The 115,343-nt window shown below is 38.5% G+C and carries 115 protein-coding genes and 1 riboswitch (1 of these 116 running past the window's edge); of the genes, 84 read left to right on the top strand and 31 right to left on the bottom strand.

Features of this window, described 5'->3' with window-relative positions:
• Window positions 1-403, top strand: the final stretch of a protein-coding gene (locus tag AC106S_RS21330) for a sensor histidine kinase (protein WP_482441795.1). Its footprint begins 968 nt before the window's first position; only the last 403 of its 1,371 coding nucleotides appear in the window; its start codon lies off the left edge, out of view; its stop codon occupies window positions 401-403.
• A gap of 404 nt (window positions 404-807) precedes the next feature.
• Here the strand turns inward: AC106S_RS21330 and AC106S_RS21325 are convergent, their stop codons facing one another.
• The gene (locus tag AC106S_RS21325; RefSeq protein ID WP_482441794.1) at window positions 808-1,320 is read right to left on the bottom strand and encodes a hypothetical protein; all 513 of its coding nucleotides are present in this window, start codon (window positions 1,318-1,320) and stop codon (window positions 808-810) included.
• Between the two features lie 126 nt (window positions 1,321-1,446).
• Window positions 1,447-1,623, bottom strand: coding sequence for a hypothetical protein (locus AC106S_RS21320; RefSeq protein WP_482441793.1), 177 nt, complete (start codon window positions 1,621-1,623; stop codon window positions 1,447-1,449).
• A 367-nt stretch (window positions 1,624-1,990) separates the two neighbouring features.
• Between AC106S_RS21320 and AC106S_RS21315 the strand changes: the two genes are divergently transcribed.
• From AC106S_RS21315 to AC106S_RS21305, 3 genes are read left to right on the top strand one after another with little or no spacing between them, the layout of a single operon-like run.
• Entirely contained in the window at window positions 1,991-3,265 is a 1,275-nt protein-coding gene (locus AC106S_RS21315; RefSeq protein ID WP_482441792.1) for a TolC family protein, read from the top strand.
• A gap of 10 nt (window positions 3,266-3,275) precedes the next feature.
• Window positions 3,276-4,391: an efflux RND transporter periplasmic adaptor subunit gene (locus AC106S_RS21310; RefSeq protein ID WP_482441791.1), complete on the top strand. Its 1,116-nt coding sequence runs from the start codon at window positions 3,276-3,278 to the stop codon at window positions 4,389-4,391.
• Window positions 4,391-7,489 carry an efflux RND transporter permease subunit gene (locus tag AC106S_RS21305; protein ID WP_482441789.1) on the top strand — a complete coding sequence of 1,033 codons (3,099 nt, stop codon included), beginning with the start codon at window positions 4,391-4,393 and terminating at the stop codon, window positions 7,487-7,489. The genes AC106S_RS21310 and AC106S_RS21305 overlap by 1 nt, the downstream gene beginning before the upstream one ends.
• Window positions 7,490-7,550: 61 nt before the next feature.
• Here the strand turns inward: AC106S_RS21305 and AC106S_RS21300 are convergent, their stop codons facing one another.
• The 6 genes from AC106S_RS21300 to AC106S_RS21275 form a co-directional block, all read right to left on the bottom strand.
• A complete protein-coding gene (locus AC106S_RS21300; RefSeq protein WP_482441788.1) occupies window positions 7,551-8,306 on the bottom strand; it encodes a DUF5995 family protein in 756 nt (251 codons plus the stop codon).
• Window positions 8,307-8,607: 301 nt separating this feature from the next.
• Window positions 8,608-8,844, bottom strand: coding sequence for a bacteriocin-like protein (locus tag AC106S_RS21295; protein WP_482441787.1), 237 nt, complete (start codon window positions 8,842-8,844; stop codon window positions 8,608-8,610).
• A 158-nt stretch (window positions 8,845-9,002) separates the two neighbouring features.
• Window positions 9,003-10,154 carry an alpha/beta hydrolase-fold protein gene (locus AC106S_RS21290; protein ID WP_482441786.1) on the bottom strand — a complete coding sequence of 384 codons (1,152 nt, stop codon included), beginning with the start codon at window positions 10,152-10,154 and terminating at the stop codon, window positions 9,003-9,005.
• A gap of 37 nt (window positions 10,155-10,191) precedes the next feature.
• Window positions 10,192-10,698 (bottom strand): YciI family protein, encoded by a 507-nt coding sequence (locus AC106S_RS21285; protein WP_482441785.1) that lies wholly within the window; start codon window positions 10,696-10,698, stop codon window positions 10,192-10,194.
• A gap of 15 nt (window positions 10,699-10,713) precedes the next feature.
• Complete coding sequence (gene pncB / locus AC106S_RS21280) at window positions 10,714-11,892, bottom strand: nicotinate phosphoribosyltransferase (RefSeq protein ID WP_482441783.1); 1,179 nt, start codon at window positions 11,890-11,892, stop codon at window positions 10,714-10,716.
• 93 nt (window positions 11,893-11,985) lie between these two features.
• Entirely contained in the window at window positions 11,986-12,462 is a 477-nt protein-coding gene (locus AC106S_RS21275; protein ID WP_482441781.1) for a Dps family protein, read from the bottom strand.
• A gap of 221 nt (window positions 12,463-12,683) precedes the next feature.
• On the opposite strand from AC106S_RS21275, the gene AC106S_RS21270 reads away from it, so the two are divergent.
• The 9 genes from AC106S_RS21270 (at window position 12,684) to AC106S_RS21230 (ending at window position 23,701) form a co-directional block, all read left to right on the top strand.
• Window positions 12,684-14,276: a hypothetical protein gene (locus tag AC106S_RS21270; RefSeq protein ID WP_482441779.1), complete on the top strand. Its 1,593-nt coding sequence runs from the start codon at window positions 12,684-12,686 to the stop codon at window positions 14,274-14,276.
• Window positions 14,277-14,385: 109 nt separating this feature from the next.
• Window positions 14,386-14,799 (top strand): 30S ribosomal protein S12, encoded by a 414-nt coding sequence (rpsL, locus tag AC106S_RS21265; RefSeq protein ID WP_002983146.1) that lies wholly within the window; start codon window positions 14,386-14,388, stop codon window positions 14,797-14,799.
• Between the two features lie 23 nt (window positions 14,800-14,822).
• On the top strand, window positions 14,823-15,299 hold the full coding sequence (gene rpsG / locus AC106S_RS21260; RefSeq protein ID WP_062673583.1) for a 30S ribosomal protein S7: 477 nt from the start codon (window positions 14,823-14,825) through the stop codon (window positions 15,297-15,299).
• Between the two features lie 6 nt (window positions 15,300-15,305).
• On the top strand, window positions 15,306-17,423 hold the full coding sequence (fusA, locus tag AC106S_RS21255; RefSeq protein ID WP_482441777.1) for an elongation factor G: 2,118 nt from the start codon (window positions 15,306-15,308) through the stop codon (window positions 17,421-17,423).
• 16 nt (window positions 17,424-17,439) lie between these two features.
• On the top strand, window positions 17,440-17,745 hold the full coding sequence (gene rpsJ, locus AC106S_RS21250) for a 30S ribosomal protein S10 (protein WP_002661363.1): 306 nt from the start codon (window positions 17,440-17,442) through the stop codon (window positions 17,743-17,745).
• A gap of 577 nt (window positions 17,746-18,322) precedes the next feature.
• Window positions 18,323-20,542, top strand: coding sequence for a TonB-dependent siderophore receptor (locus tag AC106S_RS21245; RefSeq protein WP_482441775.1), 2,220 nt, complete (start codon window positions 18,323-18,325; stop codon window positions 20,540-20,542).
• Window positions 20,543-20,557: 15 nt separating this feature from the next.
• Entirely contained in the window at window positions 20,558-21,175 is a 618-nt protein-coding gene (locus AC106S_RS21240) for a hypothetical protein (RefSeq protein WP_482441773.1), read from the top strand.
• A 179-nt stretch (window positions 21,176-21,354) separates the two neighbouring features.
• On the top strand, window positions 21,355-22,548 hold the full coding sequence (locus tag AC106S_RS21235) for a PepSY-associated TM helix domain-containing protein (RefSeq protein WP_482441771.1): 1,194 nt from the start codon (window positions 21,355-21,357) through the stop codon (window positions 22,546-22,548).
• Window positions 22,549-23,200: 652 nt separating this feature from the next.
• The gene (locus tag AC106S_RS21230; protein WP_482441769.1) at window positions 23,201-23,701 is read left to right on the top strand and encodes a low affinity iron permease family protein; all 501 of its coding nucleotides are present in this window, start codon (window positions 23,201-23,203) and stop codon (window positions 23,699-23,701) included.
• An 85-nt stretch (window positions 23,702-23,786) separates the two neighbouring features.
• On the opposite strand, the gene AC106S_RS21225 is transcribed toward AC106S_RS21230, so the two are convergent.
• From AC106S_RS21225 to AC106S_RS21195, 7 genes are all read right to left on the bottom strand, one after another.
• Complete coding sequence (locus AC106S_RS21225) at window positions 23,787-26,504, bottom strand: hypothetical protein (protein WP_482441767.1); 2,718 nt, start codon at window positions 26,502-26,504, stop codon at window positions 23,787-23,789.
• A gap of 62 nt (window positions 26,505-26,566) precedes the next feature.
• Window positions 26,567-27,538 (bottom strand): hypothetical protein, encoded by a 972-nt coding sequence (locus tag AC106S_RS21220; protein WP_482441766.1) that lies wholly within the window; start codon window positions 27,536-27,538, stop codon window positions 26,567-26,569.
• Between the two features lie 83 nt (window positions 27,539-27,621).
• Complete coding sequence (locus tag AC106S_RS21215) at window positions 27,622-28,788, bottom strand: T9SS type A sorting domain-containing protein (RefSeq protein WP_482441765.1); 1,167 nt, start codon at window positions 28,786-28,788, stop codon at window positions 27,622-27,624.
• A 677-nt stretch (window positions 28,789-29,465) separates the two neighbouring features.
• Window positions 29,466-30,266, bottom strand: a complete 801-nt coding sequence (locus AC106S_RS21210) for a hypothetical protein (protein ID WP_482441764.1) — start codon at window positions 30,264-30,266, stop codon at window positions 29,466-29,468.
• Between the two features lie 18 nt (window positions 30,267-30,284).
• On the bottom strand, window positions 30,285-31,016 hold the full coding sequence (locus AC106S_RS21205; protein ID WP_482441762.1) for an MIP/aquaporin family protein: 732 nt from the start codon (window positions 31,014-31,016) through the stop codon (window positions 30,285-30,287).
• Window positions 31,017-31,043: 27 nt separating this feature from the next.
• Window positions 31,044-32,540 carry a glycerol kinase GlpK gene (gene glpK, locus AC106S_RS21200; protein ID WP_482441760.1) on the bottom strand — a complete coding sequence of 499 codons (1,497 nt, stop codon included), beginning with the start codon at window positions 32,538-32,540 and terminating at the stop codon, window positions 31,044-31,046.
• 11 nt (window positions 32,541-32,551) lie between these two features.
• Entirely contained in the window at window positions 32,552-34,150 is a 1,599-nt protein-coding gene (locus AC106S_RS21195; RefSeq protein ID WP_482441759.1) for a glycerol-3-phosphate dehydrogenase/oxidase, read from the bottom strand.
• 117 nt (window positions 34,151-34,267) lie between these two features.
• Here AC106S_RS21195 and AC106S_RS21190 point away from each other — a divergent pair, with 117 nt between their 5' ends.
• From AC106S_RS21190 to AC106S_RS21030, 33 genes are all read left to right on the top strand, one after another.
• A complete protein-coding gene (locus AC106S_RS21190) occupies window positions 34,268-35,032 on the top strand; it encodes a DeoR/GlpR family DNA-binding transcription regulator (RefSeq protein ID WP_482441758.1) in 765 nt (254 codons plus the stop codon).
• A 248-nt stretch (window positions 35,033-35,280) separates the two neighbouring features.
• On the top strand, window positions 35,281-35,907 hold the full coding sequence (rplC, locus tag AC106S_RS21185; RefSeq protein ID WP_482441756.1) for a 50S ribosomal protein L3: 627 nt from the start codon (window positions 35,281-35,283) through the stop codon (window positions 35,905-35,907).
• A complete protein-coding gene (gene rplD, locus AC106S_RS21180) occupies window positions 35,898-36,527 on the top strand; it encodes a 50S ribosomal protein L4 (RefSeq protein ID WP_482441755.1) in 630 nt (209 codons plus the stop codon). The genes rplC and rplD overlap by 10 nt, the downstream gene beginning before the upstream one ends.
• Window positions 36,528-36,530: 3 nt before the next feature.
• On the top strand, window positions 36,531-36,821 hold the full coding sequence (gene rplW, locus AC106S_RS21175; RefSeq protein ID WP_309427748.1) for a 50S ribosomal protein L23: 291 nt from the start codon (window positions 36,531-36,533) through the stop codon (window positions 36,819-36,821).
• 22 nt (window positions 36,822-36,843) lie between these two features.
• Entirely contained in the window at window positions 36,844-37,665 is an 822-nt protein-coding gene (rplB, locus tag AC106S_RS21170; protein WP_482441754.1) for a 50S ribosomal protein L2, read from the top strand.
• A 2-nt stretch (window positions 37,666-37,667) separates the two neighbouring features.
• Window positions 37,668-37,946 (top strand): 30S ribosomal protein S19, encoded by a 279-nt coding sequence (gene rpsS, locus AC106S_RS21165; protein ID WP_002983209.1) that lies wholly within the window; start codon window positions 37,668-37,670, stop codon window positions 37,944-37,946.
• 2 nt (window positions 37,947-37,948) lie between these two features.
• Window positions 37,949-38,347, top strand: a complete 399-nt coding sequence (rplV, locus tag AC106S_RS21160) for a 50S ribosomal protein L22 (RefSeq protein ID WP_002983214.1) — start codon at window positions 37,949-37,951, stop codon at window positions 38,345-38,347.
• Window positions 38,348-38,354: 7 nt separating this feature from the next.
• A complete protein-coding gene (rpsC, locus tag AC106S_RS21155) occupies window positions 38,355-39,101 on the top strand; it encodes a 30S ribosomal protein S3 (protein ID WP_309427750.1) in 747 nt (248 codons plus the stop codon).
• A 98-nt stretch (window positions 39,102-39,199) separates the two neighbouring features.
• On the top strand, window positions 39,200-39,625 hold the full coding sequence (gene rplP, locus AC106S_RS21150; protein WP_062700835.1) for a 50S ribosomal protein L16: 426 nt from the start codon (window positions 39,200-39,202) through the stop codon (window positions 39,623-39,625).
• 12 nt (window positions 39,626-39,637) lie between these two features.
• The gene (gene rpmC, locus AC106S_RS21145) at window positions 39,638-39,823 is read left to right on the top strand and encodes a 50S ribosomal protein L29 (protein WP_482441753.1); all 186 of its coding nucleotides are present in this window, start codon (window positions 39,638-39,640) and stop codon (window positions 39,821-39,823) included.
• Window positions 39,824-39,835: 12 nt separating this feature from the next.
• Window positions 39,836-40,090: a 30S ribosomal protein S17 gene (rpsQ, locus tag AC106S_RS21140; protein ID WP_002661338.1), complete on the top strand. Its 255-nt coding sequence runs from the start codon at window positions 39,836-39,838 to the stop codon at window positions 40,088-40,090.
• A gap of 2 nt (window positions 40,091-40,092) precedes the next feature.
• Window positions 40,093-40,461 (top strand): 50S ribosomal protein L14, encoded by a 369-nt coding sequence (gene rplN, locus AC106S_RS21135; protein ID WP_007839504.1) that lies wholly within the window; start codon window positions 40,093-40,095, stop codon window positions 40,459-40,461.
• A gap of 21 nt (window positions 40,462-40,482) precedes the next feature.
• Entirely contained in the window at window positions 40,483-40,809 is a 327-nt protein-coding gene (gene rplX, locus AC106S_RS21130; protein WP_482441752.1) for a 50S ribosomal protein L24, read from the top strand.
• A 13-nt stretch (window positions 40,810-40,822) separates the two neighbouring features.
• A complete protein-coding gene (gene rplE, locus AC106S_RS21125) occupies window positions 40,823-41,374 on the top strand; it encodes a 50S ribosomal protein L5 (RefSeq protein ID WP_482441750.1) in 552 nt (183 codons plus the stop codon).
• A gap of 3 nt (window positions 41,375-41,377) precedes the next feature.
• Window positions 41,378-41,647 (top strand): 30S ribosomal protein S14, encoded by a 270-nt coding sequence (rpsN, locus tag AC106S_RS21120; protein WP_002983233.1) that lies wholly within the window; start codon window positions 41,378-41,380, stop codon window positions 41,645-41,647.
• A gap of 145 nt (window positions 41,648-41,792) precedes the next feature.
• Window positions 41,793-42,191, top strand: coding sequence for a 30S ribosomal protein S8 (gene rpsH / locus AC106S_RS21115; protein WP_115956713.1), 399 nt, complete (start codon window positions 41,793-41,795; stop codon window positions 42,189-42,191).
• A gap of 17 nt (window positions 42,192-42,208) precedes the next feature.
• Window positions 42,209-42,754 (top strand): 50S ribosomal protein L6, encoded by a 546-nt coding sequence (rplF, locus tag AC106S_RS21110; RefSeq protein WP_110008552.1) that lies wholly within the window; start codon window positions 42,209-42,211, stop codon window positions 42,752-42,754.
• Between the two features lie 15 nt (window positions 42,755-42,769).
• A complete protein-coding gene (gene rplR, locus AC106S_RS21105; RefSeq protein WP_482441748.1) occupies window positions 42,770-43,123 on the top strand; it encodes a 50S ribosomal protein L18 in 354 nt (117 codons plus the stop codon).
• Between the two features lie 19 nt (window positions 43,124-43,142).
• The gene (gene rpsE, locus AC106S_RS21100) at window positions 43,143-43,664 is read left to right on the top strand and encodes a 30S ribosomal protein S5 (RefSeq protein ID WP_034703137.1); all 522 of its coding nucleotides are present in this window, start codon (window positions 43,143-43,145) and stop codon (window positions 43,662-43,664) included.
• A gap of 11 nt (window positions 43,665-43,675) precedes the next feature.
• Window positions 43,676-43,852 (top strand): 50S ribosomal protein L30, encoded by a 177-nt coding sequence (rpmD, locus tag AC106S_RS21095; RefSeq protein WP_029297759.1) that lies wholly within the window; start codon window positions 43,676-43,678, stop codon window positions 43,850-43,852.
• A 21-nt stretch (window positions 43,853-43,873) separates the two neighbouring features.
• On the top strand, window positions 43,874-44,323 hold the full coding sequence (rplO, locus tag AC106S_RS21090) for a 50S ribosomal protein L15 (protein WP_482441746.1): 450 nt from the start codon (window positions 43,874-43,876) through the stop codon (window positions 44,321-44,323).
• Between the two features lie 9 nt (window positions 44,324-44,332).
• Window positions 44,333-45,712 (top strand): preprotein translocase subunit SecY, encoded by a 1,380-nt coding sequence (gene secY / locus AC106S_RS21085; protein WP_309427757.1) that lies wholly within the window; start codon window positions 44,333-44,335, stop codon window positions 45,710-45,712.
• A 3-nt stretch (window positions 45,713-45,715) separates the two neighbouring features.
• A complete protein-coding gene (infA, locus tag AC106S_RS21080; protein WP_034684855.1) occupies window positions 45,716-45,931 on the top strand; it encodes a translation initiation factor IF-1 in 216 nt (71 codons plus the stop codon).
• Window positions 45,932-45,995: 64 nt separating this feature from the next.
• Entirely contained in the window at window positions 45,996-46,112 is a 117-nt protein-coding gene (gene rpmJ, locus AC106S_RS21075; protein WP_007839480.1) for a 50S ribosomal protein L36, read from the top strand.
• A gap of 9 nt (window positions 46,113-46,121) precedes the next feature.
• Complete coding sequence (rpsM, locus tag AC106S_RS21070) at window positions 46,122-46,499, top strand: 30S ribosomal protein S13 (RefSeq protein WP_002983260.1); 378 nt, start codon at window positions 46,122-46,124, stop codon at window positions 46,497-46,499.
• A 12-nt stretch (window positions 46,500-46,511) separates the two neighbouring features.
• Complete coding sequence (gene rpsK, locus AC106S_RS21065; RefSeq protein ID WP_002983263.1) at window positions 46,512-46,901, top strand: 30S ribosomal protein S11; 390 nt, start codon at window positions 46,512-46,514, stop codon at window positions 46,899-46,901.
• Between the two features lie 19 nt (window positions 46,902-46,920).
• Entirely contained in the window at window positions 46,921-47,529 is a 609-nt protein-coding gene (gene rpsD / locus AC106S_RS21060) for a 30S ribosomal protein S4 (protein WP_482441744.1), read from the top strand.
• Window positions 47,530-47,562: 33 nt separating this feature from the next.
• Window positions 47,563-48,558: a DNA-directed RNA polymerase subunit alpha gene (locus AC106S_RS21055; protein ID WP_045491108.1), complete on the top strand. Its 996-nt coding sequence runs from the start codon at window positions 47,563-47,565 to the stop codon at window positions 48,556-48,558.
• Window positions 48,559-48,564: 6 nt separating this feature from the next.
• Window positions 48,565-49,092, top strand: coding sequence for a 50S ribosomal protein L17 (rplQ, locus tag AC106S_RS21050; RefSeq protein WP_482441743.1), 528 nt, complete (start codon window positions 48,565-48,567; stop codon window positions 49,090-49,092).
• A 198-nt stretch (window positions 49,093-49,290) separates the two neighbouring features.
• A complete protein-coding gene (locus tag AC106S_RS21045; protein ID WP_482441741.1) occupies window positions 49,291-50,583 on the top strand; it encodes a TlpA family protein disulfide reductase in 1,293 nt (430 codons plus the stop codon).
• Between the two features lie 96 nt (window positions 50,584-50,679).
• Window positions 50,680-51,504, top strand: a complete 825-nt coding sequence (locus tag AC106S_RS21040; RefSeq protein ID WP_482441739.1) for an N-acetylmuramoyl-L-alanine amidase — start codon at window positions 50,680-50,682, stop codon at window positions 51,502-51,504.
• A 359-nt stretch (window positions 51,505-51,863) separates the two neighbouring features.
• On the top strand, window positions 51,864-52,073 hold the full coding sequence (locus AC106S_RS21035) for a hypothetical protein (protein ID WP_482441737.1): 210 nt from the start codon (window positions 51,864-51,866) through the stop codon (window positions 52,071-52,073).
• A gap of 57 nt (window positions 52,074-52,130) precedes the next feature.
• Window positions 52,131-52,943 (top strand): GLPGLI family protein, encoded by an 813-nt coding sequence (locus AC106S_RS21030; RefSeq protein ID WP_482441735.1) that lies wholly within the window; start codon window positions 52,131-52,133, stop codon window positions 52,941-52,943.
• A 47-nt stretch (window positions 52,944-52,990) separates the two neighbouring features.
• On the opposite strand, the gene AC106S_RS21025 is transcribed toward AC106S_RS21030, so the two are convergent.
• The gene (locus AC106S_RS21025; protein WP_482441733.1) at window positions 52,991-53,425 is read right to left on the bottom strand and encodes a hypothetical protein; all 435 of its coding nucleotides are present in this window, start codon (window positions 53,423-53,425) and stop codon (window positions 52,991-52,993) included.
• A 178-nt stretch (window positions 53,426-53,603) separates the two neighbouring features.
• On the opposite strand from AC106S_RS21025, the gene AC106S_RS21020 reads away from it, so the two are divergent.
• The 8 genes from AC106S_RS21020 (at window position 53,604) to AC106S_RS20985 (ending at window position 61,358) form a co-directional block, all read left to right on the top strand.
• Window positions 53,604-54,236, top strand: a complete 633-nt coding sequence (locus AC106S_RS21020) for a response regulator (protein ID WP_482441731.1) — start codon at window positions 53,604-53,606, stop codon at window positions 54,234-54,236.
• Between the two features lie 6 nt (window positions 54,237-54,242).
• Window positions 54,243-55,202 carry a hypothetical protein gene (locus AC106S_RS21015; protein ID WP_482441729.1) on the top strand — a complete coding sequence of 320 codons (960 nt, stop codon included), beginning with the start codon at window positions 54,243-54,245 and terminating at the stop codon, window positions 55,200-55,202.
• Window positions 55,203-55,206: 4 nt separating this feature from the next.
• The gene (locus AC106S_RS21010) at window positions 55,207-55,845 is read left to right on the top strand and encodes a hypothetical protein (protein ID WP_482441727.1); all 639 of its coding nucleotides are present in this window, start codon (window positions 55,207-55,209) and stop codon (window positions 55,843-55,845) included.
• The gene (locus AC106S_RS21005; RefSeq protein ID WP_482441725.1) at window positions 55,842-56,636 is read left to right on the top strand and encodes a sensor histidine kinase; all 795 of its coding nucleotides are present in this window, start codon (window positions 55,842-55,844) and stop codon (window positions 56,634-56,636) included. The genes AC106S_RS21010 and AC106S_RS21005 overlap by 4 nt, the downstream gene beginning before the upstream one ends.
• A 24-nt stretch (window positions 56,637-56,660) precedes the next feature.
• Window positions 56,661-57,266, top strand: coding sequence for a hypothetical protein (locus AC106S_RS21000; protein WP_482441723.1), 606 nt, complete (start codon window positions 56,661-56,663; stop codon window positions 57,264-57,266).
• 185 nt (window positions 57,267-57,451) lie between these two features.
• Complete coding sequence (locus tag AC106S_RS20995) at window positions 57,452-58,498, top strand: YEATS-associated helix-containing protein (RefSeq protein WP_482441721.1); 1,047 nt, start codon at window positions 57,452-57,454, stop codon at window positions 58,496-58,498.
• A gap of 199 nt (window positions 58,499-58,697) precedes the next feature.
• Window positions 58,698-59,990 carry a phosphopyruvate hydratase gene (eno, locus tag AC106S_RS20990; RefSeq protein ID WP_482441719.1) on the top strand — a complete coding sequence of 431 codons (1,293 nt, stop codon included), beginning with the start codon at window positions 58,698-58,700 and terminating at the stop codon, window positions 59,988-59,990.
• 81 nt (window positions 59,991-60,071) lie between these two features.
• Window positions 60,072-61,358 (top strand): citrate synthase, encoded by a 1,287-nt coding sequence (locus AC106S_RS20985; protein ID WP_482441717.1) that lies wholly within the window; start codon window positions 60,072-60,074, stop codon window positions 61,356-61,358.
• 127 nt (window positions 61,359-61,485) lie between these two features.
• Here the strand turns inward: AC106S_RS20985 and AC106S_RS20980 are convergent, their stop codons facing one another.
• The 3 genes from AC106S_RS20980 to AC106S_RS20970 form a co-directional block, all read right to left on the bottom strand.
• Window positions 61,486-61,650: a hypothetical protein gene (locus AC106S_RS20980; RefSeq protein ID WP_482441715.1), complete on the bottom strand. Its 165-nt coding sequence runs from the start codon at window positions 61,648-61,650 to the stop codon at window positions 61,486-61,488.
• A 255-nt stretch (window positions 61,651-61,905) separates the two neighbouring features.
• Complete coding sequence (locus AC106S_RS20975) at window positions 61,906-62,397, bottom strand: hypothetical protein (RefSeq protein ID WP_482441713.1); 492 nt, start codon at window positions 62,395-62,397, stop codon at window positions 61,906-61,908.
• A 164-nt stretch (window positions 62,398-62,561) separates the two neighbouring features.
• Window positions 62,562-63,053 (bottom strand): hypothetical protein, encoded by a 492-nt coding sequence (locus AC106S_RS20970; RefSeq protein ID WP_482441711.1) that lies wholly within the window; start codon window positions 63,051-63,053, stop codon window positions 62,562-62,564.
• 288 nt (window positions 63,054-63,341) lie between these two features.
• Between AC106S_RS20970 and AC106S_RS20965 the strand changes: the two genes are divergently transcribed.
• The 4 genes from AC106S_RS20965 (at window position 63,342) to AC106S_RS20950 (ending at window position 68,422) form a co-directional block, all read left to right on the top strand.
• Window positions 63,342-64,256, top strand: coding sequence for a dimethylarginine dimethylaminohydrolase family protein (locus AC106S_RS20965; RefSeq protein WP_482441709.1), 915 nt, complete (start codon window positions 63,342-63,344; stop codon window positions 64,254-64,256).
• Window position 64,257: 1 nt separating this feature from the next.
• Complete coding sequence (locus tag AC106S_RS20960; protein ID WP_482441707.1) at window positions 64,258-65,589, top strand: hypothetical protein; 1,332 nt, start codon at window positions 64,258-64,260, stop codon at window positions 65,587-65,589.
• A gap of 3 nt (window positions 65,590-65,592) precedes the next feature.
• Window positions 65,593-66,516 carry a citrulline utilization hydrolase CtlX gene (gene ctlX, locus AC106S_RS20955; RefSeq protein WP_482441705.1) on the top strand — a complete coding sequence of 308 codons (924 nt, stop codon included), beginning with the start codon at window positions 65,593-65,595 and terminating at the stop codon, window positions 66,514-66,516.
• A 151-nt stretch (window positions 66,517-66,667) separates the two neighbouring features.
• The gene (locus tag AC106S_RS20950) at window positions 66,668-68,422 is read left to right on the top strand and encodes a discoidin domain-containing protein (protein ID WP_482441703.1); all 1,755 of its coding nucleotides are present in this window, start codon (window positions 66,668-66,670) and stop codon (window positions 68,420-68,422) included.
• An 81-nt stretch (window positions 68,423-68,503) separates the two neighbouring features.
• On the opposite strand, the gene AC106S_RS20945 is transcribed toward AC106S_RS20950, so the two are convergent.
• From AC106S_RS20945 to recJ, 6 genes are all read right to left on the bottom strand, one after another.
• Window positions 68,504-69,364, bottom strand: coding sequence for an alpha/beta hydrolase fold domain-containing protein (locus tag AC106S_RS20945; protein WP_482441701.1), 861 nt, complete (start codon window positions 69,362-69,364; stop codon window positions 68,504-68,506).
• A 457-nt stretch (window positions 69,365-69,821) separates the two neighbouring features.
• Window positions 69,822-72,128 carry a TonB-dependent receptor domain-containing protein gene (locus tag AC106S_RS20940; RefSeq protein WP_482441699.1) on the bottom strand — a complete coding sequence of 769 codons (2,307 nt, stop codon included), beginning with the start codon at window positions 72,126-72,128 and terminating at the stop codon, window positions 69,822-69,824.
• A gap of 45 nt (window positions 72,129-72,173) precedes the next feature.
• Window positions 72,174-74,429 carry a TonB-dependent receptor domain-containing protein gene (locus tag AC106S_RS20935; RefSeq protein ID WP_482441697.1) on the bottom strand — a complete coding sequence of 752 codons (2,256 nt, stop codon included), beginning with the start codon at window positions 74,427-74,429 and terminating at the stop codon, window positions 72,174-72,176.
• Window positions 74,430-74,673: 244 nt separating this feature from the next.
• Complete coding sequence (locus AC106S_RS20930; RefSeq protein ID WP_482441695.1) at window positions 74,674-75,012, bottom strand: DUF3817 domain-containing protein; 339 nt, start codon at window positions 75,010-75,012, stop codon at window positions 74,674-74,676.
• Window positions 75,013-75,090: 78 nt separating this feature from the next.
• On the bottom strand, window positions 75,091-75,675 hold the full coding sequence (gene nadD / locus AC106S_RS20925) for a nicotinate (nicotinamide) nucleotide adenylyltransferase (protein WP_482441693.1): 585 nt from the start codon (window positions 75,673-75,675) through the stop codon (window positions 75,091-75,093).
• 38 nt (window positions 75,676-75,713) lie between these two features.
• On the bottom strand, window positions 75,714-77,426 hold the full coding sequence (gene recJ / locus AC106S_RS20920) for a single-stranded-DNA-specific exonuclease RecJ (RefSeq protein WP_482441691.1): 1,713 nt from the start codon (window positions 77,424-77,426) through the stop codon (window positions 75,714-75,716).
• A gap of 107 nt (window positions 77,427-77,533) precedes the next feature.
• Between recJ and AC106S_RS20915 the strand changes: the two genes are divergently transcribed.
• Both AC106S_RS20915 and AC106S_RS20910 read left to right on the top strand, forming a co-directional pair.
• Entirely contained in the window at window positions 77,534-78,346 is an 813-nt protein-coding gene (locus tag AC106S_RS20915) for a M48 family metallopeptidase (protein ID WP_482441689.1), read from the top strand.
• Between the two features lie 214 nt (window positions 78,347-78,560).
• Window positions 78,561-80,261, top strand: coding sequence for a T9SS type A sorting domain-containing protein (locus AC106S_RS20910; RefSeq protein WP_482441687.1), 1,701 nt, complete (start codon window positions 78,561-78,563; stop codon window positions 80,259-80,261).
• Between the two features lie 66 nt (window positions 80,262-80,327).
• Here the strand turns inward: AC106S_RS20910 and AC106S_RS20905 are convergent, their stop codons facing one another.
• Window positions 80,328-81,950, bottom strand: a complete 1,623-nt coding sequence (locus AC106S_RS20905) for an ABC-F family ATP-binding cassette domain-containing protein (RefSeq protein ID WP_482441685.1) — start codon at window positions 81,948-81,950, stop codon at window positions 80,328-80,330.
• A 122-nt stretch (window positions 81,951-82,072) separates the two neighbouring features.
• Between AC106S_RS20905 and smpB the strand changes: the two genes are divergently transcribed.
• From smpB to AC106S_RS20875, 6 genes are all read left to right on the top strand, one after another.
• On the top strand, window positions 82,073-82,531 hold the full coding sequence (gene smpB / locus AC106S_RS20900; protein WP_482442007.1) for an SsrA-binding protein SmpB: 459 nt from the start codon (window positions 82,073-82,075) through the stop codon (window positions 82,529-82,531).
• Between the two features lie 77 nt (window positions 82,532-82,608).
• Entirely contained in the window at window positions 82,609-84,099 is a 1,491-nt protein-coding gene (locus tag AC106S_RS20895; RefSeq protein WP_482441683.1) for an OmpA family protein, read from the top strand.
• Window positions 84,100-84,193: 94 nt separating this feature from the next.
• On the top strand, window positions 84,194-84,934 hold the full coding sequence (locus AC106S_RS20890; protein ID WP_482441681.1) for a YebC/PmpR family DNA-binding transcriptional regulator: 741 nt from the start codon (window positions 84,194-84,196) through the stop codon (window positions 84,932-84,934).
• A 124-nt stretch (window positions 84,935-85,058) separates the two neighbouring features.
• Window positions 85,059-85,883 (top strand): UDP-2,3-diacylglucosamine diphosphatase, encoded by an 825-nt coding sequence (locus AC106S_RS20885; RefSeq protein WP_482441679.1) that lies wholly within the window; start codon window positions 85,059-85,061, stop codon window positions 85,881-85,883.
• Window positions 85,884-86,864 carry a glycosyltransferase family protein gene (locus AC106S_RS20880; protein ID WP_482441677.1) on the top strand — a complete coding sequence of 327 codons (981 nt, stop codon included), beginning with the start codon at window positions 85,884-85,886 and terminating at the stop codon, window positions 86,862-86,864. It begins immediately after the preceding gene.
• A 158-nt stretch (window positions 86,865-87,022) separates the two neighbouring features.
• Window positions 87,023-87,622 carry a TetR/AcrR family transcriptional regulator gene (locus tag AC106S_RS20875; RefSeq protein ID WP_482441675.1) on the top strand — a complete coding sequence of 200 codons (600 nt, stop codon included), beginning with the start codon at window positions 87,023-87,025 and terminating at the stop codon, window positions 87,620-87,622.
• Window positions 87,623-87,823: 201 nt separating this feature from the next.
• On the opposite strand, the gene AC106S_RS20870 is transcribed toward AC106S_RS20875, so the two are convergent.
• Together AC106S_RS20870 and AC106S_RS20865 are read right to left on the bottom strand one after the other, a co-directional pair.
• A complete protein-coding gene (locus AC106S_RS20870; RefSeq protein ID WP_482441673.1) occupies window positions 87,824-88,093 on the bottom strand; it encodes a GNAT family N-acetyltransferase in 270 nt (89 codons plus the stop codon).
• A 121-nt stretch (window positions 88,094-88,214) separates the two neighbouring features.
• A complete protein-coding gene (locus AC106S_RS20865; protein WP_482441671.1) occupies window positions 88,215-88,964 on the bottom strand; it encodes an RDD family protein in 750 nt (249 codons plus the stop codon).
• A gap of 28 nt (window positions 88,965-88,992) precedes the next feature.
• Here AC106S_RS20865 and AC106S_RS20860 point away from each other — a divergent pair, with 28 nt between their 5' ends.
• The 8 genes from AC106S_RS20860 to AC106S_RS20825 all read left to right on the top strand — a co-directional run bounded on the left by AC106S_RS20860 (window position 88,993) and on the right by AC106S_RS20825 (window position 96,353).
• On the top strand, window positions 88,993-89,976 hold the full coding sequence (locus AC106S_RS20860; protein WP_482441669.1) for a stage II sporulation protein M: 984 nt from the start codon (window positions 88,993-88,995) through the stop codon (window positions 89,974-89,976).
• Window positions 89,960-90,925 carry a DUF4013 domain-containing protein gene (locus AC106S_RS20855; RefSeq protein WP_482441667.1) on the top strand — a complete coding sequence of 322 codons (966 nt, stop codon included), beginning with the start codon at window positions 89,960-89,962 and terminating at the stop codon, window positions 90,923-90,925. Before AC106S_RS20860 ends, AC106S_RS20855 begins: the two co-directional genes overlap by 17 nt.
• On the top strand, window positions 90,918-91,715 hold the full coding sequence (locus AC106S_RS20850) for a DUF4129 domain-containing protein (RefSeq protein ID WP_482441665.1): 798 nt from the start codon (window positions 90,918-90,920) through the stop codon (window positions 91,713-91,715). The genes AC106S_RS20855 and AC106S_RS20850 overlap by 8 nt, the downstream gene beginning before the upstream one ends.
• 15 nt (window positions 91,716-91,730) lie before the next feature.
• A complete protein-coding gene (locus AC106S_RS20845) occupies window positions 91,731-92,891 on the top strand; it encodes a DUF4350 domain-containing protein (protein ID WP_482441663.1) in 1,161 nt (386 codons plus the stop codon).
• A gap of 189 nt (window positions 92,892-93,080) precedes the next feature.
• The gene (locus AC106S_RS20840; RefSeq protein WP_482441661.1) at window positions 93,081-94,112 is read left to right on the top strand and encodes an AAA family ATPase; all 1,032 of its coding nucleotides are present in this window, start codon (window positions 93,081-93,083) and stop codon (window positions 94,110-94,112) included.
• A gap of 71 nt (window positions 94,113-94,183) precedes the next feature.
• Entirely contained in the window at window positions 94,184-94,498 is a 315-nt protein-coding gene (locus AC106S_RS20835) for a four helix bundle protein (protein WP_482441659.1), read from the top strand.
• Window positions 94,499-94,544: 46 nt separating this feature from the next.
• Window positions 94,545-95,867 (top strand): DUF58 domain-containing protein, encoded by a 1,323-nt coding sequence (locus AC106S_RS20830; protein WP_482441657.1) that lies wholly within the window; start codon window positions 94,545-94,547, stop codon window positions 95,865-95,867.
• Between the two features lie 66 nt (window positions 95,868-95,933).
• Window positions 95,934-96,353 (top strand): OsmC family protein, encoded by a 420-nt coding sequence (locus AC106S_RS20825; protein WP_062700930.1) that lies wholly within the window; start codon window positions 95,934-95,936, stop codon window positions 96,351-96,353.
• A gap of 76 nt (window positions 96,354-96,429) precedes the next feature.
• On the opposite strand, the gene AC106S_RS20820 is transcribed toward AC106S_RS20825, so the two are convergent.
• Window positions 96,430-99,045: an MGH1-like glycoside hydrolase domain-containing protein gene (locus AC106S_RS20820; protein ID WP_482441654.1), complete on the bottom strand. Its 2,616-nt coding sequence runs from the start codon at window positions 99,043-99,045 to the stop codon at window positions 96,430-96,432.
• Window positions 99,046-99,236: 191 nt separating this feature from the next.
• A riboswitch (SAM riboswitch) is annotated at window positions 99,237-99,344 on the top strand.
• Between the two features lie 58 nt (window positions 99,345-99,402).
• On the opposite strand from AC106S_RS20820, the gene AC106S_RS20815 reads away from it, so the two are divergent.
• The 7 genes from AC106S_RS20815 to metF all read left to right on the top strand — a co-directional run bounded on the left by AC106S_RS20815 (window position 99,403) and on the right by metF (window position 109,283).
• Window positions 99,403-100,341 (top strand): alpha/beta fold hydrolase, encoded by a 939-nt coding sequence (locus AC106S_RS20815; RefSeq protein ID WP_482441652.1) that lies wholly within the window; start codon window positions 99,403-99,405, stop codon window positions 100,339-100,341.
• 4 nt (window positions 100,342-100,345) lie between these two features.
• Window positions 100,346-101,884 carry an ACT domain-containing protein gene (locus AC106S_RS20810; protein ID WP_482441650.1) on the top strand — a complete coding sequence of 513 codons (1,539 nt, stop codon included), beginning with the start codon at window positions 100,346-100,348 and terminating at the stop codon, window positions 101,882-101,884.
• A 289-nt stretch (window positions 101,885-102,173) separates the two neighbouring features.
• Window positions 102,174-103,334, top strand: coding sequence for an O-succinylhomoserine sulfhydrylase (locus AC106S_RS20805; RefSeq protein ID WP_482441648.1), 1,161 nt, complete (start codon window positions 102,174-102,176; stop codon window positions 103,332-103,334).
• 72 nt (window positions 103,335-103,406) lie between these two features.
• Window positions 103,407-104,417 carry a homocysteine S-methyltransferase family protein gene (locus tag AC106S_RS20800; protein ID WP_482441646.1) on the top strand — a complete coding sequence of 337 codons (1,011 nt, stop codon included), beginning with the start codon at window positions 103,407-103,409 and terminating at the stop codon, window positions 104,415-104,417.
• 83 nt (window positions 104,418-104,500) lie between these two features.
• Window positions 104,501-105,592 (top strand): fatty acid desaturase family protein, encoded by a 1,092-nt coding sequence (locus AC106S_RS20795; protein WP_482441644.1) that lies wholly within the window; start codon window positions 104,501-104,503, stop codon window positions 105,590-105,592.
• A gap of 6 nt (window positions 105,593-105,598) precedes the next feature.
• A complete protein-coding gene (gene metH / locus AC106S_RS20790; RefSeq protein ID WP_482441642.1) occupies window positions 105,599-108,256 on the top strand; it encodes a methionine synthase in 2,658 nt (885 codons plus the stop codon).
• Window positions 108,257-108,323: 67 nt separating this feature from the next.
• Entirely contained in the window at window positions 108,324-109,283 is a 960-nt protein-coding gene (gene metF, locus AC106S_RS20785) for a methylenetetrahydrofolate reductase [NAD(P)H] (RefSeq protein WP_482441640.1), read from the top strand.
• 68 nt (window positions 109,284-109,351) lie between these two features.
• On the opposite strand, the gene AC106S_RS20780 is transcribed toward metF, so the two are convergent.
• Together AC106S_RS20780 and AC106S_RS20775 are read right to left on the bottom strand one after the other, a co-directional pair.
• Entirely contained in the window at window positions 109,352-110,038 is a 687-nt protein-coding gene (locus tag AC106S_RS20780; protein ID WP_482441639.1) for a hypothetical protein, read from the bottom strand.
• Between the two features lie 80 nt (window positions 110,039-110,118).
• Window positions 110,119-111,273, bottom strand: coding sequence for a hypothetical protein (locus AC106S_RS20775; protein ID WP_482441638.1), 1,155 nt, complete (start codon window positions 111,271-111,273; stop codon window positions 110,119-110,121).
• Between the two features lie 97 nt (window positions 111,274-111,370).
• Here AC106S_RS20775 and folE point away from each other — a divergent pair, with 97 nt between their 5' ends.
• The 3 genes from folE (at window position 111,371) to cysS (ending at window position 114,066) form a co-directional block, all read left to right on the top strand.
• Window positions 111,371-112,036 carry a GTP cyclohydrolase I FolE gene (gene folE, locus AC106S_RS20770; RefSeq protein WP_482441637.1) on the top strand — a complete coding sequence of 222 codons (666 nt, stop codon included), beginning with the start codon at window positions 111,371-111,373 and terminating at the stop codon, window positions 112,034-112,036.
• Window positions 112,037-112,043: 7 nt separating this feature from the next.
• Window positions 112,044-112,478, top strand: coding sequence for a DinB family protein (locus AC106S_RS20765; protein WP_482441636.1), 435 nt, complete (start codon window positions 112,044-112,046; stop codon window positions 112,476-112,478).
• Between the two features lie 121 nt (window positions 112,479-112,599).
• Window positions 112,600-114,066 (top strand): cysteine--tRNA ligase, encoded by a 1,467-nt coding sequence (cysS, locus tag AC106S_RS20760; protein WP_482441634.1) that lies wholly within the window; start codon window positions 112,600-112,602, stop codon window positions 114,064-114,066.
• The last annotated feature ends 1,277 nt before the right edge of the window (window positions 114,067-115,343 follow it).

The raw sequence follows: 115,343 nt of genomic DNA, 5'->3' as shown, positions 1-115,343 counted from the left end.
AAATCATGCATCTGTTAAAATAGATCTGCAGGTTACAAAACCTGCTTTATTAGAGTTTCCTGGAAATGAGACACTTCTTTATCTTGCATTATATAATATTGTAGAAAATGCAATTAAATATTCCTATGATCATCCTGTGCAGATCATTTTATCGGAACAGGAAAATCAATTGAACATTGAAGTGAAAGATCATGGAAAAGGAATTCCTTCGGAAGATCTAGCCAAAATTACGGAGACATTTTACAGAGGGAAAAATGTGGATTCAGTTAAGGGAAGTGGTATTGGATTATCGCTGTCCCGAAGTATTTTTGATCATCATCATATTATCATGAAAATTGATTCTAAAGTAGATGTAGGGACGAATGTTCTGCTTATATTTCCGCCTGATTTTTTGAAACGGTAAGGCTTTTTTCCTAGTGTTTGGCCAGAGCCTATTAAATTTAATCTTTCGCAGATTTGAAAGATTTTGCAGATTTTTGCGTTTGTGAAAATCAACGGTTTTCCAAAACTCATGTGTACTTCTTATGCAAATTGCTTTTATCTTGCAATCACTTTAGTATTAAAATCTTTTGTGACTTTTGTGGTTTATTATTTTTTTTAACCTTATTAGGTTTTATTTTTCCACAGAATTCAGTAGAATGTATATGCGTTTTTTCATATAACAAAATTGCAGATAAACTGTTTCCGTCTTTAAACTTGGCTTTTATATCCGCTTTCATGTCAAAAGTAATCATTTAACATCTTAAAAATTAAAAACGAAACTTCTAAAAATAGAAACTTCGCTTTTAATTAAAAATATATATTTTTTTATTTATCCTTCAAATATTCTTCCAATGAAAAATCATCGCGATTACCCGGCTCAAAATACTTTTCTGCAGAAATAAATTCACCTAATTGATTAATATCTAAATCAGACGGATTATATACACTTGCCTTCCAGCCTTCAACTTTCATCGTTGAGCGGTTTTTATATCTCATCATTGTTCCAATAACTTTTAATTCATTTTCAATTTCATTAATAATAAAAGCTTCAAAAACAGTACCTAATAACGGATCAGGATCAGGGTCGGTAGTTATGTTTGAAACATAAGCAACAAATACATCTTCATAAATTTCATTTTTATAAGTGCTTATCTTATACAAATGGCGAGGTCTATATATTGTTGGATTCTGTTCTTCAATAAGTTCTTTCTCTTCAAAGATCCCTAAACTTTCGTCAAGATCTTCAATTGCCATATTATATAACTCTTTAACGCAGTTATTAAAAGCAATCAAATCATCTGAATGTAATCTTGTCCAGCATTCGGCTTCTTTATCCAAAAATTTTAAAATAAATTCTTTTATTTTTACCACTTTTCTGTCTAATTATCTTTTTTATTATCCCCCTTGTCTTCTTTTGCTTTCGCTTCAGCTTTACCATCAATTGACTCTTTATCCGCTTTGAAATTATCCGCCAAATAATTTACAGATTAAGCCCATGTTTATATAGTTCATCTTTTTCCTTCTCAGCAAAATATAATATATAGCATCAACCGTCATATCAAAAGTAATCATTTTATTTTGGGTTTTATCAGCTATTTTATCAGCTTCTTCTTCTTCTATTTTTTCTTCTGCTGTAAGCATCGGTCCAAGATTATATTCTGCACTTGTATTGATAATACTTAAGGCTTCCTTATATCCTGAACCTTTAAACCGGTCAGCAATTAAATGCTTCCTATGTGTCACTTTCCATTGGAGCCGTTTGAAGTGATATAACCTCTTGTACCTGAAGGCTTCACTGATAGCGAATAACCATTTATAATATGATTAAAAAGCCTTCCCTTGTCCATTGATATATTATTTTGTGAGATACAAATTTGTCATTTGTGTTAAAAAATAATCTCTACCTATTCTAATCAAATTCTAATGTTGAACTAACTGAATTCTAATTTCATTCGAAATTGAGTCTAATCTTACGCCGGTAATTTTGTGGTCTTAAATGATAAGACCTTTGAAGAAGATTATTTTTACCCTCCTGTATATTCATGGTTTCAGTTTCTTTTCGGCACAGATTTCCGATACGGTAAGTATTTCCAGGAAAGAAGCAGAAGCAGTTTTTCTTGCTAAAAACCTGGATCTCATTGCGCAGAAGCTGGAAATCTCCCAGGCGGAAGCACGGGCTGTTCAGGCTAAATACTGGCCCAACCCCAAATTAAGCATCAGTGAAGTCAATTTATGGAGAACATATGATATCGAAGAACAGCCGGCACTGATCGGGAACTGGGGAAAAAACAGCCAGATCTCGGCAGAGATTGAACAGGTGATTCAGACCGCCGGAAAGAGACGGAAAAATATCGAGCTTCAGAAAATAGAGGTGGAAGGAGAGAAGTATGAATTACAGGAAGTTCTGCGTGAGCTTAAAAAGACTGTGAGAAATATCATGACTGAGATCCAGTACAGCCAGGAACAGCAAAAGATTTATCAGGGACAGATCTCTTCCATTGAAAAATTAACAAGGTCTTATAACAATCAGCTAAACCTCGGGAATATCAGTAAGGCAGAATATGTCCGCCTGAAAGCGCAGGAAATTGAATTCAGGAAAAAACTGGTCTCATTGAAACAGGAAACTGAAGACCGACAGACAGAGCTGAAAGCCCTGTTAATGATGCCTGCCCGTTCTTACCTTATTATTTCAGATGCATTTGTCATGCCGGATAAAGAACTTTCCGAACTGGAACTTTCCCGGTGGCTGGAAAAAGCAAAAGAAAACCGCCCGGATATTCTGATTTCAAAAAATAAAGAAAAACACGCCGAGAAAAACCTGGAAATACAGAATGCTCTTAAAGTTCCGGATATTGCAGTTTCCATTGGGTACGACCGCGGAGGGAATATCATGAAGGATTTTATAGGACTGGGGATATCTGTCGATCTTCCCGTTTTCGACAGGAATAAAGGAAATATCCAGGAAGCCCGGCTGGAAATTCAGAAAATGAAAAATGAGACACAGAAAAACCTGTTGAAATCTGAGAATGAAATCATCTCTGTTTTCAGAAACTATATCCGGACACAGCAGGTGTCTGAAGAAATTGATGAAGCCTATGAATCTACACTGGACAGCCTATTGGTAAGCCATGAGAAAAATTTCAGGCTTAGAAACATCAGTATGCTGGAATACATGGATTTCCTGGATACCTATATCGGCAATAAAATGATCATTCTGGACACTAAAAAAGAACTTAATCAATATTACGAAAACCTGCAGTACGTTGTGGGACAGGATTTATAAATACCTACCGATGAGAATGAATACAACCCAATATATTGCTGTTTTTTATCTGTCTGCTTTGGTCACCCTTACAGGCTGTAAAGATCAGCAGGAAAATAAAGAAGAAAATAAAAGCTACTGCATCAGCAAAGAACTTAAAAAAGACATCCGGCTTGTAAAAGCAGAGATCCGCCCTATCGAGGAAAGTATTACGCTGACCGGGGAAGTGGAAAGCAATTCGGATAAAACCGTTCCGTTTGTAAGCCTTGTGGACGGAATAGTCACTGATACCTACTTTTCGCTTGGAGATTATGTGAAAAAGGGGCAGGTACTGGCCAGTGTAAAAAGTACGGCAGTCAATGAAATGCAGGATGATACCCGGACCTTACAGGCTCAGCTGGCTGTGGCCAAAAGAAAGCTTTCCTCTGTGGAAGCCATGTATAAAGATGATATTGCATCCCAAAGAGATTTACAGGAAGCAAAAGCTGAAGTGGCGATCCTGCAGTCCAATATTTCTAAAACACAGAAAAATATGCAGCTGTATTCAGCGGGAGGAAGTACCATTCAGATTAAGGCTCCGGCGGACGGCTATGTGATTTCTAAAAATGTTTCCAGAGGAATGCCGGTTACTGCCGGTGGAGATCAGCTTTTCACCATTTCCAATCTGGATAAGGTATGGGTGATGGCGAATGTATATGCTACAAACATGAGGAATGTATACGTAGATCAGCCTGTTGTCGTAAAGACGTTGGCTTATCCGGATGAAAGTTTTTCAGGAAAGATCAATACGGTTTCACAGGTCTTCAATGAAAATGAACGGGTGCTGAAGGCGAAAATCATTATGGATAATCATGGAATGAAACTACGGCCGGGAATGTCGGCAGACGTGGTTTTACCTCTTAATTCACAAAATAAAAACGCATTGGCAATTCCAGTCAAGGCCTTAATCTTCGACAACAATCAAAGCTATGTTGTGGTGTATAAAAAAGACTGCGAGCTGGAAATAAGGCCTGTAACGGAGATTGCTTCCAACAGCCGGCATATTTATGTAGAAGGAAACTTAAAGCCGGGAGAGACGGTCATCGCTTCCAACGGTCTGCTGATCTATGAGAACCTGAAAAATCAATTAAACAAAGCCGGGAAATAATGCGAAAATTTGTACAGAATATAGTTTCCTTCTCTTTAAAAAACTCACTGATCGTTCTGCTGGGAACTTTCCTTTTGCTGGCCGGAGGAATCTATTCCTATATTCATACGCCTATTGAAGCATTTCCGGATGTTACCAATACCAGGGTACGGGTAATTACCCAGTGGCCGGGAAGAAGTGCCGAGGAAATAGAGAAATTCGTCACCCTGCCGATTTCCAAGGAAATGAATTCTATTCCGAATAAAACTTCGGTAAGGTCTATTTCATTATTCGGATTGTCGGTGGTTACTGTCATTTTTGATGATCATATCAGTGATTTCTATGCCCAGCAGTATGCCTCCAATAAACTGGGAAATGTACAGCTTCCCAATGGTGCGGAATACAGCATTGAGCCTCCTTCCGGCGCAACCGGGGAAATTTACAGGTATATTATCAAAAGTAAACTGCCGATCAAAGAAGTGACAGCCATTCAGGATTGGGTTATTGAAAGAGAACTGCTGGCAGTGCCGGGAGTGGCGGATGTGGTGAGTTTCGGAGGAGAAGAAAAAACATATGAAATAAAAATTAATCCTACGGAACTGCATAATTATGACCTTTCCCCCCTGGATGTGTATGAAGCCGTCTCGAAAAGCAACATTAATGTAGGAGGAGATGTGGTGTCCAAAGGAGATCAGGCCTATGTAGTGAGGGGGATCGGTCTTTTGGAAAGGAAAGAGGATATTGAAAACATACAGATTGAGGTAAAAGGTTCCACACCAATTTTGGTAAAGCATGTTGCCGAAGTAAAAGTATCTGCCAAACCAAGACTGGGGCAGGTAGGATATAATAAGGAGAATGATGTGGTAGAAGGAATTGTGATCATGCTCCGCGGTGAAAATCCAAGTGAAGTGATTGCCCGGCTGAAAGAGAGAATAGAACAGCTGAATGGGGGAGAGCTTCCCGGTGATGTTCAGATCGAACCGATTATAGACCGTACAGAGCTGGTGAACACTACCGTTCATACCGTTTCCAAAAACCTGGTTGAAGGGGTAATTCTGGTTTCCGTTATTGTATTTATTTTCCTGTACAACTGGAGAACAACGTTTATTGTCGCTTCAGTGATTCCCCTGGCTTTCCTTTTTGCTATTATCATGCTGAAAATCCAGGGGCTTCCTGCCAATCTGATCTCTATGGGTGCGCTGGATTTCGGCTTGCTGCTGGAGGGAACACTCGTTATTGTTGAACATGTCTTTGTTGCCCTCGAACACAAAGCCCGGAAAATCGGACTGCGCAGATTCAATAAAATTTCAAAGCTGGGAATCATCAAAAAAAGTGCAGGAAGCGTGGCCGGCTATATTTTCTTTGCACTGTTGATCCTTATTGTTGCCCTGATGCCTATTTTCTCTTTCCGGAAAGTTGAAGGGAAAATGTTCTCTCCTTTGGCATTTACATTAGGATATGCATTATTGGGATCATTGATTCTGAGTCTCACATATGTTCCGGCGATGTGCAAACTCCTGCTGACGAAAAATATAGAGGAAAAGGAAAATTTTATTTCCAGATTCTTCAGAGTGAATATCTACCGGATTTATGAGTTCAGCGACCGTCACAAAAAAGGATTTATCATTGGGTTTGTTGCTTTACTCGCTGTTTGCGGCTGGAGATTCTCCAGCTATGGTTCCGAATTTTTACCGAAACTGAACGAAGGCGCAATCTACGTTCGTGCTACCCTTCCCAACAGTGTTAACCTGGATGAATCGGTACGTCTTACCAAAGAAATGAAGGACATCCTGATGAAATATGATGAAGTAAAATTCATCATGACCCAGACCGGGCGTCCTAATGACGGAACAGATCCCACCGGATTCTTTAATATAGAATTCAATATCCAGCTTAAACCGGAAAATGAATGGAAGAAAAAAATATCCAAAGAAGAACTGCTGGAGCAGATGAGGGTTTCCCTTGAAAAATATCCGGGAATCAACTTTGGTTTCAGCCAGCCGATCCAGGATAATGTAGAAGAATATGTAGCAGGGGTAAAGGCTCCGCTGGTGATCAAGATTTTCGGAAACGATTTATTCCAGCTTGAAGATTATGCCAATCAGGTAGCCAATTCCATCAGGACGGTTCCGGGAATTTCAGACGTTAATGTCTTTAAAAATATTGGTCTTCCGGAGCTCAGAATTCAGCTTCATGATTCCAAGATGGCAAAATACGGAGTGTCTACCGCAGATGCACAGGCTGTGATCGAAATGACCATCGGAGGGCAGGCAGCCACCAGATTTTATGAAAACGAAAGAATGTTTGATGTCATGCTGAGATTTGAAAAGCAGTACCGCGATACCCCGGAAAAAATGGGGGATATCCTGATCCCGACTCAGGATAATAAAAAGGTTCCGCTGAAAGAAATTGCAACGATTGATTATCATACCGGGCCATCGTTTATTTACCGTGAAGGAAACAGCCGCTATATCGGAGTTGGATTTAATATTGAAGGCCGCGACCTGGGAAGTACGATCAAAGAAGCAAAAGCAAAGGTGGAAAAAGAGGTGAAGCTTCCGAAAGGGCATAAAATGACCTGGGCAGGAGAGTTTGAAAGTAAAGAAAGAGCAGGAAAACAGCTGGCGATGGTGGTCCCGATTTCACTGGTTCTTATTCTGATGTTGCTGTATTTCAATTTTGGAAATATGAAAGATACCCTGATTTCTTCCATAACCCTTGCATTCGCATTTATCGGAGGATTTCTGTCGCTCTGGTTTACCGGAACTATTTTCGGAATCTCTGCGGGAATCGGGTTTATTATCCTTTTTGGGGTGGCTACCATTGACGGGATCGTTCTGATTGGAGTGATGAAAGAAAACCTGCAGAACAGAATGTCCCTTAAAGAATCCATTGCCCAGGGAGTGCAGAGCAGAATCCGTCCCGTAGTGATGATTGCCCTGATGGGATCAATGGGACTGCTGCCGGCAGCAATGTCCAACGGAATGGGATCGGAAATTCAGAAGCCGCTGGCTATTATGATTGTAGGCGGACTGATCATCTGTATGCTGCTGTCCTTTACCGTATTGCCCGTTGTTTTTCATTACGCTTACCGTAAAAAGCATAAGGAAACCTTATAGTTTCTTTTATTTTGTTCATTCTCTGGCCGGAATCCGTGAGGAAGATTCCGGCCTTTTTATGTTATACATTTTTTGTAGCTCCGAGGATTTCAATATTTTCAGCGACATCACTGCTTTCACATTTTTTAAGTTCCTTTAAAAGTGCCGGAGTAAGAATTTCAGGGCTCAGGATCTGTGATGCTACCTTTGCAGCGGCATAATCCACAATGTCAATCACTGATTCTCTCAGGAATAACGGGGTATTGGAAGCGATCACTGCTGTTGCCCAAGATGTTTCTCTTGCCTTTGAGATAGCAAAATCCAGAACCGCATTATCATTTCCATTGGAAATTTTATCAATCAGATTCACGGGATAGCATATTTTATTCAGGGAATCCTGAACTTTCTGATTAATGGAAGCGATGACCGTGTTGATATGGTTAAAATCTTTCTTCAGCGGATTGATTTTCCGGTACGGCATAATTGAGGCTGCTGAAATTCCGAGATCCAGATTGATGTGCGCATTCATTCCCAGGAAAATGTGCTGTAAAATTAAAAGATTTTTATTCTTACAGGCTTCAAATGCGATATACCAGGCGTTGGTACATTTTCTCCCTTTGCTGTAATTTTCCCATGCTTCCAGATACCTTTGGGCAAAAGCAAGATCGAGGAGGGCCATTCTCGGATTGTCTTCAAATTTTTTCTGCTGAATCCCTTTTAAAACCTGTGCGGTCATAGCCCGGTAGGTGCAGGCAAAATATCCCGCGGGACTCTCTTTTTCCTTACACTGAATGATGATTTCATCCAGCTTTTTCAGAACTTCTTCAATGGTTTTCATGGTGTGGTCTTTGTCTGAATAAAGATAATGAAAAAGAAGAATGAAGAAAATAAAAAAAACTCAGTTCGGGATAGGAATATCTGATTTTAGACCGGTTGGAAGCCGGGATCCGGAAGAAGAAAGTTATGAAGCCTGCTGATAATAAGTCTTCATGTATTTAGAGTAATCTGATTTTGCTGAGACTTTCAGTATCTATAACTGAAAGTAACTTCCATCCTTTTTATCCTAAAACTCCTTCACCCGGACCCAGATTGAAAAAGCCGTCTCATTCGGGACGGCTTTTGTATGGTTTCATTGATATTTATGGAAACAGAGGTAGCGGATCAAGGGGTTCGATAGGTACAAGAACCTTTGGTTTACAGTAGCCGGTGTTGACTTCGCATCTTCCGTTGACGCATATATAATCCGTCATCGTAGTTGATCCGTCAGGACATCTGATCATGGCTTCACCGTGGCATCCGCCGTTACACAATGCAGGGTATAGATTTCCACCTGATATTTCTTTCAGTTCAGTTCTTGAAAGCTTAGATAAGTTCATTTTTTTCATGGGATCATTTTATGAGGTTATTTTGTATGATGTTGAAAATGAACATCTAATATAATAAAAATAAATCACTATTTTGTTATATAATTTATTTTTTTGAGTTTTGAAAAAAGAACAAGGCTGTTTTTTAAGAAAAAACTGTTAGTTGATACTTATTTTATTATTTCCTGTAACTCTGTTTCTAATTCCTGCTTTTCCTTTTCCGTATACAGTTCAGAATTCACTAAAGATGTCTTGAATTTTTTGACTGTCTGAAGGTAATTCTGCTTTAATTGAATCTGAGCTTGTATGATATATAAGAAACCTTGTGAAAAATTGGGATACGAATCCATTAATATCTGCCAGGCCTGAATAGCTTTGTCGTATTGTTTTTCATTATAAAAGAACCATCCCTTGCCATTTAAGACACCAATTGAAAAATTGAGTTTGGTTCCATAGCCGGATATTATTTTTTGCTCAAGAGATTTTTTAATACTTAAATCTTTTTGTTTATTGGATGAATATTCAGCCTGAATACCGGACCATTCTTCAAATAGCTCATACAGTGCAGTGTTTATTACCAAACCAGGCGTTGCATTGTGGTCAGCGGCTTTAAAGCGATACCCTTTAATATCTAAAAAAGGATTGGGAACACTCTTTTTTATAACAGAATCCATCCTGGCAAAATCCTCGGGATAATCGTTCCCAATTCCGAAACGGTAATATTTTTTTGAAGTATAGGAAAGATTGCTCATCTTCCTTACAGAATCCGTTAAATCAATATTTTTCTGAAAGAAAAAAGGACTCATAGAAATAACACCGTTCACATCGTTGATTCTTGAAGTAAAGACAGCAGTTGTGAAATAACCATATCTTGAATGACCAATTAATATCCTGAATTTTGAAGCTTTGTAATCTTTTTCGGCAAGAGGGATAAGCTCCTCAAAAATGAATTTTTCATTTTCAAGCGCAAGTCCATTCGGGTCCGAGGTTTTGTACTGGGTTTCATTGTAACGGTAGCGCTGTTCAGATTCCACGCTGATTATTACAGATGAGGGCATCTGTTCAGTACTTGTCAGATAATCAATGGTATTGATGATATAATTATGGCTTCTTTTGTTTTGTTTGTCAAATACAATAATTAATGGAAAATTGTTTTTTATTCCATTTTGCCACTCTATCGGAACTGTTACCGATATTTTTTTTCCAAATCCCAGGTTTTTTGAGTGTATGGTTGTGTCTTTTAGCTTTTTATATCTTTCGTAGTTTTGTGCGAACAGGGTGGCGGTAAATAGAATAAAGAGTAAAGATAATCTTTTTGACATCTCGGTTTGTTTTTAATAGGGGATGAACCCCATGTTATTATGGATTTTCCTTAGAGATTTCTTTATGATGCTTCAGGTATAAAGGCAGTGCTGCCGAGCCGTACCAGGGAAAGATCTCGTAACTGAAAACCCCGGCCTGTACTGCGGGATCTGTTTTTACCCATTGTTCGGCTTCTTCTTTAGATTTTGTATTGAAAATAAACATACCCCGGTAATTTTCCTTATTTTTTTCTAAGAACGGACCTGCCACAATGATCTTTCCTTCATCCGCAAGTTTTGTAATATTTCCCATATGCCCCTTCATCAGTTCTCCCATCCGGGTTTTATCTTCAATTGTGGTGGCTCCGGTGGTCAGCATAACGATGGTATAGGCCTTCATTCCGTACTGGTCTGCGCCTAAAGATTTTGCCAGTTCCCCGTTAAATACTGAAGATGCAGAGGCAGGTTTAGCAGATTCTCCCTTTTTTCCGTCCTGCCCTTTGGTATAGACAAAACATGAAGACATCAGCAGAGAGATCACAAATAATGAGAGTATTTTTTTCATGGTTTCAGGGATTGATTAATTTTTTATTCTTAAAAATTCCTTGGCCAGTTCGATCATTTTCGGATCTCCGGTATATTTTCCATGTTCATCAGAAAGTTTTACCGTAGGAATCCACTCCTGGTTGGGAGCCTGAACGCCGATAAGCTTCATAACGATATTCATAGGCTTCAGACCTACGTCGTTGGTAAGGTTGGTGCCTATTCCGAAAGAGATTCCTATCTTTCCCCGGCAGTAGTTCGTGATTTCCTCTACTTTTTCAAGGTTCAGGGCATCGGAGAAGATAATGTACTTGAACATCGGGTTGATCCCGTTTTTCTGATAGTGGGCAATCGTTTTATCAGCAAACTCCAGAGGGTCACCGCTGTCATGACGGACTCCATCGAACAGCTTGGCGAATTTTTTGTCAAACTGCTGGAAAAATACATCTGTTGTATAGGTGTCAGACAGTGCTACTCCAAGATCACCTCTGTATACATCTACCCAGTGTTCCAGTGCCAGCTCGTTGGCCATTTTGAACCCGTATTCTGCGGCATGGAACATAAACCATTCATGAGCGTGAGTCCCGATAGGCTTTACTCCGTACTTCATGGCAAAATGAACGTTTGAACTTCCGATGAATGTAGAATCTTTTTTCTGGGTTAAAGCTTCCATGACCAGATTCTGTACTTTATAAGAGTGTCTTCTCCGTGTTCCGAACTCAGCGAAAGTTACCCCAAGCCTGCCCAATGAATCTGCCTTTTCAATGGTTTTGCTCATTACCACTTCATTGGAATCTCTTTCCATATGATTCATTTCGTAATGCAGTTCACTGATCAGAGCCAGTAACGGAACTTCCCAAAGAATCGTTCTGTACCACAATCCTTCCACAGTTACGCTGAGATCACTTCCTTCCTGGTGAATTTTTACCTCAGACGGATCATAATGATAGCCTTCCAGGAAATCAAGATACGGGAGATCAATATAAGGGCAGGTTCTTGCCATAAATTTCTTTTCATCTTTCGTCAGCTTTAATTCGGCCATTTTATTAACCGCTTCTTTCAGCGCCACATCAAAACCGGGAGGGAAATGGTGCTTTCCTCTGTTGATGAATTCATACTTTACAATAGAATTCGGGAATAATTTTACCACTGCATTCTGCATGGTTATTTTATAGAAATCATTATCGAGGATAGAGTTTAATCGAACGTCGTGCATAATATGTGTAATTTTAACGCAAATATAATCATTAAAAATAAAAATCGCCTAAATGTAAGACGATTTTTTTATTATTCAGATGATTTTTACAGGTTACTTCCCTAAATAAGAGTTGTACATCCATACTTCTTTTTCCTGTTCTGTGATGTAATCGCTCATCTGGGAGTTGGTTCCTTCATCTCCTGCTTTATCCGTAATATCCAGAAGTTCCCTCTGAAGATCGATAACCACTTTGAATGAATTAAGAATAAGCTCAACACTTTTGGTGGCATCGCTTACTTCTTTGCTTTCCTTAATGGTAGCTACTTTCAGATAATCAGAATAGTTGTGGGCAGGTGTTGCTCCCAGCGTAAGGATTCTTTCCGCAATTTCATCGATTTTTAATACCAGGCTGTTGTACAGTTCCTCAAATTTCGGGTGAAGGGTAAAGAACTGATCTCCTTTGATATTCCAGTGTGAACCTCTTGTATTCTGGTAAAATACGGAGTAATTCGCCAAAAGGATATTTAGTTTTTCTGAAATGTTTTTACAGTCGGCTTCTTTCAGGCCGATAATGCTTGCATTTTTCATAAGTTTACTTTTTTATACTGACAGAATCAGAAAATATTGTGCCGAAACGGGTTATTGTCAATAGATGATAACTATAAAGATATGTTTTAAAATAGTTTGGAAATATTGATTTTAAATGAAAAACTAAAACCGGAAACCGGATAAAGGTAAACATTTTTCCTGCGCTGCCGGTTTACAGCAGATGATGCTTATCTTTGAGGCATTATACTTACCCTTTTAAGATGGATATATCCCGAAATACAGGTTTCCGAAGTTTTTTACTGTCTTCTGCTTTCTTTTTCTCAGTGTGTCTGCTGTATTATATCAGCTCCGTACTGAAAACGGATGGACATTATGTATATTTTCTGGATGATGCTTACATTCACCTTGCTATGGCTAAGAACTTTGCCCTGCATGAGATCTGGGGTATGACGGAATACCGGTTTTCCTCTACATCTTCATCACCTCTTTTTACCTATATGCTGAGCGTTCTGATTAAGGTTTTCGGAAATAATGATCAGATTCCTTTATATTTCAATGTTTTCTTCAGTATGGGAACCCTTTACTTTCTCTCCTTATATTATGCTGATGTTTTCAAAGGAGTAAAAAGAACGGTGGCGGCGGTACTCTTCACAGTATTTTTTATTGTGCTTCCCCTGCATCTGCTTTCCGGGATGGAGCACGTTTTTCAGGTGTTCCTTTTCGTGGTAAATATTTTTTGTTTTAACCGTAGGAACCAGAGCAGTCTGGCCGGGTATGGCTTCTGCTTCAGTATTATACTGATGGGGCTCATCCGTTTCGAGAGTATGTTCTACTTTGTGATCCTGGCTTTTATGCTGGCACTGGTCAGAAAATGGAAAGATGCAGTATTGGTTTTGATCCTCGGATTTGTGCCTGTTGCAGTTTTTTGTGCTTTCAATTACCAGCAGGACGGCTATCTTTTCCCCAATTCGGTAGTGGTAAAAGGAACAAAGCTGAGCCTGGATTCCAATATAGCGCAGCAGCTCAAAGTTATTTTTCTGGATAATTTTCTTTTGAATATCAGTTTTTACAAAGTTGGCTTATTTCCTGTTTTGCTGTGCCTTGTTTTTATTTGCAGGGATCTCAGGGCGAAAACGGTGAAAGATACACTTGAAGATAATTTCTTACTGATTGTATTCTCCCTGCTGATGTTCTGTCATTCTATGTTTGCCGATCTTAAAGGGCCTTTCCGTTATGAAGCTTATATTCTTGCCGGGTTTTCTATGATTCTGATCCCTAAATTCAAAGGACTGTTTTTTAATTTCAGGGATTATATTAAAAAGGAAACACTCATCAGTCTGTTGGTAGCTGCCAATGCTCTGCTTCTTATATATAAAGGATGGGTTGCCCATAAAGTGATGAATAACGGAGGCAAGAATATTTATGAACAGCAGGTGCAGTCTGCAAAATTTCTGCACAAGTTCTACAACACTTCAGGAGTAGTGGCAAATGATATTGGGGCTATAAGCTATTATACGGATATTCATTTACTGGATATTGCCGGCCTGGGGTCTGTGGAAACAGTTCCTTTTAATGAAAACAAAAAAAAGTTTGATCGGAAATTTGAAGATTTCCTTATAAAATACTGTACAGACAACAGGTATGATCTTGCTGTGGTGTATGAAGGGTGGCTTCAGGGGTATGTTCCGGCCGGATGGAAAAAAGCGGCTGTTCTGAAAATAAAGGAGAAGGTAACTGTGGCAAGACTGGAGGTTTCTATTTATTCCATAGAGGAGAAGAACCTGGAACAGCTGAAAGAGAATATCAGAAAATTTAACTGGAATAAAAATGTTACCGTCACAATCGTTGATTAAATGTAAGTGTCTGTTAATTAATTTTTAATAAAAAAGATTATTTACAGATAACTGCTTGTTAATTAAAAAATAATTACTATTTTTGCACCCTAAAATAAAAAGCAATTAAATGCCTACTATTCAACAATTAGTAAGAAAAGGAAGAGCCACGCTTGCCAAGAAGAGCAAATCGGCTGCCCTAGATTCTTGTCCACAAAGACGTGGTGTATGTACGAGAGTATATACAACTACACCGAAGAAACCTAACTCTGCACTTAGAAAAGTAGCAAGGGTAAGACTTTCTAACGGTAAAGAAGTGAATGCCTACATCCCGGGCGAAGGACACAATCTTCAGGAGCACTCGATAGTATTGGTTAGAGGCGGAAGGGTGAAAGACCTACCGGGAGTACGTTACCACATCGTAAGAGGTGCATTAGACACCGCTGGTGTAAATGGAAGAACACAGAGAAGATCTAAGTACGGAGCTAAAAGACCTAAACCAGGACAAGCAGCTGCTGCTCCTGCAAAAGGAAAGAAAAAATAATCATTAAATAAGGTACAGAAACAATGAGAAAGACAAAAGCGAAAAAAAGACCGTTGTTACCAGATCCGAAATTTAATGATCAATTGGTAACGAGATTCGTAAACAACTTAATGCTTGACGGTAAGAAGTCAATCGCATTCAAAATTTTCTATGATGCACTGGATATCGTAGAAACTAAAAAAGGAGATAACGAAAAAACTGCACTTGAAATCTGGAAAGATGCACTTACAAATGTAATGCCTCACGTAGAAGTACGTTCCAGAAGAGTAGGTGGAGCTAACTTCCAGATCCCTATGCCAATCAGAGCCGACAGAAAAATTTCTATGGCAATGAAATGGTTAATCAAATATTCTAAAGCTAGAAATGATAAGTCTATGGCTTTGAAATTAGCTAACGAAGTTGTAGCTGCTTCAAGAGAAGAAGGTGCTGCTTTCAAAAAGAAATCTGATACTCACAAAATGGCGGAAGCTAACAAAGCTTTCTCACACTTCAAATTCTAATCTGAAATGGGAAGAGATCTTAAATTTACAAGAAATATTGGTATCGCTGCTCACATTGATGCAGGTAAGACTACCACTACAGAAAGGATTCTATTCTATACAGGGGTAAACCACAAAATTGGAGAGGTTCACGACGGTGCTTCTACAATGGACTGGATGGAGCAGGAAGCAGAAAGAGGTATTACCATTACTTCTGCAGCTACCACTTGTTCTTGGAACTTTCCAACAGATCAAGGTAAGCCTGTTGCCGATACTAAACCTTACCACTTCAACATCATCGATACACCGGGACACGTTGACTTCACCGTAGAAGTAAACAGATCTTTAAGAGTATTGGATGGATTGGTATTCTTATTCTCTGCAGTAGATGGAGTAGAGCCTCAGTCTGAAACAAACTGGAGACTTGCTGACAACTACAAAGTAGCGAGAATGGGATTCGTAAACAAAATGGACAGACAGGGTGCTGACTTCCTTAACGTGGTAAACCAGGTTAAAGAAATGTTAGGATCTAACGCAGTTCCAATCGTTTTACCAATCGGTGCTGAAGAAGATTTCAAAGGAGTTGTTGACTTAATTAAAAACAGAGCGATCATCTGGGATGAAGCTGGACAGGGTGCTACTTTCGAGGTAGTTCCAATTCCGGAAGACATGAAAGATGAAGTTCTTGAATACAGAGAGAAATTAGTAGAAGCTGTTTCTGAATATGACGAAACTTTGATGGAGAAATTCTTCGAAGATCCGGATTCAATTACAGAAGAAGAAATCAATGCTGCATTGAGAGCTGCTACTATCGATTTATCTATTATCCCGATGACTTGTGGTTCTTCATTCAAGAACAAAGGAGTACAGTTTATGCTGGATGCAGTATGTAAATACCTTCCTTCTCCACTGGATAAAGATGATATCAAAGGTACTGACCCAAGAACTGACGCTGAAATTACAAGAAAGCCGTCAGTAGACGAACCTTTCTCTGCATTGGCATTTAAGATTGCTACTGACCCGTTTGTGGGAAGATTAGCATTCTTCAGAGCATATTCAGGAAGACTGGATGCAGGTTCTTATATCCTGAACACCCGTTCAGGTGATAAAGAAAGAATCTCCAGAATCTATCAGATGCACGCTAACAAGCAAAACCCGGTAGAATATATTGAAGCTGGTGATATTGGTGCTGCGGTAGGATTCAAGTCTATCAAAACCGGTGATACAATGTGTGACGAGAAAAACCCAATCGTTCTTGAATCGATGGTTTTCCCTGATCCGGTAATTGGTATCGCTGTTGAGCCTAAAACTAAAGCTGACCAGGATAAAATGGGTAACGCTCTAGCTAAACTGGCTGAAGAAGATCCTACGTTTACGGTAAGAACTGACGAAGCTTCTGGACAAACGATCATCTCCGGTATGGGTGAGCTTCACCTTGATATCATCGTTGACCGTATGAAGAGAGAATTCAAAGTTGAAGTAAACCAGGGACAACCTCAGGTAGAGTACAAAGAAAACTTAACAAAAGTTGCCAGCCACAGAGAAGTTTACAAAAAGCAGTCTGGAGGTAAAGGTAAATTTGCTGACATTGTATTTGAACTTGGACCTGCTGACGAAGGTAAAGTTGGTTTAGAATTCATCAACGAGATCAAAGGTGGTAACGTTCCTAGAGAATTTGTTCCTGCTATTGAAAAAGGATTTAAAGCTGCAATGAAGAACGGTCCATTGGCCGGTTTCGAAGTTGAAGGTATTAAAGTTACTCTTAAAGATGGATCTTTCCACGCGGTGGATTCTGACGCTCTTTCTTTCGAAATGGCTGCTAAGCTAGGATTTAAAGAAGCTGGTAAAGCTGCTAAGCCGGTAATTATGGAGCCTATTATGAAACTGGAAGTTGTAACTCCGGAAGAATATATGGGTAACATCATTGGTGACCTTAACAAGAGAAGAGGTACTATCAGTGGTCAGGAAGAGAAAAACGGAGCTATTGTAATCAAAGGTTCTGTTCCACTTTCTGAAATGTTTGGATACGTAACAACTCTAAGAACACTTTCATCAGGAAGAGCTACTTCTTCTATGGAATTAGAGAAATACCAGGCTACTCCACAAAACGTTGCTGAAGAAATCATAGCTAAAGCAAAAGGTTAATTTTTAAATTAAAGAAATGTCACAAAGAATCAGAATAAAACTAAAATCTTACGATTACAACTTGGTAGACAAGTCTGCTGAGAAAATCGTAAAAACGGTAAAGGCTACTGGTGCTGTTGTAAACGGTCCTATTCCATTGCCAACGAATAAGAGAATCTTCACAGTGTTGAGATCTCCGCACGTAAACAAGAAAGCAAGAGAGCAGTTCCAGTTATCAGCTCACAAGAGACTGATGGATATCTACTCTTCTTCTTCTAAAACTGTTGATGCTCTAATGAAATTAGAACTTCCTTCAGGAGTTGACGTTGAAATTAAAGTGTGATAACTGCATACTTTGCAATGATTATACAATCCGTTCCTTTTCAGGGACGGATTTTTTTATGTCCTGCCCCAATAACTATCCATCTGTAAATCTGGAATAAGATGTAAAGTGCTGTGGAGTGGAAAAATTCTGTCGACCTTAATAAATATATTTTGTCATTTACGTATTCATGCAAAAGTTAAATGTGGAAAAGATTGAAAATAGGGTTCTCACAAAAGCATAAACTTAGCCAACTGATACAATCTCTTCGTATTTCAAAAAAAATAAGCGAAGCGGCCTGGTTTATCTTAAAAACGTGGTTATTATTTATCCTTGTTTAACTCTGCGGTTATTAAAAATATCTTCCAACAGGTTTTTCCCTGTCCTTAAACCTGTTTTTTTAATTTAATTATCCTTAATCATATGAGTGCTTTAGGATGATGTCTTTGCCTTTCAGGTTGATCTGTTAGCTTATTTTGATCGTTTCTAAATTGTGATTAATGATCTGATATTGATTAGTCTTAGTAGGGTGACATATGTCAGTTCTATTTGTTTATTTAGAATTAATAAAAATAATAATTTTGCAAAAAATGATCAGATGAATAAAGTAGTATCCTTTTCTCTGCTTGTACTGGGTGGGGTTTTCGTAAGCGCACAGCAAGTGAACGATTCTATCAAAAAGTCAAAAGAGATTGACGAAGTAGAATTATTTGGTGAAAAAAAGAAACAGCCGGCAGGACTTGAAACGGTAACCAGATTACCTTTGAAGACCAGAGACCAGATCCAGAGTATTTCTGTTATTTCCCATAAAGCCATTGAAGAACTGGGCGCACTTACGGTGACTGATGTTGCCAAAAACGTACCAGGCGTTACCCTGTTTTCAAGCTATGGCGGAGGAAACGAAAGTATGTCGATCAGGGGGTACAGAGGGGTTCCGGTTCTGAAAAACGGAGTTCAGATGGATTCTGACTTCCGTACTGCAGGAATGATCACCGATATGCAGGGAGTTGAAAATATTCAGGTCCTGAAAGGTTCGGCAGCAGTTACCCAGGGAATAGGTGACGGGCTGGGATCAGCAGGAGGAGTAATCAATGTGGTAACAAAGAAACCTAATTTTATCAATAGTGGTAATATCGGTTTCAGATACGGAAGCTGGGATTTTTACAGACCTACTGTGGATGTTCAGAGGGTATTGGATTCTCAGGGAAGAGTGGCCGTAAGATTTAACGGAGCTTATCAGAATAATAATTCCTTCAGATCTCATGTTGAAGGAGAAAGAATTTACATTAATCCATCAGTAGCTTTCCGCCCGGATGATAAAACACAGATTGTTGTTGAGCTAGATTATCTTCACGATAAACGTACACCAGACAGGGGAACCATCAATCTTGCCGATGCTAATGTAGAGGCTCTTTATAAAATGCCTAAAGGAGCCTTCCTGGGATATACTACCGATTTTACAAAAGTTCAGTCATTCAACTTTTCTACAACAGCAGAACGGAAACTTACGGATAAATTGAAGTTGAGAGCCGCTTTTATTTCAGCTGAAAGAGAGGTAAACAGTGAAGCTTCATCTATTGCCCACGCTAAAAATACTCCCTGGACAGAACGTTACAGAACAATAGGTAAAAGCAGAAGTATTGATGCCAATAAAGTTTTCCAGGCAGATTTCATAGGACAGGATATTCAGACCGGATTTATTAAGCATACGTTTCAGGTGGGGATAGACTGGAAGGAAAGTGAAGTGACGACCTATGCTTTTAACGCCTATAAAAACTCTGTAACAACAGCAAATATTATTAATGCAGGTAATCCACTCGATTCTTTTGATGTGATGCAGGGGATTTCAAATACTTTGCCTGTGAATGTGCTGTACCAGCAGTCCAAAGATCCGGGAGTAGTGAAAACACCTACTTTTGGAGCAATGGCACAGGATGTAATGTCCTTTGGTAAATATTTTAAAGCTCATGCGGGTATTCGTTACAGTATGGTAAACGGATCTGATAAAAGTACGAGCAACGCATGGAATCCGTCATTTGGATTAATGTTCTTCCCAATGGAAAATCTTAATGTTTTCGGATCATATACTACAACAACATCATTGAGAACCGTTAATAATGTTCTTTTATCCGGAGGGGTAGTAGGTCCTTCTACAACCAAGCAATGGGAGGCCGGGATTAAATCGGACTGGTTTAATGAGCGTCTTAGATTTAATGTTACCCTGTTTGATATTAAGACGGATCATCTTTCTTTTACCATTCTTGATGAAAACTACAACCCTGTTGTAATCGACAAGCAAACAATGTACGGTCTGGCAGGAAACCTTAGAAGAAAAGGAGTTGAAGTTGAGCTTATCGGAAGAATCTTACCCAATCTTCAGGTGATGTCCGGATGGGCTTATCTGGATGCTCAGTATGAAGACAGCCCGGCTTATGTGAATGGGTCCGCACCAATGAATGCCCCTAAGCATACGGCAAACGGCTGGTTAAATTATAAGTTCAATACGGGAGTTTTAACCGGGCTTGATGTAGGAGCCGGAATTTATTACGTAGGAAAAAGGCCGGTTGACGAGTGGACTCAGAAAACCTTTACGGCAGGTCATGCAAATAGTGTAAAGCCGGGAGAGAAACCTTTTGATATGCCGGAATATACTACCGTAGATGCCCAGGCTGGCTATACCCTTAAAAATGGTGTTGGCATGAGAGTATTCTTCAATAATATCTTCAACGCGGTAGGATACAGCTCTTACTTCAGAGGAGGATACATCGATCAGATCCAGCCGAGAAACTTTGCCGTTCAGGTCAACTATAAATTCTAATCAAAATCATCTATAATGAAAAATATGAAAGCTTTATTATTCGCATTCGTTATCGGAGCAGCAGTGATCTCCTGTTCCGGAGAGAAAAAGAAAGGAATCGATTACAATCAGTTCAAGACAGAGGTAAAACTTAACGCTGAACAGGAAAAGAGTTTCGACGAAATCACTAAAAAATACCAGGACCTTCAGGAGCAGAATTATCAGGCTGCCAAAGCTCAGGGTGGAAATATGGACAGAGTGGCGTTAAGCATCAAAAATGAAGAGCTCAGAGCACAGCAGTCTCTGGAAATGGCTAAAGTTTTAGATGCTCCGCAGATGGAGAAGTTCAATAAATTTGTTGACGAGAATTCCAGAAAAAGACCAAGATATGACAATGCTTTGCTGCAAAGAATAAAAACTGAAGCCCAGCTTTCTGAAGAGGAATTCAAAGTGGTGAATGCTGCCAATGATGCCTTCGAAAAAGCATTCAATGATGCACACGATGTATACCACGGAAATAATGATCTGGCTAAAGAATACTGGGAAAAATTTGATGCCCAGAGAAAAGCGGCCATTGAAAAAGCATTAACACCGGAACATTATACGAAATTCCAGGAAATCGTAAAAGATGTTCAGTTCAAAGGAAGAAAGTAATTTCTGAGACTTGAAGCTGGAAGAAGGAAGCTGGAAGTAATATAAAATTAAGGGATCTGATGCCTGAAATTCTATCATTCATCTTCCTTTCTCAAATCAAAAACATTCATTTCAAATTTTAATAAAAAAACATTAAGACGGCATCCCTGTCTTAATGTTTTTGCTGTTAGATGATCATTATGAAGCCATTATTTAAAAGCCTTTACCGGAAAAAGAGAAAGAATGAATCATTCACAAAATACCTGATGTGGATCACCCATCTCTGGCTGGGGCTTTTGTCGAGTATCATCGTTTTTGTGATGTGTCTTACCGGATGTATGTATGCTTTCAAAAACCAGATTTCTGATCTTTATAACAGAGATAAGGTTTATATTACTGCCGGAACAGCAGCTAAAAATCCGGATCATATTCAGGCAGAACTGTTAAGAGAAGGAAAAGAACTGACTTCACTGCTGATCCCGGAAAATAAAAGCAGGAGTTATGTGATTTCCTACCGTGAAGGCCAGCTGGATAAAAGTGCTTACTACAACCAGTATACCGGCAAGATTCTCGGACAGGCAGATACGGGAGCCAATCATTTTTTTGAAGTGGTTCTCGATATTCACCGGAATCTGATGATGGGAAATGCCGGACGCCAGATTGTCGGAGCTTCTGTTCTGATGTTCTGTATCCTCCTGATCTCAGGATTGATTCTCTGGCTCCCCAAAAAACTGAAGTTTCTGAAGCAGGGACTTACGGTTATGTTTAAGGCGAAATTTCAGCGGGTTAACTATGATCTTCATAATACACTTGGATTCTATACCTTTTTAATGCTGTTTTTCATGGCAGTTACCGGACTGTATGTGACATATCCCTGGGTAAAGAACGGTCTTATCGTAAGTCTTGGCGGATCTTCAATAGACCATATTTCAAAAGAAAAAGATAATGCTGATGATCCTTTCGGAGGGCTTCTGGAAGATATGCTTCAGAAACAGGATGAAAAGAAAAATCTCAAAGATGTTTCGTCAGCTTCCATTGATAAAATCATGAAACTGGCAGATCAGCATCTTCCTTACAGGGCGGCTACCAGTGTTGAACTCCCTAATAAAGATAACCCAAGATATGTTGTCATTAAAACCAATACACAGAACTTTTTAGGAATGATGCTTCCGGATGAAGTAACCTTCGACAAAACCGGTGTTTTCAAAACCAAAGAATTATTTTCCGGCAGACCATTGAACAAACAGTTCACCGCTCTGGCAAAACCGCTCCACACCGGAGAAATTATGGGGCTTCCGAGTATTATTCTGTATTTCATCATATCACTTATCGGCTGTTCATTACCTGTTACGGGGTTCCTGATCTGGTGGCACAGGTTTAAGAAAACGAAATGATAAGAAAGGAAGGAAGATGGATGCAGGAAGAGGGAAGTTTAAGCAGTCTGTAATATGAAATTTCAGCTTTGGCGATGAATAGTTGAGAGGAATAAATATTAAATATAAATTCAGATTATAGGACCTGTGGCTGTATCTGAAAGTGTATTTTAAACCATCAAGATAGGGCATTAAGCCAGGCTTTTGATTGAAAGACAAACGCAAAGTTGATGAATAATTCCGCTTTAGTTTGAGTGAGCAAAGTGATGCGGCTTCAAAACGCTCGCTGCATCGAATCAACGGAGTTGATTCTACTCTTTGCTCCCTAAAATCAGCAGTGTTAATCATGATCTTTGCGTGAAAAAAAGGAATCATAATATTATTTTTTTAATCAAAAAAACTTAAAGAACGTGATTTAGATAAAGATTTGAATGTTATACAAAAAATCAAATTTAGAAATTAAAACAGGCTCTTAATATTTTAAATAAAGTCATAGCAGGCTCTAAACTTCTGATATTTTTATTGAAAAATGACTATTGCCAGTATGCTTAACCATTTAGATTTCCATCCTCCCTCTTCCAGCTTTCATCCCTAAAAATAACTCTCTTCTTAAAATCATCTCTTTGCAGGTTCATACTAATTTTATACATTTATATAGAAAAGAATCCATAGTATGAGCGATAAAAATCATAGTTTTTTTGAAAAATTTTCAGACTGGGCTACCAAATTTACAGGAAGTTCTTATGCTTTCATCGGGGCAGTAGCGGTAGTATTGGCATGGGCAGTTTCAGGGCCTGTTTTTGATTATTCCGAAACGTGGCAGCTCGTCATCAATACCGGAACCACGATCATTACTTTTTTAATGGTTTTCCTGATTCAGAAAGCCCAGAATAAAGATTCAAAAGCAATCCAGATCAAGCTGAATGAGCTCATCGCTGCTCATGGGAAAGCAAGTAACAGGATTGTGGATATTGAAGATCTCACAGAGAAAGAACTGGATCAGCTTCACTGCTTCTATGAAAATCTGGCCCTGCTTGCCAAAGAGGATGCCGATATTCATACTTCGCACTCTATTGATGCAGCCCAGCGGAATCAGAATAGCAAACATGAAGCTTTTAAACTGAAACATGAAGAATGGCTTCAGAAACAGCAACAAAAAAAGGAATCAAAATGATTCCTTTTTTATTTGTCAATGAGAAAAAGAGGTTATTGAAGCCCTGTTTCTGAGACTTCAGGAAACTTCCGGCTTGCTTTCTCACCTATCTTTTCATAAAGTAACCGAAATAGCTGCAGCTTCCCATCAGGTCTCTGGCCGCCTGCGTATCGGCATACTGGGCTTTCAGCTGGGCGAAATAGGTTCTGTATTTCTGATTTTTCAGATTGTCCAGTTCAGTTTGGTGAGCCTGCTCCTTTTCAGACCACTTAGGATCGGAATAATCGATATTAGCCTGGTTTTTCTCCCCGTACTGGTAATATTTCCCCTGTTCTGCGCTGGCCATCTGGAACAGGATTCTGGCTTTTTGTTCTTTATCCGTAGAAAGCTTGAGAGCTTTTTGATAATAGCCGATAGCCAGGTCAAAATTATCAGGTTCAATATAAGAGATATCCGTAAAGTTTTTATAATAATATTGATACGGATTCTTTCTTGCTGTACTCCAGAAATCATATTTTCCTCCGTTGCTGTTGTCGATATCCATCACAAACAGCTGGCGGTAATATCCCAGAATAGAAGTGTTGTAAAGTAAATTTCCGATAAGCTGATCGGCTTTTGCCGCCTTTTCACCGGTTCCGGCTCCGATTTTTTTCAATTGGATAAGGGCATCTGCCAGTTCCACTTTGTTCATGGTACCTTTAATGAAAGGGAATTCTGAGTAATTTTCAGCCTTCATACTTTCGGTATCAGGACTTCCAAAACTTTCCCATACATTATGTCCGAAGACAAGATCTGAAATATTTTTAAAGCCGTCATATTCGCCAGGAGCATATTGTTTCCGGGTGATCTTCTGGCCGTCTTTCTCTGTCCATTCATAGTTTTCTCTTGGGATACCTGTAAAGCTTTGTGCTTTTTCATAGTAGGATTTGGCCTTCTCAAAGTCAGCCAGCCTCATGGCTCTGTCTCCATAGATCGTATTGAAGAAAGCATCAATATTTCCTACGCTGTCCATGTTTTTGGCGATGATCTGCTGTTCAAAACGGGTTTTATCTGTCTTTCTGTAAAAGTCTTCAACACTTTTTACCAGGCTTGAATTCGGGTTGTACTGAAGATCAGAAAGCTTATTGTTCATTAAGTATGATTTTCCGTCTTCTCCCTGAAGGAAATACCTGTTGGCGAGAACATCTTTAAGGAAAGAAGCGGTAGAAGGAGCTTCACCATAATAGTCATAATCGGTATCGGCAGTATCTTTCTTTACTTCTTTTTCCACAAAATACTCTGCGTAATCCTTCATCAGATGATCTTCATAAGCCGCATCAATTTTAGGCTGGGAAACAATATCATTAAGAACCTTCATTCTCTTGATCTGCTCGAGGTATTCAGGATTGGTGGTTTTAATGTCATCCAGGATTTCCGTACTTTCCTTATAATCTTTCTTTAAAAACTTAAGATAGGCATCCGCGATCTGCCAGTATTCATCTTTGGATTTCTCTTTGGTTTTCGCGGTGAATTTTTCAAGATCGTCCAGGTAGTTTTTAGCAGCATCATCATAGCCGTAGCCTGTTGTATAAAAAGGAATCCTGTTGGGATTATTCAGTAGTTCATCATCACTCTGGTCTGCTTTGGCATTTCCTGTTTTATCAGATTTGGAACCGCCGAAAAGATTTTTAAAGAACCTTACGATTTTCTGCCAGAAAGAAAGCTTCACTTCTTTTACTTCAGGAGCTGCTGTACCTGCCTGGGCATCCTTGGAATTGCCGTCGGTCTTTCCTCTTGAAACAGCCGGATTTGTGGAGGCATCCGAAGAATAATAATAGGTTGGAAGATAACTTCTTTCCAGTTCGTTGATGCTTCTTACCGCCATTACTTTCAGGATCTCAGAATCGGGGTTGATGTCGTACATCTTTTCCATGATAGGAATAGGATTGTTGAAATCTTCATAACCTAAAAGGAAATAAGCCATATTCTTTTCCTCATTCGTATTCGCTCTTTTCATAATATTACTGAAAGAAGCGGTATCCGAAAGCTTCATCGAAACAAAAGAAGATTCCTTACGGTCTTTCGTGTTCATAAAAACCTGGAAGAAATTCCAGTTGGCATCACTGTTCATCTGCAGTCCTCTCTGGGCTCCGGCCAGCTGGTCAAGGGCCATAAAGTAAACGGCACCTTTCAGTCTGATCGGCTCCACATAGGTTTTAAAAGCCTGTACAGCCGCATCATAATTTCTTGTATAATGGTTGAAGCGCACCAGCTGATAGCCGTAACGCTGTTTGATCTCAGGATTTTTTGCCGCATTATACAGCGAAGTTAAAGCTGCAATGGTTTTAGGATAGTCGAGAGAAGTCGCATTTTCTTTATTGTCACTTCCTCCGTAATAGAAAGAATTCTCACTTTCAACATAATTGATGCTCATATAAGGCTCCAGATATTTAGCCTCAATCAGATAATCAATTCCTTCGCGGTATTTCTGGTAAAACCCGTTTCCTAATTTCTGCAGAAGAGGATTGGTGGGATTTCCGTTTTTTAATGCATTCAGATCATTCATGCTGATCTTGTACACCAGGTTTTGTGTTTCGGCGTAGTTCAGCTGGTTGTTGAAGAACTTTTGCCAGGTGTTCAGATTATCATCCGGGATCAGGGCCGCGTTGTATCCGGTATAAAACCGGCTGGAGTAGTTGTGCAGGAACGGAAGATAGGATTTATCCTTAATAATGTTCTGGGTAAAAAGATTAAAGTAATCATAATCCGGATCCGACCATGCGCAGGCTTCCGATTTCGTGTAGAAAAGAGAAAGTACTGCCAGTGAAAGAATATACTTTTTCATATAGATTCAGGTGTTTTTTAGTGTTGTTTATAATTTTTTTGCTTCCGGAAAGCAGGGGAGGATTAAAAATTCCTTCCAGCTACAAATTTACCATCTAATTGATAATAAATAACAGTAAAATCACGGATTTTTTTCTCCAGGAAATTAACGGTCTCTTTAAGCTGTTCCTCAGAGATCTCCTCAATCTTTATTTTGAAGCCTTTGTTTAAATAGTTCCCGAAATAAAACCCGTCTTTCATGATTTCCACTTCACGCTCTGATATTTTCCTGAAATCGGGATTTTCCAGGTCTTTCTGAGACAGCGCATTGATCAGCCTGTGCTTCCCGAGATGATTGGTAACGATTCCCCAGGAGTAAACAGGAAGTGCTACTTCAATTTTTTTGATGGGATAATCTTCAAGCTTTGAAAGATAATTTTTTAAAGTCACCACATCCAGAATAGAATTCTTATCAGAATTTTCCAGAGGAGAAGAAGTAGAGTAGCACATCAGGTAAACTTTGTCCACAGGGGGGATTCCCGTATTTTTTTTATCCTTTACCTGATGAAGCCGGAGGGTACAGGTGATCTCTTTTCCGGAAATCTTCTTCAGCTCCTTTAAGAATTTAAAATAATCATCCCGTGTGCCGGCCGTCCAGTCACAGTCGATCTGGATTTCATTATTGACCTTAAGCTGATATTCAGCGGTTTTCTTCTGAATCATCTGATGAACGCTTCCTGCAAGAAACGTAATTTCTTCGGCCGAAATATGCAGCATCGACTGATTGGTGATGAAAACAACAGGGACGATCTGCTTATCAGTCTGGAAACTTACGTCTTTCGTGATGACGGCGACAGGCTGGAATTTTCCCCCTACTTTATCAACATCAAAAAAACGGGTATAGAGAAAAGGAGACTGAGCTTTGTCCAATGCCTTTTTTTCTTCCTGATCCAGCTTCAGATGGGTTTTCCAGTAATAAAACGTGTAAGGGTGAATCTGCTTTTTACTGCATGAGAATATGATGGATAATAAAAAGAAAATGAAGATTTTTTTCATCTCCTAAAAATAAGAAAATATAACAAAATAAAGATGCTGTCTCACTTTTGAGGCAGCATCTTAGCATATCAACGTTCAAAGAATTAATCCTGAATAAGCATTTTTTTGGTATCAATCGTTTTACCGTCAACAGACAGCCTGTATAAGTACATTCCTGATTTTAAACTGTTTACTGCAATGCTGCCTTCACCGGTTTCTCTTATGGGAAGAGATTTTACTAATTGTCCGGATACGGAGTAAATTTCTAAAGTACTGTTTTTACTGCCATCGGGAAGGTAATATTTGATGTTGGTTTCCCCTTTTGTAGGATTCGGCACATTCTGATAAAGTCTGGCACTGTTTCCCTGTGAAATATCTTTTATTCCCGTTTGTTTCAGTAAAAGGCTTTTTAATTCGTCAACCTGTAATTTAAGATCATCGATCTGATTTTGCAGTTCGGCCACTTTCTGATCGTTAACCTGTTTTGCCAAAGCGGTAGAAGCTACCATAACATTTCCGTCGGCATCTACTACCAAAGCATTTCCTGATCCGTTGGGAAGATCCTGTAAACGGACAGTGCCTACCGTATGGAAATTAGCTGTTGGATCTGTTGTGCGGACGCCGACCTGCTGGTCTTTGATCAGCATCGTTGAGTTTTTGGAAAGCCCGAACATAATTGAATAGGGAATTGTGTTGGTCAGTTTCGTGGAAGCATGGGTTCCTGATCCAATAACAAAAGAGCGGTTTCCTGTTGCAATGAGATCCACCCCGAACCCGCCGGAATATTCAGATTTCAGATCCACGCCCACTCCAATGGCAAACTGGTTAGAAGCCCGGACGGTATTATTCCATCCCAGTGCTATTGATTTTCCGGCATCGTTTAATACCGTATTGGTCTGTCCTACTACAAGATTAGCGCCCCCGCTTGTCTGTAAACTGTTTCCCCAGCCCCCGACGATGGAACTGTTGGCATTTCCTCCAAGCATGTTTTGTGATCCGGTAATAATACTGCCTTTAGCTTTTACTCCGTTAGAACCATTTACTGCATCTACAACAAAGGATCCCGGACTTGTCAGAAAGGCCTGTCCCGGATTGGGAAAGGAACCGCCGGTTCTTAGAAATAAATAAGATTGTTCATTTGTTCCTACGTAATTAGCACTCGTAATACCTGAGTTTCCCGTAATTTCCCATTGTTGGGCATTCATTACTCCAGCGGATAATATCATTGCTCCGGCAATAATATTTTTAATGTTTAATAGATTTCTTTTCATGATAATATATATTTGGTGGTTAATGTGTTACGAATTTATTTAAATGCCGAATCGGATGCAGGTGATAGCTAGTAAATGCGTGAGGTCTTCTAATAACTGCATCAGGGATTGCAATAAATGCGTTTTACACTAAGGACTTTTTCGGTAGTCCAGGTTCAGGAGAAAAATATCTGATTGACGCAGGTTTGAAGCATGAAGTTAAAGGCCATCAATAATAAGTCTTGATCTGTTTTTAAGGTAATTTGATTTTACAGTGGCTTTTGATACGTATAACTGAAAATAACTTCCTGTATCCTTTCCTGCATCTTTCAGCTATTAATCTCAGCTTTCTTATCCTGCATTAAGGCTACATAATAAAGAGCACTTCCGGATTGAAATGGCCTTTGTATTATTAATTAGTTTGAGTCTGAAGTCTTAGGTGTACAACATGGAAGCGGGAAGTTGCTTTTGGCTTTAAGTATGGATCAGAGTTCCATACAACTTATTAATCAATGTGATTATCAGGTCGCTCCTACGGAGCTCACCAAAAATTATATATTAGATTGCTTCTGCGGAGCACTTAAAAAGCTCAAATAACACTTTGTTTTTTTAAAAAAATTATCAATTGATCATCAATTATAACACTTAATATAAGTCTGATTTTCTTATCCGGAACCGAGGTTAATGAAGCTTTTTGATTAAAAAACCGTTGCCGCCAGCTGTATTCTCGCGAATTTATCAGACGGATTCCACATTGCCATCATAGAAACCGGAAGACTGTAATGATCGGTGATCTTAATCGTCTTGCCTGCTTTTACACCTACGTTCACGATGTCAAAGCTGTTTTTCCCGTTTCCGTACAGAAAATGCCTGTCGTTAAGAGCGAATCCGGCTCCGGCAAAAGCATTCAGGCTGATTTTCTGACTGGAAATTACCGGATAGCTTACCTGTACATAGGTAGAATATTTATTCCGTCGGTAGCTTCCGTCCTCCTTCAGAACGACTTCCCCGGCATTGGCACCTCCGTAGAGCATAATGTCTGTTTCTATATTTAAAGGAAAAGAAGGTCCGAAGGTATAGTGGGTCCTCAGATCGATAATATGGGCGGTCCTTCTTCGTGAATAACTGAAAATATCATCCGCTGCAACAGCCGTATTGATGTTTCTGGAGTTGTACAGGTCCCAAAGCCCGATATATAGCCGCCCGTCCGAATACTGCACATAATAATTGATTTCCTTATAATGGGTATTGTCTTTGTCATCAGCGAGTGCGGATGCTCCCCAGATTCCGGCTTTCCATTTTTTATCTTTATCTAAAGCGTAGGAAAGGTTTCCCATCACAACAGGTTTATCAGTAATGATCAATCCTCTCCAGAGATGGTTGTTTTGAATATTTACCGTAAAATCCAGCCTGCTGTCTTTATGGTTTTCTGCATTTTCCTGGGCAAAAAGATTCCCTGTGCCCAGTGAAACCAGGCATATATAAAAAAGTTTTTTCATTGGGTAAACTGTTTGGGGTTAGCTTAATGCGGTATACAGTAAAGCGGCAAGGGCTGCTCCGATGATTGGTCCTGCAACAGGGATCCAGGCGTAGCTCCAGTCGCTGCTTCCTTTTACCGGAAGAAGGGCATGCATGATTCTTGGGCCGAGATCTCTTGCCGGATTGATGGCATATCCGGTTGTTCCTCCCAAAGACAGACCAATTGCCCATACCAGTAAGGTTACAGGTAAAGCGCCTACGCTTCCCAATCCGATTTTTGCATTGGGATCATTAAGTAAAGTTACACTCGGATCTGCAAAATGGAAGATCACAAAAACCAGAACGAAAGTTCCGATAATTTCACTGATGATATTGGATACAGGCTTCCTGATAGCCGGACCTGTACTGAAACAGGCCAGTTTTGCACCTTCATCTTCCGTAATGGCAAAATGATCTTTATTGAACAGCCATACCAGGAAAGCTCCCAGCATTGCACCGATCATTTCCCCGGCAATATAAGTGGGAACCAGATCCCAGGAGAATTTACCTGCAAAAGCTAAACCCAGCGTCACTGCGGGATTCAGATGCGCTCCGCTCACGGGTCCTGCAACGGTTACGCCTACAAATACGGCCAAAGCCCAGGCGGTGGTGATCACGATCCATCCGGAATTGTTTCCTTTGGTATCTTTCAGAACGACATTGGCTACTACGCCGTTCCCTAAAAGGATCATCAGCATGGTACCGATGATTTCAGCAACAAATGGAGTCATAGTTTTAATTGTGTTTTTTATATGGAATTAGTCTTCAATCCAGTTTTGGGCACGTGATACGGCTTTGTTCCAGGTGTGGATTATTTTTTCGGTCTTTTCCCTGTCAAGCTGAGGGTGGAAATCTTTATCCACGATCCACTGAGCCTGAATTTCATCAATATCTTTCCAGTATCCTACCGCTAGGCCCGCCAGATAAGCTGCACCCAGGGCAGTAGTTTCCAGTGTTTTGGGTCTGGTAATTTTAAATCCGAAAATGTCAGACTGGATCTGCATCAGAAGATTACTTGCCGAAGCGCCTCCGTCTACTCTCAGCTCAAGACTGGCTCTTCCGGAGTCGGCTTCCATGGATTTTACAATATCATATACCTGAAACGCGATTCCTTCCAGGGTTGCTCTGGCAATATGCCCGTCAGTGGTTCCGCGGGTAATTCCAACGATGGTTCCTCTTGCGTACTGATCCCAGTAAGGAGCGCCCAGTCCTGTAAGCGCAGGAACGAAATAAACTCCTCCGTTATCCTCAACACTTGCTGCCAGATCATTTACTTCATCTGAAGAATGAATAAGTTTAAGCCCGTCTCTCAGCCATTGGATAGCTGCTCCGCCTACAAACACACTTCCTTCAAGAGCATAGTTTACTTCATTATTGATTTTCCAGGCAACGGTAGTCAGCAGGTTGTTTTTAGATGATACGGCTTCTTTTCCGGTATTCATCAACAGAAAGCATCCCGTTCCATATGTGTTCTTTACCATTCCCGGTGTAATGCACATCTGTCCGAATAAGGCAGCCTGCTGATCTCCTGCAATTCCTGCGATCGGAATTTTGGTGGAGAATAAAGTGGTTGCTGTTTCACCATAAACTTCACTGCTCTGTTTTACTTCCGGAAGAACAGATTTTGGAATATCAAACAGTGCCAGAAGATCTTCATCCCATTCCAGAGTATGGATATTCAGAAGCATGGTTCTGCTGGCATTGGATACATCGGTAATGAACATCTTTCCGCGGGTAAGTTTCCATACCAGCCAGGTATCCACGGTTCCGAAACATAATTTACCTGCCGCTGCTTTTTCCCTGGCCCCTTCCACATGATCCAAAATCCACTTTAATTTGGTGGCTGAGAAATAAGCGTCCAGAACGAGGCCTGTTTTGTTTTTGATGGTTTCGGCATGACCCTGTTCTTTCAGTTCATCACAATATTTGGATGTTCTGCGGTCCTGCCATACAATAGCGTTGTAAACCGGCTCACCGGTTTCTTTATCCCATACCACAGTCGTTTCTCTCTGGTTGGTAATTCCGATAGCAGCGACTTCCAGTCCGGAAATTCCGGCTTTGGCAATGATTTCTGCGGCAACGGAGATCTGGGAGGACCAGATTTCATTAGGATCATGCTCTACCCAGCCCGGAGTGGGGAATATCTGTTCAAAGTTTTTCTGGGAGATATATTCGATAGCACCGCTATGATTGAATAAAATAGCTCTGGAAGAGGTGGTACCCTGATCCAAAGCGAGAATCAGTTTTTCTTTCATATTGAGATCGTTTAATTTTGGTGAAAAGTTTTGGGAGAATAAGGCGTTAACAGATATCCTTTTGCAAGTTCAATAAATTCTTCTGACTGCCGGTGAATCCATTCTTCAGAATATCCTTTTTCTTCAGCGATAAGCTGTGCGATGGAATATGCGCTGTCTATGGCAGCTCTTGCATCTAAGAAAAGAAGACGAACTCTTCGGGCAAGAATATCTTCAATGGTTTCTGCCATTTCGTGTCTGATGGCCCATACCGCTTCAGCAACGGTAAAAGCATGATCCGGATGAATCTTCTGTGCAAATTTCGGATTGCTGTTCTGCAATGCCTTGATGGCAGGAATATCGGATCCGTATACATATAAATGACTGCTGCGGTCAACAAGTTCAGGAGCCATATTGCCGTGGATAGACATTTGTTCTGTTTGTGACGGGCCTGCTTTCAGCCGCAGGACTTCGATAGATTTATCAACGGTGTCTTCGGCCATTTTACGATAAGTGGTCCATTTTCCTCCGATAATGGAAACCAGTCCGGAATCTGAAGCAAGCACTTTATGGCTTCGGGAAACTTCTTTTGTGTTTTTACTGCCGTCTTTTGGAGCGGCAAGAGGTCTCAGTCCTGCAAATACTGATTTTACATCTTCACGGGTTGGTTTCTTTGACAGGTATTGTCTGGCTGTTTCTAAAACGAAATTGATTTCTGATTCCAGGGCGTGGGGTTCAAAGCTAGGGGTATCCAATAGGGTGTCTGTGGTTCCTACAAGTGCCCGGTCGTGCCAGGGAACAACAAAAAGAACTCTTCCGTCTGATGTTTTAGGGATCATGATGGCATCATCGCTTTTCAGAAATGATTTATCCAGAACGAGATGGATTCCCTGGCTGGGAACAACAAACTTTCCGTGTCTGGGATTGTTCATATTCAGGATGTCATTGGTAAATACTCCTGTCGCATTGATGACTGCTTTTGCACGAAGTTCATATTTCTTCAGGGAGAACTGGTCTTCTGCCATAACGCCAGATATTTTCCCGAAATCATTCTTCAGAAGTCCGGTTACTTTCATGTAATTAATCGCGCTTCCTCCTTTTTCAATGAGGGTCTGGGTTAAATTGACCGCTAGTCTGGCATCATCAAACTGTCCGTCCTGGTATACTACACCGCTTGCCAGGCCATGTTGCTCAATTGTCGGAAGTTTTTCAATCGTTTTTGATTTGCTGATGTATTTTGTTTTTCCCAGGCTTAGTTTTCCGGCAAGGAAATCATAAACGGAAAGTCCTATTTTATAATAGATTCCTCCCCACCAGGTGTAGTTGGGAATGATAAATGACTGGTTTTTCACAACGTGTGCGGCATTTTTGGCGAGTAATCCTCTTTCCTTCAATGCCTCTTTTACCAGTCCTACATCTCCCTGGGCGAGGTAGCGTACACCGCCATGCACCAGTTTGGTACTGCGGCTGGAAGTAGCTTTAGCGAAATCATGAGATTCAAGAAGTAAGGTTTTGAACCCTCTGCTTGCCGCATCAAGTGCCGAGCCTAAGCCGCTGGCTCCGCCTCCGATGACGATAAAATCCCATTCCTGAACATGGTTTAGTTTACTGAGTTCTTCATTTCGTTTCATAAATGTTTCGTTTATGTTTCGATTTTAAAATTATAAATTAAAAACGAAACTAAAAAGAAAATAATCGAAATTTTAACAGTTTCGGAAAAAAGCGTTACTTTTGATGAAACAATAAGAATGGAAAAGTTGTTGCCCAGGCACGAACAAATATTAAAGGAGCTGGATGAAAAAGGACATGTAGCCGTACAGGATTTGTGCGAGAAGTTTAATGTTTCTTCGGTTACGGTCCGAAAGGATCTGAACTATCTCGAAAGTCTTGGGCTGCTGTTCAGGAACCACGGAGGTGCGAGCAAACATATAAGGTATGCTTACGAAAGGAACGTGAATGAGAAGGAAAACATCAATGTAGAGGCGAAGCAGGGGATTGTGAAAGCGGCCGTGGAACTTATCCAGGAAAACGACTGTATCATACTGGCTTCCGGGACCACTATGCATTATCTGGCGAGAATGCTGGGGAATTTCGGCAGACTTACCGTTCTTACGTCTTCTCTCAGGGTTGCCCTTGAGCTTTGTAATAATCCGGAAATTAATATCATTCAGCTTGGAGGTGAAGTAAGAAAAAGTTCCACTTCTATTGTCGGCTCTATTTCCGAAGGGATTTTAAAGCAGTTTTCCTGCAATAAGCTTTTTCTTGGGGTAGACGGTATTGATCTTGATTTCGGGATCAGCACATCCAATGCGGCGGAAGCTCATCTGAACCAGGTGATGATAGACTGTGCCGATCAGGTGGTCATTCTTGCGGATTCTACAAAGCTGAATAAAAAAGGTTTTGGTAAAATAGCCTCTCTGGATAAAGTGGATTATCTGATCACAGACAGCGAAATCACTGAAGAAGACAGGGCCGGACTGGAAGAAGCGGGAGTTACCGTGATTATAAAATAACCTTCTTTCCGATTTCTTTTTCTAAATTCCAAATAATCGGGGTATAAATTGGGCCCGAAATTTTTCAAAATCATCTAATTGATTAAAAATCAAAATATTTTGCAGTAAATATTTGTCAGTTATAAAATTATTCATAAATTTGCACACTCATTTTAGGAGCGTAGTATGCCTATATCAGAATTAGAAATTACTTCAGACTTCCGAAAAATGGTGATAAATAAAGGATAAATTTTATTATAATATAAACAATGTCAGGTATTATTGGTAAAAAAATCGGTATGACATCTTTGTTTAACGAAGAAGGAAAAAACATTCCTTGTACAGTTATCCAAGCTGGTCCATGCTCGGTTTTACAGGTCAGAACCTTAGAAAAAGACGGATACAAATCTGTGCAATTAGGTTTCGATGACAAGAGTGAAAAGAACGTAGGTAAAGCGTTAGCTGGCCATTTCAAAAAGGCTGGTTCTGCTCCTAAAGCTAAATTGGTAGAATTCTACAGAGAATTCGTTGATGAAGTAAAAGTAGGAGAAGAAGTTACTGTAAACTTATTTGCTGAAGGCGAATTCGTAGATGTTACAGGTACTTCTAAAGGTAAAGGTTTCCAGGGGGTTGTTAAAAGACACGGCTTTGGAGGTGTAATGCAGGCTACTCACGGTCAGCACAACAGATTAAGAGCTCCAGGTTCTATCGGTGCTGGTTCAGATCCTTCAAGAGTATTCAAGGGGATGAGAATGGCAGGTAGAATGGGAGGTAAGCAGGTAACTGTTCAAAACCTTCAGGTATTAAAGGTAGATGAAGGACAAAATCTTTTAGTAGTAAAAGGTGCTGTTCCGGGAGCTAAAAATTCTTATGTAATTATCAGAAAATGGAACTAGTAGTATTAAATACATCAGGAAAAGAGACCGGAAGAAAAGTAACTCTTGACGAAACAGTTTTCGGAATTGAGCCAAATCAGCACGCGGTTTACTTAGAAGTTAAACAGTATCTTGCTGCTCAGAGACAAGGTACTCATAAAGCTAAAGAAAGAAGCGAAATTACTGCTTCTACTAAAAAGCTTAAGAAGCAAAAAGGATCAGGATCTGCAAGATACGGGGATATCAAATCTCCGGTATTCAGAGGTGGAGGTAGAGTATTCGGACCTAAACCAAGAGATTACAGATTCAAATTGAACAAAGCTCTTAAGAGATTAGCTAAAAAATCTGTTTTATCTCAGAAATTAAGAGACAACAGCATTAAAGTTTTGGAAGATATGAGCTTAAACGCTCCTAAAACTAAAGATTTCATCAGCGTATTGAACGCTCTTGAACTTAACGGTAAAAAATCTTTATTCGTTCTTCCTGAAGCTAACAAGAATGTATATTTATCTTCAAGAAACTTACCTAAAACTAAAGTAATGAACTTCAATGAAGTAAGTTCTTACGACTTAGTAAATGCAGGTGAGATCGTATTCTTCGAAGGTGCAGTTGAAAAATTCCAGGAAAATTTAAAGAAATAAATCATGTCACTAATTATTAAACCAGTTATTTCAGAGAAAGCTAACTATCTTACAGATTTAAGAGGTGCTTATTCTTTCTTAGTGAACCCTAAGGCGAATAAAATCCAGATCAAAAAGGCTGTGGAAGAAGCTTACGGTGTGAAAGTAGCAGACGTTAGAACCATGATTTATGCTCCTAAAGTATCTGCGAAATATACAAAGAAAGGTCTTCAAGTAGGAAAGACAAACAAATTGAAAAAAGCGGTTATCACTCTTGCTGAAGGGGAAGTAATCGATATTTTTGCTGTAAATTAATTATCAATTATAAATAATAGTAATGTCTGTTAGAAAATTAAAACCTATCACCCCGGGACAGAGATTCAGAATTGTAAACAATTTTGAGGAAATTACTACCAACAAACCAGAGAAATCTCTAACCGTTGGTATTAAAAAGTCAGGTGGACGTAACCAAACAGGTAAAATGACCATGCGTTACACCGGAGGTGGACACAAAAAGAAATACAGAATTATCGACTTCAAGAGAAATAAATTCGATGTTGAAGGAACTGTAAAAACTGTAGAGTACGATCCAAACAGAACTGCTTTCATCGCTCTGGTTGAATATGCAGACGGAGAGAAGAGATATATCATCGCTCCAAACGGTATCAAAGTTGATCAGAAAGTTATTTCTGGTGAGAACGTAGAGCCCAATGTAGGTAACGCAATGAAATTGAGAAACATTCCATTGGGTACTGTAATTTCTTGTATCGAAATGAAGCCCGGACAAGGTGCTATTTTAGCAAGAAGTGCTGGTTCTTCAGCTCAATTAACTTCAAGAGACGGTAAATACGCGATCATCAAATTGCCTTCAGGAGAATCCAGAATGATCCTTACTGAATGTATCGCAATGATCGGATCAGTTTCCAACTCAGACCACCAGTTAACTGTATCTGGTAAAGCAGGTAGAAGCAGATGGTTAGGTAGAAGACCAAGAACAAGAGCGGTTGTAATGAACCCGGTAGATCACCCGATGGGTGGTGGTGAAGGACGTTCTTCAGGAGGTCACCCAAGATCTAGAAACGGTAAACCGGCTAAAGGTTACAAAACTAGAAAGAAAAACAAAGTGTCTAACCGTTACATCGTATCTAAAAGAAAATAATTATGGCAAGATCACTTAAAAAAGGACCATTCATTCATCATACTTTAGATAAGAAGGTTCAGGCAAATATAGAGTCTGGTAAGAAGACAGTTATCAAAACTTGGTCTAGAGCATCGATGATCTCTCCGGACTTCGTAGGACAAACTATTGCTGTACACAACGGGAAATCTTTTATCCCTGTATATGTTACAGAAAACATGGTTGGTCACAAGTTAGGCGAATTTTCTCCAACAAGATCTTTCAGAGGTCATGGTGGTAACAAAAACAAAGGAAGCAGATAATCATGGGATCAAGAAAACAAGATAGTTCAATCGCAAGAAAAGAAGCTAACAAAGACGTTGTAAAAGCTTCATTAAACAATTGCCCGTCTTCTCCGAGAAAAATGAGATTAGTTGCTGATATCATTAGAGGAGAGCAGGTAGATAAAGCTCTTTATATCCTAAAATATTCTAAGAAGGATGCATCTAACAAATTAGAGAAATTACTTCTTTCTGCTATGGCAAACTGGCAGGTGAAAAACGAAGGTGCGGATATTGAAGAAGCAAACCTTATCGTTAAAGAAATCTTCGTGGATAGCGCAAGACAATTGAAGAGACTGAGACCGGCTCCACAAGGTAGAGGGTACAGAATCAGAAAAAGATCTAACCACGTTACATTAATCTTAGGTAATAAAGAAAATTAATCAAGGTATGGGACAGAAGACAAATCCAATTGGTAATAGATTAGGTATCATCAGAGGATGGGATTCTAACTGGTTTGGTGGAAACGATTATGGAGACAGAATCGCGGAAGACTACAAAATCAGAAGATACCTTGAGGCTAGATTATCTAAAGGTGGTATTTCAAAAATCTATATTGAAAGAACCCTTAAATTAGTAACAGTTACAATTACTACCGCCAGACCGGGACTTATCATCGGTAAAGGAGGTCAGGAAGTTGATAAACTGAAAGAAGAGTTGAAAAAATTGACTGGAAAGGATATTCAGATCAACATCTTCGAAATCAAAAGACCTGAGCTTGACGCTGTATTGGTAGCAGATAGCATTGCTAAGCAGATTGAAAACAGAATCTCTTACAGAAGAGCTGTTAAGATGGCTATGGCAAGCACAATGAGAATGGGTGCTGAAGGTATCAAAGTTCAGATCTCCGGTAGATTGAACGGTGCTGAAATGGCAAGAAGCGAATCTTTCAAAGACGGAAGAATTCCTTTGTCTACTTTCAGAGCTGATATCGATTACCACTGGGCTGAAGCTCACACTACTTACGGTAGACTAGGGGTGAAAGTTTGGATCATGAAAGGGGAAGTTTACGGTAAAAGAGAGCTTTCTCCACTAGTGGGACAACAGAAAAAAGGAGGTCCTGCAGGAGGAGGAAACAGAGGAGACAGAGATAACAGAAGACCTAGAAAAAACAACAACAATAACAATAATAATTAAAATTTTAGATTAGAAATTTTGAATTTTGAATTACCGTTACTTTTTTAAAATTAAAAAAAATCTAAAATCTAAAATCTAAAATCTAAAATTTAGAAATTATGTTACAACCAAAAAGAACCAAATTCCGTAGAGTTCACAAGATGAAGATGAAGGGGAATGCCCAGAGAGGTAGTCAACTTGCTTACGGAACTTTTGGAATCAAAGCTATTGAAGGAGCTTGGATCACTGCAAGACAGATTGAAGCTGCGCGTATCGCTGCGACAAGATATATGAAGAGAGAGGGTCAGCTATGGATCAAAATTTTCCCGGATAAGCCAATTACTAAAAAGCCAGCGGAAGTACGTATGGGTAAAGGTAAAGGTGCTGTGGAATATTGGGTAGCTGTAGTAAAACCAGGTAAAATTATGTTCGAAGTTGGAGGAGTACCTTACGAAGTTGCGAAAGAAGCTCTTAGACTTGCTGCACAGAAACTACCTGTTGTTACTAAATTCGTAGTTGCTAACGATTTTGTTAAACCTCTTTAATCTTTGAATACAATGAAACAAGCTGATATTAAAAATTTAAGCGCAGGGGATATTCAGGCAAAACTTGCTGAACTGAAAGCTCAATATTCAAAACTGAAATTGGCTCACAAAATCAGCCCAATTGAAAACCCGATCCAAATCAGAGATTTGAGAAAATCAATCGCGAGACTAAACACTGAGTTAACTAACAAACAATAATTTCATTTTACAATGGAAAGAAATTTAAGAAAAGAAAGAATTGGAGTTGTTTCCAGCAATAAAATGGAAAAGACCATTGTTGTTAGTGAAACGATGAGAATGAAACACCCGATGTACGGTAAATTCGTATTAAAGACGAAAAAATATACTGCACACGACGAGAACAACGAATGCAACGAAGGAGATACAGTTCTTATCCAGGAAACTAGACCTTTGAGCAAGAACAAAAGATGGAGATTAGTAAGAATCATTGAAAAAGCTAAGTAATAATGTTACAAACAGAATCAAGATTAAAAGTTGCTGATAACACAGGTGCAAAAGAAGTACTTGTCATCAGAGTTCTGGGAGGAACCAGAAGAAGATATGCTTCAGTTGGTGATAAAATCGTTGTTACTATCAAGGATTCTACACCATCAGGAAACGCTAAAAAAGGTCAGGTATCTAAAGCTGTAGTAGTAAGAACTAAAAAAGCAGTTAGAAGAAAAGATGGTTCATACATCAAATTCGAAGACAATGCTTGTGTATTACTGAACGCAGCGGGAGAAATGAGAGGAACACGTGTTTTCGGACCGGTTGCTCGTGAGTTGAGAGACAAAGAATATATGAAAATCATTTCATTAGCTCCTGAAGTACTTTAATTTTTAAAATTTTTTAAAGAAATGTCAAAGTTAAAAATAAAAAGAGGAGATAACGTAATCGTAACTACCGGTAAGAAAGGTCTTAAAGGTGGTACAGGTGAAGTTATTGAAGTGATCAAAAAAGAAGGAAAAGACCCAAGAGTTGTTGTAGCAGGACTTAACATCGTTAAAAAACACGTTAAGCCTTCAGCTTCAAATCCTCAGGGAGGAATCGTTGAAAGAGAAGCTTCTATTCATATCTCAAACGTAGCTTTAGTTGGAAAAGACGGAAAAGCGATCAAAATCGGTTACAAAATCGAGGGAGATAAGAAAGTAAGAATCAATAAGAAAACGGGTGAAACTTTATAATTTGAATTAACACATGGAATTTATAGCAAGACCCAAAAAAGCATATAAAGAGAAAATTGTTCCTGCAATGATGGAAGAATTTGGGTACAAGTCAATCATGCAAGTACCTAGATTAGAGAAAATCGTTATATCACAAGGTTTAGGTGATGCAACTGCAGACAAGAAAATTATTGATTATGCTGTAGAAGAATTAACAATGATTACTGGCCAGAAAGCAGTAGGTACTATTTCTAAGAAAGACGAAGCGGCTTTCAAACTGAGAAAAGGTATGCCGGTAGGTGCTAAAGTAACTTTGAGAGCTCAAAGAATGTATGAATTCTTAGACAGACTTACTTCTTCTGCTTTACCACGTATCAGAGATTTCTCCGGTATCAAGGCAGATGGTTTCGATGGTAGAGGTAACTACAACTTAGGTATTACTGAGCAGATTATCTTCCCTGAAATCGTAATTGACAAAGTGAAAAAAATCCAGGGGATGGACATCACTTTCGTTACAACTGCGAAAACAGATAAAGAAGCTAAAGCATTATTAACTCACTTCGGTTTACCATTTAAAAAGAACTAAGAAATGGCTAAAGAATCAATGAAAGCGCGTGAGCGCAAAAGAGAAGCACTAGTTGCTAAATACGCTGCTAAAAGACAAGCTCTTAAAGAAGCTGGTGATTATGAAGGACTTCAGAAATTACCTAAAAATGCTTCCCCTGTAAGATTACACAACAGATGTAAACTGACAGGTAGACCAAGAGGGTACATGAGAACGTTCGGTATTTCCAGAGTAACTTTCAGAGAAATGGCAAACAACGGTCTTATCCCAGGAGTAAGAAAAGCCAGTTGGTAATCATTACAAATTAAAACCGGGACAATTAAGTTGTCAGGATACTAAAGATAAAAAATATCAGACCGAAGATTTCTGAAGTCTGATATTTTACTCTTCAAGTCTTTTCAATACTGATTGTTCTTTAACCAATAATTATAAAAGAAAAATGGTAACAGATCCAATTTCAGATTTCCTAACAAGAGTAAGGAACGCACAAAGCGCAGGCCACAAAGTGGTGGAAATTCCTGCATCGAAAATCAAAAAGGAGATTACTAAGATCTTATTTGATCAGGGGTATATCTTAAACTTCAAGTTTGAAGATAACGCCGTTCAGGGTTCGATCAAAATCGCTTTAAAGTATGATAAGCAAACCAATAAACCGGCTATCAAGTCTATTCAGAGAGCTTCTAGACCAGGTTTGAGACAGTACAAAGGTTCAGCTGAACTTCCAAGAGTACTAAACGGTTTGGGTATAGCTATCATCTCTACTTCTAAAGGAGTAATGACTGATAAGAAAGCTAGAGAAGAAAAAGTAGGCGGTGAAGTAATCTGCTATGTTTATTAATTTTTAATCAGAGGAAAATGTCAAGAATTGGTAAAGCAATTATAACAATTCCAGCTGGAGTTACCATCACTGAAAACAACGGTGTAGTAACTGTAAAAGGAGCTAAAGGAGAACTTTCTCAGGAGCTTACAGCAGGAATTACTATAGAACAGAAAGATGGTGAACTGAACGTAAACAGACCATCTGATTCTAAACAACACAAAGCACTTCACGGTCTGTACAGAGCGTTAATCAACAACATGATTGTTGGGGTAAGTGCTGGTTTCGAAAAGAAACTTGAATTAGTAGGAGTAGGATACAGAGCTTCACACGCAGGTCAAAAACTTGAGTTGGCTTTAGGATTCTCTCACGGTATCGTATTGGAACTTCCAAGCGAAGTAAAAGTGGATACATTGACTGAAAAAGGTAAAAACCCAATTATTACTTTAACGTCTCACGACAACCAACTTCTAGGGATGGTAGCTGCAAAGATCCGTTCTTTCAGAAAGCCTGAGCCTTACAAAGGAAAAGGTGTAAGATTCGTAGGAGAAATTGTTAGACGTAAAGCTGGTAAATCTGCTTAATAAATTATAAGTATTATGGCATTAAGTAAATTAGAAAAAAGAATAAGAATCAAAAGAAGAGTAAGAGGAAAAATCTCTGGTTCTTCTGAATTGCCAAGATTATCTGTATACAAAAGTAATAAGGAAATTTACGCTCAGTTAATCGACGATAAAGAAGGTAAAACTTTAGCATCTGCTTCTTCAAGAGAGAAAGGTGTTGACGCTAAAGGAACTAAAACTGAAGTTTCTGTTGCAGTAGGTAAAGCTATCGCTGCTAAAGCTCTTGCTGCAGGAATTGAAAGTATTGTATTTGACAGAAACGGTTTCGTTTACCACGGTAGAGTAAAAGCTCTGGCTGATGGAGCGAGAGAAGGAGGACTTAAATTCTAATCATTAAATTTCGGAAAATATGTTAGGACTAGATAATATAGAAAGAGTAAAACCGGGAGGATTAGAATTAAAAGATCGTCTCGTAGCTGTTAACAGAGTAACAAAAGTAACTAAAGGAGGTAGAGCTTTCGGATTTTCTGCTATCGTGGTAGTAGGTAATGAAGACGGAGTAATCGGTCACGGTCTTGGAAAATCTAAAGAAGTAGCTTCTGCAATCGCTAAAGCTGTTGAAGATGCTAAGAAAAACCTTGTGAAAGTTCCGGTAATGAACCACACTATTCCTCACCAGACTACAGCAAGATACGGAGGTGCAGATATCTTCTTAAGACCTGCTTCTCACGGTACAGGGCTTATCGCCGGTGGTGCGGTAAGAGCGGTATTGGAATCTGCTGGTATTCACGATATCCTTTCAAAATCTAAAGGATCTTCTAACCCTCACAACGTGGTGAAAGCTACTTTCAAAGCGTTATTGGATATCAGAAGACCTGAAGAGATCGCTAGAATGAGAGGAGTTTCTCTAAGTAAAGTGTTTAACGGTTAATAATTAAAACAATGGCAACAATCAAAGTAAAGCAAGTAAGAAGCGCTATTGGAAGAACAAAAACCCAAAAGAGAACGCTTGAAGCATTAGGATTAAAAAAACTTCACCAAGTTGTAGAACATGAAGCTACTCCTTCCATCTTAGGAATGATCGCTGCAGTGAGCCACTTACTTGAAGTTCAAAAATAATTTTAAAAAAGAGAAATTAAAATGAATTTAAATAACATAAAACCTGCTGCAGGATCTACTTTCAACTCAAAAAGAATTGGTAGAGGACAGGGTACCGGAAAAGGAGGTACTTCAACAAAAGGTCACAAAGGTCAGAAATCCAGAGCCGGTTATTCTCAGAAAATCGGTTTCGAAGGTGGACAGATGCCTTTACAAAGAAGATTACCGAAATTCGGATTCAAAAACGTAAACAGAAAAGAGTTTAAAGGAGTGAACCTTGATACGATCCAAACTTTAATCGAGAACAAATCCATCACCGGAGATATCACGAAAGAAGTTTTAGTAGCAAACGGTATCGTTTCTAAAAACGACTTAGTGAAAATTATGGGTAGAGGAGAATTGAAATCTGCGGTTTCAATCTCTGCTGACAAATTCACTAAATCTGCTGAAGAGCTTATTGCCAAAGCAGGTGGAAAAGCAATTACCTTATAATACTTACTAATGAAAGAATTTATACAAACCCTAAAAAATATTTGGAGCCTAAAAGAATTAAGAGAAAAAATTCTCTTTACGTTAGGTATTATCCTTGTGTATAGATTCGCATCTTATATCTCACTTCCTGCAATTAACCTTGCAGAGGTGGGAGATCTCTTAGAGCATTATAAAAATCAAGGCGGTAACAAGCAAGGAGCAGGTCTCCTTGGCTTGCTTTCGTCGTTTACGGGGGGAGCTTTCAGCCACGCTTCCGTAATGGCGTTGGGTATCATGCCTTATATTTCTGCTTCTATTATTGTTCAGTTGATGGGAATGGCAATTCCTTATCTTCAGAAGCTTCAGAAAGATGGAGAGTCAGGTAGAAATACATTGAATCAGATTACAAGATGGTTAACGATTGGAGTTTGTCTCGTACAGGCACCTTCATACCTAACCTCTATTACTCAATTATTCTTACCGTATGCTCAGTTCCAGTCTGCATATTATGTAGAGCCTAATTCAATCATGTTCTGGTTGCCAAGTATCGTTATCCTGGTTGCCGGTTCAGTATTTGCAATGTGGCTTGGTGAAAAGATTACCGATAAAGGAATCGGAAACGGTATCTCTATCCTTATTATGGTGGGGATCCTTTCAAGATTACCTGAGGCATTCGTACAGGAGATGGCCGTGCAGAACGGAAAAGGAGGAATGGGATCTATCATGATCCTTATTGAAGTATTATTCTGGATGTTGGTAGTTCTTTTAGCAGTAATCCTATCGGTTGCTGTTAGAAAAATTCCGATTCAGTATGTAAGCAGAGCTCAAGCAAGAGGAGGTGTAAACAGAAATCTTATGCAGGGAGCAAGACAATGGATCCCGTTGAAAGTGAATGCTGCTGGTGTAATGCCGATTATCTTTGCTCAGGCATTGATGTTCGTACCAGGATTATTAACGAAATTCGATGAGTCCAATACTTTTCTTGCAGGTTTCAAGAATGTTTTTAGCTGGCAGTACAACGTATTGTTTGCGCTATTAATTATTATCTTCTCATTTTTCTATACTGCGATTACTATTCCGGTAAACCAGATGGCTGATGATTTGAAGAGAAACGGAGGTTTAGTACCGAAAGTAAGACCCGGTAAAGAGACCGCTGACTATTTAGATGATATTTTATCAAAAATTACCTTGCCAGGTGCAATTTTTTTATCTATCTTTGCAGTCCTTCCGGCAATTGTGCATGGAAGCTTTGTTCAGACAGACGCGTTTGCCCTGTTTTTCGGGGGAACATCACTATTAATTATGGTGGGAGTAATTTTAGATACAGTTCAACAGATTAATACATATCTGCTGAACCATCACTATGATGGCTTAATGCAGTCTAAATTGTCAAGAACGACTGGATATTAATTTATGGCAAAACAAAAACATATTGAACAAGACGGCGTTATAACGGAAGCTCTTTCGAACGCCCAGTTCCGTGTAGAGCTGGAAAACGGGCATATTCTTATTGCTCATATCTCCGGCAAAATGAGAATGCATTATATTAAACTTTTACCTGGAGACAAGGTAAAACTAGAAATGTCTCCCTATGATTTAACCAAAGGGAGAATCACTTTTAGATATTAAAAAAACAATCGCCAAATGGAATATTTGTTCCATTTGGCTCTTGTTGAAAAATAAATACTATCAAATGAAAGTTAGAGCATCAATTAAAAAAAGAAGTGCTGACTGCAAAATCGTACGCAGAAAAGGTGTACTGTTTGTAATCAACAAAAAGAACCCAAAATTTAAACAAAGACAAGGCTAACATTAAATTATGGCGAGAATTGCAGGTATTGATTTACCAAAAAACAAAAGAGGTGTTATCGGTTTAACTTACATCTACGGAGTAGGAAGAAGTACTTCTTCTGAAATCCTTAAAGCTGCCGGTATCAGCGAAGACAAGAAAGTCAACGAATGGAATGACGATGAATTGGCTGCAATCAGAACCTATATCTCTGAAAACGTAAAAGTAGAAGGAGAATTGAGATCTGAAGTGCAATTGAACATCAAGAGATTGATGGACATAGGATGCCAACGAGGAATACGTCACAGACTAGGATTACCTTTAAGAGGCCAGAGAACGAAAAACAACTCTAGAACACGTAAAGGGAAGAGAAAAACTGTTGCTAACAAGAAAAAAGCTAGTAAATAATCGTTAGGAATTATGGCAAAACAAACTAAAGTAGTTAAAAAAAGAAAAGTAAAAGTTGAAGCTATTGGTGAAGCACATATTCAGGCTTCTTTCAATAACATCATCATTTCTTTAACAAATAAAAACGGAGAGGTTATCTCTTGGGCTTCTGCCGGTAAAATGGGTTTCAGAGGTTCTAAAAAGAATACTCCATTTGCTGCTCAGATGGCAGCTGAAAATTGCTCTGCTGTAGCTCACGAAGCTGGTTTAAGAAGAGTGAAGGTGTTTGTGAAAGGTCCGGGAGCAGGTAGAGAATCTGCTATCAGATCTATCCACAATTCAGGAATTGAAGTTAGCGAAATCATTGACGTGACTCCTATGCCACACAATGGATGTAGACCACCAAAAAGAAGAAGAGTTTAATTTTTAGAATTTACCCATTATGGCAAGATATATTGGACCTAAAACTAAGATTGCTAGAAAGTTTGGTGCTGCAATCTACGGAGATGACAAAAACTTCGAAAAAAGAAAAAACCAACCGCCAGGACAACACGGTCCTAACAAAAGAAGAGGTGCTAAAAAATCAGAATACGCAGTTCAGCTGGCTGAAAAACAAAAAGCTAAATATACTTACGGTATCTTAGAAAGACAGTTCGCTAACTTATTCGAAAAAGCACACAGAAGCAAAGGTGTAACAGGGGAAGTTCTATTACAACTTTGCGAATCTAGACTGGACAACGTAGTATACAGATTAGGTTTTGCTAAAACAAGATCTGCTGCTAGACAATTAGTTTCTCACAGACACATCACTGTGAACGGAGAAATTCTTAACATCCCTTCGTATTTGGTAAAAGCTGGTGATGTAATCGCGGTAAGAGAAAAATCTAAATCTCTTGAAGTGGTTACCAATGCATTAGCTTCTAAAGCAAATTATGAGTGGTTACAATTCAACGATGAGAAGAAAGAAGGTACCTTCATTTCTGCTCCTGAAAGAATCCAGATTCCGGAAGACATCAAGGAGAACCTTATCGTCGAACTTTACTCTAAATAATTTTTTAATCAAATTTTTGCTCAACCCAATAATATGGCAATTTTACAATTCATAAAACCCGATAAAGTAATTTTACTTAACTCTGATGAATTTAAAGGTCAATTTGAATTCAGACCTTTAGAACCAGGTTTCGGGCTTACAATCGGTAATGCTTTGAGAAGAGTGTTGCTTTCTTCTCTGGAAGGATACGCTATTTCATCTATCAAAATAGAAGGTGTAGAGCACGAATTTTCAACTATTCCAGGAGTAATCGAAGACGTTACTGAAATCATTCTTAACCTTAAGCAGGTAAGATTAAAAGCTTCAGCAGAAGGCCAGGCTAACGAGCAGGTTGTTGCTAAAGTTTCAGGTCAGACGGTTATTACTGCTGGGGATTTAGGAAAGTCTATCAACGGATTCGAGGTGCTGAACCCGGATCTTGTGATCTGCAACCTAAATACTGATGTAACTTTCGAAATTACTTTCAATATTGAAAAAGGTAGAGGGTATGTTCCTTCTGAACAAAATAAGTCAAACAATGCTCCCGTAGGAACTATTGCTATCGACTCTATTTTCACGCCGATCAAGAAAGTACAATACAGCATTGAAAATTATCGTGTAGAGCAAAAAACAGACTACGAAAAACTTGTATTAGATATAGAAACTGACGGGTCTATCAGCCCTCAGAATGCTTTAACTGAAGCTTCCAAGATATTAATTTATCACTTCATGCTGTTCTCTGATGAGAGAATCACGCTTGAAACTGAAGCCGTAAAAGCATCTATCCAATATGACGAAGAAACTCTTCACACAAGACAATTACTTAAGTCTAAATTAGCAGATATGGATCTTTCCGTAAGAGCCCTTAACTGTCTGAAAGCAGCTGAAGTAGAAACTCTTGGAGAACTGGTTTCTTACAGTAAGTCTGATTTGATGAAATTCAGAAATTTTGGTAAAAAATCTTTGACAGAACTAGAAGAATTAGTGCATTCAAAAGGTCTTAACTTCGGTTTCGACGTTGCAAAATATAAGTTAGACGCTGATAAATAATTAATAATGAGACACGGTAAAAAATTCAATCACTTAGGAAGAACAGCTTCTCACAGAAGTGCTTTACTTTCTAATATGGCTTGTTCTCTAATTGAGCATAAAAGAATCAACACTACTGTTGCTAAAGCTAAAGCTTTAAGAGTATATGTTGAGCCTCTATTAACAAAAGCAAAAGAAGATACTACACACAACAGAAGAGTAGTATTCTCTTACCTTCAAAATAAATTTGCGGTTGCTGAATTATTCAGAACTGTAGCTCCTAAAATCGCTGAAAGAAACGGTGGTTATACAAGAATCATCAAGACAGGATTCAGACCAGGTGATGCTGCTGATACTGCTCTTATCGAATTAGTAGATTTCAACGAGCTTTACAACCCTAATGCTGAAGAGAAAAAGACTACAAGAAGAAGCAGAAGATCTACAACTGCTAAAAAAGCTGAAGCAGTAGTTGCTGAAGCTCCGGCAGTAGAAGAGAAAGTTGAAGAGCCTAAGGCTGAAGCAGCTGACTCTGCTGAAGAGAAAACTGAAGAATAATATTCATTCAGAGATCAGTAAAAAACCATCCGAATTCCGGATGGTTTTTTTATTGCCATCATTCATCGGTAAGATTGTTTATATTAGAGAAACTTATTTCTTACCATGAATAATCAAAACAATAGGATAAAAATTACAGAAATCCTGCTTTTTTGTATTGCCGTCTTTTTAATTTTCAGAAGCAATACAGGAAGATCTGTGTCGGATAGAATAATCTGCTGTCAGGATTCTGTAAATATAAAAATTGACGTCCGGTTTATAGATAACGGGACCTTTACTTTAAATACATTAGAAAAACACAGGGCTGCAAACATTTTTATTTCTCCGCGAAAAAAGAATGATATACCCGTAAGCAAAAATGCAGTGTATTCAAAGCCCACAGTATTTGAATCGTACCGGCTGGTAAAAGAAAGTACGCTCATCAAAAGGTTTATCTGTTTTGATAAAGATCTTCTCTCCTTTGATTTCTCTCCTGACAAAACAGCTTACACAGGCAATCCGAAAAATGATATTTTAAATCTGCTGATAAAACATGATAACGATTTAGGCCTTTATACAGAAAATGATTACAGCAGTTACTTCTCAGAAATGGAATCTGAGCATAAAGACAGAATGGATCTGCTGAAAAATTATGAACAGTTGTTCAGTAATGAGGAGCTGATTGTTCTGAAAAATTATCTGCTTTCCTATTTTTATTCCCGTATTTTCTATATCGATTATTCAAAAGTGAATATTTCTTTACTGGGCAGTACACTTGATGGGTATCAGGAGAAGCTGCTCAAAGATTACCGGAATATTACCTCCGTCAATAGTCTTACAGATAAAAGAATAATGTACGGACTTCTGAAATATTCCGGGGCAAAGAAAAAGCTTTTCCCAAAAAATGATCTGGAACTGCTCCCTTACTTAGACCCGTCACTGTATAAAACAGAATCGCTGGACGGTTTTATACTGGATTATCTGGATACATCAGACCAAATTTCAGAGAAAAGGATAGCTATGGAAAAAGCAAAACCCTATATGCTCCACCCGGAATTCTTCAGTAAGATGTTTAAAAAGACCGATCCTAAGATAGAGGCTTCAGTTTTTTTCAGATCAGATCTTAGGAAGATAAATTTTAAAGATCTGATCAGAACAGATAAAGACCTTGTTGTGATAGATGTCTGGGCCAGCTGGTGCGTTCCGTGCATAGAAGAGTTTCCGGCTCTCGTTAAAATGAAGGAAAAGTACGGCCAAAAGGTTGAATTTGTATCTGTCAGTATAGACAAAGACAAAGAGAAATGGAAAAAGGCTGCTGAAAAATATAATCTGGATACGAAACATTCCGCTGTAATTGACAATTTTGAAACCAGTGCTTTTATTTCCGGATTTAAGATCGGCGGAATTCCGAGATTTATTCTGTTGAATAATAAAAATGAAATTCTTTCAGAATATTTTAACAGACCTTCTGATGAGTATTTCGAGAAATTCCTGAACGAAAATTTAAAATAACAAAAACCGTTTGTGATGTACGGTTTAAATACCCCTAAAGTGTAATTGACTGATAATTTAAAATAAAGGAACTTTAATCATCTAAAAATACCGATCATGAAAGTTATCAAAGACAAATTATCGAAAACAGTTTCAGGAGACAGCATCAGCTTTACAGATACCCCAAACAAAGGAGGGAACATCATTCCTGAATATATCATTATACACTTTACTGCCGGAAGAGGGGCAGACAGTTCCGTAAGCTGGTTCAAGGATCCGGCCGCTAAAGCTTCCGCACATCTGGTTATAGACCGGGAAGGGAAGATTACCCAGATGGTAGAGTTTAACAGGAAAGCATGGCACGCAGGGAAAAGCCGCTGGGCGGAACGCTCAGGTTTTAATGATTTTTCCATAGGAATCGAACTGGATAATCCCGGAAGACTTACCAATGTGAACGACAGGTTCTATGCCTGGTTCGGAAAAGAATACCCGAAAGAATTTGTAGTCAGGGCAAAACATAAGCACGAAGAAAACGATTCCTACTGGCATAATTTTACAGAAAAACAGATGGATTCCTGCTTCCGGGTCTGTAAACTGCTGATGGAAACCTATAACATTAAGGATATCCTGGGGCATGATGACATTGCACCTTTCAGGAAAAATGATCCCGGACCTGCATTCCCGATGGAAAGTTTCAGAGCAAAATTATTGGGAAGAGAGGATGATACCGCAGACATCTATATGGTAACAGCAGATCTTGTCAACATAAGAAAAGGAGCCGGAACCGAATATGATTCCATGATGAAGCTTAAAAAAGGTACTCAGGTGGAGTTTATCAAAAGTAAGCTGGGCTGGTTCTACGTCTATGTCTTACTGAAGCCGGTAAACGGGGAAGAACCTGTATATGGCTGGATCAACAGCGACCTGCTGAAGAAAGCATAATTTACATACAGACATAAACAGAAGTCCCTCAATGAAAATTGGGGGACTTCGCTGTTGCTATATCTTGGTTCTCTTCAGTTCAATCACGTTATTGCTTTATTCAAGATGAAGGCTGAATAATATCTGTTCGGATATTAATGAAAAATTATTCAGATTATAGATTATTTTTTTGATAAAAGGCTTTAAAAATTTAATTGTCAAAAATAAAATTGGCTAAAATTTTCATATTATTTTTGTTTAATTTTTAAATTAAAAGGCTTTTTTATAATTGATATATTTTTACTTGTTTTATTTTCACACTATGCTAATTTAGGATAGAATTATACAAAATTATTTAATAATTAAAAAGCAAAAACATTATGAAAAAATTACTATTCACATGCGCAGTTATAATAGGAACTCTTGTTAGCGCTTTTCCATTTAGAAGTTCTTGCGGAACAGTTTTTCAAATTAACGATCAATGGGCATCGAACGTTACAATATCATATTTAGAAACAGCATTAAAAGAGCTTAATGCTAATGCTTGTGGAGTATATCCATCAAAAATTATTTTCTACTATTCAAATTAGTCGTAAAGACATATAAAAATTCGGGCTATTTTGACAACAAAATAGCTTTTCTACATTATGAAAAAAAGGATATTATTTTTACTTTTTCCACTTTATATTTTTATGGGGAAAGCCCAGAAAAGTTTTTCCATGGAATATGTAGCTGCCTATACATTAGAGTATAAAAATATAAATGCTCCTAATGCGAAAAGCGAACTCACTACTTTTATTTTGTTGATGAACGATAAAGAATCTTATTTTAAAAGTATGAATGTATATGTTGGAGATTCTTTAAAGTATTATAAAAAGCTTAAAGAAACAGGAGACACTTATACTGATTTGAAAACTTTTTCTAATTATATGAGCGAATACCCAGAAAATATAGGAGTTACTTCCGGAAAGATATATGTAACAACACCTGTTACCACAGCAAATGTTTCTTATGAAGAACCGAATAACATAGAATGGAAATTGATTAATGAGTTTAAGATCATTGGAAATGCAAAATGTCAGAAAGCAATTACGACCAAATATGGAAGAAACTGGATTGCATATTTTAATCCACGTATTCCATTAAACTTTGGTCCTTATAAATTCAATAAACTTCCGGGTCTTATTATAGAACTCTATGATGAAAAAAACAATTTTCATTACAAATTATACAGATTTAAAAAGCGAAAAGATTTTTGCCCGTTTGCTAATTCATACAAAAATGTTAAGCCTTCAAAAAAAGAAAACGTTTATCAATGGAGAAAAAATTCATTTCTGAAAACGGATTATTCGGAAATTTTGGATAAATCAACAACAGATCCGGAAACCATCCGGCAGCTCAATCAAAAATCAAGAAAAATGTATGATCAGTACAATCCTATAGAGCTTAGCCCAAACTAAATAAAAAAGTCCGTTTCACAAACTGTAAAACGGATTTATTCTTACTTCTATATCTTGGTTCTCTTCAGTTCAATGATATTATTGCCTTGTTCAAGATGAAGGCTGTCTCCTTTTACTCTGGCCGTCATATCATCTTTTTTATAGATGGTCTCTCCATCCTTTGTTTCCGATTTAGGAAGGGTGAATGTCTTTTTATTGCTGGTTATCGCTACCGTGCTTTCTTTAGGATCATTTTTGAAGACTACTTTTACGAGAGTTCCGTCTGTCGCTTTATAGACGAAATCTGTTTTCTCAGTTTTCTGACCGTTTACCTCTGTTGTGGAAGAACTCTGCGTTAGCGAATCAATCTTCCCGTTATTATCGGTAATTACAGTTTCAGAACTGTCTGTTTTGATGATACTCTTGTTTCCGCTTTCGCTTTTTTTGCAGCCCGTTAATGATAATGCAGCTGCTGAAACTGCTATTAAAAGCCCTTTTTTCATGATATTTTATTTTTTAATGGTTCAGTATGATTTGTTTTAGAATTGTAACCAAAAATTGATTAAATTTAATAGAAACAAAAAACAAACCAACAACCATGGATTCAGGCCTTAAAATTACACAAAAGTGTAATTGACTCCACTTTGTTTTCTGCTGAAATTTGTCTTAAACAAAAAAACAATGAGCATCTCAATAGCCATAGTAGAAGACGAAAAAAACTACAACAACGCGTTGAAGAAGGTCATCAATTACCAGGATGACATGAAAGTGACCGCCCAGTTTTTTGATGGAAACGAGGCCCTGAAAAATCTCTCCAGTATTTCTCCGGATGTAGTGATGATGGATATTCAGCTTCAGGATATGCTCGGTATCGAAATTATTGAGAAACTGAAAAAAGATATGCCCAATACCCGGTTTATCATGTGTACCAGCTTTGAAGATGATGAAAAAATCTTCAATTCCCTGAAAGCAGGTGCCATGGGTTACCTGATCAAAGGAGAAAGCATGGACAAGATCCTTTCCTCCATCCGGGATGTCTATAATGGCGGTGCACCCATGAGTTTCTCCATTGCCAGAAGAGTATTAAGCCACTTTGAAAAAAAGCTTCCCGAAATTAAAGGCTTCGATGAACTTACCACACGTGAAAAAGAAATACTGGAACTTCTTTCACAGGGCTTACTATACAAAGAGATTGCCGATAAAAAATGCATCAGTACAGATACCGTAAAAAAACACGTAGGAAACATCTACCGTAAACTGCACGTCAGCAATAAAGTAGAGGCCATTAATAAATTTAACCAATTTAAAAACTGAAAGATTATGAAGACAATTTTAAGCAAAAATCTATTATGGATATTACTGTTATTTTTAGGAATTATAAGTTGTAAAAAAACAGATGTAATTAATAAGCCGGACACAAATCGAACAGAAATTGCCGGTGAAAGCAATGATTCGATAAAAATAGGAAACAAATTAGAGATTATAAATGATCCTACTAAATCTATTCCTGCGGCCGATGTTAATCTAAAGTTTGGAAATGAATTGATTGCCAAATTTCAGACTGGTCTTTCAGTACATTTTAAAAATGAAAATAATATCATTAAGAAAAAAGTTGAATATTTTAATTCATATAGACTAGATCCTAAAACATTACAATTTTTTTTCGAAAATAATAAAAATGTTTTAGGTTCAGAAGGATTGAGGTTTACACTTGTAGAAATTAATAAATCTAACTATAATAATATTATTGATTATAGTAATCTTTCAAGTAATGATAATGATACTTGTCTTTATATTATAATTTCTTATGCACATCCTAGTCATCAATCGTATAAAGTAGATGAGAATTATATATCATTTAATTTGAAATCAGGAACAAACCCTATAAAATTAAAAGATAGTGACTTTAAAAAAATATTATTAGAATTTAAAAAAAGTTCAATGAAAGTATTTGATAATTATTATTGTAGGATTGATGATGAGCTAAATTTAAGTTCTAATACTCGATCGATTATTTATTACTGGAAAGATTTGGAAGAACTGATGAAAAAATCTGAAAGTTCAAACTCAATTGATTTTCAATTTGCAGAAATTATTGATGTGGAGGGATTTTTAACAAGAAACCCAACATTACTCGTGGGAAAAGAGGATTTATATAGAAAGTTTTTTAAAGGTAGAAATGATCAATTAACATTACTAGGTAAGATTAATTTTGATATTATTTCTAAAAAAAAGCAGCCAAGCATAGGCTATTTTGATATGGGAGATCTAAGACCTTAAAAGAATGATTATTGGCATAGCCTATAAAATTGTATTGTTGTTAGTAACAATGAAATCATATATTTTGAGCAGGAAAGTAAGTTTACCTGCTCAAAATTATTTGTTTATTTATTTACTCATCTCTTTCCTAGTTGAAATAACTTCTTTTTTAATGTATATAATTCATCCGCAATCTAAAAACGGATTGTTGTATAACTTATATAATGTTTTTTCTGTTTCGTTTTTTTGTTTTTATTTTTCACAAGTTTTAAAATATAGATTGAAAAAAATTACGTTTTTAACAACGATTATTTCTCTCCTTTACATTTTACTTCTTACCCATTTTCTAGATTTTGATTTTGATAAAAATATAGGCATCACAATTTTATTATTTTATATAATAAATTCACTTTTATGGTTTTATCAAAAAATATTTTTTTTTGACGAATATAAAATTACTGATGATCCAACATTTTGGATTTCTACGGCTTTGTTAATGTGGAGCTGCTTTTTTCTTTTTAGAGTTACTCCAATGTTTTATTTTGCAAAAGAAGACGATGAATTTCTTCAGTTTTTAAGAACAGGACAAAATATTATTAATATTGTAATGTACATAATGTTTTATATCGCGTTAACAAAATATGAAAAGAAACTAAAATCATGACGCATGTTCAAGATGAAATAAAATTAGCTTACATTATTGCAATTTCAATAATGATGATTTTTGTTTTATTTGTTATTTTCGTTGTGTTAATGTATAATAAAAGACAATTAATACATCTTAGAGAAAAACAACTCAAAGAATCTGAATATCAAAACCAGCTCCTCCAGAAAGAGCTTGAAAAACAAAAATCCATAGAGAAAGAAAGGCAACGTATTTCCCACGACATGCATGACGATCTCGGAGCGGGAATCTCAGCATTAAAACTCCAGGCAGAATTCCTTAAACAGAAAGCAGATGATGAAGATCTTCAGAACGATATCAATGAGCTCCTGAAAACCTCGGAAGAAATGAACCTCTCTATGCGGGAAATGTTGTGGAGCCTGAACTCGGGTAACGATACGCTCGGAAACTTTATAGACTATGCCGTACAGTATACAGACAGTTTTCTGAAAAAAACCAAAATAAAACTGTGGACAGAAAGCATAGACGTGATCGCAGACACTCCGATTTCTACGGAATTGAGACGCAACATGTTTCTATGCCTGAAAGAAGCGGTAAATAATGCCTATAAGCACAGCCGGGCAGACAGGCTTAAACTCTCTTTTTGTCAGGATAAAAATTTCTTCCTGATGAATATAGAAGACAACGGAACGGGAATTCCGGAAGAACATTCCGAAGGAAACGGGCTCCGGAATATGAAGCGCAGAATGCAGGAGCAGGAAGGAGAGTGTCAGATGATCAGCTCTGAATCAGGGACCCATCTGGTTTTCAGAATTTTATTATATATTTAAATATAGAACCTAAAAACAAATAATATGGAAGCACAAGTAGTATTGAATGATTTGAATAATCATAAAATAAGCACAGAGCTGATGACAAAAATGAGAAATGCATTCTTAGAATCGGATTTAGCGCAGAATGAGAGACTCAATAAGCATTTCTCTCTGTCTCCGGAGTGTCTTAAATTTATTCAGTCACAGAAAGAAGGCAGGGAACTTATTTTAGAGATATCCGAAATCAAAGGAGAATTAGAACTCTTGGTAAGTCTGGACAGAGAATCAGAGATAAGGTATAACTTATTCAATGTAGCAGTTCCGGGAGAAATACAGAACAAAGAATATCATACTTATAAAAATGATTTCGAAAAGAATAGTGCGGTGATATTAGATAATTTTATCTCTGAAAAAACTCAGGGATTGAAAAAGAGAAATACAAGAAAAATTTTTCTCCCTAAAGATCTTTTTATGAATGATGCTCAGATCATTTTATTGCCCGCGTTCGTCACTCTTTTTGATATGGGAGATGAATACGAATTAAAATATTTCCAGCAGCTTACCTATGTCATCAATATAAAACCTAATAATAGCTGGGACCCGGAAGAGTGGTTTGACAGAAATGGGTTATGCCCTCCGGGCTGTTAATATTTTCCGGAATTCAATGTGATAATTAAAACTATAACCGCATCATTTCATCAAAGTGATGCGGTTTTTATCTTCAGAATCACCCTTTTGTGTTATTGACATGGAACCTTTTTAAATGGAAATTTGAGTAAACCAAACTAAAGCATGGAAACTCCATGCCGGGATAAACTTTAAAAACCAATACCATGGATTTGTTGTGTATCATTTTGATAATGGCCCTGACCGGTGTTTTAGGAGGTGTCGTGAATTATTATTCGGATGCCAATAAGCAGACTGAAAGCGGATCTTCAGGCAAACTGAGATCAAAAGGAATATGTATCCTTTTTGGAATTGCCGCCACTATCCTTGTCCCCTTATTTCTCAAATTTGCAGAAAGTAAACTTCTTGATGAGATCAGGGTCTCAGACTGGATTTTAAAATGTGAAAAAACAACAGTTGGCAGTACTCAAGCAAAACCCGCTGCTCATATCCGGCCAAAACAGGATTCATTACAGTCCGGCCCTCTGATTGCAGAACCGGTGACTTCCAAAAACAATCCAAAACCTGAACAGCCTCAGACCGCTTCGGGAGAGAAAAATTCTTTAGCTTCGGATTACCTTCTCTGGGCAGCTTATTGCCTCCTTGCAGCATGTGCGGGTATGAGATTCATTGATCTTCTGATGTCACGGGTAATTTCTAAAGAGTATATAAAACAGGCAGAAACTACAATTAATGAACAGAATAAAGAGATCAAAGATCTGAAGAAAGAGTCGGCAGTTGCCGAGAATAATTATAAGATAAGTGAGCCTCTCCAGCTTCAGGTGGCATCACAGGCCAGCGTGCTGAAGAGTGGGATAAGCCCGGAAGAACAAAGTAAAATGATGCTTTCCCTGCTTCCGCCGGTTACCCATGCCAACGATCCGCAGAAAGGAAGGTTCGGAGGAAAGAGCACTGTCAACGGGAAAACACTCAGCGTTGAGTATGATTCATACATTATACCGGGATTCCTCAATCTGACGATTAAAGTTGCTGCCGGTGAAGGAGAACTCACCAGTGATGTTTACCTGTTCCTGCACAATTCTTTTGCCAAATCCATTATCCGTCTTGAGGGCTACGGAAAAAAAGAAGTGGAATATAAAATCCCTTCTTACGGTGCATTTACAATAGGAGCCATTGTGGATAACGGAAATACCCTTCTGGAGCTTGATATTGCAGAGCTTGAAAACTTTCCTGAAAAATTCAGAAACAGATAGAACCACAGCCAATTTTTAAAACCTTCAGACTCTCCAATATTCCTCAATATTGGAGAGTTTTTATTTTTTGAAAGACTTTGATTAACATAATATTAAAATTAACTAAAATTTAACTTGGATACAACTGATAAAATACTTTAAGGGTACCTCAGAAAAGTCAAAAAATGATTAAATTTGTAGGAACTATAAAAAATAAAAAATGAGTGCAATTTCTTTCATAGAAGCGAGACAAATTCTGGATTCCAGAGGTAATCCTACCATTGAAGTAGATGTATTTACAGAAAGCGGTGCCATGGGGCGCGCAGCAGTTCCTTCAGGAGCGTCTACCGGTGAACACGAAGCCGTAGAATTACGCGACGGAGGTCCTGAATACATGGGAAAAGGAGTTCTGAAGGCAGTTGAAAACGTAAGAGAGATAATTGCAGAAAACCTTATCGGGCAGCCTGTTTTTGAACAGAATTTTATCGATAAGATCATGATCGATCTTGACGGAACTGCCAATAAAGGGAATCTTGGTGCCAATGCCATTTTAGGAGTTTCTTTAGCGGTTGCAAGAGCTGCTGCTGCTGAACTGGGAATGCCTTTATATAAATATGTGGGAGGAGTAAATGCCAATACGCTTCCTGTTCCTATGATGAATGTTATCAATGGTGGGTCGCATTCAGATGCACCTATCGCATTCCAGGAATTTATGATCATGCCGGTAAAAGCAGATTCTTTCTCTCACGCACTGAGAAAAGGAACTGAAATTTTCCACAATCTGAAATCTATTCTTCATTCAAGAGGTTTATCCACAGCCGTAGGTGATGAAGGAGGTTTTGCTCCAACTTTCAAAGGAACCGAAGATGCTCTGGATACTTTGCTTCAGGCTATCGAAAAAGCAGGATATAAACCTGGTGATGATATTATGCTGGCATTAGACTGTGCTGCTTCAGAATTCTATAAAGACGGAGTTTATGATTACCGAAAATTCCAGACTGCTGATGCCGCTCAGTTCTCAAGCAGTGAGCAGGTTTCTTACCTTGCTGAGCTGGCTGCCAAATACCCTATCATCTCTATTGAAGACGGTATGCAGGAAAATGACTGGGAAGGATGGAAAATGCTTACCGATAAAATCGGAGACAGAGTACAGCTTGTAGGGGACGATTTATTCGTAACCAATGTTGAGAGATTGTCAAGAGGAGTAAAAGAAGGTATTGCCAATTCAATCCTTGTAAAAGTAAACCAGATCGGTTCTCTTTCCGAAACAATGGCTGCTGTACAAATGGCTCAGAACAACAAGTTCACTTCCGTAATGTCTCACAGATCAGGAGAAACTGAAGACTCTACCATTGCAGATCTTGCAGTAGCTATGAACTGCGGACAGATCAAAACAGGTTCTGCTTCAAGATCAGACAGAATGGCAAAATACAACCAGCTTTTAAGAATCGAAGAAGCATTGGGGGATACTGCAATTTTCCCGGGTTTAGAAGCATTTAAAGTAAAAAGATAATTGAATTTATAAATAACGGCAAGCGATAATTTTTGTTTGCCGTATTTTATGGAAAGTAGTATATTTAAAAAAAAATAAATAATGTCAGACAACAAAGTAATATTGAATTACGCAGGTAATTCATATGAATATCCTATCGTGGATAGCACTATCGGAGACAGAGGGATTGATATTTCAAAATTAAGAGACCAGACAGGTTTGATCACTCTGGATTTAGGATACAAAAATACCGGAGCTACTATTAGCGATATCACTTATCTGGACGGAGATAAAGGAGAATTATTTTACAGAGGATATCCAATCGAACAGATTGCTGAAAAATCCAACTTTACAGAAGTAATGTACCTTTTATTACACGGTGAATTACCTACTGCCGATCAGTTTACTTCTTTCGAAAACAACATTAAAAAATATAACTTCGTAGCAGAGGAGATGAAAAAAATCATCGATGCTTTCCCTCGTTCTGCTCACCCTATGGGAGTTTTATCTTCTTTAACTTCCGCTTTAACGGCATTCAACCCGAAAGCTGTTAACGTAAACTCCAAAGAAGAAATGGATCACGCTGCCGAGCTGATGATCGCTAAATTCTCTCACCTTTGTGCATGGACTTACAGAAAAACATTAGGTTTACCGCTTAACCACGGAGATAACAGCCTTAACTATGTAGAAAACTTCTACAAAATGGCTTTCAGATTACCTAACGAGGAATTTGAAATTGATCCGGTAGTAGTAGGAGCACTTGATAAACTGTTAATCCTTCACGCAGATCACGAACAAAACTGTTCTACCTCCACCGTAAGAATGGTAGGTTCTGCTCATACAGGTCTTTTCGCGTCTGTCTCTGCAGGGGTTTCTGCACTTTGGGGACCACTTCACGGTGGAGCCAACCAGGCCGTAATCGAAATGCTTGAGCTTATCGAAAAAGATGGAGGAGATGTAAACAAATGGGTAGCAAAAGCTAAAGATAAAAACGATAACTTCCGTCTGATGGGCTTCGGACACAGAGTTTACAAAAACTTCGACCCAAGAGCAAAAATCATCAAAAAAGCTGCTGACGATATCCTTAACGCACTTGGAATTCAGGATAAAGCTCTTGATATTGCAATGCAGTTGGAAAAAGTTGCCCTTGAAGATGACTACTTCGTAGAAAGAAAACTATACCCGAACGTAGACTTCTACTCAGGAATCATTTACAGAGCATTAGGAATTCCTACCGAAATGTTTACTGTAATGTTTGCATTAGGAAGACTTCCGGGATGGATCTCTCAGTGGAAAGAAATGAGACTGAAAGGAGACCCGATCGGAAGACCGAGACAGGTTTACCAGGGTGCTCAGAAAAGAGACTATATCGATATTACAAACAGATAATCACTGTTTTTATCATAATTCAGAATCCCGAAGCTTGCTTTGGGATTTTTTATTTGGTTATTACCAAACATGATAAGTCATTTAAAAAAATAAAACCTGCTTGTTTGATCAGGCAGGCTTTTTCATTTTATGGACACGCACATCTGTCACAGGTCCAGATATAGCATTTTCCTGTAACATCATCCCATTCACAGCATCTTCTGTTTCCCGGAGGCATTCCTCCCATAACGGATTTCTGTTGTTCTCTTCCTAATTTTTGTGCATTTTTCAGCACCGGATTTTTCTTGTTCATGATTTTGTCTTTTGATGTTAATAATTAAATTTTAAAATGATAATTTCTTCGAAATTATATCACTAAGTTATGAATTTAATTTGAATTCCTTTTGCTTTTTTAATCCGTATGTAGATGGAAAATAGCCGGTTGTAGATAAATAGTCAATGTGATTTTTTATTGGGAATAACAAGAAAAAACCCTGCTTGTGAAAACAGAGTTTATTTTTTTGATGAATATTGATTAGTCTTGAAATGATAATAACAGTCAGTTCGCTTAAAGAGGTTTGATAGTGATCTGATAAAGAACATGAGTACCTGAATAGATTGCTTTTAGACGAAATTTTCTGCCTGCTGAGTTTACCTCTGCTTCAGCTCCGCTATTGGCAGCTAATATGTGTGCATTAGTGAAGGTAGTCACATATGAAAAGGGACCTGTTCCATCATTCCATATCGCCTTTAAATGAAAGAGCTCAAAGGTCTGGCCTGTATTCGGGCTCGGAGCAGGAGCAGAGAGATAAACAACCGTTCCTCCGTTGGCAATATGCTTGCTTTCAAGAACAGGAGTTGTCTGAGTAGAACTGTTAGGAGGGTTGATGATGTGATTATGACGGTCATAATCTGCTTCCACTTTTATAGATATAGGTGCAGAATTAATACCACCTGCCTCTCCAACATATTTGACACTAAAAGAATTTTGGGCAAATAAACCGGTTGCTGATACCAATGTCAATAAAGCGGTTAAAAAAATAGTAAACGTTTTTTCCATAATAAATAAATGTAAGGTTATAAAATTTTGATATTGCTGATGTAGTGGCAGCGGGAAAGTGAAACCGTTAAATTAAATAAGTACTTGCCATTCTGTTATAAGTATATAAAGCAAAAAACAGCTGGAAGTACTTATTCAGTTTATTTTCAATACTGATCGCCCGCCTAAAAGGTTTGAAGGGTAATCTGGTAAGTCATATGTGATCCCGAACTGATTGCTTTCAGACGTATTCTGGCCCCTACTATTGTAAAATCTATTTCATTACCGTCATTGGCAGAAAGGATTTGTAAATCATTGAAGGTATGTACTCTCGAAATAAGATAGCCGTTCTGATAAGCAGTCCATGTTACTTTTAAATGGAAAAGCTCATAAGTCTGAAAAGCACTCGAAGCAGGAGGAGAAAGAAAGGCAACAGTTGTTCCGTTGGTAACATATTTGCTCTCAAGAACGGGAGTGGTCTGGGTATAGCTGTTGGGAGGGGAAATAATGTGGGAATGACGATCATAATCAGCCTCTACTTTTATATGGTTAGGTGGAAAACTGTTAAGGCTTGTTTCCCCGACATATTTGACACTAAAAGTGCTTTGGGCAAATACACACGTGACTGACACCATAGTCAATAAGACAGCTAGAAAAAAGGTAAGCGTTTTTTTCATAATAATAAGATTTTAAATTAGTACTGCTAATGTAGCGGTCGCAGAAAAGTAAAGCCAGCCACATCAAGCAAGTGCGTACACTTCAGATATAAGCGCGTAAAACAAAATTATAAGTGAGTTTGGCAGAGTGGTATTTTCTGTGTTTACTGTTTTATACGGATAAAATAACTGTAAATAAAACCTTCCTTAGAGTAACCTGAATATTGAGTAAAATTATGCGGATAAAGCAATTCAAAAGTTTTCCAGATAGAGACCTTTACTTATATTTGTAGTATTGCATAAATCTTTATGAGACTAAACATTAAAAACGAAACGGGAAGGCTGAAGTCAGTAGTGCTGGGCCAGCCTAATTCAATGGGAGCAGTTCCCACCCTTGAGGAGAGTTATGATGCCAAATCATATTACTCCATTGAACACAACATTTATCCTAAAGAAGAGGATATCATCAGTGAAATGAATGCTTTTGAAGCAGTGCTGAAAAAGTATGATGTAGAAGTGCTCCGCCCAAGTATCATCAAAGATTACAACCAGGTATTTTCCAGAGATGTGGCTTTTGTGATTGATGATAAAATGATTATCTCCAACGTCATCGCAGACAGGGCTGATGAGCAGGATGCCTATAAAAATGTTTTTGAAAAAGTAGCCTGGAGAAAGATCATTAATCTTCCCGAAACAGCACATATTGAAGGTGGCGATGTGATCGTATGGAACGATTTTCTTTTTATCGGAACCTGTTTCAGTGAAGATTACAGAAACTATAAAACGGCAAGAACCAACGAATACGCCATTGAAATTTTAAAAGAATATTTTCCGAAGAAAAGAATCATTGATCTTGAGCTGAAGAAAAACGATAAAATCCCGTTTGAAGGAATCCTTCACCTGGACTGCACTTTCAATCCGGTTGGAGAAGACAAATGCCTGATCTACAAAAACGGTTTTGTGGATGAAAGCGATTACCGTCTCATTATAGATATTTTCGGGGAAGAAAACTGCTTCCATCTAAACGATGAAGAAATGTTTGAAATGTTCCCTAATATTTTCTCCATCTCTCCGGAAGTTGTTGTTTCGGATAAGACATTCACAAGAATGAATAATCACCTCCGAAATGAATGGGGAATGACCGTAGAAGAAATCCCTTACAGAGAAATTTCAAAAATGGGCGGATTGCTGAGGTGTTCCACCATGCCATTAGTAAGAGAATAATTTGACCCGATTATTTTCCATATGGGTGATTCTTTTTTCGGTTATAAAAGCTGATGCCCAGCTTTTTGACTGGAAGATGATCTATTCCGGAGATTTCGGTGCTTATCAAAAGTATAATATTAAGACGGCCGTTTTAAAGAAAAACGGAGAAGTGATCAACAGAGTTGAGATTCTGGCAGATAAAAATGAAATCATCACTTCAAATAGTAGGGGAACTTCCTGGCTTATATATGACAGGCAGAACAGGCTATCCCGTATCCTGTCTAAGAATGGGGAATATAGAGTTTCCTATTCCGCTAACGGAATGATACAGGCGGTAGAGAGGGAAAACAAAACCGAATACCGGAGTAGTATTGTAAAAAACTACCGTCCGGATCTCAATAACCCTGAAAGTATCAATTATGAAGGAAATTTCCTGGATATCAAAACCGGGAAGAATGAGTTTTATAAGAAACGTTTTGTTTTTAATTCAAAAGATACATTAAAGAGTTTTAATGAAAATGTTTATGAAGGAGGATATTACAGGATGTATCAGAACGGAACAAAGGTGAGAAAAACACCCCGTGAAGGCGGCTTTGAAATAGACTCTTCATATTATGTAGCCCCGGATAGGCTGAACGGTTATCACCTGATCCGAAATAAAGACAGAGACAGTATCACCAGAAGCCGGGATTCCATTTATATTGAAACCTATGTAAGGGGTAAAATAGAAAGCAGGACAGTAAAGCATAACGATTTGCTGTACAGTGAAGAGTTTTTTATGCCTGATCATGTAAAGAACAGATATATCTATTATACGGCCGATGATGAAAGATATGTTCTTTGGGAAATAAGAACAGCCCATGCCGGCGGAAGAACAAAAAGCAAATATCCGTTAAAAAAATACTATGACCTGATTGACGGAAAATTAATCAGAAATAAAAAGAAGATTAAAAATGAGGTCATCAGAATGCGGGAATGTGGCGGAGCAGCTCCTTATAGCAGAAAGGGAGGACTGATGGCAGAATATGATATTTTTTCACCATCTGTTTTATTTTCAAAGGAAGTCAGCCGCCGTACCTCAGATAACCTTGATTTTTTTGATGTCATTTCGGACGAAATGGAGATATTCTATAATAAAATGAAATCAGAAGAACCCGTAAAAAAGGAAAATTATTTAGGTCAACGGATCTCTTTATCTCCGCGGTTTTATGATTTTCTGACACAGTTTATCTGCAGAGAAGATTATACCGTTGAAATTACGGACGGAAACGGAAAAACTTATACCAGAAGATTCCTTGAACATCCGGATGAGTTTTCAATTATTTTAAATATTTTTAGTAAACCAGAATAAAAAATGCAAACAACAGATACCGTACTCATGATAGAGCCGATTGCTTTCGGCTACAATGCAGAAACAGCAAAAAATAATTACTTTCAGGTAGAACAGACAGGCTCTGATATCCAGTCAAAGGCTTTGGCAGAATTCAATACTTTTGTCGGCAAACTGAGAGGAAAAGGTATTAATGTGATCACTATTAAAGATACGCTGGATCCTCATACACCGGATTCCATTTTCCCGAACAACTGGGTGAGCTTCCATAAAGACGGAAAAGTGGTGCTTTATCCGATGTTCGCTTCCAACAGAAGAGTAGAGCGTAGAGAAGATATTATTGAAAATATCGGAAACCGCGGATTTGAAGTGGCAGAAATTGATGACTGGTCGTTTTCCGAAACCCAGGGACATTTCCTGGAAGGAACAGGAAGTATGATCTTTGACCATGATAATAAAATCGCTTACGGCTCGGTTTCTTTGAGACTGGATGAAAACCTGTTCAGGGAATTCTGTTCAAAATACGGATTCACCCCGGTTGTTTTCCATTCTTACCAGACCGTGGGTACAGAAAGGCTTCCTATTTACCATACCAACGTAATGATGTGTGTGGCAGACAGATTCGTGGTCATCTGTTTAGACTGTATCGATGATGAACTGGAAAGGGAAAAGGTGATTGAAACCATTAAAAATTCCGGAAAAGAAATCATTGAGATTTCTGAAGATCAGATGCAGCAGTTTGCCGGGAATATGCTCCAGGTTCAGAATACAGACGGTGAAAAGTTCCTGGTGATGAGCCAGACCGCTTATCAGTCTTTAAATCCTGATCAGGTAGCTGCCATAGAAAAATACTGTGAGATCATTTATTCGGATCTGAATACCATTGAGGTGAACGGTGGAGGAAGTGCCAGATGTATGCTGGCTGAGGTTTTCCTGCCCAAAAAATAATATATTTCAACAAGTACTATTATTCAAATACTCTTCCGGTCTGGTTTCAGTCCGGAAGTTTTTTATGAAACATGTTCTGTATAAATAAGTTTAGCATTGAGAAAACCAAAAAAAGTTAATTAACTTTGCCCTGAATGTTTAAAATCTGAAAATGAGACAATATTTTCTGTCATTGGCAATTTTCCTGGGAATATGGATAGGAGCACAGCAGAAGACGTTCTGTAACCCGATCAATATCGATTATGGATACACGCCTTTTGAAGTCTTTTCAAAACAGGGAAAACACCGGGCAACAGCCGATCCGGTGATCGTTAATTTTAAAAACAAACTATTCCTTTTTTCCACCAACCAGGAAGGATACTGGTACAGTGATGATATGCTGGACTGGAAATTCGTAAAAAGGAAATTCCTCAGAGACAGTAAATACACCCACGATCTGAACGCACCGGCAGTCTGGGCAATGAAAGATACCCTTTATGTTTATGGCTCTACCTGGGAGCAGGACTTCCCGATCTGGAAAAGTACCAACCCTACTAAAGACGACTGGAAGATAGCTGTGGATACCTTAAAGGTTGGAGCCTGGGATCCGGCCTTCCATTATGATGAAGATAAAAATAAACTTTACCTGTACTGGGGGTCCAGCAACGAATGGCCGCTTTTGGGAACCGAAGTAAAAGTGAAAAACCTTCAGTCTGAAGGCTTCGTAAAACCCATCATCAAATTAAAACCTGAAGATCACGGGTGGGAAAGATTCGGTGAATACAACGATAATGTTTTTCTGCAGCCCTTTGTGGAAGGAGCCTGGATGACCAGACATAACGGAAAATACTATATGCAGTACGGAGCCCCGGCTACTGAATTCAGCGGGTATTCCGATGGAGTTTACGTCAGTAAAAACCCGTTGGAGGGCTTTGAATACCAGCAGCATAATCCGTTTTCCTATAAACCCGGCGGTTTTGCAAGAGGAGCCGGACATGGTGCCACCTTTGAGGATAACTATAAAAACTGGTGGCATATCTCAACCATCTTTATTTCCACTAAAAATAACTTTGAACGGAGACTGGGGATCTGGCCTGCAGGGTTTGATAAAGATGATGTCATGTATACCAATACAGCTTATGGAGATTATCCTACCTTTCTTCCGCAATATGCGCAGGGCAGAGATTTCACGAAAGGACTTTTTGCCGGATGGATGCTGCTGAATTACAATAAACCTGTTCAGGTTTCATCAGTTCTGGGCGGATATCAGCCGAATTTTGCCGTAGATGAAGACATTAAAACCTATTGGAGCGCAAAAACCGGAAATTCCGGAGAATGGTTTCAGACCGATCTGGGTGAGATTTCCACCATCAATGCCATCCAGATCAATTATGCAGATCAGGATGCAGAATTTATGGGTAAAACCTTAGGGAAAATGCACCAATATAAAATCTACGGCTCCAATGACGGTAAAAAGTGGAATGTAATTGTGGATAAAAGTAAAAATACCAAAGATGTACCTCATGATTATGTTGAACTGGAAAAACCGGCAAAAGCAAGATTCCTGAAAATGGAAAACCTGAAAATGCCGACCGGAAAGTTTGCCCTCAGCGGCTTCAGGGTATTCGGAAAAGGAGCCGGTGAAAAGCCTGAGAAAGTAAAAGGATTTGTACCGCTGAGGGCAGATCCTAAAAAATACGGTGAAAGAAGAAGTATCTGGATGAAATGGCAACAGAATCAGGACGCTGACGGCTACGTGATCTACTGGGGTAAATCTCCGGATAAACTGTACGGAAGCATCATGGTATACGGAAAAAATGAATACTTCTTTACAGGTGCCGACAGAACAGATGCCTATTATTTCCAGATCGAAGCCTTTAATGCCAACGGTATTTCCGACAGAACAGAAACTGTAAAATCCGAATAAAATGTTGAGGTCATAATAAGGAAATGTTCTGTTTATAAAAAATAAACAACTTGTCAATAAACGTTCTGAAACCCGGGACGTTTATTTTTTATCCAATTGTTTAAGAAACTGATCAATGGCACTGATCAGGAATGTACCGTTCGGTGCTTGATCCCAATCCAGGTGTCCGCCGTTAAATTCGTAGGATTCATGTTTTACCCGGTGCCTACTTAGCACAGAATCCAGAATATTCTTCTGGCTGAGAGGAACAACACGGTCCGTATTTCCATAATAAGAGAGTGTAGGGGCTGAGGCCGAATCAATCCAATGAACTGGACTGGCATAATCCGTAAGAGAGATATCCAGCGTCGGAGTTTTTGGATCAACAAGCCTTTTTTCCACAAATGAATATTCCTGATATCTTTTAAATCCGGCATCCGACAGATCTGCCGGGCCAACAATATTAATAACTGCTTTTACTTTTTTCTGAAGATCTGCCTGGTAGGCATACAGCATCGATAAATGCCCGCCGGCACTGTTGCCAAGTAGAATAAGTTTAGGACTGTATCCGAGCTTTTTCTCTAAAAACAATGCAGCATCTTTAATATCAGAAATCTGGCCGGGCAGGGCATACCGCTCCTGTGAAGCCAGTCTGTAATTCATATTCACAAAAATATGATCCGGAAACCTCTGCATCAGGGAAAGAGTAAAGAAAGTGAGCTGGGATTTATCCCCGGCACGCCAGCCTCCGCCATGAATAATAATGAATACCTCTCTTTCTTTCGCAGATTTTTTTTCCGGAATATAGAGATCCATGATCTTTTCCGGATCATCTCCATAGTGAATATTCTGTTCTTTATTGAAATCCACACCTTTGCCAAGCGTAACCTTTTTCTCTTTACATCCGGTCCAGAGAAGAAATGCGGATAAACAAAGGAGAATAATTTTAAAATTCTTTTTCATAGGGATAAAGATAAAAAATGGATCAGTTTCAAAAGTTTGGAATTTTTTTTAATCGTAAAGGCAAACAGAGAATGAATAGTATGGGAGTGTTTTAAGATAAACAAAGCCGCTTCGCTTATCTTTGAAATACAAAGACCTTGTATTACTTTACAAAGTTTACACCTTTGTTTACCTTATTTATAAGTTGCATCAATATTCTTTGCCCATCCTTGCGCGAACTCTCTAATTTATTCCTCTTATTCAAATCTACTGAACCTTTTGCTCTGCTCCAATTTTTGTATGGGTCAAAGAAGCTGTGATATTTTGCTGTACTTATAAAAACTCCCGCGGGCGAAGCCCGCGGGAGTTCCGGTCTGTAAAAAATATAATTGAGTTGATTATGAATTCTAAAAAAAACCGCCGGCCTTTCCGGCGGTCACATCACAAAAAAAATAATTGATATGAAGAAAGATAACTCTTATCTTGTTCTGCTTTTAATGGCATCCGATGCCCCTTCAATATTCCTTACCTTTTTCAGCTTCTGGTTTCCGAAATTATAGGTAAGACTTACCGTTACACTTCTTCGGTACTGGTCATTCCTGATGTAATTGTAGTTTCCGTTGGGCTGATAATCCTCAATTTCCACCACATTGGTTCTCAGTACGTCATTAAGGTTTACCGCAAACGTCCAGTCGTTCCAGTTTTTCTTGATGCTCAGGTCAAGGCTCATCAGGTTTTTCAGCATTCCAAGCTCAATCTGCTGTTTATCCACAAAGAAATAATTGACTCCCAGAAACCATGTTTTCTTTTTGTCCAGCCGAAGCGTATTGTTGCTCGTCACAATTAAGCTTGTCGATTTTATAGTATTGGTGTATACCAGTGGCTTTCCGTCTTTATCCACAAAAGTTTCACCCGTTGTTGGGTCTCCGGCAAGAGAACCGTTATTGATATTGTGCTGAATTCCTGCATTAAAATTCAGGGTCAGGTACTGCTTGAAAAAGGTCTTTTGAATTCCGACCATCGCAGACATTTCCTGCTTATCCCCGAAATTGGTTCTGATATAGCGCAGTACACTCTGATCGCTTATTGTTCCGTCTACCGATCTGGTATATCCCTGCAGAGGAACCTGTGTGATCTGGTCTTTGAAGTAGGAATGGTTCAGGATCAGGAAATAGGAATTTTTATACATATACGTCAGTTCCTGATTGTAGGTGGATGATGCCTTTACAAAAGGATTGTTCTGGGTATAATTATATTCCGTGATGTAATTTCTTACCGGGTTCAGTTCCCAGAAACTGGGTCTCCTCATTCTGCTTGAAAATGAATAGGATATATTGTTCTTATCATTAATGGCATAGTTGAAGCTCAGGTAAGGTAAAAGATTATTGTAATTTCTTTCGATGACCTGATGCCTTTGTGATTCTATTTTATGATACGGGCTGTCTGCCGTTCCCAGACTGTTGGTAATCTCATATCTTGCACCTATTTTTCCGGAAAACTTATCAGAAAATTTCTTTTCAAAAGTTAAGTAGAGCCCGTAGATATTCTCATCATAAACAAAATGGTTAAGCTCAGGGGTAGTCATTACCTTTTCCAGGTCCTGGTTCGTGTTGTATATGTAATCGTAGGTAAGATTCTTGGTATCATTATCCGTTTTTGTTTTATTGAAATTTCCTCCTGCAGAAAATGTGAAATCATTTTTAAATTTCTGGATATAATCAACTGTTCCTGAGAAGTTGTTGATGATCTGCGGAATATCCTGGATAATGGTTTTACCGGTTCTTGAAAAATCGCCCCAGTTATTTTTACCGGGAAGCATTGTATTGTTATCGGAAAACTGGAATCTTTTATAGATCAGATAAGCAGCATTTACATTCAGTTTACTTCCAAGAGAGTCGATTTTCAATTCATAATTCAGGTTCACCGAATTATTATAATTCCGGGCATCTTCTTTATTTTTAGTTCTGGTATAGCTGGTTATTATATTTCCTTTATCATCCGGCTGGGTAAGGGTATTAAACAGATCAATCGTTGAATTGTAGCTTTTGTTGGCCCAGGAGTTCCAGGATAATGCCAAATTGTTCTTTTCATTCAGCTGGTAATCAATATTTAAATAGCCGCCTATATTCTTGTTCGGATCATCAATATCCCCAACAGATTCATTTTTCAGCTGATCTGTTCCATTCCTCAGAATATAGGTTTGAGGCTGGATATTTTCTCCGCCGTTCAGATTGGCGCTGATTCCCAGTTTATCCTTCCGGTAGTTGACAGAGAAGCTTGCCTGGCTGCTGTTGAATTTATTCTGAGTATTGGACATCCTCATATTTCCATTGGTTCCGTTACTCATTTTTTTCTTCAGAACAATGTTGATGATTCCGTCTGAGGATTCCACCTGGTATTCACTTCCCGGAACAGTAATCACTTCAATTCTCTGAATATTTTCCGCAGGAGTATTTTTCAGAAACTGTGCCAGCGATTCGGCATCCATATTCGTTTTCCTTCCGTTGATGTAGATCAGGGCATTGTTTTTACCGGCAATCTTCAGCGTTTTATCATCTGTTGTAGATAAAAGCGGGGTCTGTTTCAGTAAATCAAAAGTAGTATTTCCTTTGGCAACAGGAGAAGCAGCCACATCATATACAAAACGGTCACTCTGTTTTTTGAAAACCTGTTTGGTCAGTGTGATTCCCTCTATCGATCTGGTTTTTACGGTATCGGATTTCTTTTCCTGTGCGAAAACAATACTTCCGGATATGGCGGCTGCCAATATGATGATCTTTTTCATGTTTTTATTATTTAAGCTGTGATTGAATTAAATTTTCATGATGGTTTAAGTTCTTGATTTTACAGCATCATTAGCTGATTTCATCTCCCTTGCTTTTTTCAGTTTCTGGTTTCCGAAATTGTATGTAACCCCGATATTCAGAAGTCTCGAATACCCGAAATTGGTCACATTATTATAGCTTCCGTTAGGCTGTATACCATTTATTCTGTTATAGTTCTGGTTGAAGAGATCATATACTTCCGCTACTACCGTCCATTCGCCGATGATCTTTTTCAGGCTGATATCAAAGCTCTGTCTGATGCCTAAAGTTCCGCTCTCAACCTTTACTTTACTGCCATAATAGTAGTTGATTCCTAAAAACCAGTCTTTTTTGGACGATAACCGGATCGTATTGTTGATATTGGCAGACATATTGAAGTTTTTGATATCAATCACATAAGGTTCCAGTGTTTCGGTGTATCCGGCAGCAGGAACAGAAGTAGGATCTTTCGTTATGGTACCGCTATACATACTGTATCCGAGATTAACGGAATAGTTGGTCGTCCAGATCTCTTTAAACCAGGGTTTATTCATTCCTAAGGTCAGACCAAACTGCTTGTTATGGCCATAATTGGTTCTGATGTAGCGCAGGAATCTGGTGGTTTCTATAACCGGATCTCCGTTTTCATCAGGAACAGTATTTCCTTCTTCATCTTTTTTAGGACCCGTTATCGTTCCCTGCAGAGGCATCTGATTAGAAGCATCTTCCACATAGCTGAAACTCAGATTGGCATAGAAAGCATTCTTATACATATAGCTGATCTCCTGGTTATAATGCTTGGAAGCCTGGATAAACGGATTATTCTGAGTATAATTATTGGGAGTAAAATACGTTCTTGAAGGATTCAGTTCCCAGAATCGCGGTCTCTTGATTCTGCTGGAAAAAGTATAGCTGATATTATGATCTGAACTGATTGCATAATTGATATTCAGATAAGGAAGAAGATTATTGTAATTTCTGTCGAAGCTGTCTTTCCCCAGAATATCTCCGCTGCTTCGGGTCATTTCATAGCGGGTTCCTATTTTTCCGGATAACTTCTCGTTCAGTTTTCTTTCATACGTAAGATAAGCCCCGAGAATTCTTTCTTTATAGATGAAATGGTTCGTCAGGTCAACATCAGGAACCGGCTTGCCCTGGATAATATCATCCTGTCTGGTATCATTATCCGTATTGGTGTGATTATAACTGATCCCCATCAGCCACGTATTTCCGGAAGCTGTTTTTTTAATGTAATCAATATTCCCTGCGAAATTATTGATGATCTGCGGCACAGACTGCTGAAGAGCAGAATAGGCATTTCCTTTCTTATCATTCAGAGGAAAGCTCTCATTCGTACTTATCTTATCCCTGTTGAACCATAAATGAGAAAGATTAGAGGTAAGCCTGCTTCCGATGCTGTCTGTTTTTATTTCATAATTTAAATTGAAAGAATGATTTCTCGTCTGTGCATCCTCATGGTTAACCGTCCTGTTATGAAGAACCCCGTTCTGCAGATTGGTGACATCAAGAATAGAGTTGAAACTCTTATTGTATCTCATATTATAGGTAAACCCCAGGCTCTGCTTAGAATTGATCTCGTAATCCATATTGATGTTACCCCCGTAATATTTATTGGGATCATCATTAAATCCGTAAGATTCATTTCTGAAGGTAGCGTCACCGTTGGAAAGCGTATATCTCTCCCTGTCGGTCCAGCTCCCCATATTGAAATTGGAACTGAGCGATATTTTACCTTTTCTCATATTAAAAGAAGCTCCGGCAGAAGGGTTGTTGTAATAGCCCTGTTCATTGTTCATCTTCATTGTTCCGTTATAGCCGTCACTTTTCTTTTTCTTCATGACAATGTTGATTACCCCCTCATTGGATTCTACCTGAAATTCGCTGCCCGGTACCGTAATCACTTCAATCTTCTGAATGTCTTCAGACGGAGTTCCTTTAAGCATCTCAATTAATGCCTGGGAATCCATATTGGTTTTCTTGTTGTTGATGTAGATCACCACATCAGATTTTCCCATGATTTTGAGCGATTTTCCATCGATGCTGGAAAGCATAGGGGTCTGCTTCAGAAGATTAAAAGAGTTGGTTCCTTTGGCAATAGGAGAGGACGCTACATCATAAATAAAACGGTCGCTCTGTTTTTTGAAAACCTGTTTTCTGATATTGACAGCTTCAATATTTTTTACTTTCACGGTATCTTTCGACTGCTGGGCAGACACAAATCCACTGAAAAATAGGGCGGCAATAAGAATTTGAGTTTTCATGATCATTATTTTTTTAGTGTTAATAGCTTGTATGATTAGTTATTTAACATTACAAAGATATATAATAAATTCAGTATCATGCAATACAAAGTACTGAAAAATAATTTTAATTAATTTTAACTTGTTGATTTTCAGTTAATAAAAATTATGTTGGAAAATTGAATTGCCTGACTTTTCTGTATAATAAGACAACTGTAACAATAATTTTGTTACAACAAAACATGAAATTTTATGAAAATTAATTTTATTCTCTGTCGAATTGTGCCAGTTTTTTATCTACCCATACCGTAGCAAAAGGGAAAAATGCAGCCAGTAAAGCGAACACAAAATCCTCATCATCCCAGGTGTAAATTTTTCTTGCAGGAAGACAGAGTAAGAGATAAAGTGTAAAAAATAATCCGTGTAAACTACCTACTACACTTATGAAAATAATAGAATACAGATTTTCATCATACCGGATCCAGATCATCGCCACACAATATAATAAAACACAAGAAATAGCCTCTGCAAGACAAATCTGTTTAAACCATTTGATAAGCTTTTCCCGGGAATATTTTGAGAAAAATTTTTCGATGAAATCCATACTTTAATTATATATGATGATAAGCAGCAGACCCCTCATAAGTCTTATTTTTCCGCCCTTGTTTTCTGAAAGGCAAAATTACTTATAAAAACTGCTTCCGTCCAAATATTCAAACACTTCCGGCGGAAGCATCGGACGTACATTTTTGCCGGTTTTGATCATATTTCTGATCTCTGTTGCAGAAAGTTCTATCACCGGAGCCTGCACCATAGAGATGTTTTCGTGCTGCGGGTATTCAGTGCCTTTTTTCTCTCCGTCAAAAATTCTCGGATAAACAATGATATGATGATTTTTGATCAGAATATCAGAATTTTTCCATTTATGAAGACCTTCCAGATTATCTTCCCCCATGATCAGGCTGAAAGAATGGTCAGGATATTTTTCGTGAAGATAAGTGAGGGTGTCTATGGTATAACTCGGCTGCGGAAGAGAAAATTCTACATTGGAAGCTCTCATTTTCGGATAATTTTTTACGGCAAGCTGTACCATATCCAGCCTGTTGTGGTCTTTCAGCAGCGATTTCTTATCCTTGAACGGGTTTTGCGGGCTTACCACGAACCACAGCTCATTCATATCCGAATTTTCCAGTATATAATTGGCAAGGATAAGATGACCGATGTGGATAGGATTGAATGATCCGAAAAATAAACCGATTTTTTTCATTTTGTTTCAGTAGCACACGATAAACTTCAGCGAATGGTTTAATCCCTGAATTTCACGTCTTTTATGTTGAGATAATGAGTGACATTTCCTTTCCAGTGATTTTCCTCCAGCGTAAATGCCAGGTCAAAATTCCTGGTTTTAAAATCTTCAGCGAACTGCCCGAGTTTGAAACCTACACATTCTATATTTCTTCCCGTGGATTCCTGTTTGATATAAAACTTCAGGTGGTTATTGTCTTTACCCATTGTTTTAACATAGCCGGAAAGCTTCTGATTGGTCAGGGTAAAGATCGGTTTCATATTATGAGGTCCGAAAGGAGCCAGTTTTCTGTGGAAGTTGATGAACTCTCTGTTGATTTCATCAATTTTAATTTCGGTATCAATAGAAATGGAAGGCTCTTTCTGGTGTTCCCGGATCTTCTCGGAAACGATACGTTCAAATTTCTCCTTAAATGCATCAAACTTGTCTTTTTCCATGGAAAGTCCGGCAGCAGCATGATGTCCTCCGAATTTCAGGAAATATTCAGAACACATATCAAGGGCCTCGTGAACGTCAAAATCAGAAACTGATCTGGCAGAAGCCACCATTTCCCCGTTATTTCCGTCTGTAAATACAAGGGTGGGTTTATAGTAGGTCTCAATCAGTCTTGAGGCGACAATCCCGATAACACCTTTGTTCCATTCAGGATGATATACAATGGTGGTATGTTTCGTTTCCTGTTGGGATTCGATGATCTGGTTAAGCGCAGAAAGCGTGGAATTCATGTCCAGTTCACGTCTTTCGTCGTTGAGGTTCATAATATCGCTCACAATCTGGTTGGCATGCTTCAGATTATCTGAAACCATAAGTTCCACAGCAGCCTTACCGTGGGAAATTCTTCCGGCGGCGTTGATTTTCGGAGCAATTTCAAAGACAATATTCGAAATTTCAAAATGAGAAAGCTTATCCTCGGGAATTAATAATCTTAATCCCATGTTCCGGGTTTTTCTCAGGATTTTTAATCCCATTTTGGCCAGCACCCTGTTCTCACCGGTCATAGAAACAATATCTGCCGCAATGGAAATCGCAAGCAGGTCCGTAAGTTCAAATAATTCAGCTTCCGGAATTTTATAGATCGTATTCAGCCCCTGGCAGAGCTTAAAACCTACTCCACATCCTGAGAGTTCCTTGAACGGATACCGGCAGTCGCTTCTTTTAGGATCAAGAACCGCAGCTGCATTGGGAATTTCCTCTCCCGGAAGGTGATGATCGCAGATAATAAAATCAATGCCGCGGTCAGCAGCATATTTTACCATATCAATGGCTTTAATACCGCAGTCTAAAGCTATAATTAATGAAAATCCGTTTTCTTTGGCGAAATCAATACCCTCTGTGGAAATACCGTATCCTTCGGAATTTCTGTCGGGGATGTAATAATCAAGGTATTTTTTCTCAACAATCTTGCTGAGGTAAAGGTACATCAGGGCTACGGCTGTGGTTCCGTCTACATCGTAATCTCCGTATACCAGTATTTTATCTCCGTTTTCAATGGCAGTTGCAATGCGCTCTACCGCTTTCTGCATATCAGCCATTAAAAAAGGATTGTGAATATCGTTAAGGTTGGGTTTAAAAAATTCTCTGGCCTTTTGATAATTGTCAATTCCTCTTAAAACGAGAAGTTTAGATTCAAAAGTACCAAAACCAAGTGACGAACTTAGTCTGTCCACAACTTCCTCATCGGGTTCGGGCTTGTAAATCCATTTTTGACTCATTTCACAAAAATAAGGAAAAAAAATAGCATTCTGAAATGATTGTAAATGAAGTTTCATCTTGATGATTGTTAAAAAATATCTATCTTCGCAGTCCAAATTAAATGATTATGAAAAAAATTACAATCTGTCTCCTTGTTTTAGGAGCAATGTATTCAGTTTCAGCCCAGAAGATCAATCTCGGAAAAGCGGCAGGAGTGGTTTCCAAAGGAGCAAAAGCACTTACTTTTACCAATGAGGATGCAATTAAACTTTCAAAAGAATCTGTGGAATGGATGGATAAAAATAATCCGGTTGCAGGTCCTAAAGATCCTTATACCGTTCGTTTGAATAAGCTTTTCGGAAAGCACAAATCACAGGACGGGCTTAATCTGAACTATAAAGTCTATAAAGTAAAGGATATCAATGCATTTGCCTGTGCAGACGGAAGTGTGCGTGTATTCTCTTCATTAATGGATATCATGACGGACGATGAGATTCTTGCCGTAATCGGACATGAGATCGGTCACGTGAAAAATCAGGATACCAAAGATGCAATCAAAGCAGCCTATATGAAAGCGGCGGCACTGGATGCGGCTTCATCTGCTTCAGGTACGGTAGCTACTTTAAATGAGAGCCAGATCGGGCAGATGGCCAATGCATTCCTTGATGCTTCGCACAGTAAAAAGCAGGAATCTGAAGCAGATACCTATTCCTATGATTTTATGAAAGCCAACAATTATAATGTTGTAGGCGCTTATACAGCGTTCAAAAAACTGGCACTTCTTTCTGAAGGAAGCACACAGACCGGTTTCGAGAAAATGTTCAACTCTCACCCTGACAGTGAAAAAAGAGCTCAGGCAATAAAGAAAAGAGCAGAGAAAGACGGTTTGTGGAAAGATCCGGGAACAGTATCTATCCCTAAAACAAAACTGACTAAATAATATATTTAACAGTTAAATATAAATAAAAATACCCTCAATTGCCTTTGAGGGTATTTTTTATCATTCCGGAGATTATTTTTTGCTGATTGACAACGCATATTGTTCCCACATATTATACTATAATAACACTTACTCAAATAATGGCTACACTTACTAATTGGTAATAATAATCTTTGGCAGGAATATTTAAATTAGTTGAAATAAAAATACAAATATGAAAACAAAATTATTACTTCTTGTTTCCCTGGTTGTTTCACTAGGGATCAGAGCCCAGATTGTACAAATTCCTGATGCCAGTTTTAAAGCCAAGTTATTATCTTCTTCCCCGGCTAACTCAATTGCTAAAAACCTGTCCGGAAATTATTTTTCGATAGATGCTAACAACGATGGAGAAATACAGGTAAGCGAAGCACTGCAGGTAGGAGGAATAGAGATTATTGATCCGGATACAGATGTTCCTATTCATGACTATGAAGGAATTTTATCATTTACTAATCTTACAAGTATAAAAATCGATTATTGGAACGTGCCCGGTAATCCTTTTACCATTTCCGGTCTCAGTTCTTTACAGAACCTGGATGTTAAATTTGAAACTTATGAACCTGGAAGTGTAAGTTTAAGCAACTGTATGCTGCTGAAAAATGTGAAAATTTATGGGATTACCCTTACTGCACTCAGCAATACTCCGGTTATTGAGAATCTGTCAATCAACGGTTTTTCCATGCCTTCAACGGTCATGAATTCCATTGAAGGACTGAACAATCTGAAGAATCTGGAATTACTGGGTTTTATGGATTTAATATCAGGTTTAACATTGGATTTAAGCGGTCATAATAATTTACAGAGCCTGTCCGTTATAGGCACCAGCTTAGCGAATGTGGATGTGTCCGGATGCGGATTGCTGCATACGATCACATTAAATTCACCAAATTCATTACAGTTTATAAACATTAATTCCAGTAATTGTCCTAATTTAGTCAACTATTTAATAGGGCAGGATGCATCTGTTTCTGCTCATATCATTTCAGATAATTGCCCGGGGCTGACTCAGTTTATCTGTAATTCCGGAGAAGTATCATTATCACTGAATAACTGTGTAAATTTAGAGACCATAGATGTCCGGAATCTGATCAGTCTTTCAGTAAATAACGATATAAAGCTGCATACAATTAAGGCCCTCCGGTTCCGGGATACTGCTCTGGACCTGTCAGGCAGTGGCTTACAAAACTTAAAACATCTTGAAATCAGTTATATTCCACCTTTTTTTCCCAGTATGGATGATCAGGGGAGCTTAACATCTCTTAATGTACAGGGAATTACAAGTTTAGAAAAATTATACTGTGCCAACCATCAGATATCCGCTTTGAATATCCAGGGCTGTACAAATTTACTTACCCTGGACTGCCGCAAAAATAAACTTACCGGCCTGGATGTAAGAGGGCAGACCCATCTTCAGGAATTACACTGTGGTAATAATTTACTTACTTCATTGCTGATGAAAAACGGAAAGAATGAAATAGCAGACTTCCCGGATAATCCTGATCTGCAGTATATATGCTGCGATGGCAGCCAGGTGGAAGATATTCAGTCTCTTGTTAATGAATATGCATACACCAGCTGTGTCATCAACACGGCCTGTACTGCGGTTTTAGCTAATGATGAGGCTGTATCCGGGCCGCAGGATGAAGATGCTGTTAAAATATATCCGATTCCTGTAAAAAAAGAAATAATGATAGAGGCTTTGTCTGCTATTCATTCAGCAGAATTATATGATGCACAGGGAAGAATTATTCAGAAACAGATTTATAATTCTAAAAATGTAAAGATGAATATTGAAGGTAATCCTTCCGGAGTATATTATTTGAAAATCAATACGGAGAAAGGAAGCCTGATGAAGAAAATCCTTAAAAATTAAAGTTTATATATTTAAAATCCCCTTTCAGCTTCTGAAAGGGGATTTTTGTATGTAATTGAATGTATTTTAAGAATACATTTTTTCTCTTAATTCTTTTACTTTCTTATCTGCAAGATATTCATCGTAAGTCATTTCTCTGTCGATGATTCCGTTAGGAGTCAGTTCAATGATCCTGTTACAGACAGTCTGAAGCATTTCGTGGTCATGGGAAGCCAGAAGAAGGTTTCCTTTGAAATTGGACAGGGAGTTATTCAGTGTCGTAATACTTTCAAGGTCCAGGTGGTTGGTCGGCTCATCCAGAAGAAGGATATTGGCTTTCTGAAGCATCATTCTGCTGAACATACATCTCATTTTTTCACCTCCGGAAAGAACTTTACATGATTTCAGAGCTTCATCACCGGAGAAAAGCATTCTGCCTAAGAAACCTCTTACAAATTCCTCATGACGTTCTTCATCGTTTTTGGTGAACTGTCTCAGCCAGTCAACAAGATTCAGGTCCTCCTGGAAAAAATCGGTATTGTCCAATGGCATATAAGACTGGTTGGTAGTCACACCCCAGGCAAAAGTACCTTTGTCGGCTTCTGCATTTCCGGCAAGAATCTGGAAGAATTCCGTAATTGCCAGTGAGTTTTTAGAAAGTACGGCCACTTTATCTCCTTTTTTCAGATTCAGGTCGATATTAGAGAATAAAAGTTCTCCGTCTTTTGTTTTTTCAAGACCTTTTACATCCAGGATCTGATCTCCGGCTTCTCTTTCCATTTCGAAAATAATGGCAGGATATCTTCTGGAAGAAGGCTTGATATCGTCAATATTCAGTTTGTCGATCATTTTCTTTCTTGCCGTAGCCTGTTTTGCTTTGGCCACGTTGGAACTGAATCTGGCGATGAAATCCTGAAGTTCCTTTTTCTTTTCTTCTGCTTTCTTGTTAGCCTGAGCTCTCTGTCTTGTTGCTAACTGTGAAGCCTGGTACCAGAAAGAGTAGTTACCGGTATAAAGGTTAAGTTTAGCATAATCAAGGTCACCGATGTGCGTACACACCGTATCCAGGAAGTGACGGTCGTGAGAAACCACAATTACCGTGTTTTCATAATCAGCCAGGAAATCTTCCAGCCAGGAAATCGTATCGATATCCAGGTCGTTCGTAGGCTCATCCAGGATCAGTACATCCGGGTTTCCGAACAGGGCCTGTGCCAGAAGAACCTTTACTTTGTCTTTATTCTCAAGCTCACCCATCATCTGCCAGTGCATATCATCCTTGATTCCTACATTGGAAAGCATCGTCTGCGCGTCTGATTCTGCAGTCCATCCTCCCATTTCATCATAGATTACACCCAATTCTCCCGCCTTGATTCCGTCTTCATCCGAGAAGTCTTCTTTAGCGTATAAAGCGTCCATCTCTTCTTTTATATCGAATAATTTCTTATTTCCTCTCAAAACAGCCTCAAGAACAGTATACTGATCATAAGCAAAGTGGTCCTGCTCCAGTACAGACATTCTTTTCCCTGGTTCCAGAGATACATGTCCTGTTGTAGGATCCTGCTTTCCTGTTAATATTTTAAGGAATGTAGACTTTCCTGCACCGTTTGCTCCGATAATCCCGTAGCAGTTTCCTTTGGTAAACATAATATTTACCTCGTCAAAAAGAACTCTTTTCCCGAATTGTAAAGATAAGTTAGATACTGTTAACATATAGTTTTGTAAATTTGGCGCAAAAATACGAAAAGAATTTGGGTATTTCGTAATAATGTAATAGTCAAGTTTTTAATTATGAAGTATTTTTTATATATTTCATTAACGAATATTTTAAAATGATGAAGATTGAGAAAACAGTCAGTATATTAAACAGAAGAGCCCGTTTTGAATATGAAATCCTTGAAGAATTTGAGGCAGGGATGGTTCTGACGGGTACCGAAATAAAATCTTTACGTTCTTCCAAAGCATCTATTACAGAATCCTTCTGTCAGTTTATTGATGGGGAATTATACATCATCAACATGATGATTGACGAGTATAAATTAGGAACTTTTTACAACCATAAAACAAAAAGGGAACGGAAATTGCTGTTGCACAAAAAAGAATTGATTAAACTTGAAAAAAAGTTAAAGGATGCCGGGAATACCATTATACCTTTAAAACTTTATATTACTGATAAAGGGAAAGCAAAGGTGCTTATAGCGCTTGGAAGAGGGAAAAAACTCTTTGATAAAAGGGAAGCGATAAAAGATAGAGAAAATAAACGAAACCTGGACAGAATATTAAAGAAAAGTTAAAAATCATTTAAAAAACTTTGTATATAAAGAAAAATTATATTTATTTTGCATTATCAATTATTTAATCATTTAATTCTATGAAAAATCTAAAATTAGGAATTTCAGCATTGGCGCTTACTGTTGCCTCTACTGTCTTTGCTCAGACTACCAACAACCCGTGGTTGATCGGAGTTGGTGCTCATGGAGAGAACCACAAGGCAGTACAGAACAAATTCAGTAATACGTTTGCTGCTAATAATCTTACGAAGAGAATGTTCAATTTGAACAATTTCTCTATTACACCTCCATTATCTAAATTAACAGTTGCTAGAAACATCGGTAAAGGTTTAGTTATCGACTGGCAGACTACAGTAGGTAATGTAGATAATAAGAGATTCGGCATGGGGAAAGAATTTTTCCTAATGACAGGTCTTGGTTTCCAAGCTAAGGCAGCTGGTCTTTTATGGAATGAAGAGTCTTGGTTTGATCCATACTTAAGAGTTGGTGCAAACTACCTGAGACATGACTATACTGCACTTACATTCCCAAGAAACGATTACAAAGGAGAATCTGTTGCTAACGGTGAAAACGGTAACGAAAACGGTAAAGCTAATCACTTTACAGTAGCTACCGGTGCTGGTGTTAACTTCTGGGTAACTAAGAACTTCGGTCTTGGTGTTCAGGGAGACTACGTGTCAACTCCAGGTGATAAATCAACAGTTGCTAACTTCTGGCAAGCTTCTGCTTCCATCTTATTCAGATTCGGAAACAGAGACAGAGATAAAGATGGTATCCTAGATAAAGACGATGCTTGTCCTGATACTCCAGGTCTACCAGAATTCCAGGGATGTCCTGATACAGACGGAGACGGAGTTCCAGATAAAGACGATCAGTGTCCTGATGTAGCTGGACCAGTTGAAAACAACGGTTGTCCTTGGCCAGATACAGATGGTGACGGTGTTATCGACAAAGATGATGCTTGTCCTTCAGTAGCAGGTCCTGCTGAAAACAACGGTTGTCCTTGGCCAGATCAGGATGGTGACGGTATCTTAGATAAAGATGACGCTTGTCCTACAGTTCCAGGTGTTCCGGAATTCCAAGGATGTCCTCCTCCACCGAAAAAACCAGACGTAGTAGTTGTGAATGAAAAACTAAGAGATATCTTATTCGATTTCAACAAAGCTACGATCAGACCGGAATCTAGTGATAAATTAGATGCTGCTGCTAAGATCATCAAAGATGCTGAAGAAACTAACTTCCTGGTAGTAGGTATGACAGATAAGAAAGGTTCTGTTGCTTACAACTTAAACCTGTCTAGACAAAGAGCTGCTGCAGTAGTTGCTGCGTTAGAAACAAGAGGAATCAATCCGAATACGCTTAAGTCTATCGGTATCGGTTCTCAAGAAGCTGTTGAACCAGCTACTGCTTCTGATGCTGTAAGACAGAAAGACAGAAAAGTTATTGTAAGAGCTATCTCAGGATCTGAGTGGGAAACTTACAAGAAAAATGACATCACTGTAGCTAAGCCAGTTAAAAAGGCTGTTAAAAAAGCTCCAGCTAAAAAAGCTCCGGCTAAAAAGAAAAAATAATTAATTTTTCTAAATAATAAATACCTCCAATTTTTTGGGGGTATTTTTTTTTCGTTCACTTTTAATTAATTTTGTTGAAAATTTAAAAATAAAAATGGGAAGAGCATTTGAATATAGAAAAGCTTCTAAAATGGCCAGATGGGATAAAATGGCCAAAACTTTCTCTAAAATCGGAAAAGATATAGCCTTAGCCGTAAAAGCCGGAGGATCAGATCCTGAAGCCAATCCAGCTTTAAGAAGATGTATCCAGAATGCAAAAGGGGCCAACATGCCGAAAGACAATGTAGAAAGAGCCATTAAAAAAGCAAGCGGTGCCGATGCAGAAAACTATGAAGAAATCACTTATGAAGGATACGGACAGGGAGGTGTGGCATTTTTTGTGGAATGTACCACGAATAATCCCACAAGAACAGTAGCCAATGTAAGAGCTGTTTTCAATAAGTTTGACGGAAACCTCGGAAAGAACGGCGAATTGGCATTTATCTTCGACAGAAAAGGAATTTTTACCATCGATCTGGCTCAGGTGAAAATGGAATGGGACGATTTCGAAATGGAAATGATAGACGGAGGAGCAGAAGATGTTGAAAAAGATGAGGAAGAAGTGATGATCACAACTGCTTTTGAGGATTTCGGTTCTCTGTCCCATAAACTGGACGAATTGGGTATTGAAGCCAAAAGTGCGGAACTTCAGAGAATTCCGAACAATACAAAAGAAGTAAATGAAGAACAGTTCAAGGCCAATATGAAAATGCTTGAGCGTTTTGAAGATGACGATGATGTACAGAACGTTTATCATAATATGGAAATCACCGAAGAACTGATGGACACATTATAAAAAATAATATAGCATTCATATACAGTTAACTTTCAATTAGTTTCTTTGTATAAAATGATGCAATGCCTGTTAAATGAAAATTTAAGGCATTCCATCCGGCAATTAAAAAGCTGAAAATATACGGATGAAAAGAAACGTTGAATTAGTGGTTATATCGGATGTTCATTTGGGAACTTATGGATGTAAGGCTAAAGAGCTGCTGAGATATCTTAACTCTATCCAGCCTAAAACCTTGGTTTTAAACGGCGATATTATTGATATATGGCAGTTCAAAAAGTCTTACTTCCCTAAACCTCACCTGAAAGTGATCAGAAAGATCCTTTCATTGGCGACCAAAAATACAGATGTATATTACATCACAGGAAACCATGATGAAATGTTCCGCAAGTTTACCGATTTTGAACTGGGTAAGCTGAAGGTCTGTAATAAGATCTGCCTGAATATAGATCATAAAAAAACATGGATCTTTCACGGAGATGTTTTTGATGCTTCCGTTCAGCATTCCAAATGGATTGCCAAACTTGGAGGGAAAGGCTATGATCTTTTAATCGTGATCAATAACGTGGTCAACTGGTTTCTGGAAAAGATGGGCCGGGAAAAATATTCATTTTCCAAAAAAATCAAGAATAATGTGAAAAAAGCAGTAAAGTACATCGGAGATTTCGAACTGACTGCTTCTGAACTGGCTATTGATAATCATTACGATTATGTGATCTGCGGACATATTCATCAGCCTCAGATGCGCGAAGTGGTCAATAAAAAAGGATCCTGCATCTATCTGAATTCCGGAGACTGGATAGAAAATTTATCCGCACTGGAGTATCATAATAAAGAATGGAAGATCTTTTACTATGATGAACACAAACATCTGCTTAAAGATGATGAAGCTGAAGAAATTCCGGATATGGACAGTTCTGAACTCCTGAAAATAGTAACCAACTTTTCCTAGATGAAGATTTTATATGCATTTCAGGGAACCGGGAACGGTCACATGGCCAGAGCCCAGGAGATCATTCCTGTCCTCAAAAAATATGCTTCCGTAGATACTCTGATCAGTGGTCACCAGTCCCAGTTAAAAGCTGATTTTGATATTGATTTCCGGCATAAAGGGATTTCTCTTCTCTATAACAAAACAGGTGGGTTATCCTATCGCAAAACATTCACTGAAAATCATTTCCTGAAAGCCATAAAAACAATCCGGGAACTGGAACTTTCACAGTACGATCTTATCATCAATGACTATGAACCTTTAACCGGTTGGGCCGGCAAAATGAAGACGCTCCCGATGATTGAACTGAGCCACCAGGCTTCCATGAGTTTTCCGGAAACCCCAAAACCCCAGAAGGGAGATTTTTTAGGGGAGCTGGTCCTGAAATATTATGTTCCTGTTAAAGAAAAAATAGGCTTTCATTTTGAAAGTTATCATCCAAAGATCAAAAAACCGGTAATCAGAAAAAAGATCAGAAATTTAAACCCTGATAAAAAAGGATATTACCTGGTATACCTTCCCAGTTTTGCGGATGAAAATATTATTAAAATCCTGAAACAGATTCCTGTTGAATGGAAAGTATTCTCAAAATACAGCAAGGTAAAGGTTAAAGTAAAAAACGTAGAAGTTTTTCCTATTGACGAAATACAGTACCTCAGGTATTTTGAAAACTGCGACGGTATTTTATGCAATGCAGGCTTTGAAAGCCCCGCTGAAGCACTCTTTATGGATAAAAAACTGTTTGTTATCCCTATTCACAATCAGTATGAGCAGGAATGCAATGCCTGTGCCCTGGATCTCATGGGAATTCCCAATTCTAAAATTCTGAATCCCCCGGAAATTATAGAATGGGTGGCTTCAGACCATCACTTAAAAGTAAGCTATCCCGACGATATTGAGGAAATTCTTGTAAATGAAGTACTAACTTCTTTTAAAAAGTAAAAATATTATTCTCTATTTATTTTATTTGTGTTAAAAAAATAGTTTTATTATTTGGTAAATTATTTGTTTTTTCAACCATATTTTAAATATGTAAGTATGTTTTATTGATTTTTATTTAAATAAATAAAAAAATGCAAATTGCAGATAAAATGTAGAGAATGAAAAAAATCAGAAAAACGAAGAAAGAGGCAGACAAGCCCATCAGAAATAAGGAACTTACCAAAAAGAAACTCATCGACTCATTTGGAGAGCTTATAGAAAAAGAAGGCTTCTCATTTATCAACCATATGAGAGTTGCCAGGGCTGCGGGCTGCGACAAAAAACTGATTTATGAGTATTTTGGAAATATCAGCGGGCTTGCGAAGGAATACCTTAAAGAACGCAATTTCTGCGAAAAATTATTCAGCGGAAGTAACCGTACCGGTAAAGATGCGTCTTATCAGCGTTTGAAAAACCAGTTTGACAGGCTGATGAAAGACGGAGAAATGCGTGGAGTGATCGCCTGGGAATTGGCAGAAGAACTTCCATTACTGAAAGAGCAGGCTCAGACAAGAGAAAACCTGATAGAAAAGGCTTTTGAAAATAAAGATGAAAATAACAGAGCGATAGAAGCTGTTTTAATGAGCAGTATTTATTATCTTACCATACATTCCCATACTAATGAAACTTCTTTTCTGGGTATTGATCTTAAACAGGAAGAAGGACAGCAGCAGATTAAACGGGCTATTAAGCAGATTGTTGAATGGGCTTATAAATGAACTTAACGCTATGGATCCGGGACAGTATTAAATATGAACTGCATTTTCAGGAGACAATATACCGGTCCTTGAGTAGGATTTTAATAATTAACGGATATAAAAAGACTGCATTTCGGAAAGCAGTCTTTTTTATATTGTATTTCCGCAATAATAAGAGAATCCTCCTGAAACAGAAGTGATGCCTTTATTTTTTCTAGCTCTTCAGAAAAATATCTTCCACATCATCACAGACCGTGCGTATGAGCAGTGCGGATAAACATTCCAGCTATTTTCTCTGGCAAATTTTATGGCTTCCTCCACAAGATATTTTCCCATTCCTCTGCCTTCAAACTCAGGATGAACCAGAACAAAAGAAATAATCAGCTTATTTTCTTCCGGGAAAATGGTGTAGGTAAGTCTTCCTACTTCTTTTATCTCATTATTCAGGGTAAGGACGCCGCCGTTGCCTGATCTGTTGTTTTCGAATCTCATAATCTAAACTTTGTTCTGAAAGTACAAAAAATGCACCGTCTTTGAAGTAACAAATGACAGATAATGTCAATATAACGGATTGATATTTAATAAATTTGTCCGCAAAGCAAAATTTCACTGCTTAACTGTCCTTCCCTGTATAATAATTATAATCTTTAATAATCACACCGATAAACTGTCTCTCCGTCATTTTCACCGGATCTATTTCCAGTTTCAGAATGCTTTTGATCTTATCGGAAAGCCTGGTGATGATCTGCCGGTCATCTGTTTTTAAGGCTTTGGTGTAATTATCTTTGATGATTCTCATATCATTATCAGAAAGTGCAATGACCTGTGGAAATGACGGAACATAGTCCTCATGAATATTTTCCAGGATGGTATGGGAAATATTGATGTTGTTTTTCAGCGAAATAACAGCCGTACCGGAGGCAATGTCTCCCAAACGCTGGTTGTTTTTGGAAACAATCATGGAGATTACCCCTACCGTTCCTACGAAGGTCGTATCGATGAGCCTGAATACCCACCGGATCAGATAATCACCGAAACCGGCCTGGTATCCGTCAATCTTTACAACCTTTATTTTCATAAGCTTTTTGCCGGGAGTCTGTCCTTCCATCAGGCTTTCCAGCACAACCGGGTAGATGTAGACCGGGAAAGTAATAACGGTATAGATGGCGATTACAGACCACTGGTCTAGCCCGTTCAGAAGATACCCCAGATCCAGAATATTGAAAAAAAGATAAAAAATAAAGATAACATAGGCTACCTTGATCAGCAGATCGATGATAAACGCAAGCATTCTTTCACCTATGCTGGCAATATTGAAATTAATATTTACATTTTGAGAAGTATTTATCGCAATTTGAGACATAATTTTTATTATTTTAGCCTATACAATTATGAGAGAAGTTTATTTCATCAAACAAAATAAAGAAAAATGGTTGGGAATTGAACAGGTTATTCAAGGGAAAATAAAAAAAAATCCGGATGACCTGTCTTCACTGTATATCAACCTGATCAACGATCTTTCTTTTGCACAGACCTATTATCCGAAAAGCAATACGACGGTGTACCTGAATCACCTGTCTTCACAGATCTTTCAGAAAATCTACAAAACCAAAAGGGTAGAGGAGAACAGGCTGCTTTATTTTTTCAGAACAGAGGTTCCGTTGTTGGTGTATCAGTACAGAAGATATCTGATGTATGCTTTTCTGTTTTTTATTCTCTTTACTTCCATAGGAGTACTTTCTGCGGTATATGATAAGGATTTTGCCAATATCATTCTTGGAGAAAGCTATGTGAACGAAACCATTGAAAATATTAAAAAAGGAAATGCAGTAGGAGTTTACCAGAGCGGTTCTACCTGGGGAAGTACTATCGGTATTATTTTCAATAACATCAATGTAGGGGCAAAGCTCTATATTTACGGAATTACAGGCGGGGTAGGAACTCTCTTTGCCCTTCTGTCCAATAGCGTAATGCTGGGTTCCTTTCAGTATTTTTTCTATGATTACGGAGCATTGAAAGACAGTGCAAGAGGAATATGGCTCCACGGAGTTTTTGAGATCTTTGCAATGGTAGTGGAAGCCATGTGCGGATTGATTCTTGGGGCAAGTATCCTTTTCCCGAGAACCTTCTCAAGATTCAATTCTTTTAAAAAGGGTTTCAAAGACTCATTCAAAATATTTCTGAGTACCATTCCATTTACGGTTTGTGCCGGAATTATAGAAGGATATGTAACAAGACATGCCTTAAAGATGCCGTTGGCCCTGAACCTTGTAATTATTTTAAGTTCACTGGCCGTTATAGGATTTTACTATTTTGTATATCCTTCGGTAGTTTATAAACAAACCAATAACCGGATCAATGATACAGTTCTATAAAAAAAGAGAATTTGGAAGTTTTATCAGCGACAGCTTCAACTTTTTCAAGCTCTATGGTAAAAATTATTTTAAAAACTATTTTCTGATCAACGGATTACTGCTGATTCTGGCCGTTGCGGTCATTATTTTTGGTTTCAGGGAAATCTTCGGGCAGATAGTTGGCTCTAATCTGAGTGGAGAAACCTATTACTTTGAAAGATATTTTTCCGAAAATCCAGGAATACTGATCGTAGCCGGTTTACTGGTATTTATTCTCTTTGCCGTTCTCACCATTGTCAATTATCTGTTCCCGGTCTTCTATATGAAGAGAATTGCTGAAGGAGCTCAAAAGATAAAAACAGACGAGATCCTGGGAGATTTTAAAAGAAATGCAGGACGGATTTTTAAGATGTGTATCGGGATGATTTTTATTGTACTGCCTGTAATGCTGATCGTATTGGGATTTTCGTATGCACTCCTGCTTGTTTTTATCGGTATCTTCCTCATACTGCTGGTTTATCCCACAGCATTCAATGTATCCTCATTTCTGATGTATGATTATTTTAATGCAGACAGACGCTTTTTAGACAGCCTCAGTTATTCTGTAAGAGCACAGTTCTCTTATCCGAATGGCAATGAAAAATCTCCCTACTGGAAATATTGGGGCGGAACTTTGATCATGTTCATCATTATGTATGCTGTGATGATGATATTTACCTTTGTGCCTGTCTTTTTTCTGTATGGATCATTGCTTACCTCTGCTCCGGACGGAAACTTTGAAGACAACCCTTTTGCAGGCGGATTCATAGGAATTATTGTCTTTGTATTATATGGATTATCAACGCTGCTTTCCCTTTTTCTTTCGAACCTGATGTATGTAAATGCAGGTCTGATGTACTACGACAGCAGAACAGATCTTCATCAGAAAGTGGAACTCGCAGAAATAGATACAATTGGTCTCAATGAATAAAGTGCTTCTTTTTCTTTTCCTGTTTTTTTCACTTGGTTCCGTTCATGCACAGGATGATGAAACAGAACCTGTGACGGAAGTTTATCCGGCAGACTCTTTGTATACCGGTCATTACAGGAATATGCTGCGCGCAGATTCTGTCCTGATCCGGAAGCCGGTTTCAGAAAATACAGTCTATCCCAGGAGCTTTAAGGAAAACCTGAAGTCAAGATACAAAGGCAATGAATTCGATTATTCTGCCTCCAAACCGCGGGAATCTTTCTTCCAGAAGCTGATGAGGAAAATAAGTAAAATCCTTGAGAGCATTTTCGGGGAAACCGTTTTCAGTAAATCCGCGAAAGCGACTGATATTTTTATCCGTCTGTTTGCCATTGTTCTCGTAGGATTTCTGCTTTATTTTATTATTAAATACCTGATGGGGAAAGAAGGGAACTTCTTCTTCGGCAAAAAAAATAAAAAATTAAATATTGAAGCTGAAGAACTGCATGAAAATATCCATGAAATCAATTTTCCGGAAAGTATTGCCCGGTTTGAAAGAGAAGGAGATTACCGTTCAGCAGTCCGCTATCAGTTTTTACTGGTCCTTAAAAAGCTGAGTGATAAAAAACTGATCCACTGGAATCCCGAAAAAACAAATAAAGATTATGCTGCCGAGCTGAAAGCCCCTCATCTGAAAGACGGATTCTCAGAACTCTCTTATATCTTTGATTATGTGTGGTATGGAGAATTCAGTATCGATGAACAGAGCTATGTGAAATTTAAAGACCGCTATCAGGCATTTAAACCGTAACTAAACGAATTAATCATGAGTAAAACCTTCAAAATATATGCTGTCATATTCATCATTGTGATGATTATCCTGGCATTGCTTGAAGTCAATAAAAAAGAAACAACAGACTGGCGGAAAAACTTCGATGTCAACGAAAAATCTCCGTTCGGACTCTTTGTTTTTAATAATGAGGCTAAAGATTTATTTAAAGGAAAACTGAAAAAGATCGATCAGGCACCTTATGACTATTATAGCGGGCATAAAGAAAATGGTCTTCATAATATTGTGGTCATCGAACACAGGATTGATAAAGAATCGTGGAACAAAATACTTGATCAGGTATCAAAAGGCTCCGACGCAATGCTTATCGTAAGCAATATGCCTAAAGAAATATCAGATACAATAGGCTATTTTGATTCCGATATTTCCTTTGCCGAAGAAAATGTATTGAAATTTACAGATAAAAAATATCAGAATGATTTCATTCATTTAGATAAATTTCCTTCCGGAAGAGGTTTCTCCTATATAAAACCAAATATTGAAGTCCTGGGAAAAACAGTGGAAAAAAATAATACGGACCAGGTTAATTTTATAAAGACCAAATTTGGAAAAGGAACCGTTTATGTACACTGCGAGCCGCTATTTCTTACCAACTATTACCTTCTGAAACCGGGAAATACCCGCTATGCACAGGATGTTTTTTCTTATCTTCAGGATAAAGAAACCCTTTGGTTTGTAGATGGCAACAGAAAGGTATCACGCTTTTTTATGAGGTTTGTTTTATCCAATCCGGCTCTCAAATATGCATGGTGGGTATTTTTGGGAGGTCTTGTATTGTTCATCTTTTTCAATGCCAAAAGAAAACAGCGTATAGTGCCTGTCATTGAACCCTTGAGAAATACTTCAGTAGATTTTGTGAAAAGTATAGGAAATCTTTATCTTCAGGAAGGAGACTTCCATGATATGATGGCCAAAAAATCCCAGTATTTCCTGAATAGAATACGAATGGACCTGTTGATAGATACCCAAACCCTGGATATGGAATTTGCAAAAAAACTGCAGCTGAAAACCGGGAAAAGTATAGAAATGATTGAGGAAGCCATCACCCTTATCAGAAAAGCCCAGGACCCATACGCCAGTGTGATGAAAGAAGACCTCGAAAGGATGAATAAACTCCTTGATGGGATATTGAAATAATAAAAATCTACCAATGGATTAGCTGGTGAGGAATCAATAATGTATCACAATCCTGATTATTGCCATATTCTTCATTGCTGATTGATTGAATGAGAAAAAAGAGTCCCAACGGGACGATTTAGCAAAAGATAGGATGAAGTCCTGTCAGAACAGCCATAGGAATAAACCTGTCAGAAAAAACAAAAAAATATGGAAAACTTAGATAACGAAAACTTAGAAATTAAAAGTTCTATTAATCTTAATAAAAGTGAAGACCAGTTTCAGTCCAGAATAGATATGATTGAACTTCGCGCAAGCCTGGATAAAGTAAAAACGGAGATCGGAAAAGTCATTGTAGGACAGGAAAACATGATTGAACACCTTCTGGCTGCACTTTTATCAAACGGACACGTTCTGATCGAAGGCGTTCCGGGAGTGGCAAAAACAATTACAGCAAAATTATTGGCAAAAACCATCGATGTGGGATTCAGCAGGATTCAGTTTACTCCTGATCTTATGCCTTCAGATATTTTGGGAACTTCAGTTTTCAGTGTGAAAAACTCTGAATTCGAATTCAAAAAAGGACCCATCTTCTCCAATTTTATCCTAATTGATGAGATCAACCGTTCTCCGGCGAAAACCCAGGCTGCACTGTTTGAAGTGATGGAAGAAAGACAGATTACAATGGACGGTACCCGATACATTATGGATGAACCTTTCCTGGTCGTTGCTACCCAAAACCCGATTGAACATGAAGGAACTTACAGACTTCCTGAAGCCCAGCTGGATCGTTTCCTGTTTAAAATCAATGTAGGCTATCCTAATCTGGAACAGGAAATCGCCATCATTAAGAATCAGCACGAAAGCAAAAAAGAAGACAAAACAGAAGGCGTTAACCGTGTAATTACCGCTGAACAGCTGAAAAATTACCAGCATCTCGTAAAAGAGATCATTGTAGAATCCCAGCTGATGGAATATATTGCTAAAATTATCATCAATACCAGGGAAAATCAGTTCCTCTATCTCGGTGCCTCTCCGAGAGCCTCTCTTGCTCTGCTTACCGCTTCAAAAGCCTTTGCTGCATTAAGGGGAAGAGATTTCGTAACGCCGGAAGATATTAAAGAAGCCAGTTATGCCGTATTGAGACACAGAGTGATCGTTTCTCCGGAAAGAGAAATGGAAGGTCTTACCGCCGATGAAATTATCCGCCAGATTTTAGAAGGAATAGAAATTCCTAGATAGGCAGCAGGTAATAGTTAGCAGACAGCAGTTGATGGAGAGCCCTGATTTAATTAAAGTACAAAATATTACATATGACAAATTTTAAAGAGCTTTTGGTTTGGAAGAAGTCTGTTCATTTTGTTACTGAAATTTATAGAATTACTGATGCTTTTCCCAAAACTGAAATCTACGGATTACTATCACCAATAAGAAGAGCGGCAGTTTCTGTACCTTCCAATATTGCAGAGGAAAATTCGAGACAAAGTAAACCTGATTATTTACAATTTTTAAAAATATCAAGAGCAAGTTGTGCAGAAATAGAAACCCAATTAATAATTTCAAAAAATCTCAATAATGTTAAACGGGTTAACCAATTCCTTAAACCAATAATATATATTTATCTATAACCTATAACCTATAACCTATAACCTGCAATCTGCTTCCTGTAAACTAATGAAGAACCTATACATCAATACCCGTTTTTTCTTTGCACTCATCGGAGTGGGGATCCTGTATGTTCTGGCATTTTTCTTTCCTTTTCTGATGACCATTGCCCATGTTGCGCTGGTGATTTGTTTTCTTGCAGCTATGGTAGATTATCTGCTGCTGTTTAATCAGAAAAACGGGCTTCAGGCACAAAGAATACTTCCGGAAAAACTGTCAAACGGTGATGAAAACTTCGTCAAAATCGATATTAAAAACAATTACGGTTTTAAGATCAGTACCAAAATTATTGACGAAATCCCTTTCCAGTTCCAGAAAAGAGACTTTTTAATCCGGAAAACAATCGATCCCGGAAGAAATACCTATTTCCAGTACAGCCTGGAACCCAAAGAAAGAGGGGAGTACCACTTTGGAGGTCTGAATATATACGCATCTTCACCTCTGGGGCTGGTGGCTAAAAGATTCAGCTTCCAGAAAGATGCCATGCTGCCTTCTTATCCCTCTTTTGTACACCTTAGAAAATATGAACTGATGGCTTTGCAGAGCGAATTTATGCTGGGTGGAATCAAAAAAATCAGAAAACTGGGGCATACTATGGAATTTGAGCAGATCAAAGAATATGTTCCCGGAGATGATATAAGAACCATCAACTGGAAAGCCACTTCCAAAGCGAACCGGTTAATGGTCAACCAGTTTCAGGATGAAAAATCACAGCGTATATTCATCCTTATTGATAAAGGACGGACGATGAAAATGCCGTTCAACGGACTGAGTCTGCTGGATTATTCCATCAATGCGGCAATGGCTTTGTCACACATCATTCTCAGGAAAGGAGACCGTGCCGGAATGATGACCTTTTCAAAGAAAACCGAAAATAAAGTGGCTGCGGAAAACAAATCAGGACAGCTGAGAAAAATATCAGAAGCACTTTACAACATCAAAACAGATTTTTTTGAAAGTGATTTCAACCGTCTTTATCAGGACGTAAAATATTCCCTTAACCAGAGAAGTCTCATACTGCTTTTTACAAACTTTGAAACACTGGACGGCCTGAACCGCCAGTTGAAATACCTCCGTGGAATTGCTAAAAATCACCTGCTGGTAGTCGTCTTCTTCAAAAACTCAGAACTTCAGACCCTGATCCATAAAAATCCTGAAAACATGCAGGAAATCTATGATGAGGTTATCGCCGAAAAATTTGAATTCGAAAAAAAACTCATCATCCAGGAATTACGCAAATACGGAATCTATACCGTTTATACTCTTCCTGAAAATTTAAATATCGATGTTATCAATAAATATCTGGAGATAAAAGCGAGAGGAATTTTATAACTTTGCGATAAGCAATAAGCAATAAGCAATAAGCAATAAGCAATAAGCAATAAGCAATAAGCAATAATGAAGATAACACTGAACAGAATAAACGACGATTTTCTATTTGAATGTACCAACTCCCAGGGAAATTCCATCCTTCTGGACAATACTTCACAACCCGGAGCAAAAGGAGTTTCTCCAATGGAAAGTGTTCTGATGGCCGTTGCCGGATGCAGCGGTATTGATGTAGTATCCATCCTGAAAAAACAGCGTCAGGAAATTACAGGATTCCAGGCAGAAGTAGAAGGGGAAAGAGTTCCCGTAGAAGATGCCAAACCATTCAAAGCCATCAAAGTAAAATTTCTTCTGGAAGGAAATATAGATCCTAAAAAAGCTTTAAAAGCAGCCCAGCTGTCTTTTGAAAAATACTGTTCCGTATCCAAAACACTTGAGCCGAATGTAGAAATCGGATACGAAGTTCTTGTAAACGGAGAAAAAATATAATTTAATATTCTAAACACAAAAAACCGGACAATCTATCCGGTTTTTTTATTACTCATCACCCATTACTGATTGTTCATTAAAAAGTAAGTCTCGGCTTGAGCAGTTTGGCTACCGTGGCAGTCCATCCCGTCTGATGGGAAGCACCTACACCCCGGCCGTTGTCCCCGTGGAAATATTCAAAGAAAGTAATATAATCCTTAAAATGTTCATCATAATTGAACTTGGCATTTCCACCGTTGAAGGCGCGCTGCCCGTTTTCATCCTTTAAAAATATAGAACAGAGCCTGTGACTGATGTTTTGGGCCACTTCATCCAGGTTTCTCTTATCTCCGCTTCCGGTAGGGAATTCCACCTTTAAGCTGTTGCCATAATAAAAATGGAAACGCTGTAAACTTTCCACGATCAGGAAGTTGATCGGGAACCAGATCGGCCCTCTCCAGTTACTGTTGCCGCCAAACATCCTGCTGTCACTTTCTGCCGGAGTATAATACACCACATTTTCAGATCCGTGTACAGAAAATACAAACGGGTTTTCCTCGTAAACTTTAGACATTGCCCGGATTCCGTAAGTACTCAGGAATTCCTTCTCGTCAAGCATCCGGGTTAAAACTTTCGTCAGCCTGTTCTTACGCAGAATACTCATCAGGTGCTTTCTGCCATGCCCTTCCTCATCCCAGTGCGAAACAAGTTTGGTAAGTTCCGGCTTATTCTTTAAGATCCACTCCATTCTGCTTCTGAAATTAGGCATCTTCTCCAATAATCTGTGATCAACAATCTCCACAGCAAACAAAGGAATCAGTCCCACGATGCTTCTTAACCGTAATGAAACACTTTCCCCGTTGCCAAGCTGAAGCACGTCATAAAAGAAACCGTCTTCCTCATTCCACAGACCTTCTTTGCCGTCTCCGAGGTTTTCCATCGCTTCAGCGATATACAGATAATGTTCAAAAAATTTAATGGCCATATCTTCATAAACCTGGTAATATTGGGCAAGTTCCATCGCAATCCGCATCATATTCAGCGCATACATCGCCATCCAGCTTGTTCCGTCCGCCTGCTCAAGATGCTGACCGTCTTTCAGTTCCATATTTCTGTCGAAAGCTCCGATATTATCAAGTCCCAGAAATCCACCCCCGAAAATATTATTCCCGCTTTTATCCTTCCGGTTTACCCACCAGGTAAAATTAAGGAGCAGTTTCTGGAATACCTTCTCAAGGAATAAAAGATCGGGTTTGCCGTTTTGTTTTTCATCAATTTTGAAAACCCTGAAACAGGACCAGGCATGTACCGGGGGATTTACATCACTCATATTCCATTCGTAGGCAGGAAGCTGCCCGTTCGGATGCATATACCATTCCTTCGTAAGCAGAAGAAGCTGTCCTTTTGCAAACTCAGCATCGATAATAGAAAACGGAACACAGTGAAACGCCAGATCCCAGGTTGCATACCACGGATATTCCCATTTATCAGGCATCGAAATAATATCCTTATTGTGAAGATGATTCCACTCCGTATTCCTTACATATTCATTAAAATTTCTCGGAGCATCAAAATTGGGATCACCTTTCAGCCACTTTCCGATGTTGTAATGATAAAACTGCTTGTTCCATAAAAGCCCGGCAAAAGCCTGTCTCTGTACATTTCTTTCATCTTCATCAGTGGTATCATTCTGAATTTCATTATAAAATTCATGGGTTTCCGCAATCCTTGTATTGAAAATTTCATCAAATAATTCAAAAGGTTCATCCGTTTCCTCCGGACACAGTCTGAAGTCAAAAGTTTTGGACTTTCCCGCTTCGATGATTTCATCAATTAAAAAAGAAGCTTTGGTTCCCTTCTTTTCCGGATTTACAGTATTGCTTCCATAGATAACAAAATCATTAATGCCATCTTTAAAATAGGTATTTTCAGCATGAGGAGCGCCATACAGTTTGGAAGTGTTGGTTTCATTATCACAGAAAACACTCTGTGCATCCGTATTTCTTGAATAAAACTTTTTAATTGAAATACTGTCGTGCCCAATATCAATAGATCCGTCACCGGATGCATTCAACTGGCCTTTGTAGGTATTATAGCCCCATTTCCAGTTATTTCTGAACCAGGCGGTAGGCATTATTACAATCGGGGCAGCATGCCGGCTTCTGTTACAAACCGTTACCCTCGCAAGAATATTATTGTGATCAGCCTTACAGTATTCAATAAAAATATCAAAATACTCATCATTATCAAAGATTCCCGTATCAAAAATTTCATATTCCGGCTCCTTCTTACTGCGTCTTCCGTTCTCTGTAACAAGCTCATCATACGGAAACGCATTGATCGGGTACTTATACACCATCTTCATATAGCTGTGAGTAGGCGTATTGTCCAGGTAATAAAAAATTTCCTTAATATCCTCCCCGTGATTTCCCTGAGGATTACTCAGCCCGAAAAAACGTTCCTTAACGATCTTATCTTTCTTATTCCAGAAAGAAAATGCAAAACAGAAAAGCTGCTTTACATCAGAAATTCCGGCAATACCTTCTTCCCCCCACCGGTAAGCATAGCTTTCGGCATTGTCATGGTTGGTGAAATTCCAGGCATTTCCGTTAGGGCTATAATCTTCCCGTACATTTCCCCATTGCCGGTTGCTTACGTATGGACCCCAGTTTTTCCATTGTATATTTTGTAATCTTTCCTTTTCAACAGTCATATCTCATCATTTTTTTTCAGCACGAAGGTAGTTTTTTTGAAAAATAATTCCAATTTTTTTCATCTGAACAATCCTTAACACATCCCTGAAACTCTTCTGTTTATAGGCTTTTTTAATATTAAATAAAATTTTTTTAAATATTTAAAAGAAAAGAACTACCTTTGCACCATTCGATCATTCAAATATTGAAAATGTTATCAAGAAAGGTTGAGGGATTAGACCCGATGAAACCTTAGCAACCCTTTGCGCAAGCAGAGAAGGTGCTACGTTCTACCAAGATTATTTTGGACAGATAACTTACTGAAGTTCTTTTCAGCCATTTCCTGTGGCATTTTCAATTGTATTAAAATAATAGAATTGAAAACAGAACTAAACTATATTAATCTTTCGTATCAGACATATTCCCAAAAAGAATACAACATCCCGCTGACCTATCAGATCTTCGGGAAAGACCTGTTTACAGCCCCGATTATTCTTATCAATCATGCCCTTACCGGAAACTCAGATGTATCCGGTGAAAAAGGCTGGTGGAAACAGCTGGTAGGAGAAAATCAGGTGGTTGATACCCGTCAGTATACTGTTCTGTGCTTCAATATTCCCGGAAACGGATATGATGATTTTTTAATTGACGATTATGAAGACTTTACACCATCAGATATAGCCAATATATTCCTGAAAGGGCTGGAAGCTTTACAGATCAGAAAACTATATGCCATTATCGGAGGTTCACTTGGTGGAGGAATTGCCTGGGAAATGCTTGCCAAGCGGCCTGAGCTGGCAGAAATATGTATTCCCATAGCCTGCGATTACAGAACCCACGACTGGCTTCATGCACAGTGCCTCGTCCAGAAATTCTTATTGAACAGCCAGGATGAACCTTTACAAAAAGCAAGAATTCATGCCATGTTGTGTTACAGAACTCCACAGTCATTGAACAGCAGATTTCAAAACCACTATGATCAGGAAAAACAAAGACTGAAATCAGAAGATTGGTTAATATATCATGGGAATGTATTAAACGAAAGATTTAGTTTAAAAGCTTATAAACTGATGAATCATTTACTGATGAATATTAATGCAGATGAAACCGCACTGGAGAAAATACAGGCACGAATGCACATGATCTCCGTAGATACAGACCTCTTCTTTCCAGCTTCCGAAATCCGGACGTGCTTTGAAAATTTAAAAAAGACAAAGAAGAATATTTCTTATCACGAGATCCGGTCTATACACGGGCACGATGCCTTCCTGATGGAATATCAACAATTAAATAATATCATTAAAAACATTTTATAGAGAAATGAAAAATGCTAACGAAATAAAATTTTTAAAAAACAGATCAATCGTCAAATTTGAAGGAGAAGATTTCCTGGGAGAAATAGGAATTGACGGACGAATTTTTAAAGCGCTTACCTTAGCACGCATCAGTGTAGGCGTAATCTCTCAGCAAGCCATAGAAAACGGGATTTCTATTCTTGTTCACGAAAGTGATGCTGAAAAAGCAGTAGCCTGCCTTATCGATGAATTTGAAGCAGAAAGAAAATCAGGAAAAGTCTCACAGATTTATAGTATCAATAACGTTTCTGTAATAGGATTTGTAGCGGAAGACTTCAACAAGGTCTTTGCAGAACTGGCGAGAAACAACGTCTTTCCGTTACTTTTAAATCAGGTGGCAGGCGAAAATAGGGTGAACATTGTCGTAACTTCTTCACAGGATGAAAAAACCAAAAATATTATAGAATCTGAAATATTCAAAAAACCAAAGACCGTTCATCTGGCAATTATTGGTCACGGTAACGTTGGGAAAACCCTGATAGAACAGGTTCTGGAATCTTCAGATGAAATTAAAAGACGCAAAAAAATAGATCTTAAAGTAGTTGCTGTTGCCAACTCAAAGAAAATAGCTTTCAATAAAAAAGGTTTTGATTCGAACTGGAGAGATGAGGTCCTTGCCGCAGAACATTCGTCAGACGTTCAGGAGCTGATCAGTTTTTCCAGAGAAAACCAGCTGGAGAACCTTATTGTTGTGGATAATACAGCAAGTAAGGATTTCGTTAAAAACTATCATACCCTTGCTGAAAACGGTTTCGATCTGGTTTCTTCCAATAAAATATTCAATACCCTTCCCATCGAAGAATACCGTAAACTAAGATATACGTTAAGCAAAAACAACAGACGTTATCTGTACGAAACCAATGTAGGGGCAGGCCTTCCATTAATTGATACCATCAAGCTGCTGCACCTTTCAGGAGAAAATATCACAAGAATAAAAGGAGTATTCTCCGGAACACTGAGCTACGTCTTTAATAATTTTTCTTTGAGAAACGATAAGTTTTCAACAATTATCAGCGAAGCGTTGGAAAAAGGTTACACAGAACCGGACCCGAGAGAAGATTTATCAGGAAATGATGTAGCAAGAAAACTACTGATCTTGGCAAGAGAATTAGATTTAATCAACGAATTTGAAGATATCAGTATTCAGAACCTGGTGCCGGAAAGCTTACTTTCAGTTTCAAAAACAGAATTCCTTTCGAGACTTGACGAACTGGATGAAGAATATCAGAAGATCAAAGAAAATCAGGAACCCGGCCATGTATTGAGATATGTCGGTGATTTGCACGGTGACCTGCAGAAAGATAAAGGCGAATTGGATGTAAAACTGATCTCTGTTCCTGCCACTTCAGCATTGGGACAGTTAAAAGGCTCAGATTCCATCTTCGAAATCTACACAGAAAGCTATGGCGAAAATCCTATCGTCATCATGGGGGCCGGAGCCGGAGCACAGGTAACCGCAAGAGGTGTCTTCGGAGATATTTTAAGAGTAAGTGAAACCAAATAATTAATGTAATAATAGATCAATGTAACAATGTAGCAATGTAACAGTTTACCAATATAATGATCGTTACCGTTGTAGTTATTTTGAGCCAAATGCAGAGTTTTGTTATCATCCATTATTACACTGCTATAACCGATATATTAATTACCAGGAAGAGTCCCGAAGGGACGATTTAGCCCAGGATAGAACGCAGTCCTATCTATCAAAATTACCCAAATTATTAAAATTGTCAAACAATCCCAATATATATAATGCAGCACCATTCGTGCTACACGACCAAAATTAAAACTATATGGAGAATTTCGAAACATCAGCCATAAGAACCCAGACCGAAAGGTCCCAGTTTGATGAACATTCCACGCCGTTATACCTTACATCCAGCTTTATTTTTCAGGATGCGGAAGATATGAGAGCGAGCTTTGCCGAAGAAAAACCAAAAAACCTATATAGCCGTTTCTCGAACCCTAACGTCAGCGAATTCACAGAAAAGATCACTAAAATGGAAGGTGCAGAAGCAGGATATGCATTCGCAACAGGAATGGCAGCTATATACTCCACATTTGCAGCCTTGCTGAACGCGGGAGACCATATTGTAAGCTGTCAGTCTGTTTTCGGATCTACTCACACATTGTTTACAAAGTATTTCCCGAAATGGAATATCGAGACCACCTATTTTAAAGCAGAAGATGCAGAAAATGTAGAACAGTACATACAGCCTAATACAAAGATCCTGTACCTTGAAACCCCTACCAATCCGGCTATTGAGATTCTTGATCTCGAATTCTTCGGACAGATTGCCAAAAAACACAATCTGATTTTCATTGTAGATAATTGTTTTGCAACACCTTACCTTCAGCAGCCTGTCAAATATGGTGCAGATATTGTTGTACATTCTGCAACGAAGCTGATTGACGGACAGGGAAGAGTATTAGGGGGTGTAGCAGTAGGGAGAGAAGATCTGATCAGGGAAATCTATCTTTTTGCAAGAAATACAGGGCCGGCAATGTCACCTTTCAATGCATGGGTATTGTCAAAAAGTTTGGAAACATTGGCGATCCGCGTAGAAAAACATTGTGAGAATGCATTGAAAGTGGCAGCGTTTTTAGAAAGCCACCCCAATGTAGAATTAGTAAAATATCCTTTCCTGCCATCTCACCCAAGCTATGAAATTGCAAAAAAACAGATGAAGCTGGGCGGAAATATCGTAGCGTTTGAAATTAAAGGAGGAATTGAGGGAGGAAGAAACTTCCTGGATAAGATAAAAATGTGCTCTCTTTCTGCCAATCTTGGTGATACAAGAACGATCGTAACACACCCTGCATCAACCACTCACTCAAAACTGACAGATGAAGAACGGAACGAAGTGGGAATCACCGCAGGCCTGGTACGCTGTTCAGTAGGTCTGGAATACGTAGATGATATTATCGCAGATCTAAAGCAGGCATTAGACTAATTCAATAAACAGAGCCCCGAAGGGGCGATTTAACAAAGCATAGGACGCAATCCTATGCTCTATCAAAAAAATATGAAAAATTCAGAACAATTATATAAAGCCCTATCCGAAAGAATATTAATTCTCGACGGAGCTATGGGAACCATGCTTCAGCGGTACAGATTCGAAGAAGAAGACTATCGTGGAGAACGTTTCAGAGACTGGGAACATCCTGTAAAAGGAAACAATGACCTTCTTTCCCTTACACAGCCTCAGGCCATTGAAGAAGTACACAGAAAATACCTGGAAGCAGGAGCAGATATTATTGAAACCAATACCTTCTCCGGAACAACCATTGCAATGGCAGATTATCATATGGAAGAACTGGTATATGATCTTAATTATGAATCAGCAAAAATTGCCAGAAGAGTATGTGATGAATTTACCGCCCGTAATCCTGATAAACCAAGATTTGTTGCAGGATCCATTGGTCCTACCAACAGAACGGCAAGCTTAAGCCCGGATGTGAATGATCCCGGTTACAGGGCAATTACTTTTGAAGAGCTTAGACTAGCCTATAAACAGCAGTGTGAAGCCTTGCTGGACGGAGGTTCGGATATTCTGCTGGTAGAAACCATTTTCGATACCCTGAATGCAAAAGCCGCATTATTTGCAATTGACGAGATTCAGGAAGAAAGAAATATTGAAATCCCGATCATGGTTTCAGGAACGATTACTGATGCTTCCGGGAGAACACTGAGCGGTCAGACGGCAGATGCATTCCTGATTTCAGTATCACACCTGAACCTGTTGAGCGTAGGATTCAATTGTGCACTGGGAGCCGACCAGCTGACACCTTACCTGGAAACACTGGCTCATAATTCAGAATTCTATGTCTCGGCCTATCCCAATGCAGGACTCCCGAATGCTTTCGGGAAATATGACGAAACACCGGAAGATATGGCCCGCCAGATCAGAGAATATACAGAAAAAGGATTAATCAATATTATAGGAGGATGCTGTGGAACAACTCCCGATCATATCAAAGCAATTGCAGAGCTGGTGGCAGAATATCCGCCAAGGAAATTGAAGAAAGTTGTTTGATTTAATAGATTTTTTAAATTAAAACAAGGAATGGAGGCTAGGTTATAAATATTATCTTTAAATAAACCACAAAATTTAATATAATGGAAAAGCCGGGTTACCTAAAAGATTCAGAAGATGCCAAACTATTTAATGAACTGAGAAAGAAAGTGAACCAAAGAGTAGAAGCCATTCCGGAGAACCGGGATATCTATATTAAGATCAAAGCGGTAGTACTGCCTTTGATCTATTTTGGGCTGTACCTTTTTGCTGTATTCAATGCAGATAAACCCTGGATCTATATTTCAGGTTTTATCTTAATGGGAATTTCCTTAGTTCTGATCTATCTGAATTTAATTCATGAAGCCGCCCATAATAATATCTACAAAAGCAAAAAACTCAATTCACTGGTATTGCATCTGTTTGATTTTGTAGGAGCCAATTCATACATCTGGAAAAAAAGACATATTGCAAGTCATCATGCCTATCCGAATGTGGACGGATGGGATACCGATATCGAGCAGAGCGGTTTATTGCTAATCGTTCCGTGGATCAAGGCAAAAGGAGTTCAGAAATACCAGCACAGGTTTTTCTTTCTGGTATATCCGCTTTATCTCTTCAACTGGATGTTTATCAGGGATTTCAGAGACTTTTTTGATAAAGAAAGAGTAATTCTGAAAACACAGGGCTCTATTCCGGCCACAGAAAAAATAAAAATGGTGAGTTACAAGCTGTTTTACTTCTTTTATCAGATTGCAGTTCCTATCATGTTCTTTAAAGTATCAGTAGGTTTGGCTTTGGGAGCATGGTTTCTGCAGGTAATGGCCGCAAGTATTTTCGCACTGTTTGTATTATTGCCCCTGCATCCGCTTCCGGACAATGCCTTTCCGAAACTGGATCAGAAAAACGGACTTCCTTTCAGCTGGCTCCGTCATCAGTTGGAGGTCACCAATGACCTGAAAGAAAATAACTGGCTGGTGAGAAATGTACTGGGAAATTTTAACTTCCATGTCGCCCATCATCTCTTTCCCAATTACAGTTATATGTATTATAACGAAATAACAGAAGAGATTGAGGCTTTTGCAAAAGAACATGATCTGACCTATAAAAGGTTTCCGATTTTTAAAGCATTAGGCAAACATGTAGACCTGTTGAAGCAGAATGCAAACAACGCCTACTATATTTTAGAAGAATAAAAATTAATGAAATATTTAAGATTATCAGGCCTTGAGCCTCTTATCATAACACCGGAAAGCAACTTCATCAATGTTGGTGAAAGAACCAATGTGGCCGGTTCCAAAAAATTTTTAAGACTGATCAAAGAGGAGAAATTCTCTGAAGCACTCGATATTGCCCGCCATCAGGTAGAAGGAGGGGCACAGATCCTTGATGTGAATTTCGATGACGGACTCATCGACGGAAAAGCATCCATGATTAAATTTCTTAATCTGATCGCCTCGGAACCGGATATTGCAAGAATCCCGATTATGGTAGACTCTTCCAAATGGGAAATCCTTGAAGCCGGACTTCAGGTTGCACAGGGAAAATGCGTAGTAAACTCCATCAGTCTGAAAGGAGGAGAAGAAGAATTCATCAAACAGGCTAAAGCAATTAAAAGATATGGTGCAGCAGTTATCGTAATGGCATTTGATGAGGTAGGACAGGCAGATAATCTGGAACGGAGAATTGAAATTTCAAAAAGATCTTATGACATTCTTGTTAATCAGGTAGGATTTCCGGCGGAAGATATTATTTTCGACTTAAATATTTTCCCGGTAGCCACCGGAATGGAAGAACACAGAAAAAATGCACTCGATTTTATTGAAGCTACAAGATGGGTAAGACAAAATCTGCCTTACGCTTCAGTGAGTGGAGGAGTAAGTAATGTTTCCTTTTCCTTCCGTGGAAATGATACCGTAAGAGAAGCGATGCACTCCGTATTCCTTTATCATGCAATTCAGGCAGGAATGAATATCGGTATCGTAAATCCCGCGATGCTGGAAGTTTATGATGAAATCAACAAAGAATTGCTGGAACTGGTAGAAGATGTAATCCTCGACAGAAGAGAAGATGCCACAGAAAGACTTCTGGATTATTCCGAAAAACATAAATCGGTAAAAAAAGAAAAAACAGAAGACCTTGAATGGAGAACGCATCCGCTGCAGGAGAGAATTACGCATGCTTTGGTTAAAGGAATCGACCGTTTCATTGAAGAAGATGTGGAAGAAGCCAGACAGCAGGCAGAAAAACCCCTCCATGTTATTGAAATCAATCTGATGACCGGAATGGGAGTTGTTGGTGATCTGTTCGGAAGCGGAAAAATGTTCCTTCCCCAGGTCGTAAAATCAGCACGGGTAATGAAAAAGGCAGTTGCTTATCTGCAGCCATTCATCGAGGCCGAAAAAGACAGTACAAGACCAGCCAATGGTAAAATTCTGATGGCTACCGTAAAAGGAGATGTTCATGATATCGGAAAAAATATTGTAAGTGTGGTATTGGGCTGCAACAATTATGAAATTGTGGATCTCGGAGTCATGGTGCCTGCCGAAAAGATTATTCAGACAGCCATTGAAGAAAAAGTAGATGTGATCGGGTTAAGCGGGCTGATTACACCAAGCCTGGATGAAATGGTATACATCGCTTCCGAATTAGAAAGACAGAATCTGGATTTCCCTTTACTCATCGGTGGTGCTACCACCTCAAAGGCACATACTGCTGTGAAAATAGATTTAAAATATAAAAATGCAGTCGTTCACGTCAATGATGCCTCAAGAGCTGTCAACGTGGTGAGCTCATTATTGGGAGACAGAAATAAAGAATATGTTTCTGATCTGAAGAACGACTATTCAGACTTCAGAGAGAAGTTCCTGAACAGACAGGTCGATAAAGATTACGTTTCCATTGAGGAAGCAAGAGACAGTCATTTTACCATTGATTGGGAAAACGAAGAAATTTTTACACCGAATAATTTAGGTATTACCGTAATCGAAAATCAGGATTTGAGAGAATTATTACCTTTCATCGACTGGTCTCCATTCTTCAGAAGCTGGGATCTTCACGGTAAATATCCGGATATTTTAGAAGATGAGGTAGTGGGAGTACAGGCTAAGGAACTGTTCCAGGATGCACAGATTATTTTAAATAGAATTCTGGATGAAAAACTGTTAACAGCAAAAGCAGTCTTTGGGATTTTTAAGGCCAACTCCAACGAAACCGATGATATTCTGATTTTTGATGAAAACAATAACGAACAGGCCAGATTTTTAACCCTGAGACAACAGGCCCAGAGATCAAAAGGAAAAGAATATCTGGCATTAAGTGATTTCATCGCCCCACAAAATACAGGAAAGACAGATTATATGGGCGCATTCTGTGTAACCACAGGTTTTGGAACCGATGAACTGGCGGAAGAATATGAAAAAGCCAACGACGATTATAATGCGATCATGGTAAAAGCACTTGCCGACAGGTTCGCAGAAGCCTACGCCGAATTTTTACACAAAAAAGTAAGAACGGAATACTGGGGATATGCTATTCAGGAAGATCTGAGCAATGAAGACCTGATCGCAGAAAAGTATAAAGGGATCCGCCCTGCCCCCGGATATCCTGCCTGCCCCGACCATCTGGAGAAGAAAACGATCTGGGATCTTTTAAAAGTGGAAGAAAATACAGGCGTTTTTCTTACCGAAAGCCTGGCAATGTTTCCTACGGCTTCCGTTTCAGGATACTATTTCGGAAGTCCGCATGCCAAATATTTCGGTCTCGGAAAAATTACGGAAGATCAGCTGGCAGACTATGCCGTAAGAAGAGGTTGTAGCATAGAAAATGCAAAAAAATGGCTGTCCCCCAATTTAGCTTAATACAATTGCCGGTTAGTTAAAAATATAAACCGTAAGCCGGAAACAGCAAAAATAACTGAAAAGAAAAATGAAGATAACAGATCATATAAAAAATGCAAATGGAAAAACTTTATTCTCCCTCGAAGTTGTTCCACCCCAGAAAGGAATCGGGATCGAAGACCTCTACACCAATATAGATCCCTTAATGGAATTCAAACCGCCTTTCATTGATGTAACGACTTCCAGAGAAGAATATATTTATATCGATAAAGGAAATGGGCTGATGGAACGCCGTATTACAAGAATGCGGCCGGGAACTTTGGGAATCTGTGCTGCCATTCAGCACAAATACAATGTGGATACCGTTCCCCATCTGCTGTGTGGAGGATTTACCAAAGAAGAGACAGAATACCTTCTCGTTGACTGTATGTATCTTGGAATTGACAACGTAATGGCCCTCAGAGGAGATGCAATGAAAGGACATCAGTACTTCGAGCCTACGCAGGGAGGGCATGCCAGCGCAATGGACCTCGTTCATCAGATCAACGATTTGGGAAGAGGTAAATATCTGCATAACGAAGATACCGTTTGTGATGAACTCAACAAATTCTGCATAGGAGTAGCAGGATATCCCGAAAAACATATGGAAGCTCCTTCCATGAATTATGACCTGAAATGGCTCAAACAGAAAGTAGATGCAGGAGCCGATTATATCGTTACCCAGATGTTCTTCGATAATAAAAAGTTCATAGAATTTGTACAGAAAGCCAGAGAAATGGGAATCACGGTACCCATCATTCCGGGAATCAAACCGATTGCCACCAAAAAACATTTGAAAATACTTCCTCAGGTTTTCAAAATCGATCTTCCCGAAGAATTGATCAGTGAAGTGGAAAATGCGAAAAATAATGAAGCCGTAAAACAGATCGGAATAGAATGGGCAGTTTCTCAGTGTCGGGAACTCCTGGATTTCGGAGTTCCGGTATTGCATTTTTATTCTATGGGAAAAAGTGATAACATTAAAAAAGTAGCCGGTGAGCTATTCTGATAAAAGTACCAAAATGAAAGAACCCCTGTCATCGACAGGGGTATTTTTTATATTTATAAGGTATACCATTAAGACTTCCCGTTTAAAAAATTAACGAGGTTAGTTAGGTCTTCCTGCTTGTCAAATTTCGTCTTGTTCGACTTGAAATAAGTCTCCAGATCATCTTTCCTGTCGGATAGTTCCTTAATTATATCTTTCGCATTTTTTGGCTTTTTAATATATCCGTTTGGCGTTTTGATATAATACATAGGCTCATAGGTTTTAAACATAGCCGGCTTTTCACTGTCGTAAGAATCTTTGGCAGGAACCATATCTATAAACTTGGTTTTTATCTTTTTGTATAGAGAATATTTACCGGTAACTATTTCATAGAAATATCCGGATAATTCATCATTGGTATCCATGAATACCATAACATCTTTAGGATTCGTAAACTCTATTTTAGGAAAAACATTGTTTTTAGGTAAAACATAAACCTTGTCATCCTTTTTATACTCTATTTCGTCATTAAAGGTATTATATCTTGCAAGAGCAGCTTCATAATTATCTCCAAACTTAGCCATAACAAATGATTTGTTGATATATGGGCTTCCCTTTATCTCGTCATAGGATAGCGACCTGCTGGAATTTTTGGAATTGATATGATTAAATACATTGATATCAGCAGGAAGTAACGTGTTATTGGACGTTAATGTACTCTGTGCATAAACGGCTACTGTGCATACAGATAAAACGGTGATGAATATTTTTTTCATGGTGGTGAATAAATTTTTAAGTAAAGTCAAAAATATAAATAAATTTAATACTTATAGTATTAAGTCAGTTATATTTTACATTATAACGTTGGATGTCTTTCAAAATCTTTATTACGGTCAAATAAATAACGGTAAGTAGCTAGTTTTCTGGTTACCATCGTATTAAGGCTTTCCGCAATTTTGATCATCTTAGGATTAAAATCTCCGATCCACTGAAGTTCCGTTGTCTTAAAATCCGTGTGTTTCCTTAAATGCTGGGTACCTTCCCAGATCATATAACCATCGATTCCTTTTTTCTGCCATTCAGGAACTACTCCAAATACCAGGCCAACCATCTTTTCATTCCTTTTGAAATTTTTCAGCCACAGAAACCTGAGCTTTTCTGTAATACCGAATTTTCCGTGCAGATATTTGAACCATTGGTTTACATCCGGAAGATTGATCCACATGGCAATAGGCTTTCCGTTTTCATAAACAAACCAGGAAATATGCTCATTAATGATAGGCTTCATGAGTTTGAACATTTTCAGAACCTTAGCTTCTTCCATCTGCTTGCCCTCTCCATGTGAGGCCCATGCACGGTTATAAATTTCTGTGAAATCCTTTGCAAATTTCGGGAGATCATTCTTTTTCAGTGGTTGGGCGGAAATCTCAGGATTCCGGCTGTGTTTCGCATGCATAACCGTAAAAACCCTTGAAACTTCTGCAAAAATAGGTCTGGAAAAACATAACTGCTCAAAATAGACCCGGAAGCCATAGCTTTCAAAAAAATCTTTATAATACGGGAAATTATAATTCATTCCATACAGCGGTTCATTAAACCCTTCCGTTAATAATCCCCAGAACTTATCCCGTTCACCGAAATTGATCGGTCCGTCCATCGCCTCCATACCTCTTTCCTGAAGCCATTCCTTACAATGATCAAAAATAAAATCAGCCGTCTGCTGATTGTTGACACAGTCAAAAAAACCAATACCTCCGGTAGGCTGCTTCTGATGATAATCATGATGAATAAAAACAGCAACTTTTCCTACAGTTTCGGATTGACTGTTTTTGAACAGAAACCGGGCACATTCGCCGTGGTTAAAGAATTTATTTTTTTCCGGATCAAAGATTTCTTTAATCGTTTTATCTAAAGGCCGGATATAATTGGGATCATGCTGGTAAAGCCTTGCAGGAAATTCTAAAAACTCCTTTTTCTGTTTCTCGTTCTGTACTTCTTCTGCAATAATCATAGGCTTGGCTGACAAATAAGATGAAAGATAATGTTTTTCGTTTAAATTAAAATAGATGAACAGATATTATCCGTATTTTTGTGCAAATTAAATAAAAATGGTTGATTTTACTGATAACGACGATGATATTTTCACTGGAAAAGAACATACGCCTATAAGGAAAGATGCTTTTGATAAATCGCCACAGCAAAAAATAGAAAAGATTACACAGCTTTTCGGAGAAATTATGGAGACACTCGGGCTGGATATGACAGACGATTCTTTAAAAGATTCCCCAAAGCGTGTGGCTAAAATGTATGTAAACGAAATTTTCGGAGGACTTCTCCCTGAAAACAAACCCGGAATTTCCACATTCTCCAACAAATATAAGTACCGCCAGATGCTGGTAGAAAAGGATATTACGGTATATTCTTTCTGCGAACACCACTTCCTGCCGATCATTGGAAGAGCCCATGTGGCCTACATTTCAAACGGTGAAGTGATTGGCCTTTCGAAGATCAACAGGATTGTGGATTACTATGCCAAAAGACCTCAGGTTCAGGAAAGGCTTACCATGCAGATTGTAGATGCACTGAAAGAAGCACTTGGCACAAAAGATGTAGCATGTATCATCGATGCAAAACACCTTTGCGTCAATTGCAGAGGAATAAAAGATACGGCAAGCTCTACCATTACGGCAGAATTAAGCGGGATTTTCAGAACAAATCCTATTACAAGACAGGAATTTCTGCATTATGTAGGAAGCCATGCCAAACTTGATTAAAGAATAGATGATGAATTATCAGATCCTGAAAAATATAATAGAGGCTGAACTTTTGAGATTCAGAAATATTTCAGAAGAAGAATGGTCTCGTAAAATTTCACCTGAAAAATGGTCGAAAAAAGAAATTTTAGGTCATCTTTGCGATAGTGCATTAACCAATGTCAGAAGGTTTGTCGTAACCCAATATAAAGAAAACGAAAATATCGTTTATGATCAGGATTTTTGGGTCAAAGCACAGAACTATCAGAATATTCCGGCAGAAGAGATCATCAGCCTTTGGAAATTTCTGAATCTGCAGATCGTTCATACAGTAGAAAATATGCCGGACGAAGCGCTGCAGAGAACCTGTGATACAACCAAGACAACTCCGCAGGTGTTTACACTGGAATATATCATTCAGGATTATATCCATCATCTGAAGTATCATTTAAAAGCAATTTAATTATGATAAAATTTAAAAAAGTCTCACATAAAATCTTCATCACAACCATTATCTGTTGTGGCTGAAGCTATTTTGACTAATTTTTGAATCTTAATCATTAAATCTTTTAATTAAAAAACAAATGCAGCTAAAAATATACAACTCGCTTACAGCGGAAAAAGAAATATTCAAACCAATTTTAGAAGGAAACGTTGGAATGTACGTCTGCGGGCCCACCGTGTACAGCAATGTACACTTGGGAAATGTGAGGACTTTCCTTTCCTTTGATTTTATTTACCGTACCCTGATGCATCTGGGGTATAAAGTAAGATACGTAAGAAACATTACAGATGCAGGCCACCTTACCGATGACGGAAATGTAGAAAACGACAGATTTGTAAAACAGACCCGCCTTGAAAAACTGGAGCCTATGGAAATCGTGCAGAAATATACCGTAGATTTCCATAAAGTATTGGATATGTTCAATCTGCTTCCTCCTAATATCGAACCTACCGCTACGGGACATATTGTAGAGCAGATCGAACTGACTCAAAAACTTATTGAAAGAGGCTTCGCTTACGAAAGTAACGGTTCCGTTTATTTCGATGTGCTGGAATATAATAAAAGAGGACTGAACTATGGAGAACTTTCAAAACGTAATATAGAAGAACTTTTTGCCAATACCCGGGATTTGGATGGGCAGGGAGAAAAGAAAAATCCACAGGATTTCGCCCTTTGGAAAAAAGCTTCCCCCGCACACATTATGAGATGGAATTCTCCCTGGGGTGAAGGGTTTCCGGGATGGCACCTTGAATGTACAGCAATGAGTACAAAGTATCTGGGAGAAACTTTCGACATCCACGGAGGAGGAATGGATTTAAAATTCCCACACCATGAATGTGAAATTGCTCAGGGCAAAGCTTGCAATGATGCTGCTCCGGTAAACTATTGGATGCATGCCAATATGCTGACGATGAATTCTCAGCGTATGAGCAAATCTACCGGAAATTATATCCTTCCGATGCAGCTGGTAACCGGAGAAAACGACTTCTTCGAAAAACCTTTCCATCCGTCAATCGTTCGTTTCTGCTTCCTGCAGGCACATTACAGAAGTGTGCTGGATATTTCCAACGATGCAATGATTGCCAGTGAAAAAGGTTTTATCAGATTAATGGAAGCCCTTAAAGTATTGAATTCTATTATTCCGGAGGATGAGAAACAGTCAGGATTCAGCCTTCAGGATTGGAAAAATAAAGCATACGAAGCACTGACCGATGATTTCAATTCCCCGGTGCTTATTGCTCACCTTTTTGAAGCCGTGAAGTACATCTTTGCGTTGAAAGATGAGAAAGAAACGATCTCATCCGAAGATCTTGAAGATTTGAAATCTACCCTGAATGCTTTTGTTTTTGACGTATTAGGATTGCAGGCAGTAGAAGAGAACAACTATGAAAAACTGGATCAGACCCTGAAAGTTTTAATAGAACTTAGAAATCAGGCCAGAAAATCCAAAAACTTCGAACTTTCAGATCAGATCAGAGATAAGTTGCTTGCTGAAGGAATAGAGTTAAAAGACGGAAGAGAAGGAACAACCTATGTTCTGAATTAAAAACTGCAAAATTTCAATTTGATATAATTCCGTAGGAATTCAGATGGGGTATTCATCAGGATTCTTACGGAATCTTTTTTATATGAAATCTGTCAAACTACTTTCAGATCATCTGTCCTGTCTCTTAATATGAAACTTTTCCACTTTCATATTCATCAGGAGCTTTTTCCCGCTCTCCGCTCTTACTCCTCACGCCATGCTTTGCCCCTTCATTCCTTTTGCTTTTCCGGTTCCGGCTGCGGGGTAACCGCTGCGATCGGGGCTAGGGTAGAGTATACGGTATCATAATCAGTCTGCCTGCACCTCTTTTCTCAATTATTTTTCAATAGCAGCTATGCCTATTCTCCAGCCTTCTTATAATAAAGTCGTTTCACACAGGCATAAAAATTCTGCTTCATAGCCTATACCTTATATATATAATATGAGCACCAAAGAACATTCATAGAATATTATCCTTAATCAGTATTGAATATTCTCCTCCTTTATTCAATAGAGAACTCGCTTTAACCCATTTAAAAAATATTCCTCCCTTCATCCGGCCTCCGTAAAACCCCCGCATTAAAAATCTTCCGCATATACTGATTCCGCCCCCCCCGCTTGTCTTACCCTGCTAAAGTTTACGTCTTTGTTTACCTTAAAACCACACGCTGTTATTGATCTTGTCTGGCTTTGCGCTTAATAAAATCCGGCAATAGTTTTCCCGATCCCGCCATCCATTCCTATCTTATTTTCCATCAAACCCCAGGCATATCCTCAGTGTATTTTCATCCCCCGGCCCATTATCAGCCTGTTCATAACCTGAGCTGATGATCAACCCTTTCACTGTGGATAACTCCGGATATCCTGTAAAGTGCATAAAATAAGAGCATTACACGCCATAGTTATCCACAATGTATCATTAGTGTAAATTTTATGTTAACTCAACTTGTTTTGCGTTATAATAAGTTGTTATCTTTGCCCCACTGAAAACGAGAGTTGCTCAGTAAGCGCAGAAGACATTAATAATACTCTATAATTAAGCAAAGACATCTCTTAAAAACTTTTAGAAAATAAAGTTTGTGAGATTTGTTAAAAAAGCTTACCTTTGCAGTCCGGTTTACCGGGAAGCGCAGGAGTTAAAGATTGAGGTTTGGGAGGATTTAAGGTTACGAAAAAAAACTTTAAAATTTTCTTCAAAACATTTGGTCATTACGAAATAAGTTATTACTTTTGCACTCGCAAATACGGAACGAAACGACAGAAAGTAGTGAAGTATGAAAGCGGAAGATATAAAGATC

Source organism: Chryseobacterium sp. FR054 (assembly GCF_056844565.1).
The sequence above is the reverse complement of the archived record's forward strand: the minus strand, read 5'-3'. Positions and strand labels throughout refer to the sequence as shown.

Excerpts from the sequence above, each read along its gene's own strand:
- AC106S_RS21320 (WP_482441793.1), bottom strand. The coding sequence starts at position 1,623 with ATGCTTACAGCAGAAGAAAAAATAGAAGAAGAAGAAGCTGATAAAATA.
- AC106S_RS21310 (WP_482441791.1), top strand. The coding sequence starts at position 3,276 with ATGAGAATGAATACAACCCAATATATTGCTGTTTTTTATCTGTCTGCT.
- AC106S_RS21305 (WP_482441789.1), top strand. The coding sequence starts at position 4,391 with ATGCGAAAATTTGTACAGAATATAGTTTCCTTCTCTTTAAAAAACTCA.
- AC106S_RS21300 (WP_482441788.1), bottom strand. The coding sequence starts at position 8,306 with ATGAAAACCATTGAAGAAGTTCTGAAAAAGCTGGATGAAATCATCATT.
- AC106S_RS21295 (WP_482441787.1), bottom strand. The coding sequence starts at position 8,844 with ATGAACTTATCTAAGCTTTCAAGAACTGAACTGAAAGAAATATCAGGT.
- AC106S_RS21290 (WP_482441786.1), bottom strand. The coding sequence starts at position 10,154 with ATGTCAAAAAGATTATCTTTACTCTTTATTCTATTTACCGCCACCCTG.
- AC106S_RS21285 (WP_482441785.1), bottom strand. The coding sequence starts at position 10,698 with ATGAAAAAAATACTCTCATTATTTGTGATCTCTCTGCTGATGTCTTCA.
- pncB (WP_482441783.1), bottom strand. The coding sequence starts at position 11,892 with ATGCACGACGTTCGATTAAACTCTATCCTCGATAATGATTTCTATAAA.
- AC106S_RS21275 (WP_482441781.1), bottom strand. The coding sequence starts at position 12,462 with ATGAAAAATGCAAGCATTATCGGCCTGAAAGAAGCCGACTGTAAAAAC.
- AC106S_RS21270 (WP_482441779.1), top strand. The coding sequence starts at position 12,684 with ATGGATATATCCCGAAATACAGGTTTCCGAAGTTTTTTACTGTCTTCT.
- rpsL (WP_002983146.1), top strand. The coding sequence starts at position 14,386 with ATGCCTACTATTCAACAATTAGTAAGAAAAGGAAGAGCCACGCTTGCC.
- rpsG (WP_062673583.1), top strand. The coding sequence starts at position 14,823 with ATGAGAAAGACAAAAGCGAAAAAAAGACCGTTGTTACCAGATCCGAAA.
- fusA (WP_482441777.1), top strand. The coding sequence starts at position 15,306 with ATGGGAAGAGATCTTAAATTTACAAGAAATATTGGTATCGCTGCTCAC.
- rpsJ (WP_002661363.1), top strand. The coding sequence starts at position 17,440 with ATGTCACAAAGAATCAGAATAAAACTAAAATCTTACGATTACAACTTG.
- AC106S_RS21245 (WP_482441775.1), top strand. The coding sequence starts at position 18,323 with ATGAATAAAGTAGTATCCTTTTCTCTGCTTGTACTGGGTGGGGTTTTC.
- AC106S_RS21240 (WP_482441773.1), top strand. The coding sequence starts at position 20,558 with ATGAAAAATATGAAAGCTTTATTATTCGCATTCGTTATCGGAGCAGCA.
- AC106S_RS21235 (WP_482441771.1), top strand. The coding sequence starts at position 21,355 with ATGAAGCCATTATTTAAAAGCCTTTACCGGAAAAAGAGAAAGAATGAA.
- AC106S_RS21230 (WP_482441769.1), top strand. The coding sequence starts at position 23,201 with ATGAGCGATAAAAATCATAGTTTTTTTGAAAAATTTTCAGACTGGGCT.
- AC106S_RS21225 (WP_482441767.1), bottom strand. The coding sequence starts at position 26,504 with ATGAAAAAGTATATTCTTTCACTGGCAGTACTTTCTCTTTTCTACACG.
- AC106S_RS21220 (WP_482441766.1), bottom strand. The coding sequence starts at position 27,538 with ATGAAAAAAATCTTCATTTTCTTTTTATTATCCATCATATTCTCATGC.
- AC106S_RS21215 (WP_482441765.1), bottom strand. The coding sequence starts at position 28,788 with ATGAAAAGAAATCTATTAAACATTAAAAATATTATTGCCGGAGCAATG.
- AC106S_RS21210 (WP_482441764.1), bottom strand. The coding sequence starts at position 30,266 with ATGAAAAAACTTTTTTATATATGCCTGGTTTCACTGGGCACAGGGAAT.
- AC106S_RS21205 (WP_482441762.1), bottom strand. The coding sequence starts at position 31,016 with ATGACTCCATTTGTTGCTGAAATCATCGGTACCATGCTGATGATCCTT.
- glpK (WP_482441760.1), bottom strand. The coding sequence starts at position 32,540 with ATGAAAGAAAAACTGATTCTCGCTTTGGATCAGGGTACCACCTCTTCC.
- AC106S_RS21195 (WP_482441759.1), bottom strand. The coding sequence starts at position 34,150 with ATGAAACGAAATGAAGAACTCAGTAAACTAAACCATGTTCAGGAATGG.
- AC106S_RS21190 (WP_482441758.1), top strand. The coding sequence starts at position 34,268 with ATGGAAAAGTTGTTGCCCAGGCACGAACAAATATTAAAGGAGCTGGAT.
- rplC (WP_482441756.1), top strand. The coding sequence starts at position 35,281 with ATGTCAGGTATTATTGGTAAAAAAATCGGTATGACATCTTTGTTTAAC.
- rplD (WP_482441755.1), top strand. The coding sequence starts at position 35,898 with ATGGAACTAGTAGTATTAAATACATCAGGAAAAGAGACCGGAAGAAAA.
- rplW (WP_309427748.1), top strand. The coding sequence starts at position 36,531 with ATGTCACTAATTATTAAACCAGTTATTTCAGAGAAAGCTAACTATCTT.
- rplB (WP_482441754.1), top strand. The coding sequence starts at position 36,844 with ATGTCTGTTAGAAAATTAAAACCTATCACCCCGGGACAGAGATTCAGA.
- rpsS (WP_002983209.1), top strand. The coding sequence starts at position 37,668 with ATGGCAAGATCACTTAAAAAAGGACCATTCATTCATCATACTTTAGAT.
- rplV (WP_002983214.1), top strand. The coding sequence starts at position 37,949 with ATGGGATCAAGAAAACAAGATAGTTCAATCGCAAGAAAAGAAGCTAAC.
- rpsC (WP_309427750.1), top strand. The coding sequence starts at position 38,355 with ATGGGACAGAAGACAAATCCAATTGGTAATAGATTAGGTATCATCAGA.
- rplP (WP_062700835.1), top strand. The coding sequence starts at position 39,200 with ATGTTACAACCAAAAAGAACCAAATTCCGTAGAGTTCACAAGATGAAG.
- rpmC (WP_482441753.1), top strand. The coding sequence starts at position 39,638 with ATGAAACAAGCTGATATTAAAAATTTAAGCGCAGGGGATATTCAGGCA.
- rpsQ (WP_002661338.1), top strand. The coding sequence starts at position 39,836 with ATGGAAAGAAATTTAAGAAAAGAAAGAATTGGAGTTGTTTCCAGCAAT.
- rplN (WP_007839504.1), top strand. The coding sequence starts at position 40,093 with ATGTTACAAACAGAATCAAGATTAAAAGTTGCTGATAACACAGGTGCA.
- rplX (WP_482441752.1), top strand. The coding sequence starts at position 40,483 with ATGTCAAAGTTAAAAATAAAAAGAGGAGATAACGTAATCGTAACTACC.
- rplE (WP_482441750.1), top strand. The coding sequence starts at position 40,823 with ATGGAATTTATAGCAAGACCCAAAAAAGCATATAAAGAGAAAATTGTT.
- rpsN (WP_002983233.1), top strand. The coding sequence starts at position 41,378 with ATGGCTAAAGAATCAATGAAAGCGCGTGAGCGCAAAAGAGAAGCACTA.
- rpsH (WP_115956713.1), top strand. The coding sequence starts at position 41,793 with ATGGTAACAGATCCAATTTCAGATTTCCTAACAAGAGTAAGGAACGCA.
- rplF (WP_110008552.1), top strand. The coding sequence starts at position 42,209 with ATGTCAAGAATTGGTAAAGCAATTATAACAATTCCAGCTGGAGTTACC.
- rplR (WP_482441748.1), top strand. The coding sequence starts at position 42,770 with ATGGCATTAAGTAAATTAGAAAAAAGAATAAGAATCAAAAGAAGAGTA.
- rpsE (WP_034703137.1), top strand. The coding sequence starts at position 43,143 with ATGTTAGGACTAGATAATATAGAAAGAGTAAAACCGGGAGGATTAGAA.
- rpmD (WP_029297759.1), top strand. The coding sequence starts at position 43,676 with ATGGCAACAATCAAAGTAAAGCAAGTAAGAAGCGCTATTGGAAGAACA.
- rplO (WP_482441746.1), top strand. The coding sequence starts at position 43,874 with ATGAATTTAAATAACATAAAACCTGCTGCAGGATCTACTTTCAACTCA.
- secY (WP_309427757.1), top strand. The coding sequence starts at position 44,333 with ATGAAAGAATTTATACAAACCCTAAAAAATATTTGGAGCCTAAAAGAA.
- infA (WP_034684855.1), top strand. The coding sequence starts at position 45,716 with ATGGCAAAACAAAAACATATTGAACAAGACGGCGTTATAACGGAAGCT.
- rpmJ (WP_007839480.1), top strand. The coding sequence starts at position 45,996 with ATGAAAGTTAGAGCATCAATTAAAAAAAGAAGTGCTGACTGCAAAATC.
- rpsM (WP_002983260.1), top strand. The coding sequence starts at position 46,122 with ATGGCGAGAATTGCAGGTATTGATTTACCAAAAAACAAAAGAGGTGTT.
- rpsK (WP_002983263.1), top strand. The coding sequence starts at position 46,512 with ATGGCAAAACAAACTAAAGTAGTTAAAAAAAGAAAAGTAAAAGTTGAA.
- rpsD (WP_482441744.1), top strand. The coding sequence starts at position 46,921 with ATGGCAAGATATATTGGACCTAAAACTAAGATTGCTAGAAAGTTTGGT.
- AC106S_RS21055 (WP_045491108.1), top strand. The coding sequence starts at position 47,563 with ATGGCAATTTTACAATTCATAAAACCCGATAAAGTAATTTTACTTAAC.
- rplQ (WP_482441743.1), top strand. The coding sequence starts at position 48,565 with ATGAGACACGGTAAAAAATTCAATCACTTAGGAAGAACAGCTTCTCAC.
- AC106S_RS21040 (WP_482441739.1), top strand. The coding sequence starts at position 50,680 with ATGAAAGTTATCAAAGACAAATTATCGAAAACAGTTTCAGGAGACAGC.
- AC106S_RS21035 (WP_482441737.1), top strand. The coding sequence starts at position 51,864 with ATGAAAAAATTACTATTCACATGCGCAGTTATAATAGGAACTCTTGTT.
- AC106S_RS21030 (WP_482441735.1), top strand. The coding sequence starts at position 52,131 with ATGAAAAAAAGGATATTATTTTTACTTTTTCCACTTTATATTTTTATG.
- AC106S_RS21025 (WP_482441733.1), bottom strand. The coding sequence starts at position 53,425 with ATGAAAAAAGGGCTTTTAATAGCAGTTTCAGCAGCTGCATTATCATTA.
- AC106S_RS21020 (WP_482441731.1), top strand. The coding sequence starts at position 53,604 with ATGAGCATCTCAATAGCCATAGTAGAAGACGAAAAAAACTACAACAAC.
- AC106S_RS21015 (WP_482441729.1), top strand. The coding sequence starts at position 54,243 with ATGAAGACAATTTTAAGCAAAAATCTATTATGGATATTACTGTTATTT.
- AC106S_RS21010 (WP_482441727.1), top strand. The coding sequence starts at position 55,207 with ATGATTATTGGCATAGCCTATAAAATTGTATTGTTGTTAGTAACAATG.
- AC106S_RS21005 (WP_482441725.1), top strand. The coding sequence starts at position 55,842 with ATGACGCATGTTCAAGATGAAATAAAATTAGCTTACATTATTGCAATT.
- AC106S_RS21000 (WP_482441723.1), top strand. The coding sequence starts at position 56,661 with ATGGAAGCACAAGTAGTATTGAATGATTTGAATAATCATAAAATAAGC.
- AC106S_RS20995 (WP_482441721.1), top strand. The coding sequence starts at position 57,452 with ATGGATTTGTTGTGTATCATTTTGATAATGGCCCTGACCGGTGTTTTA.
- eno (WP_482441719.1), top strand. The coding sequence starts at position 58,698 with ATGAGTGCAATTTCTTTCATAGAAGCGAGACAAATTCTGGATTCCAGA.
- AC106S_RS20985 (WP_482441717.1), top strand. The coding sequence starts at position 60,072 with ATGTCAGACAACAAAGTAATATTGAATTACGCAGGTAATTCATATGAA.
- AC106S_RS20980 (WP_482441715.1), bottom strand. The coding sequence starts at position 61,650 with ATGAACAAGAAAAATCCGGTGCTGAAAAATGCACAAAAATTAGGAAGA.
- AC106S_RS20975 (WP_482441713.1), bottom strand. The coding sequence starts at position 62,397 with ATGGAAAAAACGTTTACTATTTTTTTAACCGCTTTATTGACATTGGTA.
- AC106S_RS20970 (WP_482441711.1), bottom strand. The coding sequence starts at position 63,053 with ATGAAAAAAACGCTTACCTTTTTTCTAGCTGTCTTATTGACTATGGTG.
- AC106S_RS20965 (WP_482441709.1), top strand. The coding sequence starts at position 63,342 with ATGAGACTAAACATTAAAAACGAAACGGGAAGGCTGAAGTCAGTAGTG.
- ctlX (WP_482441705.1), top strand. The coding sequence starts at position 65,593 with ATGCAAACAACAGATACCGTACTCATGATAGAGCCGATTGCTTTCGGC.
- AC106S_RS20950 (WP_482441703.1), top strand. The coding sequence starts at position 66,668 with ATGAGACAATATTTTCTGTCATTGGCAATTTTCCTGGGAATATGGATA.
- AC106S_RS20945 (WP_482441701.1), bottom strand. The coding sequence starts at position 69,364 with ATGAAAAAGAATTTTAAAATTATTCTCCTTTGTTTATCCGCATTTCTT.
- AC106S_RS20940 (WP_482441699.1), bottom strand. The coding sequence starts at position 72,128 with ATGAAAAAGATCATCATATTGGCAGCCGCCATATCCGGAAGTATTGTT.
- AC106S_RS20935 (WP_482441697.1), bottom strand. The coding sequence starts at position 74,429 with ATGAAAACTCAAATTCTTATTGCCGCCCTATTTTTCAGTGGATTTGTG.
- AC106S_RS20930 (WP_482441695.1), bottom strand. The coding sequence starts at position 75,012 with ATGGATTTCATCGAAAAATTTTTCTCAAAATATTCCCGGGAAAAGCTT.
- nadD (WP_482441693.1), bottom strand. The coding sequence starts at position 75,675 with ATGAAAAAAATCGGTTTATTTTTCGGATCATTCAATCCTATCCACATC.
- recJ (WP_482441691.1), bottom strand. The coding sequence starts at position 77,426 with ATGAGTCAAAAATGGATTTACAAGCCCGAACCCGATGAGGAAGTTGTG.
- AC106S_RS20915 (WP_482441689.1), top strand. The coding sequence starts at position 77,534 with ATGAAAAAAATTACAATCTGTCTCCTTGTTTTAGGAGCAATGTATTCA.
- AC106S_RS20910 (WP_482441687.1), top strand. The coding sequence starts at position 78,561 with ATGAAAACAAAATTATTACTTCTTGTTTCCCTGGTTGTTTCACTAGGG.
- AC106S_RS20905 (WP_482441685.1), bottom strand. The coding sequence starts at position 81,950 with ATGTTAACAGTATCTAACTTATCTTTACAATTCGGGAAAAGAGTTCTT.
- smpB (WP_482442007.1), top strand. The coding sequence starts at position 82,073 with ATGAAGATTGAGAAAACAGTCAGTATATTAAACAGAAGAGCCCGTTTT.
- AC106S_RS20895 (WP_482441683.1), top strand. The coding sequence starts at position 82,609 with ATGAAAAATCTAAAATTAGGAATTTCAGCATTGGCGCTTACTGTTGCC.
- AC106S_RS20890 (WP_482441681.1), top strand. The coding sequence starts at position 84,194 with ATGGGAAGAGCATTTGAATATAGAAAAGCTTCTAAAATGGCCAGATGG.
- AC106S_RS20885 (WP_482441679.1), top strand. The coding sequence starts at position 85,059 with ATGAAAAGAAACGTTGAATTAGTGGTTATATCGGATGTTCATTTGGGA.
- AC106S_RS20880 (WP_482441677.1), top strand. The coding sequence starts at position 85,884 with ATGAAGATTTTATATGCATTTCAGGGAACCGGGAACGGTCACATGGCC.
- AC106S_RS20875 (WP_482441675.1), top strand. The coding sequence starts at position 87,023 with ATGAAAAAAATCAGAAAAACGAAGAAAGAGGCAGACAAGCCCATCAGA.
- AC106S_RS20870 (WP_482441673.1), bottom strand. The coding sequence starts at position 88,093 with ATGAGATTCGAAAACAACAGATCAGGCAACGGCGGCGTCCTTACCCTG.
- AC106S_RS20865 (WP_482441671.1), bottom strand. The coding sequence starts at position 88,964 with ATGTCTCAAATTGCGATAAATACTTCTCAAAATGTAAATATTAATTTC.
- AC106S_RS20860 (WP_482441669.1), top strand. The coding sequence starts at position 88,993 with ATGAGAGAAGTTTATTTCATCAAACAAAATAAAGAAAAATGGTTGGGA.
- AC106S_RS20855 (WP_482441667.1), top strand. The coding sequence starts at position 89,960 with ATGATACAGTTCTATAAAAAAAGAGAATTTGGAAGTTTTATCAGCGAC.
- AC106S_RS20850 (WP_482441665.1), top strand. The coding sequence starts at position 90,918 with ATGAATAAAGTGCTTCTTTTTCTTTTCCTGTTTTTTTCACTTGGTTCC.
- AC106S_RS20845 (WP_482441663.1), top strand. The coding sequence starts at position 91,731 with ATGAGTAAAACCTTCAAAATATATGCTGTCATATTCATCATTGTGATG.
- AC106S_RS20840 (WP_482441661.1), top strand. The coding sequence starts at position 93,081 with ATGGAAAACTTAGATAACGAAAACTTAGAAATTAAAAGTTCTATTAAT.
- AC106S_RS20835 (WP_482441659.1), top strand. The coding sequence starts at position 94,184 with ATGACAAATTTTAAAGAGCTTTTGGTTTGGAAGAAGTCTGTTCATTTT.
- AC106S_RS20830 (WP_482441657.1), top strand. The coding sequence starts at position 94,545 with ATGAAGAACCTATACATCAATACCCGTTTTTTCTTTGCACTCATCGGA.
- AC106S_RS20825 (WP_062700930.1), top strand. The coding sequence starts at position 95,934 with ATGAAGATAACACTGAACAGAATAAACGACGATTTTCTATTTGAATGT.
- AC106S_RS20820 (WP_482441654.1), bottom strand. The coding sequence starts at position 99,045 with ATGACTGTTGAAAAGGAAAGATTACAAAATATACAATGGAAAAACTGG.
- AC106S_RS20810 (WP_482441650.1), top strand. The coding sequence starts at position 100,346 with ATGAAAAATGCTAACGAAATAAAATTTTTAAAAAACAGATCAATCGTC.
- AC106S_RS20805 (WP_482441648.1), top strand. The coding sequence starts at position 102,174 with ATGGAGAATTTCGAAACATCAGCCATAAGAACCCAGACCGAAAGGTCC.
- AC106S_RS20800 (WP_482441646.1), top strand. The coding sequence starts at position 103,407 with ATGAAAAATTCAGAACAATTATATAAAGCCCTATCCGAAAGAATATTA.
- AC106S_RS20795 (WP_482441644.1), top strand. The coding sequence starts at position 104,501 with ATGGAAAAGCCGGGTTACCTAAAAGATTCAGAAGATGCCAAACTATTT.
- metH (WP_482441642.1), top strand. The coding sequence starts at position 105,599 with ATGAAATATTTAAGATTATCAGGCCTTGAGCCTCTTATCATAACACCG.
- metF (WP_482441640.1), top strand. The coding sequence starts at position 108,324 with ATGAAGATAACAGATCATATAAAAAATGCAAATGGAAAAACTTTATTC.
- AC106S_RS20780 (WP_482441639.1), bottom strand. The coding sequence starts at position 110,038 with ATGAAAAAAATATTCATCACCGTTTTATCTGTATGCACAGTAGCCGTT.
- AC106S_RS20775 (WP_482441638.1), bottom strand. The coding sequence starts at position 111,273 with ATGATTATTGCAGAAGAAGTACAGAACGAGAAACAGAAAAAGGAGTTT.
- folE (WP_482441637.1), top strand. The coding sequence starts at position 111,371 with ATGGTTGATTTTACTGATAACGACGATGATATTTTCACTGGAAAAGAA.
- AC106S_RS20765 (WP_482441636.1), top strand. The coding sequence starts at position 112,044 with ATGATGAATTATCAGATCCTGAAAAATATAATAGAGGCTGAACTTTTG.
- cysS (WP_482441634.1), top strand. The coding sequence starts at position 112,600 with ATGCAGCTAAAAATATACAACTCGCTTACAGCGGAAAAAGAAATATTC.